Raw genomic sequence first — 90,998 nt, forward strand, 5'->3', positions numbered from 1 at the left:
ATATATTAGAAAAGGCAGTGACTTGAATGACTATACGGATGCATATATTGCAGAAATTACTCAACGCTTGAATCATCGTCCAAGAAAAAGACTCGGCTTTAAAAGTCCGAGTCAGGTATTATGGCAACAACATGGTGTTGCACTTCAAATGCTAATCTAAGTAGTTTAATAGGTTCTAATTCCAGTAATCTTGATGAGCCAAGTCCTAAGCCATTGTCATCACCTGTTAGAAATTGCACTTTGTCCTCATTCAATCGAATAGATACAACTGAAGGAGAACCATAACCAAGGTAGTTTAAAGCAGAAAATGGCTCATAAATATGTAGTGTATTTGTACTACCATCAACTTCGATAGCTACATCGTCATAACCAGCCCCTGAGCGAATAAGGCCGTTAATCACATTTTTTAAGTAAGAAAAATGCTTTTGAGTAAAATCTTTGCCCCAGTTAGTAGAATTGCTATCAGTAATTAAAGCTTGATGAATAATAGATGACATTTTTTATCTCAATTAAGAATATTGAATTAAGATTTATACCATAGGAAAAATATAGTAGTAAATTTTTAAATATTATTATAAATAACATGCACTTATATTTTTTGTGTAGTATGGGGTTAGATTAATGAATTTAATAAAAATATTTAGAACTTAAACTCCCACCTACATGAAATAAATTGAATAGATCCGGCATAGGATGCCAACAATAGCATGAAAATATTTATGGTTTAAGTAATTACTGTGAAACATTTATGTTCCACAGTATTGCTTATTTGCAGCATATGCTATTAAATAAGTGAGCACAAAGGTAAGAATAGCTCTTACCTTTCGCTGTCTTTGTAATATGGAATTTAAAAATGAACACCATCACTGATTTTCGACAATGTTAAGTCTTAGTTTACTTTCTCTAAGTTCTGTTGATTTAAGTGTTTTTATGTGAGGTGGATTATGAATAAAAAAAATACAGCAATTAATATTGCTAACTATATTGTAGAAGTTGTAAATAATGATCTAGATATGAAAGGTGTTTTAACGCCTATTAAATTACAAAAAATTTTATATTATGTATATGTAAACTGCTTAGTTAATCGCAACGAGAAGCTGTTTGAAGAACCGATTGAAAAATGGAAGTTTGGGCCAGTTGTTAGTCATGTTTACCATAGTTTTAAAGTGTTTGGTACGGGGCATATTGACTCTACGATTTCAACATTTGAATTTTCCGATGAAGCAAATGGTGGCTTTTCATTTAAGGAAGTTAACTTCGATTCAAATAGCCTTGCTTTAAAGCCTGAAGTTCAAGAGGAAATTCATTCAACGATCAAAGCTTTAATAAATGAAAAGCCTTTTGATTTAGTTGAAAGAACGCATGAAGAAGATCCTTGGAAGCTTTTTGAACCTCGTATTCTTGCTGGAGAAAGAGGCTTAGTTTATACAGATCAAGAAATTAAAGACTTTTTTTCAAAAAAATCATAATAATTTTAGGCAGGGTTAGTTTTGGATACGCAGACCGATATACTTAATATTTTCGTATCTCGTTTGATTTCTAGCCCTGCTAACGATGAAGCTATACAGAGCTTAATAAGAATTTTTGATCAAGTTATTATTCGAGCGAGATGCTTACCAAACTTTGATATTCCATATGATGATATTACCGAGATGATTTATGACTATTCTCAAGATATTAATCTTGAGGAGTTAGACTTAATGATGGAGGAGCTCGAAGGTCGTTATCAGGAACTGCACCCATCTTTAGACGATGGACAAAAGCACCCTAAACATAAGTGTTTAACTAAGTTTAGAAGACATATATATTTAGCGGCGACTCAAAAAAATTACATTAACAAAGTCACTCAGCAAGAAGCCAAAACTGCACGAAGAATTGCAAATTCTGCGCAAGAGATTTCAAAAAGAGCAGAAAAATCTCAACTCAGGCGGAAATATTAGCTAAAAAATCTGAGCAGTTAGCTGCTGATGCGGACAATCAAGCCAAATCAACTATCGCAAACTATATTTCTATTCTTGGTATCTTTGCTTCAATCATTTTTACTCTTTTTGGTGGGGTGAATTTAATAGGATCCACAGTAAAGCTTTTAGAGGTTAACTCTAGATGGCCTTACTTAACCTTTATCATTGCTCTTCTAATGATTTGTCTGCTGACACTATTAAATATGATGGTTAAGTGGATTAACTCAATGAGTAATTTAAAAAGAGCTTTAGAGGGGCATAATAAGGAAGATAAGGTGGCTGCTAGAAAATACTATTGGTATCAACCCTGGACATGGGATTTTTACACAAAGTCAGTATCTTTCTTTTTCTTAATTTTACTTATTAGCATGTGTGGTATGTACAATGTTAATAAAGAAAACTTATTTAGTATTACCAAGGAAACCACCACTAAAAACTTACCAGAGACTGAAGAAAATAATAAACCAGCCGATAAATCAAAGCCTGAAAACCCAAATAAAGAAGTTACCGTTGTGGAAAAAATTACCGTATCTAATCATGTAAGTGATAAAGATTCCGATACAAATAAGAGCGAATAACATTGAAGTCCTTGGGGGAGCCTAGCTATTAGTCTTATTGGTTTAATTCTCCCTCCCTCCATCTATCAAATCAACCCAATCACGATACAACCTCAGCTCCGCTAAAGACTTTGATAAGTTTTTTGGATACAGATCTGACAATTTCACTATTTATCCTTTTTAATAAGTGTCGACTGATCAACATTGTAGTACTTGCTAATATCAAACCAGATTTTGATTTGGCTTTCCCATTTATAAATACGGTCATTTTCAATTTTTAGCACATCTAGCCCGCTAAAGTTGAAGTGCGTTGCATCACTCGGCAATTGCCCACAAGAGATGACAGCATGTTCCTCAAACCAGTTTTCCCAAGCATGTTGGAGAACACATAGTCCGACATTTGCCTAATTGAATCCCCAGCCTGCCTATCGCATGAGTGATACAGATTGCTCAGGTAACAAATAAACCGCATTCGGGTGGTTTTTTACTACTATATGATAATTTTGGTTATTAAAAATAAATTATTGTTTTATAAGTAAAATAACAAATAATTGTGATATTTTGGTAAAAGTATACAAATTTTGAAATAATTTAATTAAAATAAATTTGTATACCGATTTGTATACTTAGCATCTCCTAACCCAGCCTTTTATATGCAAAAGCATACAACTCTGAAAATTTTATAACCTATTGTAAATACTAAGGAATACAGCTTAATGCTAAGCTTTCCAATCCACCACAAACTAAGTGGATTCTATCTTTTCTATTATGCGGTTGTGGGGGCATTCATGCCATTCTGGAGCCTTTATCTGGAAGATCAGGGGTTTAATTATCAAGAAATAGGTATCTTGTCTTCTATTGCAATTGTTACCCGTTTCTTTGCCCCTTTAATTTGGGGATGGCTCGCGGACAAGTCAGGCAAGCGCATGTTATTGGTTCGTATTGCGACCTGGATGGAAGCCTGTATCTGGTTCATGATTTTTCTTATTCCCAATAACTTTCAATCCGTTGCCTTACTCATGCTTATTTTTAGCTTTTTCCAGAATGCGATTCTGGCACAGTTTGAAGGCGTGACCTTATTCTGGCTAGGTGAAAAAAGAGCAGAGCTCTACGGCAAAGTCCGTAAATGGGGATCTATTGGCTTCATCGTCGGCGTCTTTGGCTTGGGGGCTGTATTTGAAGTGATTCCGATCAGCATGCTGCCAGTCCTTTTATTATGTATTTCATTTCTAACTTTTCTTTGGTCATTTAGTATTAAAGAACCGACGGCGGCGCCGGTGGCACAGAAAAAACTGGATACCATCTGGCCAATATTTAAACGGCCAGTGGTCTATAGTTTCTTTCTTATAGAATTAATTATGCTGTTCTCACATGCGCCATTTTACAGTTTTTATAGCAATTATCTGAGTCAGGCCGGATTTAGTACCAGCCAGATCGGATTGCTCTGGTCAGTGGGTGTAATTGCAGAAATTATCATGTTTGCTTATGCCACCTTCTTTCTCAGTCGCTGGTCATGGCGGCATCTAATCATGCTTTGCCTGTTAATGACCGGACTAAGGTGGTTAGTGGTCGGTTTATTTCCATCTTCCTTTGTTGCACAATTCTTGACACAAACGATTCATGCTTTAAGTTTTGGTCTATTTCACATGATTGCCATGCGAGTCATTTTTCAGAATTTCTCTGCCGGGCAGCAGGGCCGTGGGCAGGCACTTTATAGCACTATGTGGGGAATCGGTGTGGCAACAGGAAGCATTCTAGCAGGCCATTATTGGGATCAATTAGGCGGAGATATCATCTTTTTTGCAGCTGCAGCCTCAACTTTGCTAGGTTTTCTGCTGCTAGGGGGCTTACCTAACAAAGTTGAATTACCATCTTCAAACAGTTAAATCACTTTAAAGACGAATTTTGGCATATTGATCAAACCAGGGCTGTGCCTGCTCTAATTGTGCTGCAAGTTGCAAAAGTAAATCTTCACGAGCAAAAGGTGCAATAAACTGTGAGCCGAGCGGCAAGTTCTGTTTATTCCAGTACAAAGGTACAGACATAGCCGGCAGTCCGGTGATATTCGCCAGCTGGGTAAAAGGAACCCATTTCAAGTTTTCTTTTACAATCTGATCTACCAGTTTGCCTTGTGCCAGCAAATGCGCTTTCTTCATGCCTAAGAGCACCTTTAATAGGGGTTTTTGCCACCCCGGAATTTTTACTTCGCCATTTTGAGGAGCGACACTCGCTGTAGCAGGTGTCAAATAAAGATCATAACGTTCAAAGAAATGATTCATTTGAGTTGCATATTGCCCCCAGTTATTTAAATTATGAATATATTCCAAGGCGGTAGTTTTGGCTCCAAAGGCTGCGAGTGCTAAAGAGTCCAGTTCAAAATCACCAGTTTTGGAGGGATAACTTTTTTGAATCTCATCCAGCATATAAGAGAACTGACTAAACCAGGTGGTAATAAAATCTCTGGCCAATTGCATACCATCAATATTCGGCTGATCTTCTACGACTTCATGACCCAGTGACTCGAGTCGGCGGGCTGTTTGTTCAATTGCCTGAATCGCATCCTGGGAAACTCTGGTACCAATAGTAGAACGGGTATTAAAAGCGATTCTCATTTTTTTGGGCGGATGCTGGATAGCTTCCAGATAAGGTTGCTGCGGAGCCTGGATTTTGAAAAGTGAACTATGATCTTCGCCATGCGTTGCATCCAGCATGGCCGCACTATCGCGTACAGTTTTGGTGAGCACATGCTGAATCGCTGCCCCATGCATGGCCTCACTCATTTGTGGCCCCCACGGAGTACGGCCACGACTTGGTTTTAAACCAAATAAACCACAATATGAAGCTGGAATACGAATAGAGCCGCCACCATCGCCAGCACCAGCAATAGGGACTATACCGGCAGCCACGGCAGAGGCCGACCCTCCAGATGAGCCACCGCTATTATGTTTTAGATTCCATGGGTTTTTACAGCTTCCCCAGGCATCGGGTTCGGTAATCCCTTTAATGCCAAATTCGGGAGTATTGGTGCGGCCAAAGGTGACGATACCGGCCTTTTCCCAGCGGTTGACAATTTCAGCATTGGTATCGGCAATATAGCCAGTACGCTTCATACCCTGACAGCCATAAGACGTTGGATAGCCTGCATATTCCTGGAACAGGTCCTTAACCAGAAATGGCACACCAGCAAAAGGCCCTGTTAGCTTCTGCTGAGTCCGTTGTAATGCATGTTCATGCATAGGAATGATAATGGCATTTAAGTCGGGATTAACTGCTGCACTGCGTTTCAGTGCAATCGACAAAAGTTCACTTGAATGTACCTGTTTCTTTGCAACCAGTTCGGCCAGCCCTAGACCATCATATTGTAAATATTCTTCAAATTTCATAGTGTTCCTTCAAATTTTGTTGCGTCTCAAGGTTGTAGAACATTTCAATTCCGGATGCAAGCCCACTTGATTATGATTGGGATGTGTCTGAACTAAGGCTAACGCTTAGAGAGCAGCCTCTATAAAACTCTATCATTTGATGGAGAACATGGGGCTTTATTGAGTTATGTACCTATATAATTTAGTCGGTCTGTACGATTACATGGATTTCCTCATACTCTAATGACACTTCCTTTACACTCAATTAATTAAATCTCCCTTAAAAATATCTACTACAAGCCTGAGTGTGAAATCATAACGGCCGCCCAACCTTATAAGCTTTTGTTAATTGAAGTTGCTTGATTAAATAACTGTTTTATCACTGAATATAGAGCCAAAACTCATGTGCCTTCCTAAAATTCCCCATACAAAATAGATACAAAAAATACCAGAAAAGAGACCTATATTTTTGGTTAACATGGTAATAATTTATTTTTCGTATCTTAGGTCCTGTTATTTGATTTACTCAGATACGATCTCCTTAAAATATGATAACTTAGAACAAATTTATTCAAATGATATTGGTGAATATGAAAAAAATATGTCTTAGCCTTGCCTTACTCATGACCTCACCCTGGCTAATGGCAGCAGAGAATAAAAGTGCCTCTGATACGACGATCAAATCTTCTGAAATTCCGAATACTTTTACAGTCAATACCCGTCCCGAAATTGTGGGATTATGGGGAATGGAAATTCCAAAAAATAAAAAATGTATCGAATATTATAATTTTAAATCAAATAATAGCGTGATTATTAAAAGTGGAGAGGAGTGGACTTCAGGACTTTACGATTATCAGCCTGCCCAGAATCCTGCAGAACAGATTCCGGCTTTAATCTTGCAGGTACGTTATGACAATAATGAAAAGGACTGTTCCGGTAACCAGGTGGATCAGTCCGGGGAAGTTTCACAATATTTTGTACAATGGAAAAATCCCTATACCATCAATTTCTGTGCCAATGAAAAAGCAGAACAGTGTTTCGCCGTATTAAGACGGGTTTTGCCATAAGAAAATAAAAAACCGCTGAATTTCAGCGGTTTTTTTAATAGGTGTTTACAGATCAAGAAGCAGCTTCTTTTTCTTCTGCACCTTCAAGTTGCTTAAGCAAATGCTTTTCCAGATAATGAATATCCATTGCCTGTTCAGAGAAATTCTTATCTTGTAAAATCAAATCCTTGTGCAAAGGAATATTGGTCTTGATACCAGTCAGAATCATTTCTTCAAGTGCATTTTTCATTCGTGCCAATGATGTTTCACGATCTTTACCATGTGCAATCAGCTTGGCAATCATGGAATCATAGTAGGGCGGAATGCTATAACCCGGGTAGATATGCGAATCTAAACGGATACCGGCGCCTCCTGGGGCATAGAAGGTTTCAATCTTGCCTGGGGAAGGCATAAAGGTTGAAGGATCTTCGGCATTGATACGACATTCAATCGCATGGCCTTTTACCTGCACATCTTCTTGTTGAATATCGAGGCCAAGACCAGCCGCGATTCGAAGCTGCTGCTCGATTATATCAATCCCTGTCACCATTTCAGTCACAGGATGCTCAACCTGAACGCGGGTATTCATTTCAATAAAGAAGAATTCGCCTTCTTCAAACAAGAACTCGAATGTACCTGCACCACGGTATTGCATCATCTTGCAGGCATTGACACAGGCTTCCAGAATGTCAGCACGTGCCTGTTCTGGCAGGTTAGGTGCTGGAGCTTCTTCCAGAACCTTTTGATGACGGCGTTGTAATGAACAGTCACGATCATACAGATGAACTGCATGGCCATTCCCATCACCCAAGACCTGAATCTCGACGTGACGTGGTTTTTGCAGGAAACGCTCCATATAAACCGTATCATCACCAAACCACATTTCAGCATCACGCTGCGCAGCCTGTACAGATTCCAGCAGGGTATCGACACGCTCTACAATACGCATACCACGACCACCACCACCCGATGCTGCCTTAACAATCAGCGGGAAGCCGATTTCTTTGGCCTCAGCCAGCGCATTTTGTGGAGTCACTGCATGAGCAGAGCCGGGAACCGTTGGTACACCTGCTTTACGCATTGCTGTAATGGCTGATACTTTATTACCCATTAAACGGATATGTTCAGGACGTGGACCGATAAAAATAAAACCAGAACTTTCAACGATTTCTGCAAATTCAGCATTTTCAGCCAGGAAACCATAACCAGGATGGATCGCATCCGCGCCAGTAATTTCCGCAGCAGTAATAATCGCAGGAATATTCAGGTAGCTATCGCTACTTGCACCCGGACCAATACATACGGCTTCATCACAGAAACGTAAATGCATCAGATCCTTGTCGGCATCTGAATAGACACCGACGGTCTTGATTCCTAAAGTTCTACAAGCCCGTGTGATGCGCAAGGCAATTTCACCACGGTTTGCAATTAAAACTTTTTGCAACATTATAAATCCCCGAGGTGATTAAGCGCGGTAACGGAAAAGTGGCTGGCCAAATTGAATCACTTCACCATTTTTTACCAGAATTTCTTCAATCACACCGCTTTGTGTTGCTTCAATCGGGTTCATGATTTTCATGGCTTCAATAATACCCAGCGTTTCACCCGCAGATACAGTTTGACCGATTTTGACAAAAGGTGCTTCGCCTGGGCTAGGAGCTGCATAGAACACGCCAACCATTGGAGAGGTTTCGACTGCACCACGAGGAGATTTGGTCACCGGAACAACATCAGCCGCCGGGGCAGGCATTGCAGGAACAGCTGCTGCAACCACTGGACTGCGACGAGTTAAAGCAATCGACTGATCACCTTCTTTAACTTCGAGCGCCTGTAAGTCAGATTCAATCATCAACTCGATGAGTTTCTTGATTTTACGGATATCCATGAGACAGTATTCCTAATTAAGATTGCTTAGAAGATTGTATTTTTTCAATGACATAGTCGAGTGCAGCTGTATAGCCTTTAGCACCCAAGCCACAGATCACTCCGATTGCTTTATCGGAGAGGTAAGAATGGTGTCGAAATGCCTCACGCGCGTGGACGTTAGACAGGTGCACCTCAATAAAAGGGATCGCCACACCCAGAAGGGCGTCACGCACGGCAACAGACGTATGCGTCAAGGCAGCCGGATTAATAATGATATATTCGACATTATCTTGTTGAGCTTGGTGAATTCGGTCAACAATGGCACCTTCCCAGTTGCTCTGGAAGGTATCGAGTTGTAAAGTAGCTGATTGAGCCTGAGCCACCAGTTGCTGGTTAATATCGTCTAATGTTAGATGACCGTAAACTTCCGGTTCGCGCTTTCCTAGCAAATTTAAATTCGGTCCGTGAATAACCAGAATGGTCGAATTCATCTAACGTGCTCCAATTGAAAAGTATCAGGACAAGTTTGCAAGATCACTGCAAAATTTGTCTATTATGGCATGATTTCCCACATTTTTTTTATAATTTCTTTGAATTGACGTAGAAAGTGTGTGCCGAACAGTGGGCATATAATGAAAACTTTGCAAGGATTTGACAATGTTAAAAACTTACAAATCTAGGTCAATCTTCATTTTTTTTATTGTAAACCTGATTGGCAAAAACAGTTAATATTGTTTGTGTAATCTTGTCTTCATACAATCTTATTCATGAACTCAAGCGTTGTATTGATCATGTTCTTAAAATTTTTTGGCTTAAAAAGTCAGGGTTGATTTTAAATCTCGGCCAGTTCTAAACCACTGAGGTTTTATAAACTGAGTCGTTGTTAAAAATTTTAAACAGCATCCTATTCTTAACGCTTTATGTCAACCAGTTAAGTTTAAGAAAATAAAGAAAACTAGTTGTTTTATCTGATAATAATTCTTACTTGGTGGTGTTGAGCATGCTGAGGGAAAGTTATATTTTACTTATATTTCCTGAAATTTTATAAACGCAAAATCTAGAAAAGGTTTTTGAAACAGAAATCTTTGTAGAGAGCTTAAAACTTTTAAAAAATTAAAAAGGCAGTCATTTAGTGCTGATATATGGCACTGATAATCAAGTAAACCAGGTTCGGCAATTGACTCAACTGATCAGCTTGATAGTGTGAAAGTATAAAATATCGGCGTTTTTTAAGTGGCAGAAATGTGCAAAATATCAGGTGATGCCAGCTTCTTATACATTGCTATATAGTGGTTAAAGACTTTCTCCTTTAGTTTATTGCTTGTATTTAAAGCAAAATATACTAAGACATTATTCATGCACTTCAAGCTAGGCCTGGAGTAGCGCTATAATTAAGTTTTATTTTTTCAAAAAATACCATGACACCAGCCTGTAAACTGCTTAAATCACAAAAAATTCCATATAGCACCCATGAATATGAGCATGATCCACAGGCCAAAAGTTTTGGTCTGGAAGCAGCCGAAAAGCTAGGGCTTGCTGTTGCAGAAGTTTTTAAAACCTTACTGGTAACTGATGAGAAACAATATTTTGTCGCAATTCTACCTGTACATTATCAGTTAAATCTGAAGAAAGTAGCAGCAGCTTTAGGTTGCAAAAAGCTGCAAATGGCAGATCCTAAACATGCGGAGCGCTTAACGGGTTATATGGTCGGTGGTATTAGTCCTATTGGTCAGAAAAAGCGCTTAAAAACAGTAATTTGTATTAGTGCAAGCCAGCTTGAAAAAATGTATGTAAGCGGTGGGAAAAGGGGGCTTGATATTGGGATAAATCCGCAAGATTTAGCACGGATTTTAGGGGCAGAATTTGCCGATATTGTAGATGAATAATTAAGTTTTAAAAATTGAGATTTGGCTCTTGGTTTTCAAGGTTACCCATAATAATACTCACACAGTGAAATGCCTGTTACAGGTATAGAACTCACTTTGATGAGTTTTTTGGCGCTAATTATGCAACCAGTCACGTTTCTTGAGGCACTTCAGTACGCTCACAGTAAAAAGATCATTTTGCCTGATGAGTTACTCAATAGGCTTAAAGACGCGATAGATGACGACTACGGTGAGCTTTCCTCCTATTGATCTATGAAGGATTGGGGCAATATGAAATCTCTGGCCAGGCTCTATCCTGACTAAAGAATCAGATCGAGCATTAGCGCCTTTTTTTGGTCTTGTCTTAGGTTTTGATAACGGTTTATTGACAAAGTGTATAAAAAGATGAATAAGAAATCAGGTGAGCCTGGTTTATTGCTGAAGGTGACCTAAACATTTTGTTGACGACGATGGCACCAGTACATTATAGTGAACTCAACCGCTAATTATTAGCGGTTTTAGCCTTAATCATTCATCCTGATTGCAAGTATCATTTATGTGTTTAGCCGAAATCTAGGCTAGGCGAAAGCTTAGAGAGCTGGCTAAAGATACCAGCAAAATTAAGCTTTCAACACATGTTAGGCAACGAATGAAAGAGCGCCATATCTCCTTAAAGCAAATCATCTGTTGCTTTGAACATGGGGATATCACAGAGGGGCCTTATCCAGATACTCGGGGCGATACTAAGTTGAATGTTACAGTTCGAACCGCTGGGGAAAATATTACGACAACCGTTGTAATTAGATGTCGTGAAGATGGGGACTTCTCAATTGTTGTTACTACATTTAAAGAATAGGCACAGTTATGTATCACTATGAAGAGTGTGGTTTAAGCAATGTTTGGCTGCTGGACGGTTATGAAATTGAAGTTGATGAAGCGTATGGCGATTTGGTGTCAATCTCATCAGTGCATGAACTTCACAAAACCATTGGCCTATACTTGATTAATGAAAAGCCAGAGCTGAATGGTGAAGAAATCCGTTTTTTGCGTAAAGAGCTAAATCTTTCACAAAAGAATCTAGCAGGTATATTAAGTGTTAATGAATCCACAGTTCGCAACTGGGAGAGTGATCGAGTGGCTATCGGAAAACCAGCCGAACTTGTTTTGAGAGCACTTTACAAAGAGCAGGCCCATGGAGGTGGTGCTCTGATTGAAATGATTGAAAAGCTTAATCATCAAGAAAGAACTTATGAATCTGACAACATGAACTTTTCATACGATAGTAATCGATCTTGGAAGCATAAAGAACTTGAAGCCAGGTAAAACAAAACCACTCTCTAGAATGGTTTTCTATCTTAGGGTTTTGGATTTTTCACTCTTAGTCCAGACTACTGGAAAAGAAGCCCTCATTTGAGGGCTACATTCTATTCGTCAGATGATGTTGAGGTCTTTGCTTGCTCTCTGGCATATTCTAAAGCAACTTGCTGTGCTTCAGCGGCAGCGGTGGCTTCTATTGGGGGGGGGGATGCAATAGCAGCTGTTCCGATCAAACCTGATAGGGTGAGTAATAGAACTGTCGAATACTTTTTCATTTGAATTTCCTCTACGTTTCTAAAACTTAAATTCAGTGTAGAGAATGGCTTAAATTACTAATGTAGCAACTCTGTCGGGATATGTAAGACAGTCAAGCCTTGAGTTATAGGGATCTAGGTTTGCGTAAGAATGATTTTCGGGTGAAATTTTTTGTAGAGTTGCTTAACGAAATGTTAGTTCTTCCCGTATTAAAAAAGCCCTCTCCTAGATATGGATAGATATAGATTAATCGAAAATTATAGAAATGCGTATAACCAGGGTTAACTATGATAAAATCCAAGAAGAGATGAGTAGAATGTAATCTCAAATCACTATTAAAATATATTCTCAATGAATCCGGGTGCTTTACGATAGCTAAAATCGAGACAGTATTGGTTGTCGTGGTTATATTAATAATGATTTGCGCAGTAGAGCAATCATTTGGTTAAGTAAGCTTCCTTCGAAAGGTTTTTCACTAAAAAGTTGTTTAAAAATAATATATTGTTTGCCTTTGTAATTTCATTTGGGTATCTTGTAGCTCTATACAGATGATAAGTGAATAAATGCCAATATATAGCTCTACTACAATCACTTTAACGTTTTTAATTTTTGGGATGATGATTTTTTCCCACTTGCAAAGAGCTCATATAGCAATACCTATTTTAATCTGATGTATGTCGTTTATTACTACCCTTTGAGGTGGTTTTTTAATGCCTAAAATTTATATCAAGCCCCCAGCATGAATAAACCAGAAGAAGATTGTAAAACCTGCCGCTCTTGACTATTAACAACGTTTATCAGAATAACTGGATCAAGTAGTCCTAACTTTCTCCAAAATGTTGCAAGCCATGAGCAAAGAATATAAGCCTGAACGTTTATAACTAAGCGGCTTCTCCAATTCATTTTTTCACTGAGCTGTGAAATGAGCTAATCGCTAAAAGGGCTAGACTGACTGAAAAGCGCTCTTAATCTAGTGATCTGACTCCTTATACGTTGAATGCTCTTACGGCTTTTTGGTCCACATATTTTCAAAAGATAAAATAGGACAGTATTCCAGTCGTCTTATTTAAATAAGACGGAATTACTTCACAAAAGGATTAGCTTAAATCTGCAAATAATGTATTCGTCAGCTTGAAGCCTAAGCCAAAAGCCCGCGATAGCAGGCTTGGTCTTTATTGTTTTATTTAAAAGCAGGGCTGGTAGTCTTTTATATGCAGTTGGCCGGTTTTGGAACGCCAGCCAGACGGCTTAAATGGCGTGCAACCAGTCCAGTATTAAATTTTTCCTGTAACAGCGCATTATTAATTTCCGGACTGACCGTTTTCATCAGAAATTTAATCAGAGGACGGGTAGTAGGAGAATGTCCGAACTGCTGATAAAACTGGCGCACTCCCTGTAATACTTCTAGGTGCCAAGGTGTTAATTGAAGTTCTAAGCTGTCAGCCAGTACTTGGGCAACTTGCTCATTCCAGAGGGTATAGTCGACTAGGTGACCATCTTGATCCAGTTCTAAATTCATACCAGGCTCATGATTATTTCATTGAAATACAGCGCTTAAACGCCAGACATAGATCTGCAAATTGTGCATAGTTTAATAAGGTGGCATGCTCTGGCAACGGAGAAACCAATATCTGAGCATCATTTTCAAGTAGATAAACGCACGGCAACTGCTGTAAGAAGTCGTGTTCTACATACAGTAGCGATTCGCCCATCAGAACCACTGAATCATCTGGAGTATGAATTTGAGCAAGCTGATCCAGTATCGACGCCGTAGCTGCATAATCTGACTGGAGTAGGTAAAGGGTGTTTTCTGACATGAGTTTATCCTTATTCCTTACCAATACAAAACATGATCGAAGTGTTGAATAAATTCTGGATTCAGCTCGACAAACTCAATATCTTGCTCACTGTGTTTCACAAAAGGAGAATCCTGATTTTTCTGCTCTACCAGAATCGGTGTTAGATCATAAAATTCAAAACTATCTACCAGATTAGAGGCCAGTTTAAAGGCATGTTTGCGCTGTTCAAATTGCAGGTCGGCATGCAGCAAACTTAAAGCTGCCCCTTGTAGCAGTATCTTAACTTCTGAACCAAAGGTGGCCAGTACCATGGTCGCAGACAGGCTTTCATGCACCTGCAAGCTGTTTAAGTTGGCCTGAGTTAATATAACAAGTACAGATTTCACACAAGATTCCTTTTAAAAGCAACACATCCTGAAAAATGAAGCATCTAGAATTGAATGAGACGTTGTGAGGACTGAACCGCATCGGCAAGCTCACCTAAACCGACCAATTCAAAACTATTTGCAAGATTATGTTGTTGAATATTGTGACGTTGAGCATTGTCCTGATCTGTAATTCCACGTGCTAAGGCGGCACTGACACATACAGGCAAGCGGATTTTCAGATCTTGCCAGGCGCGTGAAAGGTGGCGCTGGTCATCGGGTACCCATTGCAATGCATTCGCCACCGAGACACCGTCCTGATAGAAGAATACACGAAATTTTTCGTGTTTTTGCTGTAATGCCTGAGCAAGCCCCAAAGCATGCCAGGCATAAATAGACGTCGGTGCGGAGGTAACAAGAATTAAAGTGCTCATCGAAATTCACTACAGGCTTGATCAACATCAACGAATTGATCTTGGCTACATCAGAAAGTAGGTAGTATAAATGATTTTAGTGACGGGTGGTTTAGGCTTTTTAGGCTCACACATTGCATTAAGTCTGCTTGCACAAGGTGTAGAGGTGATTGTGGTTGATAATCTGGCCAATGCCAGTTTGCAGACTTTGGAGCGTCTTGAATATATTTCTGGTCGATATGTGCCTTTTGTTAAAATTGATATTCGTAATACCCCTACCTTAAATAAAGTATTTGAACTGCATTCCATACAGGCTGTGATTCATACTGCAAGTTTTAAATCACTGGAAGAATCAGTATTAAAGCCTCTTGATTATTATAATGATAATGTCAGCTGTATTATGAGCCTGATGCGGGCAATGCAGCGTACCGGTGTACGGCATCTGGTGCATTTATCCAGTTTAGCCGTTTATGGCCATTCAGCACCCGATCTGCATGAAGATCAGCCTTTTAATTATACTTATCCCAATCCTTATATTAAATCTCAACAGATGGTAGAGGAAATTATTCGGGATACTGCCAAAACCGATAATGAATGGCGAATTGCGATCTTGCGACTTTCCAATATTGCTGGCGCCTTTGAAGGCGGGATTTTAGGTGAATGGATTCCACCTTTACCGAAAAATATTGTACCTCTGGCGATGCAGGTAGGAGCACATCAGCGAGAATATCTGGAATTACGCCGTCAGGCCATGACAGCAGACCAGACCGTAGAGCGAAGTTTTCTGCATGTAATGGATGGGTGTGATGCGGTTATTAAATCTTTGCAATGGTTGTCACAGCAGCAAGAGTTATGTTGTGAGGCTTTTAATATTGCAGGGGAGCTGGTTTCAATTAAAAACTTGCTGGATCAGGTTGCAGAGGTGACTCAATCCACCATTCCTACAATAGATGCTTTGCCATATCCTCATGCCGAGCTGGATCAACTTGGTGCAGATACCACCAAAGCTCAGCAATTATTGCACTGGCAGCCTCGGCATAGCTTAAGCAAAATGCTGGAGGATGAATGGTTATTTTATCAAAACACCTTAAGAGGATAGTATTTGATAATAATTATCATTTACTTGAGTGCTTAAGCTGATTAAAATAACCATAAATATCTTTAAATATCTTTATTTTAGATAAGAAAACTACTGGCAATATGCAAAATAAAGTTGAGATTAAATATGGAAACACGTATTGAACATGACACGATGGGAGAGGTCGCTGTCCCAAGTGAAGCCCTATGGGGAGCACAAACTCAACGTAGCTTGCAAAACTTTAAGATTGGTCAGGAGCATTTACCTCGTGCCATGATTCGTGCCATGGGGCTGGTCAAGAAAGCTGCCGCCATAACCAATGCAGAGTTAAAGCAGATTCCTCAGGAGCTATCGACTTATATAGTAGGAGCGGCGGATGAAGTCATTAGCGGACAATGGGATAGCCAGTTTCCATTGGTTGTATGGCAAACCGGTTCTGGCACACAAAGCAATATGAACTGTAATGAAGTCATTGCCAATATTGCCAATCATAAGCTGGGTAATCCTTTAGGTGCACAAAAACCTGTGCATCCGAATGACCATGTGAATCGTGCGCAATCAACCAATGACTCTTTCCCGACCGCAATTCATGTGGCTGCAAGCTTACAGATTAATGAGCTGTTGATTCCGGCAGTCAGTCGTTTACGTGATACTTTGCATGCCAAATCTCAGGAATTTTCCGATATTGTGAAAATTGGCCGTACCCATCTTCAGGATGCGACGCCTTTAACACTGGGCCAGGAGTTTAGTGGCTATGTATCGCAACTGGATCATGCAATTTTACGCTTAGAACAAGCACTACTCGGACTATATGAATTGCCATTGGGTGGTACCGCCGTAGGTACGGGACTCAATGCTCATCCAGATTATGCAGTTCAAGCGGCAAAGACTTTAGCTCAATTAACAGATCTGCCTTTTGTCACGGCACCGAATAAGTTTGAAGCCTTGGCGGGCCGCGATGCAGCAGTATTTGCTTCAGGTGCTTTAAAAACGCTTGCAGTCAGTCTGAATAAAATCGCTAACGACATTCGTTGGTTGGCCAGTGGGCCGCGTTGTGGTTTAGGTGAATTGCGTATTCCGGAAAATGAACCGGGTTCAAGCATTATGCCGGGTAAAGTTAATCCAACTCAAAGTGAAGCCATGACCATGGTGGTTGCTCAGGTTTTAGGGAATGATACGACCATCAATATTGCCGGTGCTTCGGGTAATTTTGAATTAAACGTATTTATGCCGGTAATTGCCTATAACTTATTACAGTCTATTCAACTTCTGGGAGATGCATGTAATAGTTTTAATGACCATTGCGCCGTAGGCATCGAGCCGAATCATGAGAGAATTGATCATTTCCTGCATGATTCGTTGATGTTAGTGACCGCATTAAACCCGGTGATTGGTTATGAAAATGCAGCCAAGGTAGCCAAGACAGCTTATAAAGAAGGAAAAACATTAAAACAGGTGGCAGTAGAGTTAGGTTTAGTGACGGAAGAACAGTTTGATGAAGTAGTTCGTCCTGAAAATATGGTTTCTCCAAATATAAAATAATAAGTTGTTGAGGCAGCTTATTTTCATACTCTTTGTTATTGTTTTAACGTGGATGGCTCAGCAGTAGTTTTTATCTCGTCCAGACTTGCGTACAATAGCAGTAGATGAGATTAACTACTGATGATTGTTTTATGCTAGATATTTATTTAACAGATGTTCAAAAAAAGGTGCAATTCAAAGATTATCCAGGTGAGCATCCTGTTAAATTTATTTTGAATTTTAAGAAGATTTTTCCAAGTGTAATGGAACTTATTTTACCTGTACTGCCAGAAAATGAAAACCTTGAAGAAATGTCTTGGGAATCTACCAGTAAAGATTTTGAAACTTTCCAGATGTTTTTAACCGGGTGGGGTATTATTGAATTACGTTTGAACGCCATTACACAGTTTAAAGATAGAGCATTTGCTGATCAGTTAGTGAAAGAGGCCCAGCAGAAGCGTAGAGAATATGAGAAGAAACATCTGAAGCTGAGTAGCGTTGAGCTGGATTATCTGTTTATGCATGATGTGCATGCTTTGATTGATGCGGAACTGGTAGAGCTGGGCGAGAAGTTTTACTTGCCAACCTTACGCGAGCTTTGGAAAAATAAAGTCTCTACTCAGGTTCTAACTGCCAAGTTTTAAGTGAATTTTTAGTTGATTAATAAAAATCATCCTCCATAAGTGAGGGTGATTTTTATGCACTTTTAAAAAATGATAAACCACATTCTGTCCTATTAATAAATAGCCTAAGCAAATTTTAAACATCCAATCTAAAAATAATTTCTACTCTATTATGAAAGCTCGTTTCTTGTTTTAAGTCAGAAGGAAAACCAGAAAAAAGAAGAAGATTTCATTTCTTCGCCATAAGAAAATATTCCTCATTAAAATAAGACAAAATTCATTAGTTTTTCTTTAGTAATAAAAGTGGGAGTTCCAGTTTTCCCGAGGATATATCAACGATATTACAAAACCTCTAAGAAGCTGTTTAGATTTTCTTATAATTTTCTATATGTTTTAGTGTGATTAATAAGATACAAACCTGTTTTTGAATGGTTAACTGACACAAATGCAATCATGTAAATCTATTAACTCGGTATGCTTAATCATTTTGCGCCATTATTGTGTGTAACAATAAGTATAATATGGTAAATTCAGATGATTTAGAGCTTATTAAAAAGTAATCCCAGAGCTTGAATCTAAAAAACTCAATCAACTGTATCGCCGTTAATATCTGCTGTGTAGAGCATGTGGTTTATATAAAACTATTTAGAGATGAAGAAAGCTTAATTTCTATAAGCTTTAAGCGCTCGTCTGCACTTGAATATTTTTAAAGCCAGAAAATTTCATATTTCAATAGATAAAATACACATCCGAATCCTTAAAGTTAAGCTAAACTAAGACGCTAATTTAAGTGAATGGATTAAGTATGTCGAAAAATACACAAAAGTTATCGCCGTTACAGGAACTGATTGCAGAACAGAAATTATTGTGTGAAGAGGTTGGTTCTGCCTATGTAGAGGTCAGTGGTGATGATGTGGTCGCGGTGGCTGTCCATACCTTAAAACAGGATCCCATTGTTGGCATCCGTAAAAAACCTGAAACCGCAGAAAATATTAGCTGGTATATTTATGGCGGTGAATTGGCCTCCAATGAAGATGCCTTTGAAACCATGACTGTACGTGAAGTGCAGGATATAGCTCCTGAAGTTTTACCGTATTTAGCTTTGGAGCAGGGCTTCCGCTTTATGATTGATGCAGATGATTACGAAGATGTCTGGAAAGAAGAATAAAAGAAGATTTTAAATGACTAAAACCTCATCTTTATTATGTGTAATCCTCAGTTTGATTCAGTACAATCAGACTGCTTTTGCAGAGAAACTAAGCCAGCCTGCTTATGATCAGTTTATTGCGCAACAAACCAGAATTGTAAATGAAACCAAAGTTATTTTAGATCAACCCAATCAGGAAGGAGATGCACAAAAGCAGCGTTGGGCTTTCTGTCAGCGTTTAACTGCTTATGAGGAGATTCAGAAAGTATCTGAAGAAAATCATGAGCTGAATATGGCACCTATTATGGCAATGATTGCCAAAAATTTTCTGGATCGTCAGGTCCAGAGTATGCATAACTCAGGAATGACCGCAGCTGTCTTTTGTAAGAGTAGAGGGGGAGCCTAACAAATAAAACTTCTCTTTCTTAGCGACTTTATTGAATAAATATTCAATTATTTTATTTAACCTGAATCCTGCTTAAGGAAGTGAGATCATTCATCTTGAGATTTATCCATCAGTTTGAACATAAAAAAGTCTATGACTTGATCTAAAAACTGATTCAAATTAATCATAAAATTATAGTTATGTTATGATTTTAAAGAAAAAACCTTATCCGCGATTCGGGTTATTTATTATTCAGAATAAAATTTTAAACAGTAAAAAAGTAGAGGGAGATCTTTACTTTAGACTGTATCTCTTAAATAGCCTAAGCGAATTCAAAATTATTTATAATAAAAAAATAATAGTGTTAAAAAATCTTATTAAAACAAAGTATAAATTCAACTTATCGCCATTTTTATCAAGTCATTGTCAATTCAATTGTCTATAAAAAATTTCGCCAAGTTTAAAAGTATTACAAAATAGCCTAAGCAAAGAAATAATTTAAAAGTTTAGCAATTGATTATCTTTTAATATCATACCAATATAAACAACTGAAATAAGTAATCACGGAATTCCCAAATGCTCTTAAATTATCAAATACAAACTCATGAAAGTGCCGACTTAACGCCTATGGTATTTATTCACGGCTTATTTGGTAGTTTGAGTAATTTAGGCATGCTAGCTCGAAATTTTTCTAAACAGAGAACTGTCATTCAACTGGATGTCCGTAATCATGGTTTATCTGATCACTCCTCAGAGATGAACTATGCATTTATGGCCACCGATATTTTAGAGACGCTATCTGGTTTAAAAATTGAGAAGTGTATTATAGTCGGGCATTCAATGGGTGGAAAAATTGCCATGAAGTTGGCAGATCTCGCTCCAGATCAAGTAGAAAAAATGATTGTTCTTGATATTACACCCATCCAGTATCATGAAAATCACCATGCTGAAATCTTTAAAGCTTTATTTAAAGTTCAACAGCTACAACCGAATTCCCGTAATGAAGCCGCTCAAATGATGCGTGATTATATTCAGGAAGAGATGGTGATTCAGTTTCTTTTAAAGTCATTTAATAAAGGGCAGTGGTTATTCAACGTTCAGGCGCTTTTTGATTCTTATGAGGAAATTATTGCTTGGGAAAAAATAGAAAAAAATGAAATACCTGTACTTTTTTTAAGAGGTACGAATTCATCTTATATTTCAAGACCGGAACACTTTGACGCAATTCACGAGCAGTTTGGTCAAGCAAAAATTGAAGTTATTGAAAATGCAGGGCATTGGTTACATGGTGAAAAGACGGCGGATGTATTAACGCACATGCAAAGCTTTATTGATGAAAAATAACAGCAATGAGCAGAAATCTGCTCATTTTTTATGGTAAAGGCAGTGCAGTATTGACTTGTAAGTTACCTTCATTGGTGAGTTGATGAGCCATCTCAGCCGTTTTCTTTAAACCTGGCATGCGATATTCAGTATGTCCATAATCTTGAATAGATTTCCAGCGGCCACCCCACGTTAGTCCGACTGACTCCGCAATTTGACCATAGAGTTGATAGCCTTGCATAGCCCAAGGGTCACGCTCACTAATGATCACTTTCCCATTACGTTTAAAAGCAATATCTGCGGCTAAACCAAACTGGTGATAACTTTGAAAACCTCTGGCACGCGTGATATTGCTATTGGTGGCCAAAGAATTCTGCCGTTCAGGACTCCGGTAACCTTCAAGCAGAACCAGTTCATACCCATGCTGTTCCTGCATCAGTTTAAATACCATTAATAAACGTTGTTTAAAACGAGGATTCATTTTGTGCCATTTGCGATCAGCTTGGTTTAAATTTTGATGATAGCTTAAATGTACATCCTGAATATTTGGATTAAAATTTTGGGCAGAGATTACAGGTTGATGCGTATCATCATTTTCCTGCAAAGCTTGCAGGATTAACCCTTCATCTACTGCTTCTGGTGGTGTCAAAATCTGACCTTCTAAAAGTGCATATATTTGAGGATCAACTTTCTTTAAATAGCGAGCTTCCGACACACTGGCTGCAACAGGCCGGGTCAATGAAAAAATTAAAATACTCATAAACAGTACACAACCGGCAATTAAAATCCACCATTGTTGTAAATGCCAATGGGATTGCAGATATTCCGGAGAACCTGCCAATTTAAATTGATGGATAAATTTTCTCATGGCAATGAGCTGCTTTTTACTTTGTGGTACACATGTTAGTAAAAAGCTTCGTATCTGAAGTCTCAATTCATAGAACTGCATCAGAATCAAAATAAAACTTAGTAAAATAAAGCTGCTGAGAATGATGGAAATCATTGTTCAGCAACCTGATTCAGGCAGATTAATATCAAATTTAGCTTTATGATATTTATCGAATAAGTAGTTTTTTCCTACTTGGAGACGGCGTGTTTTTTTAGTTAAGCCATACATGTTTTTTATCATTTTGAATTTTAAAGTATTGTTTATATTGTCTTTTAAGATTCTAGCTAAGGTAAATGAATCGTGATATAAGCCTGTTCGGTTGGAACACTAATCACATTTTGGTATTGAGTTAAAACCTTTGTCCCTTCACTGGACAGCATATATTTTAGTCCGGCAAAGCTCAGGACTGTAAACAAAAGCAGAAAAACTAAAATCCATACAAAAGGTAATTCACGATGAATAATATGTCTAATCTTGTCGGGTAATGCCGCAAAAGGAGAAAATGGAGTTTTCTTACCTTTTAGATAATCAATCTGTTCTCCGACCTGAGTGATGAACTGGTTTAAAGTATGAATGGACTCAAGCCGGTATTTACCATGAAAACCTAATAGTAGGCAGTAGTGATAAACTTCAAGAGCAGCTAGGCGTTCTTTGTCTTTCTGACGGATTTCTTCTAACTGTTCAAAGAAACGGTAACCTGCCAGTTGGGAACCAAATAGACTTAATTGCAGGGGATCCAGTATCCAGAAATTTTGCAAGTCAAAAAAATACGTATCCTGTTGGGTGACAATAGTTTCATCCAATAAGGCACAATAGGCATACTTGGCATCTTGAATATCTTCTGAAGAAAATTGCAATTTTCGTGCTTGATGCTCAAAGTAATTCAGCATTTCTAGAATCTTTTCACGGAAAGAGGCGGGATGAGCAGGAATATAATGATTTTTCAGTAAAAAGACGATATAAAAACCATCATATAACAAATCGATCAAGTTGGTTGTCGTATTATTTTTTAGAGCTGTCGATGGGTTAAAAAGCTGTCCAGAACCGATCTGTCCATCATCAAATAGAGAAGGTCCAGGACTGGTAGTTGTATTCATCATGGTCCTTATCCTTTCATGACCGCAATTAATTCAATACTGATATCCTGAAATCCGTTCGGGATATAAATACATACTGACTCTGAATCAAGCATACGCTGATACAGCTCATTATTTGCTTCAATTTCAAAATAGCTAACACCAGAACGCACTGGAATTGCAGTAGGTACTTGAACTAAATGCTGGATCGGAATTGCAGGCAGGGCAGCAATCACGCGCTGTTCAACATCCACCGTATTTCCGACTTTAAAACGGATAGGGACATAAGCAATTAAATCTTGTGTAGGCATGACGCTACTTGAAATCGCCAGATAAAGGCGGGTATCTCGAGTAATCTTATCGGTTTCCAAACTTCCTACCCAGTAGGATGGGCGGGTCTCTTTCAATGGAATAGCGATATAACGGTTGGAAATAATCGTATCTAGAAGATCTCTCAGAATAGTATCCAGCTGGCTAAAACTGTTAGATAACTGGTAGTGCTGATATTTAGGTAACTGATCAACCTCATAGCCTGTAGAAAAAGTCAGTAAAGAGCCAGTTAATCTGAGCAACTCACTATATAAACGTTCAGGATGAATGATAGGATATTGTAAAATATGATTTAAGCTGGCATGTGCTGTATTTAAAGCATTGACCAGCCAAAAAGATACAATATCACCAGAGCGGAATTCAATCAGCTTTTGTTCGTTTTCACGATTATTGCTCTGGATAGTTTTGATCTTTGCTCGAATAATATTGAGTGTTCGCTGCAAGCTAAGCAAAAGACTATGATTAGCCTGAATATGTAAAATTGGCGGAATGAATTTATGATCAAAAATAAAATTGCCTGAACTTTGTCTTTTAATCCGTCCCACAGGAAGATAAAGATAGCCATCTATCTGATGTTGAGGTTCCTGACTGATTTCAAAGACTTTTAATTCAGCACGACGTCGCAACAGGGTAATCTCAGCAGTAGTTGCATCAGTAAACAGGTCGTGGGTTGCACTGAGATGTGAGTGATAGCGGCTAGACTGGGCTTGATCGCTATAACTAACATTCTGTTTATTGGGTTGTACCATTGGTAGAGCCAGGTAAATTTGCATTTCTCCCTGTAAGTTTAGAATATCGAGTTGTACCGGTTCAGGTAATAAGTCCTGTGCAGGAGCCTGATAGATTTCTCCATCTTGCCAGATCATTTCCACTTTATTTAAGGCCAGTACTTGCATTCCGAGCTGAGTTTCATCAAATTCAATCGACTGAATCCCATGAGCAAAAGGAGAGGTTGCACGAATGGTATGATTCAGGCGTTGCTCATGATAAGCATCCTGTAACTGAAAATGTTGAGGCCTTAAAAACAGTCCCTCACCCCAAAGTATTTTTTCTGCTTTAAACATTCAGTTTTTACCACTCATTATTTGATTCATTTTTGTCAGAAACGCCTAATAATTCATATAGATGTTCTAAAGGATTTTCATTTTTAATTACTTGGCTCAGCCACTCATGTAAAGGCATATGACTCCATTTAATAGTTTTTTGAAGCATATAACTGACGGGACTGTGCGGCTCATTCATCTGAAAATAATCAGCAATGTCCTGTAAGGCCTTTAGGGCTTGTTCCCGATTGAAAATATGGCTCTGATTATTAAATTGCACAGAAGACTGAAACGGTTGGACAATCTGATTTGCAAGAAGCTGGGCATTTGTTTGAGTATTTGGATTGCTTTCTAAAGAGGGGGCTGCAACTCGAGATAAAGATGCAGAAGAGGACTCTTGTTTATAAATACGCTGAATACTAGACAGAATAGATTCGATTTGGGCATCTGTTGCAGAAAAACTTGGCCCCTCTAGACCAAGTAGACCATCCAGGACAGTCTTGAAACATTGCCATTGATTCTCAATATCCTGCAAATACTGATAGTTTTGCTGCTGTAGCATGTTAGGTGTATTGAAGAGGAGTTGTTTAAATTGTTCCTGATATTGATCAGTTATCTCTAGCTCTTCACTTTCTTCAATCTGTTGTTTACGTTTTATATTCTGCTGATGTAGAAGGTGCTCGTAATCTTTCAGGCTGTAATAAGGCGCCTGATTAACAAGCGGAACCCCTTTGATCAAGCTTGGCAGTTGAGCAATAAACCCTTCTAATAATCCTAAACGTTGGTCCAGATCACCATCTTCAATTTCAGGATGCAAGTGTAACCAGTATTGCATCAGACTACGTTGGCAAAGTTCTAATCCTCGCGCAATTCCTTCAAAACCATATAGATGGCTCCAAGATTCAATCAGCCAGGTATATAAGCGTAGGTCTTTGGTTCTTTCAGACAGTAATTCGATAGTCTTTGTTTCTACAAAATTCCAGTCTGCCTGTTTGGGTTCAGCCTCCCAGTCACCTTGATCCAGTAAGGGATCATCCTGTGTTCTTGCATTTTTAATACTTGAAAATTCATTTGAAAATGAGCAGTCCATCCCACAAGGTTGTTCTATAGAAATTTTTTGCAATAAATATTCAAATTCCAGCGTCATTGTTATTCCTAATGAAGTGTATTTTATCCCAGCAGCTTAAGCTGCATTGTTTTTACTTTTCTTATTAGATCTTTTTGAGGGAGCAGGTGATGAGTCTGTATCCAGATGATAATGAAAATTACCATTTTGAATATCAATATGAATCAGTTTTGGCAGCTGTTTTTCGCTCATAGCAACCAGCAATATTTTTGCCAGATCGGGTAAAACTGTTGCATTTAAAATGTGATCAATATTGCGTGCTCCACTATCGACTTCTGTACAACGACTGAGCAATAATTCAAATACTTCATCACTATAACTAAGTTGAGCTTTATATTGCTGTTGAATTCTTTGGGTTATTTTCTGGAGTTTGTGTTGAATGATCTGGATTAATAGCTCATCCGAAAGAGGATAATAAGGAATAATCCGCATCCGTCCTAAAAAAGCCGGTTTAAATTGTTGGTAAAGACTTGGTTTGAGCTGTTCAATTAATACATCTACACTTGGCCAATCTTGAATTTCCTTATTTAAACAGGTTTGCATAATGGTATTTGAACCCACATTTGACGTAAGTAAAATGGTGGTATTTTTAAAGTCAATCAACCGGCCTTCACTGTCTTCCAGAGTTCCTTTATCAAAAACCTGATAAAATAATTCCTGTACATCCGGATGGGCTTTCTCGATTTCATCCAGAAGGACCACGCTATAAGGATTCCGGCGTACGGCTTCAGTTAATATGCCACCTTGACCATAACCCGCATAGCCCGGAGGTGCACCTTTTAAAGAAGAAATTGTATGAGCTTCTTGATACTCTGACATATTAATAGTGATCAGGTGTGATTCCCCTCCATATAATGCTTGAGCTAGGCTAAGAGCGGTTTCCGTTTTGCCAACACCACTTGGACCTGTGAGTAAAAATACACCCTGAGGCTTATCTGGATCTTCCAAACCAGCTTTAGATGTTTTAATACCTTGAACCAGTTGCTCTAAAGCGTGGTCTTGTCCTATCACACGTTCTGAGAGCTTATTTTGTAAATCAAGAATCTGTAGAATGTCGTCATTCAGCATTTTACCCACAGGAATGCCGGTCCAATCTGAGATAATTTCATTGATAATCTGAGTATTTACACGCTCATAAACCAGAGGGTTATTTGCCTGAATATCTATTAGTTTTTGGCTTAGTTGGGAGGTTTTATTGAGCTGGTCTGATGGTCCAGCCTCAGTTAAGATTTGAATTTCCTGAATAATCTGAAGCTCTTGCTGCCATTGTTTATGTACTTGGTCAATTTCTTGTTCAAAAGCCACTCGCGCAGCTGCAGTATCTAAGACACTGATCGCTTTATCAGGTAATTGACGCCCAGTAATATAGCGATGTGAAGCATGTACGGCGGTACGAATAGCGTCATCATCAATTTTAATTTTAAAATGCTGACTCATCACCGGAACCATAGCTCGCAGCATGTCGATAGCTACTTGCTCTGTTGGTTCTTCAACTTTGATGACCTGAAAGCGACGACTGAGTGCAGCATCCTTTTCAAAATAACGCTTATACTCCGCCCATGTGGTGGCTGCAATTGTGCGTAATTCACCACGTGCCAAAGCAGGTTTTAATAAGTTCGCCGCATCATTCTGACCCGCCTGACCACCAGCACCAATCAGGGTATGAGCTTCGTCAATGAACAGAATAATCGGGTAAGTGGAAGACTGGACTTCAGTAATTACTTGTTTGAGACGATTTTCAAATTCACCTTTGATACTGGCACCCGCTTGTAACAAACCCATATCCAATACATGTAGCTCGACAGTTTTAAGTGCATCCGGGACTTGACCGTTAACAATTTTTAGCGCTAATCCTTCAACTACTGCAGTTTTTCCGACTCCTGGTTCCCCAGTCAGAATCGGGTTGTTTTGACGGCGGCGCATTAAAATATCCAGCATCAACCGGATTTCAAACTCACGCCCAATAACCGGATCAATATTACCCTGACGCGCCTTTGCTGTGAGATTAATTGTGTATTGGTCAAGTGCAGGTGTTTTCTTTATTGTGGTCGAAGAATCTTGTAAAGAATCAGAAGGCTGAACAGGAGCTAGTTGTTCGACACTTTTATGACAGCTGTCCAGAAACTGATGCTTCATGGTATCAATGGGAAACTGGGAAAATAGGGCAGAAGCCCGAAGTGCAATTTGATAAAGCTCTGGTGAGGTTAGGAAAGCCACCAATAAATGGCTGCTTCTAATCACTGGATTCTGATCTGCAGAAGCCAGTAACCACGCTTGTTCCAAAAGCTGAATAATAGGTTTAGCAAAAACAGGGGTACGTGAATTTCCCTTGTTCAGCTGGTGAATGCTGTGTTCCAACTGAGCAATAAGTTGATCTTTAATAATATGATACTTTTCTAATAATATTTTTAAATCATTTAATTCTGGATGTACCAAGAGTTCTAGAAAAAAATGTTCAATTTCAATTTCATAATTTTTTTGCTGGATACAGGTATTGGCTGATTTCTCAAGGCAAAGGCGTGCATGGTCAGAGAGTTTTAAAATTAAAATCTTTAAATTATTCATGAGTTTCTCATTTTTTCATTTCTTGAATACCCAATTTTGTGAATTTCAAAGGGTAATTGTATTTTTCTTGTTATGAACATATTCATATTTCTACTTATATTCAGCCAATATTTAGATAATTTCTAAAATTGATTGAATTAATTTTGGCTCATTCTACTTAAAAATAAAAAAAAGTCTGCATCTTTTATCAAAGTTTTATCTCTTTTTTGAATTTTTCTAAAATTTATACCGTTAATCATTTTTGGCTTGACTTATCTGGGACATTTTTTGTTAAATCCGCCAAACGCTTGTCAAATAAAATAATATTTAGGCATTTAAGAACTATAAAACTACAAGTATAGACTGAGGCTAATTTTGAAAAAGCATATAAATTTCATTACATTACTTATTGCTGGTATGGCATGTTTTTATCTTCCTCAAGCACATGCCACTGAGTTAAAGCGATCATGTATCAAGGCCAATCCAGATGCAGCAGGTGAGATTGACTCTGCTTTGATCGGTTTATACCAGCAACTTTGTGATAAATCTGCGAAAAAAAATATTCTTTTACAGCAGGAATTAAATGTACAAATTGCCAAGCGTTATGTAGAGCTAGGCTCTCCTCTGAAAGCATTAAATTTGGTTAATGAATTACGGCGTCAGCAATATGACAGTCAGGTTTTAACAGATCTGAGTTTTATGGCAGGTGTGGCCATTTCCTCTGATGCCTTGGAACAGATGCGTAGTACTGAAGTACGTGCCTTGAATGAAACCACTTATCCGCAAGCTAAACTGTTGGCTGAAAATATTCAGTTTGCAAAACCTGTCCTTGCTCCAGCGGAATCTAAACCACTACATCCTTTAAACTCTAAAAAAGCAAAGAAACAGGTAAGTACAAACTCAAAAAAAACCATAAATGTCCACAAAAATACCAAACCAAAAACTACTATTAAGACTGCGCCTGCCAAAAAAACAGAAAATATCAGTACTCGTACCCAAACAGTTAGCTCCAATCCATTTGGTTCATTAAAGAATAATTAATAAGGAAAATAACAATGGCCAAGCGTGAAAGCATACAGAAAAAATTACAGCGCATTCGACCACCACGTGTACAGTTGACCTATGATATTGAGATCGGTGATGGTAAGGAAATTAAGGAACTCCCTTTTGTTGTTGGGGTATTAGGAGATTTTTCTGCTTCTTCAGAGCTGGAAAAAACCAAATTAAAAGACAAAAAATTTATTAACGTCGATTTAGAAAATATAAATGAGGTCATGGAGTCACTTGCTCCAAGAGCAAACTTTCAGGTTGAAAACACCTTAACTGAAGCTGGTGGCACCATGGCCATTGACCTGGTATTTAATGGGATGAATGATTTCCGCCCAGAGAACATTGTGCAGCAGATTGAGCCTTTACGTAAGCTGGTAGAGGCGCGTGAACGTTTAACAGATTTACGCAACAAAATCTCTAATAGTGAACGTCTGGAAGACTTATTGGATGATGTGCTTAAAAATACAGACCAGGTACAGAAGATAAGTGTGGAGGCGGGTAATGAATAATTATAATGCTGCAACTGCAATGGATGTTGCATTTGAAGAGCCTTCGCTTTTGGATTCAATCGTTGAGCGTAGTCGAATTGCTCGTACCGAAGAAGAACATGATCGTGCCAAAAGCTTGATAGCTGAGCTAGCAAAAGAAGTCATGGCAGGAACAATTACTATTTCTGAAAATATGACTTTGGCGCTTGATAAACGTATTGCAGAAATTGATATCATGCTTTCAAAACAGCTCAGTAAGATCATGCATCATGAAGCATTTCAAAAAGTTGAGTCGACTTGGCGTGGTTTGTATTATTTCTGCCAAGAAACCCCTTCACATTCTCTTATCAAAATCAGGATGCTAAATACCACTAAAAGAGAGCTGATTAAAGATTTTCAAAGTGCCACTGATTTTGATCAAAGCACCTTGTTTAAGAAAATTTATGAAGAAGAGTATGGTTCGTTTGGTGGGGCACCTTATGCAACACTGATTGGTGATTTTGAATTTGATCGTACTCCTGAAGATATGTACCTGCTGGAACAAATTTCTCATGTGGCTGCATCAGCGCATGCACCATTTATTTCAGCTGCCAGTCCTTCAATGTTTGGCTTGGAATCCTTTACCGATATTGACCGCCCGCGCGATGTATCCAAAATTTTTGAAACAGCAGAGTATGTACAATGGCGTTCGTTCCGTGAAAGTGAAGATGCACGCTACGTTGCACTGACCATTCCACATGTATTGGGTCGTTTACCTTACCATCCACGTGAAGGTACAGTCACTGAGGGCTTCAATTATGTAGAAGAAGTTTCAGGTGACAATCATCAGCAGTATCTGTGGATGAATGCAGCTTACGCATTTGGTACCCGTTTGACCAATGCTTTTGATCTGCATGGCTGGTGTGCGGCTATTCGCGGGGTTGAAGGCGGTGGCCTAGTTGAAGGTTTGCCAGTACACAGTTTCAAGACCCATGACGGTGAAGTTGTTTTTAAATGTCCAACTGAAATTGCCATTACGGATCGTCGTGAAAAAGAACTCAGTGACCTTGGATTTATTCCATTGGTACATTGTAAGAATACGGACTATGCTGCTTTCTTTGGTGCCCAGTCGGTGCAAAAAGCAAGAAAATATGACAATGATATTGCCAATGCTAACTCAGCTTTATCAGGTCAAATTCAATATATTATGGCAGTTTCACGAATTGCACATTATTTAAAAGCCATGATGCGAGATAAAGTGGGTAGCTTTGCCTCAGCCGGTAATGTTGAAGCTTTTTTAAATGATTGGTTATCTCAGTATATTTTATTAGATGACGGCGCTTCCCAAGAGGCAAAAGCGCAATATCCACTTCGTGAGGCTTCAATCAAAGTTGTAGAAAATCCAGCTGAACCTGGTCACTACAAGTCTGTGGTGTTTTTAAGACCACATTTTCAGTTAGATGAGCTCTCTGTATCACTTAGGCTGGTCACTGAATTGCCGCAATCAAGTCAATAAGATTTAAAATTGTGGAATAACTATAAGCACTTATAATAAAAGGAAAATCATTAAAATGAAAGATATTTACGTCCAGTTCCGTGGCAAGTATAAAGTTGATGGTGAATCACGTGATTCTGAACATAAAAGCTGGTTAGAAGTGAATTCATGGGCACACCATATCCGTCAGCCAAAATCTGCGACTTCTTCCAGTGTAGGGGGGCATACTGCAGAACGTGTTGAACATTCTGATATGGTCTTTATTAAAGACCTGGATGCAACCAGTCCGAAACTCTGGGAAGCGTGCTCTGCTGGTTATACCTTTGATGAGGTGCAAATTGACTTTTATCGTGCAAATGGTGATAAGCGCATCAAATATTTGCAGATTAAACTCAAGCATGTGCTGGTGTCTCAGGTCACTCCAAATGTGAATCAGGAGGGGGTACCAACTGAAACCTTTGGTCTGAAATATGCTGCAGTCGAGTGGACTTATAACCAGCAAGACATTAATGGTTCACAAAAAGGTGCAGTCACTAAAAAATGGTCATTGTCGAATAATACCGCTTCTTACGCGGCTTAATTTACATGCCCCGAATAAAGGTGGGTACTTACCTGCCTTTATCTCTATCTATAGCAATATTAAATGATAAGAATATGAATTTGGATCGACTTTATCCCTATGGATTTAGAAGCAGTTTATTTGAGCGTTTATTGCCTGCAGATGATCAAGTTAGATCAGGTTTGTCTATACAGGAATTAAGACAATCTATAGCGCAGGACCTCGAAGATCTTTTAAATAACCGGATGACGCATCTGGGGCAATCTGCTGAGTATTATTCAGAGATTAAAAGCTCTATTCTGCAATTCGGCATTATTGATTTTGTTGGTCTATCAACTGCGAATCCTATGGATCGTGACAAAATCTGTCATTCTATTGCGCAATCGATTAGTGCACATGAACCGCGTTTAAAACAGGTCAAGGTAGAGATGCTGATGAATGAAAATAATATGAGCAGCCTATACTTAACTATTTCTGCTTACTTAAATATTTCACCTTTATATGAAACAGTCATGTTTGATGCGCTTCTCAAACCGACTACACAACAATATGTTATTTTGGCTCGAAAATAAGCAGGTTGCATGTGATTGAAGATTTATTACCCTATTATGAAAAGCAATTACAGGAATTTGGCCGACAATCACGAGAATTTGCCAACAAATATCCAAAAATTGCTCAACGCCTTGCTTTAAATCAAGAACATATTGATGATCCACATATTGAACGGTTGATTCAGGCATTTTCATTGATTTCGGCACGTATTGATAAAAAGCTGAATGATAGTTATGAGATATTTACCCGTTCGATTTTTGAGATCATGTTTCCTCAATATCTAAAAACTTTTCCTGCCTGTTCAATCATCAGTTTTGAAGATACAAATAAAATTAAAAGCTTAAAAGAAGTACATGTAGTTGCAAAAAATACGGTTCTGAAAGCGCGAAGTATTCGTGGCGTGCAATGTGAATATCGTACGGTAAATAGTGTCACGCTATTACCCATACATTTGAAGGAGGTCAACTTTAAAACACATCCTTCTGCCTATATACATCTGAATCGTAATGCAACGTTGATTTTGAAGTTTGAAGTTTTTAACCAGCAGCATCAATTATTATCCCAACACAAATTACCTTTATATCTGGATGCTATTTCTAATTTTCCCTTGCAGCTTCTAGATACGATTTTTAAGTCGGACACCCAGTTTTCTTTCAAATATCAAGCTTATGAAACCAATATTTCTAATCCGTTCGAGGTCATGGGCTTTGCTGAAGAAGACAGTCTTCTTCCTGTCGATCAGCATACACATCAAGCCTATCGTTTGTTGACTGAATATTTCTGTTTTCCTGAAAAATTCAATTTCTTAAATATCAATCTGGATTTTTTAAAAGCTGTAACTGAGGCTCCAACAGAGTTTGAGTTGAAAATTCATTTTAAAGCCAACTTGAATGATCAGGCGGCTATCCATAATTATGCAGAATTAAACAGTGCAAATTTTAAACTCTTTGCCACACCAGTCGTTAATCTGTTTGAAAAACAGGCTGAACCACAAAAAATTGATCATCAATGCCTCGAATATCCTCTGATAAGTGATGTCCACCATCCTGAGTATTTTCAGATTTATGGTGTGACCGAGATGCATCTTTTACGGGAAACCATTGATAAAAAACAGCTATATTTTCCAATCTTGCCATTTTTTGCAATGAGTCATTATCACCAAAATGACCAGCAGTTTTTTTATCAGCTTTCACCCACAGCCGATCAAAACAATCCTATAGACTTTAAATATTCGATTATTTCCAAACATTTAAAGCCAGGAGCCTTTACTTCTGACTTTATCAGTACCCGTTTACTCTGTACCAATCGAGACCTGCCTTTTGAAAGTTATGATCAAGGACAAAACAGCCTGTCATTAAATGAAAATCATCTGGTGCGTAAAGCTCGACTATTAAAACGGCCGAACTTACCCTATCGTTTTCAGCAGAAACAGCTCGAACAATGGCGGATCATTTCGCATTTATCTTTAAATAATTTATCCCTGATAAAAGGGGATGTGGTTAGTCATCTTAAAGAATTACTTGAACTTTATAACTTGCCACAATCTAAAGAAAATCAGCTCATTATTAACACAATTCAGTCAATTAAATTTTCATTGGGGCAGAAACTGATGAGCCATCAGCCATTCCCACTATTTATTCGAGGCATTAAAGCTGAAATCCAGCTGGATAGCCAAGTTTTCCGGGGGGCAAGTGTCTATATCTTTGCTCAGATTTTAAACCATATTTTTAACTTAAAAGTTCAGATGAATAGTTATGTCGAGATGACGGTACTGGATTCAGAATCAAAACAGGAGTTATACCAATGCATACAAAACGTTGGTGGCAAGAAACTTCTGTAATTGATCAGCTGTATCAACAGCCAACTGCATTTGAACTGATTCAGGCAACCCGTCTATTTCGGCATGCGCCCGAACAGTCAAAACAGCAGAAATGGAGTAATAGCTTTTATTTTTTGAGCTCATTAAGTCTGAACTTTCCAGCTTCTGAGATCGAGTCAGCTCATCTGCAAGATGGTCGGATCCAGATCACCAATTTGATGGTCGGATTGACCGGAATACAGGGGGTATTGCCTTATACCTATACCTATAAAGTCAGACATGCTGCACGACAACAGCGTGAACAAAGCTTACATTTTTTAGGATTGTTTAATCATAAGCTGACTACCCAATATATAGATGCCTGCCTGAATTATCATTTGCCAGTTCGTTATGAAATTGAACAGGATAATTATTACCTGAAAATTTTACATGCCTTAACAGGGTATGTAACAGAGCAGCAAGATCAACGGCACATAGATGATTATTTTGCTGAATTTTCCGGTTTAATGCAGGGGCAGAACAATAGTAAATATGCTTTAAAAACCATTCTGTCTTGCATTTTTCAGTTTGATTTTGAGATTAATCAACTTATTTCGGAGCAGTTCCAGCTGGATGAGCAACAAAAAAGTCATTTAAGCCAATCCCGGCCTACTTTATTGGGTATAAATAGTTTTTGTGGCGAAAAAGTGACACAAGTTGATGAAAAAATTGAAATTATTATTGGGCCTTTAGGACGGCTGGATTATTTTAAATTTTTGTCTCAAGGGGAATATAGCCTTAAATTACAACAAATCATCAGTACTTGGTGTAGTCCTACCTTACAGGTCAGTCTCCGTTTGATTCTGGATAAAGAACAGCTTTCCTCTATCCAGCTTGGAAAGGGCTGTTCAATGACCCTGGGTGAAGGGGCGTTACTCATGCCCAGACAGGATGTACATAATGCCGATACCTTTTATCATTTAAAGGGGAGCATGACATGATTAAACTCATCATCTCTGCTTTCTTGGCTATAGCTGTGTCAATAAGTACGGTTGTTATTTATTACTGGAGAGACAGCCATTATGATCCCTCACAAATGGATCTGGTCGGGATGTTTATCTTACTGCCATTTGTCATTTGCATACTGATTTTGAGTCCCTACTTTATTTATAAAACGATTCAATACTATCGAAACGAAAAGTTGCAGCAGCAAAAAAATCAAGAATTTACTGCTTTAAAAAATGATAAAAAGCAACAGGATAAAAGCAAAAATGAGCAGGATGTTGAGCATCATCGTTTAAATATTTTATCCAGCGCTGCCTGGCATTGTTTTGGGGAAAATGAAGAAATACTACAGTCGATGACACAATTTAAAAGCCCTGAACTGGATTTTCAGCTGACTAACAATTTTGGGTTGCCACTTTTATCCTATCGTATTGCCGAGCTGGACCAATGGCTAGAAAAAGCCGATTTAGATGAAGAAAAGTTATTTTCCAATACACGGGAACGGCGTATACAACAATTAATTCAACAACAACTACAAAAGCATGCGCATAGCATGCATGCAATTGCACAACAATTAAAGCGCTCAGCACTGTTTTATGATAATGAATTTGCCTATCAATATCGTATGCATCCCGGCTGGAATCCAGAGAATCAGTATGACTATAAAGTAGAAAATGATGATCTTTTAAAGCAGGAAATTGTTGAGGAGGTCGCTCAGTTAAATCGCTTAAATATTCATATATTAATCGCCGAAAGTTTAGTGCATTCTTGGGATGATCAAGCATATCAAGCCCAGCTTTTGCAGCAATTAGAACATGACTATGCCTTCTTGATCGACCATGTTCATATTGAATTCCATTTTCTTGCCAGGCAGAGTGCTTATGCTGCCTGTATGACACTTTTGCAAGATATTGCACAGCAGTCTGAGGAAGCAAGTCTGATCATTATGGCGGATTCCGAGATTGATCAGGAATGGGTGGATGAAAATTTCTGGCAGCATGAGCAATATATAGCTTCAGAATATGCAGCCAGTTGGTGCTTAACTGCCGAGCAGGTAGCTCTAGAAGAAATAACAGCAGTACAAATTTTAAAAATGAGTCATCATGTCAAAAAATTAGAAAAAGATTTAATCGGGCAACAGCTGGACCTGTCTGCTCAACTGGAAACAGAACAGGCTTTTGTGCTGTTATTAGATGAGGCGAAAAAATCAAAGAGTCTTCAACAGTTACAGCAAAACTTTAATCCGGTTGGAATTTCTTCTGAGTATTTTATTTATATTCAGTCTTTTATAGGAAATACACAATGTTTTGGACATGTTTTAGGATTAATGCTGCTCACACAAATGCGGGACAATGTTATTACAATGGCTTATAGCCTGGAGCAGCCACATACCTATATCTATTGTGAGAATAAAAATCCGGAACATGCTGAAACACTACCCTTAATTGCATAACGACTTAAAAATATAGAAAAATTAGAGATTATAGTGAATACATTAATTTATACGTTCCTTGGTTATGTCTGGCAATATGTCACTCATCCTAAAGCCATCATGGCCCTGTCTTTCTTTGTTGTGCTTATCTCAATGATGAATACGGTCTCTGATCAGGTGTTCTGGAGTTTGGCGGCTGTGTATATTGCTGTTTTGATGGGTTGGGGGATTTATGAGCTGATTCAACATTATCGTCATGGCAAAAAGGGCAAAGAACTTGCTGAAGCGATCTCCAGACAGGCTGAGGCTGATCATAAATATAAAAATAAAGAGGAGTTACAGCTGCTTAACCAGCAAATGAAACAGTCGATCCAACTCTTGCGTAAATCCAGGCTGGGTGATCAAAAAGGCAATGCAGCGCTTTACGGATTACCCTGGTATATGGTGATCGGGAATCCGGCGGCAGGAAAAAGTTCGGCCATTTATCATTCCGGATTGAATTTTCCATTTGAAGATGCGCACCTTAAAACGGTATCTGCAAGTTTAAGTGGCACACGAAACTGTGACTGGTTTTTCTCCACCGAAGGGGTGTTGCTGGATACGGCGGGACGTTATTCGGTTTACAGTGAAGATCATTCTGAATGGTTGGGCTTTTTAAATATTTTAAAAAAGAACCGTTCCAAAGCTCCGATTAATGGTCTGATTGTCATTGTCAGTATTGCCGAGTTGGTGAGCCAGAGCCCGGAAAAATCCATTCAACTGGCAAAAAATCTGCGGAACCGGATTCAGGATTTGACGGAGCGACTGGAGGTCGTGACGCCTGTGTACCTTATCTTTTCTAAAATGGATTTGATTGCCGGATTTACAGAGTTTTTTGATTGTTATAACGAGCATGAGTTTGATCAGATTTGGGGGGCTACTTTGGCCTATGACACTCAATCTAGTGAAAATGCCGCTCAGCTATTTGAAAAGCATTATAGTATCTTATATGACGGTTTGAAGAATGTGAGTCACACCCATTTATCACGGCGGCATTCCCAGTATATTTCACCGAGTGTCATGACCTTTCCGCTAGAGTTTAAAAGTCTAAAATCGGTATTAAGAACTTTCATTTCAGCACTTTTTCAGGAAAATCCTTACCAGTTTAAACCGGTATTTCGTGGTTTTTATTTTACCAGCGCTTTACAGGAAGGGCTGATTGAAAGTCCTAAAACTGAACAGATTGCTGAAGATTTCCATCTGATTCAAAGCCAAGAAGACGAGTTTGGCTTACCCACACGATCAATTTCCCAAGATCATGGGTATTTCTTAAAAAACCTGTTTTCGGAAGTTATTTTAAAAGATAAAAACCTGGCCAGGCAGCAGATCAATCCTTTGCGGAAACGTCAGCGTTTTATCAGTTTTATAGGCTCTTTATTGTCGGTAGCCATCGTTTTGAGTCTGTGGATCTGGTCATATCGTAATAATCAGCAATTAATTAACGAAATTCAGGCGGATCTGAATAAAGTTGTGCAAATGCAGCAACATCATGGGCCTGAACTCTCGACACAGCTGGATGCTTTACTCATTTTGCAAAATCATCTACAACAACTGGATCATTATGAACAGGATCGTCCATTAAAATACAGTTTTGGCCTGTATCAAGGCAACCAGATCAGGGAACAACTCGAAAAAGAATATCTCAAAGGAGTAGATTTACTGGTATTGCAACCGACACAGCAAAATATTGCCCAATATTTGCAGCAACTTAAATTCAATAAAGAGAACCTGAAAGCCAACTATATTAATGTATCGAGACAACAGAATGCTCAAGCCAAACAGGTAATCACTGAGCCTTCCGAGCAAAATCCTCAAGATGCTTATAACGCGCTCAAAACCTATTTGATGTTGAGTAACCGTCAGTATATTGAGGCGGGGCATCTGAGTAATCAGGTGACACGTTTTTGGCGCTTATGGTTAGAGAACCATCGTGGTGAAATGCCGCGTACTGAAATGATCCAAAAGGCTGAGCAGGTCTTAAGCTATGCCATGACTTTAACGCATCGTTCATATTTTCCTCAATTAAATTCTGATGCGATGCTGGTTGAGCAAAGCCGGCAGATTTTAACAGCTGTCACGACGGGCGTCTCGGCACGGGATCGGGTCTATAATGAAATTAAAATGCGAGCTTCTGTACGTTTTCCTGCTCTGACCCTCAAGCACATTCTGGATGATGAGACTCAATCAGTCATGTTGAGTAGCTATGCGGTGCCTGGCCTTTATAGCTATCAGGCGTGGAATGAATATGTTCAACCTGCAATTGAAAAAGCAGCACAAAATCCAACAGAGAGCAAGGATTGGGTCCTGAATGTATCTAAATCTGATGATCTCAGTTTCAGCGGTAGCCCGGAACAGATCCGTAAACAGCTAACCGATATGTACAAACAGGAATATATTGTCGAATGGCGCAAATTTCTCAGTGGGATTCATTATGCAAAAGCAGCAGATATGAACCAGCAGATCCGGCAGATGGATGTCCTGGGAGAAAACGAACACTCGCCTATCAGAAAGCTATTACAACGTGCGGCTAAGGAAACCAGTTGGGATAATCCCGTAGTACAGGCGGAGCTGGCCATACCGCAAAAAGGCTTTATGGCCTGGTTTAAACGTAAAGTTTTAAGACGTGATGAAGTTCATTTAGCTCAAAACTCAGGCTCTCTTTTGTCTCAAGGCATGATTGCCAAAGATTTTCAGGTACTGTATCAGATTGTTCGTCAGCGGGATGATTTACAAAACAAATCCTTGCTGGATGAATACCTTCAATCCGTGGGTAAAATGCGCAGCCAGTTTAATGATCTGAAAAGCTCTGGAGATATAGGTCCTGCAAGTATGGCTTTACTTCGTCAAACTATTCACGAGCAGAATTCTATCTTTAATACGAGCCAGAAGTTTGTGAGTGAAAAAATGTTGGCCGGCAGTCAGAAGCTTGATCAGAAAACACTGCAAAAGATTTTAGTCGCTCCACTCACGCAGGCATTTTCAAGCTTGATTCCACCAGCACAGGCAGAAATTAACAAACTCTGGCAAATACAGGCTTATCAGCCATTTACTAGCAGTATGGCACACAAATATCCATTTAATAGTCAGGCCAGCTTACAGGCCACTACGGCAGAAATTAACCAGATTTTTGGTGAAAATGGCAGTATTGCACGCTTTGTCAAAGAATATCTGGATCCTATTGTGATTCGTCGCGGCTATCATCTGACCACTAAGACCTGGCAGGATTTGGGAGTAGGTTTGCATCCTGCTTTTGTTTCAAATTTCCAGAATTATCTTGCTCCGGTGCATGGGGTCGCTACAGGAGAGTTAAATCAGACTTCAAATAACATGGCTGCCAATCAGTCAAATTTCCAGTTTTTCCCTCTAGAAAATCCTAATCTGTTGTCCTATAGCATTGAGATTGATGGACAACGGATGTTGTTTGAAAATGGGATACAACAATGGGTGAATTTTATTTGGCCGAATCCGGGTACTATTCCGGGCGCACGAATTACTGTGGTTGATCTAGAAGGGAAGATACATACTATTTTTGATGAGCCAGGTGAATATGGGATTAACCGTCTGATTGATTCTGCAGAGCGCCAGCAAAAAGGAAATATTTTTGAAATGCTATGGCAGAGCAAAGAGCAGCCGAACTTGGCGATAAAAGTAAATTTTCGTCTGGTGAGCGGAGATACGGCGAGTTCTATAGGAGGTCGTGCCAGTTATAACAATTTGCAACTGGTTGATCAGGTCATGTCCAACAAAGCGGTGCGAGTGATTGCTGCGCAGTCTGCAACCAGCAATGAACAGACCGCTTCTGCTTTGGCAACTGGAAAAGCAGGGGATACTGCGCCATGAAGAGCATCCATTTATTGAGAAAAAATAGTGAGGATGGTTGGTATGTATAAATTATCAACTCAGCCTTTCTATTATGGAAAATGTCCAGCACATGGCGACTTCTTGAAATCGCAAGGTCACCCTCACTTAATTCAGTCTTTAGATCGCTGGATTAGTGAAGCACTGGAATACGCGATGCAGTCTAAAAACTTCAAGCAGCATTATAGCGATTTGCCGTCTCTGGATTTTTTTCTGGTAAATCTACAGGAATCGCAGCTTTTGGTAGCCCACCTGATCAGTAGTGAAGATTATTCAGGTCGCTATTTTCCGATGGTACTTGGACATATCATTGAAATGGATCAGCCTCATGAAAATATGATTTATTTGCCATATCGCTTTAAGCCCATCTTGATTGATCTTTATCAGCGTAATCGGGTCATACGCTCAATTCGTAATCCGGATATTTTATTGGATAAGTTGAGTAAGCTAGCTGATCGGAGTCCTGTGTATAGCCAAGAAGATGTACAAAGTTTTTATAATAATCAGACCTTGAACACGCTGGCCAAACTTATGGATTTGGCGGTGTATGAGTTGGTGCAAACCCTGATTGCACTTGGCCTATTACTCCAGCCTGTTATTCAATATGGAGCAAAACGCTTAAATAAAATTTTGATTTTACCGCTTCATAATATGAGTTATAGCTATGAAATTGCTGCCTTTTGGGTCCATTTAATTGGCCTGTTTATGCAGCAACAGCATAATCAACTCTTTATTGGATTATTGCATGCTGAACAACCCGTTTTATTATGTGGCTTTCAAGGTGCAGATAGTACGGTTCTGGGAGATATCCTTAGGCAAAATATACAAAGCCAGCATTGGGTTTCTTTAGTTAAAGCCGAATGGATTGAGCCATATTTAGAACAGAATGCAGGACTAGCAGCATTAGAACAAAATTTAAATCAGCAGCGGATGAGTCTCGAACATACGATTCAAGTTTTTAAACAAGCATTTATTGATGAATAACATGAATAAAATTAAACATACAAATCAAATTAAATTTTTCATAGCTGTCATAGGATTGAGCCTAAGCTTTAGTATCTGTGCTCAGCCAATTGTGATTGAGGGTGTAGTACCGAATGAAAAAATGAAAACAGACATTTTGACTAGGGCTTATATGACTTATGGACAACCAAATGTTATTGACCGAATTCAGATTCGTCAGGTTACAGCTCCTAGTGACTGGTCAAACACCGTAACCAAGGTGATTAATGAGGATCTTAAAAGAGTTAAAAAGGGCAATTTGACCATTAAAGGCACTGATATTCGACTGACTGGCAAGGTTGATCATTCTGATGAAATTCACCTGACCACCGCAAAATTCCAGGGTTTAACTCCAGAAAACTATCATTTAAATACAGCGCTTTCTATCAATCAGACTGAGCAGAAAATAATTGATGCAGCTTTAAAAAACCGAATTATTGAGTTTGAATCGGGAAGTGCAATCTTGGCAACTTCTAGTACACAAATTTTAGACGAAATGGTGGTTGCATTAAATAAAGCGGGAGCTAAGAAAGTTCGGATCATTGGACATACCGACAGTTCAGGAGATGTCAATAAAAATATTATCCTCAGCCAGCAACGCGCTGAGACTGTCAAAAAATATCTTATTGCTAAAAATATTCCTGAACATTCATTAAGTACTGAAGGTTTGGGAGCGAGTAAACCTGTTGCTGATAATGCAACGCCTGAAGGTCGTAAGAAAAACCGTAGAATTGAGTTTGAAGTTTTATGAAAATATCAGTACTCGTCTAAAATTAAAGAAGGCCTAACTAAGTCTAAAAAATCGGTGACGTATAAAGTATAAGCGGCACAGGTAAATTGGCTGACCAGTAAATTATTTATAAACAAATATTTGATTTATTTAATTTCGTATAATGTATATTATGTTAAATAGAATATCTAAGACTGTGGCCTACGCAACCTCAGTGGTTACCACAGCTCAGCAACGTGAATCTGCAACTCTATATTCACGTTGCTGAGTATTCCCAGTGACATAATATATACGTTACGCTAAAGTTTAGTGCGCTTGTACATTCTAAAAACCTCACCATTTAAGCAACTACCTCCCCACCGACATGATGATAAGCACGATTGAAATAAACCAAGCTTTGATCATTTTGACTTTGTTGAATCGCGACAATACGACACATAAAAATAGTATGCGTTCCGACTTCTTGAGTCTGATCGATTTCACAATCAAAACTAACCAGAGCATCTTCCAGGACAGGTGCACCCGTTTCTAATTCTAGCCAGGTTCCATGTTTAAACCGTTCTTCTGAACTCATTTTGGATGAAAAGACCTTGGAAATATGCTTATGTTGTGCGCCCAACACATTCACAGTTAAAATTTTATTTTCTATAAAGTGTGCATGAGACCTAGAGGCTTTATTCATGCAGACCAGCAAGCTTGGCGGTGTATCCGTGACACTACATACCGCAGATGCAGTAAAGCCATGAGAACCAGATGCTCCTGCTGTGGTCACAATATTGACCGCACTTGTTAACAAAGACATGGCATTTCTAAAGTCAGTTGAGTCAATCATCACTTGTTCCAAAATTAAATCGGCATTTTTCTTAAGATAGAGCTTTTTTGATACCACGGCGTCGGCAGATCAGCTGAATGTATTTGGGTTAACATGCTATTTCATCTGGATTGCGCTTATCGGTCTGATCAGAAATACCCAATCAAACCGAAGTAGATCTTTCTTGACGCATCATGCAATCAATAAAAACTAAGCTGTTAGCCCTTTACGAACAATTTCCGCGCCAGCATTTAAAGCATTCAACTTGCCTATTGCGACTTGGCGAGACAACGGCGCCATACCACAATTGGTTGAAGGATAAAGCTTGTCAGCATCAACAAAATGCAGTGCTTTACATAAGGTCTCAGCAACTTCTTCTGGGGTTTCAATTCTATTGGTTGCTACATCAATTGCACCAATCATCACCTTTTTTCCGCGAATCAGCTCAATCAGATCCATCGGAACATGAGAATGTTGACATTCTAAAGACACGATATCGATCTTGGATTTTTGCAGTTTGGGAAAGACAGCCTCATATTGTCGCCATTCTGAGCCTAAAGTCTTTTTCCAGTCGGTATTGGCTTTAATACCATAGCCATAGCAAATGTGTACGGCGGTTTCACACTTCAGGCCTTCAAGGGCTCTTTCCAGGGTAGCAACGCCCCAATCATTCACTTCATCAAAAAACACGTTAAATGCCGGTTCATCAAACTGGATAATATCAACACCGGCAGCTTCTAATTCTCTTGCTTCCTGATTAAGAATTTTGGCAAATTCCCAGGCAAGTTTTTCACGGCTTTTGTAGTGACCATCATAGAGGGTGTCAATCATGGTCATTGGCCCAGGCAATGCCCATTTAATTGGCCGACTGGTCAGAGAGCGTAAAAATTTAGCATCTTCCACAAAAACCGGTTTTTGACGAGATACTGCTCCTACCACTGAAGGTACACTTGCATCATAGCGATTACGGATTCGGACTGTCTCACGCTTTTCAAAGTCAACGCCGTCGAGGTGCTCGATAAAGGTAGTAACAAAATGTTGGCGAGTTTGTTCACCATCACTGACAATATCAAGACCTGCATGAACTTGTTCTAGTAATGATAAACGTAAGGCATCTTGTTTGCCTTCAATCAGTTGATCTTCCTGTAGTTTCCACGGTGACCAAAGTTTTTCCGGTTCTGCCAGCCAGGAAGGTTTTGGCAAACTGCCAGCCGTTGAGGTTGGTAATAGACGTTTCATCATTAATCTTCTTTTATTGTTTAGTGAATCAAGTAGTGAGTGGTTTTAAGCCGAGTAGCTTTTTGCCCATTGTTCAAGGATATTCTGATAGGGCTTGATGAACTGCTCTTCTGTAAATCGGCCCTGCTTCAGCGCTAACTGGCTACGCTCCTCGCGGTCATAGACAATCTGCGTGAGTGAATAGTCCTGATATTTCAAGCTTGGCTGATAACATTTCCCTGCAACAGAATTAGCATTGTAAATTTCAGGCCGGTAAATTTTCTGGAAGGTTTCCATTGTACTAATGGCACTAATCAACTCCAGATTCGTGTAATCACTCAGTAAATCTCCACTAAAATAAAAAGCCAAAGGCGCCACGCTGTTGGATGGCATAAAGTAGCGAACCTCTAAGCCCATTTTTTTGAAATATTCATCGGTTAATGAATATTCATCTTGCTGGTATTCCACCCCTAATACAGGATGCTGGTTTTCAGTCCGCTGATAGGTCTTGCTACTTGAGACACTGAGACATATCACCGGTGCTTTATTAAACTTTACTTTATAGGCCTCAGAGTTGACCAAATATTTAAACAGCTTGCCATGTAATTCGCCAAAATGATCTGGAGTACTGCGTACTGACTGCTTCTTGCTATGTTCTAATAGCAATACGCTAAAGTCATAATCCCGTACATAAGAGGAAAAGCTGTTTCCAACCATGCCATCAATGCGCTGGTTCTTGTGATGATCAATAATGGTCGTCTTCAACATTTCAATGACTGGGAACGCCTTCCCCTTGCCTTCAATATCCATATCCGCAGAAATGATTTCAACTTCAACTGAATAACGATCTGCCTGAGGATTATCCCAATGAGCCAAGTCATTGAAACGATTGTTGATCATCGCCAGGGTTTTACGCAGGTTCTCCTGACGACTCTCTCCTCTTGCCAGATTTGCAAAGTTGGTGGTAAGACGCGTACTGTCTGAAGGATGATAATTTTCATCAAAACGAATGCTTTTAATCGAACATGCAAACTCTTTATTCATGATGATCCGGTGCCCTAATTTCTAAGATAAATCTGAATTTCTTGATAAGGTAATTTATACTTGAATCGCATCATGAATAAAAATGATTTTATTTAAGCCGAAAGTGAAATTAATTCACTATTGGTAGTTTTGTCGCAATGCGCCATGAGTCAGTTTCTAAAGTCTGATCTTATTAAATTTATAAAATGGGTGCATTTCATCTCAATAGACAGGTCTAGATAAATTTGTTTATTTTTCAGCTTAATAAATATATAAAAATGATAAAATACAATAGCTAATATCAAATAAAGTTAAAGGAAAGTTTAAAAACCGGTTTAGAGAAATGAATTTTTATAGCTCTAAATTGAATGCTGTATCGGACTTAAACATGTCTCTTTAGAATATTTATATTCTGTTTCTGAGTAACGTTCCTAAAGATCTTGTCTAACTCACAAAATTACCAAAAATGAATATATCTCATCTTTAAGTTAAAAAATATCAGGATACTCATCTTGTTGCCTTTATCAAAATCGCTCGAATAAGAGTGAGACATGTCCTGTCCTCCTTCTACTCTACGCATTTACTGTTAAATCATAAGGCCCTCGATGTAAGGGAATGGCTAAATCCCAAATCTCAGGGAAGATAAAACCGGAATTTATTTTTGCAGAAAATAACACCAATTTTCAAATGCTCTGCTGTATCAGATAAATGTCGATGATTCAGATTTTAGATAAAAATCAACAGTTTATTGAAGTGGTAGGTGTTTGGTAGGTGGGATTCTTCCGGACTTGACTGCATACTTCATCGACGATAAAAAGTGTCAACAATTGAATAATGGTAAAAGGAGTTGCCCCATGGCTTTTAAAAATCTTGCAGATAAAACCAATGGTTTTTATATTCCCTGTGTTTCACTTTTTGGTCCTGGCTGTGCCAAAGAAGTGGGAAGCAGAGCACAAAATTTAGGCGCAAAGAAAGCCCTGATTGTGACAGATGCCGGTCTGTTTAAATTTGGTGTTGCCGATACGATTGCTGCTTATTTAAAAGAAGCTAACGTCGACTGTCATATTTTCCCGGGTGCAGAACCGAACCCTACCGATATTAACGTACATAAAGGGGTACAAGCCTATCACGAGAATGCTTGTGATTTTATTGTGTCTTTAGGTGGTGGTTCATCACATGACTGTGCCAAAGGTATTGGGCTGGTGACTGCGGGCGGCGGCCATATCCGTGATTATGAGGGTATTGATAAAAGCACAGTGCCTATGACACCGCTGATTGCGATCAATACTACAGCAGGTACTGCCTCTGAAATGACACGTTTCTGTATTATTACCAATACAGAGACTCATGTAAAAATGGCTATTGTCGATTGGCGCTGTACTCCGCTAATTGCGATTGATGACCCGAAGCTGATGATTGCCAAACCGGCCAGCTTAACTGCTGCTACCGGAATGGATGCCTTGACTCATGCAGTTGAAGCGTATGTTTCTACGGACGCCAATCCTATTACCGACGCCTGTGCAGAAAAAGCTATCAGCATGATTAGCCAATGGCTCAGCCCTGCGGTTGCCAATGGTGAAAACCTGGAAGCGCGTGATGCTATGAGCTATGCACAATATCTGGCAGGAATGGCTTTTAACAACGCTTCGCTAGGTTATGTACATGCGATGGCGCATCAGCTTGGCGGTTTCTATAACTTGCCGCATGGTGTATGTAATGCAATCTTACTTCCACATGTATGTGAATTTAACCTGATTGCCTGCCCTGACCGTTATGCCAAAATTGCCCAGTTAATGGGCGTGAATATTGAAGGCTTGACCGTCAATGAAGCCGCTTATGAAGCGATCGATGCGATTCGTCAACTTTCAGCTTCAATTGGTATTCCAACTGGCTTAGCTGAATTATCTGTGAAGGAAGCTGATCTGGCAATCATGGCTGAAAATGCGCAAAAAGATGCCTGTATGCTGACCAATCCACGTAAAGCAACCCATGCGCAAGTGGTAGAAATTTTTAAAGCTGCAATGTAATCCTCAATGTAAGCCCTCTCTCCCATTTAGTTATTGGCTTACATTTTTAGCAACTGCTGTTTAACGTATTTTTTAGAAAATAGGTTAGACGGTAGTTGCTTTTTTTTACTCTTACAATTGGGGGGAATTCTGGTTCGTCAGCAGGATAAGGGAGAAAGTCTTAATAAATGAATATAAGACTGTCCGACGGCGCCCTCAAGGCACTATAGCAACCTGATCCATAAGATTCAGAAGATAAACCAGCCATTTAAAAAACTTTAATGATCTGCCTAGTACGCAAGCTTGATCAATTAAGCTTATCATCGCCGTCTTAACTATCTTTATATTTTAATAGGGTTTGATATACGGGATTCGTTTTGGGCATCAGCTCAATCAAACGTTCGACAGCATCAATCGCCTCGGGGAAGCGCGCTACATGTTTCAGTAATACATCGGTTTCATTGGCTTTAAAAACGGCATCACTTAAGCGAGACTCCAGACAATCGCGCCATGCACATAAAAAAGGACTTTCTGTTTTAGCCAAAAACACTCCGCTACACAGTTTTAAGGCAGAATCGATATATCCTGCATCTAAAGCCTGCTCTGTCAGCAAAAAGTCAGCCTCGACATGGGCCAATAAACGGTACGGTCTTGAACCCAGCATTCCTCCAAGCACATCACGTAATTGCGACATTTCTGCCTTTAATGTGCCCATACTGACTTTACGCTCACCATATAAAGCCTGGTGCAGACTGTCCAGACTTAGACCTTGTGGGCATAAAGCCAGAATGGTCAGGATTTCAATCTGGCGTGGAGTCAGTACCAAAACCTTACCATTGAACAGTACTTGCGGCACAGAAAAAGCACGAATATAGAGTTGCTGCTTTTGATGTTCCAGTAAAGCTGATTGAATAATGGAGGCACAGCGTTCCGCAGCCAGCAGTCCCAAACTATTATGCTGTTGCCAGGTGGTCGAAAGGTCGATTACTCCCAAAAGCTGTTGTGAATGCGGATCAACAATGGGAGCAGCATAACAAACCCAGTCGTGGATAGACGACATATAATGCTCATTGGAAAACACACAGCTCGATTGCTGAGTTTTTAATGACAGTGCTAAAGCATTTGTCCCCACCAGTTCTTCACGCCATTGCCCACCTTCGATAAAATGTACACTTTCGGCGGCACTTTTCATTTGCGGGCTAGAGGCCGACCAAATGATGGTACTGCCCATATCTGCAACTGCCAGTACCATAGAAGACTGTTCAGCAATATGCTTTAAATCCTGCGCACAATATTGCAAGGCATTTGCCAAAGTGGAAGAGTAAGTTTCTTTTTGCAAATGGATTAAAGGCGCGGCAGAACGATCTTCTGGTATTGCAGCAGAAGATGAGCGCTGCCAGGAGCTGGCAATACTTTGCCCCAGCTGCTCTGCATGTAATGCCGACCAACTACTACTCGCTCTAAACTGTTCGATTTTCTGTCGTCTCTGGCTCAGATCTTGCTTTATCTCCATTCCATACTCTCACAAAAAAAGCCATGATTTACATCCACTGTAATGACTATATAACTATCTTTTAAGATCAAGTGAAAAAATTGTAAACCTTCTTGTCTCCAACCTTTCTCCAACCTTATTCCATGTATGCTAAGTCGAATAGTGTACCAGAGTCCCTGATACCAAAACTGTAATTACAGATTTTTACAACACTAAAATAAGTCAAGGAACACCTATATGCGTTATGTCGATCCTAATCAACCCGGTTCAAAAGTTCAGTTTAAAGCCCAATATGAGAACTTCATTGGCGGACAATGGGTACCACCTGTAAAAGGTCAATACTTTGATAACATTTCTCCAGTAGATGGTAAGGTATTTACCAAAATTCCACGTTCAAGCGCTGAAGATATTGAGCTTGCACTGGATGCGGCACATAAGGCCAAAGATCAATGGGGCCGCTCTTCTCCAGCAACTCGCTCTAATATTTTATTAAAAATTGCTGACCGTTTAGAAGCCAATTTAGAGCTTTTGGCTGTGGCTGAAACCTGGGATAACGGTAAACCGATTCGCGAAACACTGGCTGCCGATATTCCTTTGGCCGTTGACCATTTCCGCTATTTTGCCAGCTGTATCCGCGCTCAAGAAGGCGGTATTTCAGAGATTGATGAAGATACTATCGCTTACCACTTTCATGAGCCTTTAGGGGTCGTTGGACAGATTATCCCGTGGAACTTCCCGATTTTAATGGCAACATGGAAATTGGCGCCGGCGTTGGCGGCGGGTAACTGTATTGTATTGAAACCTGCCGAACAAACCCCTGCCAGCATTCTGGTTCTGGTTGAATTGATCCAAGACCTGTTACCTGAAGGTGTACTTAACATAGTCAACGGTTATGGTGTAGAAGTGGGTCGCCCGCTTGCAACCAACCCGCGTATTTCCAAAATTGCATTTACTGGTTCAACAGGAGTTGGCCAGATGATTATGCAATATGCGACCGAAAATATTATTCCAGTTACGCTGGAACTGGGCGGTAAATCTCCAAACCTCTTCTTTGAAGACATTATGGATCAGGAAGATGACTATTTAGACAAAGCCCTTGAAGGCTTTACCATGTTTGCCCTGAATCAGGGAGAAATTTGTACTTGTCCATCACGTGCCCTGGTTCAGGAAAGTATTGCGGACAAATTCCTGGAACGAGCAATCGAACGAGTAAAACGTATTAAAACCGGTCACCCGCTAGATACCGAAACCATGATTGGTGCGCAGGCCTCTCAGGAACAGCAAGATAAAATTCTGGGCTGTATTGCAACTGGTCGTGAAGAAGGTGCCGAAATCTTAACCGGTGGTGCAGAACGCCATGAGGTTGGTCAAGGTTTTTATATTGAGCCGACTATTTTCAAAGGCACCAATGACATGAAAACCTTCCAGGAAGAAATTTTTGGACCGGTACTTGCTGTCACCACCTTTAAAGATTTTGATGATGCAATCCGCATTGCCAACGACACTATTTATGGTCTAGGTGCCGGTGTCTGGTCACGTTCAGCGCATACCTCTTACCGTGCAGGTCGTGCGATTCAGGCAGGTCGTGTATGGACCAACTGTTATCACATCTACCCTGCCCATGCTGCCTTCGGTGGTTATAAAAAATCAGGGATTGGACGTGAAAACCATAAAATGATGCTTGAGCATTATCAGCAAACCAAAAACCTGTTGGTGAGCTATTCAACTAAACCGGCCGGTTTCTTTTAATTCCTTTTAAAGTGAGTATTTGATTCATCATTAAATATTGGCTTTGAGCGAAGGCCCAATCCTTGATTGGGCCTTCGCTGTTGTAGGAGGCTTTACTAACCTTTCTCTTTGATTCGCGCTAATCCAGTGGGTGCAACCGACCTTAATGAAAATTCCCCGATATTTTATTTCTTTTATCTCTTTTTAATCCTGTTCTAGATCCATAGCCGGAATATCCAGCCATTTAGCATCAGCAAAATCTCGTTGCAAATATTGTTTTAAATAGCGAATCGTATCTTTAGCGATCAGTTCATCCTGTGAATTGTCCGTATGATTAAAGGCCAAGGCATGCAGCTTGACTTGGCGCTGCTTGAGCAGTTCCAGACTGAGCAAGGTGTGATTAATACTGCCCAAACGTCCAGAAGTCACCAGAATAACCGGATATTGCTGTGCCACTATATAATCAATCGTCAACCAGTCTTCGGTCAGTGGAACCATCAAACCGCCCGCACCTTCAACCAGAACCCGCTCATAATGTTGGGCCAGCTGTTGGGTAGCCTGCTCAATTTTCCCAAAATCAATTTCACGTCTGTCTAATCTGGCAGCCAGATGAGGTGAAGCCGGATAAGTGAAAATTTCTGGCATAGTCAGCTTTTGCAGATCTTCACTGAGCAGTCCGCAGCCCATAATTTCTCGGTGCTGTTCAATATCTTCAGAAAAGTCAGTATTACCGGTCTGAATCAGCTTTTGCGTGATGGTGCGGATGCCCTGCTCGTTCCAGTGTTTGGCCAGAAAACCTGTGGCGAAGGTTTTACCAATAGCGGTATCAATACCACTGACAAAATAAATCTGTGCGTTCATATCACCTTCCGGGCAATCACATAAATTGGATGATAAGTTAAGCCATAATGCTGCGTATCGGGATGTTGAAATTGTTGATAATTTTGATAGAAGGCCTGCAGTGAAGACTTGGTCCAGCGAAAACCCTGCGCTGTCGCTTGTACTCCGGTGGCCTTGATATGCTGTAACACCTGCTTGGGATGTTCAAAGTCTAGAGTCATTCGCTCTTCATGCTGTGCAATCACTTCAAAACCCTGTGATTTAAGCATTCTCACGACTTGATCCAAACTTAAATAATCCAGCCCTTGCCCGGTTAAAGCTTTAATTTCTTTTAAATTGTCTTGGGCATAACTGGAAAAACATACATGGCCTGAGGCCTTTAAAGCCTGATGAATTTTCTTCAACAGTGCTGCTAAATCCTTAATCCATTGCAGTGACGAGGAAGATACCACCAGATCCAGCGACTGCGGCAACGGCAACGTTTCAATATTGCCCAAGCCCCATAAAAGACGATCATCCTCCTGAAAATGCTGCTGTACTTCGGCATACAGGTCATTCAAAAAAAGATGTTCAAAACCATAGGACTGCATAAAGCGTTGGCTAAACAGGCCTGAACCGCAACCAATTTCCAGGACGCGCTGAAAATCCGGCTGGCTCACATGCTGTTGTAACAGCTGTATCAGCTCGGCAGCCACTGCATTCTGGACCACGGCGTGCTGTTTATAACTTAAATGTGCCTGGGCAAAACGTCGGGCAATCTGTTCACTTTTCATCAAGACAAGCTTCCCAATAAGGTCAGACAGTGATTCAAATCTTCTTGTTCTACCTGCCGGTGCAGGCAGATTCTTAGTCTTGAAGTGTTGACCGGGACAGTTGGCGGACGCACCGGCAAGATATAAAAGCCGTTTTTTTGCATCATCTGGGCGGCCTGAACAGTTTGACCGGATTCACCAATCATCACCGGAATAATCTGTGAGCTCGAAGGACAGGCAAAGCCTAGTGCCTGAATGCCCTGCTGAAACTGTGCAGCCAGTTCGGTCAGATGTTCCCGCTCTGCCCGCAGTTGCTGCATTTTCTGAAAAATAAAACGCGTCCATGCCATACAGAGTGGAGGTTGCGCGGTACTAAAAATTAGCGGACGCATTGTATTGATTAAATAGTTGCGAATTACCGGATGACAGACCAGATAACCGCCGACAGAAGCCAGTGCTTTGCCAAAAGTACCCACCAGCAAATCAATCTGATCCAGCACCTGATACTGCTCGGCGCAGCCAAGCCCCCGCTCACCACGTACGCCGATCGCATGTGCTTCATCTACATACAGCATGACCTTGTCACACTGCTGCTTTAAGGCCACTAATGCTTTTAAATCCGTTTCATCGCCATCCATACTAAAAATAGATTCAGTGACCACAATAATGCGGTCAATTGTTGCATCGAGTTGATACCTTTCTAACAACTGCTGTAAATGGCAGAGATCATTGTGCCGGTAACGGACATACTGCGCCTTGGAAAGGCGTATGCCATCAATGATGCTAGCATGCACCAGCTTATCGGCAATGATCATGGTTTTTGCATTGGCGAGCGCCGGCAAAATTCCGATATTCATATGATAACCGCTATTGAACAGCAATACCGAGCGGCCAAATGCTTGCGCCATTGTGTCTTCAAGCTGTTCAAATGCTGCAAAATTCCCGGTGAGCAAGCGTGATGAACTGGCACTCATCTGGCGTTCGGACAGAGGTGTCAGGTCAAAAAACTCTTCACGTAAGCGCAGATCTGAAGCCAGTCCCAGATAATCATTAGAAGCCAGGTTCAGCATCTCGATTCCATTCATGTGTAGCCGAGGCTGGCTTGAAATATTGGCCTTAAACTGACGGTATTGCCCCTGCTGTTTCAGCTCATCCAGTTGTTGCTGAAAATAGTCAAGATGGTGCATGGGCTAACTCCATCTCTTGAACCATCTCAGCCATCTGCTTTAATAGAGTCTCAAGTTGAGCATCAGAAATTACATAAGGAGGCATGACATAGACCAGGCGACCAAAAGGACGAATCCACACCCCACGGCGTACACATTCAGCCTGAAAGTGAGCCTGATCTACAGGCTGGTGCAACTCGACCACACCAATGGCGCCCAGAACGCGAACTGCTTTGACTTGCGGCAAAGTGTTCAAAACCTGTAAATGTTTTTTAAGCAGGACTTCAATGGCCTGAATACGGCTTTGCCAGTCCTGGGCAAGTAATAGCTGGGTACTTTTTAAGGCAACAGCGCAAGCCAAAGGATTGGCCATAAATGTCGGGCCATGCATAAACACGCCTGCTTCACCATCGGAGATCGTGTCTGCAACATGCTTTGTGGTCAGGGTCGCAGAGAGCGTCATATACCCCCCCGTCAGTGCCTTGCCGATACACATAATATCGGGGCTCACTTGAGCATGTTCATAGGCAAAGAGTTTTCCAGTACGGCCAAAACCGGTTGCGACTTCATCCAGAATCAGCAGGACATCATATTTTTCACAGAGTCGTTTGGCCTGTGTTAAATATTCAGGATGATAGAAACGCATTCCACCTGCGCCTTGCACAATCGGCTCAATGATCATGGCCGCAATCTGCTGATGCTTTTCTTTTAGGACCTGTTCTAGCGGCTGAATATCTGCTACATGCCATTCCCCTGCAAAAGTGCTTTGCGGCGCAGGCACAAAAAAACGCTGGGCTAGACTGGAACCAAAAATCTGATGCATGCCCGTCACCGGATCACATACCGACATGGCATTCCAGGTATCGCCATGATAACCGGAACGGGTCGTAACAAAATTGGTTTTCTGAGCCTGCTGTCTTGCATGCCAGTATTGCACGGCCATTTTCAAAGCCACTTCAACGGCCACTGAGCCAGAATCGGCAAAGAAAATTTTATCCAGCTCAGGAGCGGTAATTTCAAGGAGCAGTTTGGCCAGGTCGATTGCTGGCTGATGGGTCAAGCCGCCAAACATGATGTGCGACATTGATTCCAGTTGGGTTTTGACAGCCTGATTTAATTCCGGATGATTGTAGCCATGAATCGTACACCACCAAGAAGACATTCCATCAATCAGTTGAGATCCATCCTCCAGTTCAATCACTGCCCCCTGTGCCGCCTTGACTTTATAACAGGGAAGCGGATTGGTCATGGAAGTATAAGGATGCCAAATATGCTGTTGATCGAAAGCGTCCTGCACAGAATTCAACCCTAATAATAAAAATGACTTTGATCTTAACGTTTTAAAATTGAAATGAAAATATCATTATCTGCTATTCGGCTTTAGCTGCTGCTGTACCGGTTAAAAATATTAAAATTGGTTCGATTAACAATTTTGTATCGAACAGGATGGCATCATGTGCAGCATCAATACTTACCAAGTTCAGGTTACATGCTGCTAATAGCTCGTTTTCCTGGCTAAGTTGGTAGGGAACCAGCATATCGTTTCTGGAAAATACCAAAAGCATCTTGCCTGGATAAGACTGGAAGATATTGACCAAATTTAATTGTTCAAGAAGATAGAGATGGCGGGCTTGATAGATTAAATCAATATTTAGAATCTGTTGTTGAAGATATTTTGCCCTTTCTCGAGGTGCTGATGAACCAAGAGTCACTAATGCACAGAAGCGCTGCATTGCCTGTAGAGGATTTTTTAAAACAGACTTTTGAAACTGTTGATATTGCATATAGGGCATGGCGTGAGGCCAAAGATCATTTGCCACAAAACAGGGGTTCGACATACAGCAGATGACAGGTTTAACAAGCTGTGTTTTTTGATAAATTTCATGCACAAGCAGTAAAGCAAGTTGTCCCCCCAATGACCAGCCGATTAAAACATCAAAAGATTGGGCCTGTTGTACTCTGGCAACACGAACTGAAAGGTCATTAGGATCAAAGATGTCCCAGATTTCAACCTGATATTGCTGTTGTCTTAGCAAGTCCGCAAATGGCTTGAGAACTGAAGTGCCTAGTCCCCAACCTGTAATTAAAAGAATCTTCATCCAGCCTGTTCCAGCAAAAATCATTCATTCGGATGAACCATACTATGGTTGCTTATATAAATGTACTGATCTGCTGTGCTTGAGCAAAGGATTTTGCAGACCGTCATTTACTCACATCAGCCTAATGCTAGAGTTGAGCTCTAACCAATCCAGCATAAGCCACCCACCCTCCAGACAATGTCAATCTGAATGAAAAATTGATAAATCACGAATACATTATGTTATGAAATGTGAGGTGTTGACTCATTTTTTTCAAATTCTCCTAATATATTTTTTCTTATAGGACGACCTCATTGGAATTGGAGAAGAGATGAATCATTATCCTGAAACCCCAGCTTCAACTGAAACGCAAGAACATCAACCGGGTATCCAAAGCAGAATGAATCCTCTCCCGGAAGTCATCAAATCAAATTATAAAGGCAGCGATAAATTAAAAGATAAGGTGGCACTGATTACAGGCGGAGATAGTGGCATTGGACGTTCCGTTTCTGTTTTATTTGCCCGTGAAGGTGCTGATATTGTCATCTGCTATCTGGATGAAGATCAGGATGCACAAGAGACTAAAAAAATGGTTGAAGATGAAGGCAGACGCTGCCTCCTGATTCAATGCGATTTGCAGCAACCTGAAACCATCCAGAAAATGGTCGAGCAAGTCCTTCAGGAATTTAAAACTATTAATATCTTGGTGAATAATGCCGGCGTTCAATATCCACAGGAGCGTATTACGGATATTTCCTCTGAGCAACTATTAAAAACTTTTAAGGTCAATATTCTGTCAATGTTCCATTTGACTCAGGCGGTACTGCCACATATGCATGAAGGTGACAGCATTATTAACACCACCAGTATTACCAGCTATCACGGTCATGACCTGCTGATCGACTATGCCAGCACTAAAGGAGCCATTACCTCCTTTACGCGAAGCTTATCTACCAATTTATTGAAAAACAAAACGGGAATCCGGGTCAATGGTGTAGCGCCCGGCCCGATCTGGACACCCTTGATCCCGAGCAGTTTTGATGCAGAACAGCTGGAAGAATTTGGTAAACAGACCCCTATGGGCCGCATGGGACAGCCGAGTGAAGTCGCACCTGCCTATTTATTTCTGGCCAGTGAAGAAGCCAGTTATATCTCAGGTCAGGTCATTCATGTGAATGGCGGCAGCATTATTAATGGTTAATCAGATCTGAAGATAACGCATCCTTGTGGATGCTTATCTTCATTTTTGAGAATTTATGGTTTTCAAAAAATATTTCTACTAATCTATAAGGATTATAAAAATATTTAATACAATCAATTTATTAAGTTGAATAATAGCCCTAAATGGCGTGTATTATATGTGCTTTAGAATCCATTAAAAATATAAAATGGCTTTTGGTTTTTTATCAAGTTTGGCAGATTCCAAAATAATTTAAACAAATTCTGACAGATACTTACCCTCTCCCACCTAAGCGCTTGTTATAGTATTTTTCACTGCAAAGCTGATGAGGATAGTGAGATGCCTAGAGGTGATAAATCTGCTTATACAGATAAACAAAAGCGACAGGCCAAGCATATTGAAGACAGTGAAAAAGAACGCGGTCGATCTGAAGAGGAAGCTGAACGGATTGCCTGGTCAACAGTCAATAAACAAGATGGCGGAGGCAAGAAAAAGAAAAGTTCAGATCAAAACTAAGCTTATTTAAAGCCCCCTCATAAATGGACATCGTTCACAAAAAAGCTAGACAGTATTTCAAGGCAGATGCAAAGTACTAGCAGACAAAATCAGGTATCTTCTGCTGCGACTATAGAGGTGGAAGTTAGCCTAATAAAATTGTAACTCGTCCAAAAATTAAGCTTGGGATTTTTGTTCCCCCCTTGCCGTTTTTAGATACTCATCTAAGATGAAAATAAACCATGAATAATATTGTATTGTTCAGGGTTTTTCTCATTTAATTATTCCATTTTTTAATTCATTGCAATTGCTGCTGATGCTATAGATTGGGCCAAGAGTTCTCTGAGTTTAAATTTCTGGATTTTCCCCGATGGCGTCATTGGAATTTCATCCCATATCTCCAAACGCTCCGGAACATATTGCATGGCCAGATTATGGGTTTTCAGGAAATCTACCAGCTCATTAAAACTTAACGGCTGTGTTGGATCTTTCAGCTTGATGATTGCACAGGCACGCTCGCCCATTCGCTCATCTGCATAAGCCACTAAAGCTACTGTTGCAATATTCGGATGTTTATAGAGCAATGATTCAATTTCTGCGACCGGAATATTTTCTCCGCCACGGATAATCACATCTTTCTTACGGCCACAAATCCGGATATAGCCCTGCTGGTCCTGATAGGCAATATCGCCAGTATCAAACCAGCCTTCGGCGTCCGTATCATTTAAATGGGGGCGTTTGAGATAACCGCCAAAATTTGAACAGGTGCGGATCATCAAACGGCCGGATTCATTCACGGCTTTGGTCTGACCTTTTTTATCCACGATCTTGATTTCCACGCCTGGCAAAGCGATGCCATCAGTATTGAAAGAGCGCTCATCCTCATCTTCAGGTCGGGTTAGCGTCACCGCACCACATTCGGTCATACCCCAGGCTGATATGACTTTAACACCCAGAGTTTCCCGGGCTTTTTGCACCAATGGACCTGGGATCGGTGCACCGGCACATAGGAAAATCTTTAGTGAATCAACTTTATCATGCTGTTCTGCCACGGTATTGGACAGGTCATTCAAAAATGGAGTCGAGGCCATGGTGAAATTCACCTGATGCTGATGAATCAGAACTACAGCTTTGGCTACGTCCCAGACATCCTGTAACACCACTTTGGTATTCAGCTGAATCGGCATCATCAGGCCATACATAAAACCGGTCTGGTGTGCCATCGGCGAGGCCATTAATACCACATCATTTTCAGCTAAATGTAGTCGTTCTGCATAAGGCACAATATTGGAAAATAAGGTATTGGCGGTATGCATGACGCCTTTCGGTTCACCCGTGGTCCCAGAAGTAAAGATCAGCTGGGTAATATCATCCGGGCCAGATTCCAGCCCATCCAGCGCAGCAACTGCTAACGTATCCTGTTCCAGACCATGATTAAGTAACAGATGGTCAAAATTATTCTCGCCTTCACCATTGACCACTACTACATGCTTCAAGCTATCCAGCTTGTTTTGCAGCTGATTGGCCAACTGTTCATGATTAAAATTGCGGAACGTTTTAGGTACAACAAAAACTTTGGATTCACCATGTCTGAGCATGAATTCCAGCTCACGCTCACGGAAGATCGGCATGAGTGGATTGAGTACTGCACCGATACGACTACAAGCCAGGTAAAGCAAGGTAAATTCCCACCAGTTCGGCAACTGACAAGACACCACGTCACTTTTTTCAACACCCAGCTGTTTCAGACCCAGCGAAATTTTATTGGTCATGTCCCAAAGCTGTTGATAGCTAAAGCTCTGTTCAGTTTGATTCTCGACCTTAACGCTTACCAACGCTGTTTTGTCCGGATTCTTTTCTACGGCACTACGTAAAAAATCAAGAATCGTTTGATTTAACCAGTATCCCTGTTTGAGCATGGCCTCTTTTCTGGCCGGGATCAGAACTGCATCGAAATCCATTCGCTTACTCCTCATTCTTTATAATTATCGTATTCAGGTTTGGGCTTATTTTCCTTAAGCCGGAACAGCCTTACGTCCTGCTTTGTGACGCGCAATAATCGTTTTCATAATCTGGGCTGTTCCATCACCAATCTGGAAACCGAGTACATCCCGCATACGCTGTTCCATCACACCACGGTCATAACCGGCATGGCCAAAAGTCAGCAGACATTGATGAATTACATCATAGGCCAGTTTTGGCCCCCACCATTTACACATGCCCGCTTCAGAGGTATGGGGCAGATGATTGTCTTTCAGCCATAAGGTTTGCAGGCAAAGTAAGCGTGCCGCTTCAACCTGGGTTTCGTATTCCGCGAGTGGATGCGAAACTCCCTGAAAAGCAGTTAATGGCTGACCAAAAGCTTCGCGTTGGGCTGCATATTCCCAGGCTTCATCCAGACTCATCCGGGCAACGGCCAAAACCTGTAAACCGATCAGAGCACGTGAAAAATCAAAGCCCTGCATCACCTGTACAAAACCTTTGTTTTCATCCCCTAGACGGTGATTGACTGGTACACGAACATTGTCAAAAAAGATTGAACCGCGACCAATGGCGCGCTGACCATGACAGTCAAAACGTGTGGTACTGATGCCCGGTAAATTCATCGGAACCAAGAGCGCTGTCACGCCATGCGCACCTTCTTCATTGGCACCAGTACGGCCAAAAACCACCGAAGCATCTGCCTGATCGGCCGCAGAAATTGAAGTCTTTTCGCCGTTAATGACATATTCGTCGCCATCACGTTCAATCTTTAAACGCAAGTTCGCTGCATCAGAACCGCCTCGCGGCTCGGTCAAGGCAATTGAAAAGATAGCTTCGCCTGCAGTGAGTTTTTTCAGCCAAGGCTCAACCACTTCAGGCTGACCATGTTCGGCCAGAATCTGCCCATTTAGGGAAGCAAGCAGGTTGATATAGGAAAAACTTAAATCCGCTTTGGCAATCGCTTCATGGATAATTCCGGCAGCCAGTCTGCCCATGCCCTGACCGCCGTATTGTTCCGGCAGTTCAGGTGCAATAAAGCCCATTTCACCCATCTTTTTGACCAGATCACGGTCAAAGACTCGGCTTTGGTCACGTTCCAGAAAACCGGGAGCAATATATTTCTGGGCAAATTTTTCTGCCGTTTCTGCCAGAAACTCGAGTTCTTCAGTGATATAAGGATTCTTTTTCATGGATCAGTCTCCTTATTTGGCATATTTACGGAATTCAGGCTGACGTTTTTCTTTCAGTGCATTGACGCCTTCACGCGATTCTTCAGTATCGTAATAAAGTTTCAACGCATACATGCCCATGCCAGCAATACCCGCCTGATGCGCGGTATCCATATTGAAACTACGTTTGGCAATTGCAATGGCAGTCGGACTACGCTGACAGATTTCTTCAGCCCAAGCTTGGACTTCGGCATCTAGTTGATCGGCAGGTACGCATTTATTCGCTAAACCCATTTCAACCGCTTCCTGACCAGAATAACGGCGGCACATATACCAGATTTCACGGGCTTTCTTTTCACCTACCACACGCGCTAAAAATGCCGTGCCATAGCCCGGATCAACCGATCCCATTTTCGGACCGACCTGACCAAAAATCGCTTTGTCTGAACAGATGGTCAAATCACAAATGGTTGCCAGCACATTGCCACCGCCAATGGCATAGCCTTGTACGCGTGCAATTACCGGTTTAGGTACATCGCGGATGGCGGTATGCAACTCTTCCATTGGCAACCCGATCGTACCGCGGCCATCATAATTGCCATCATGCGCGGACTGGTCACCACCGGTACAGAAAGCTTTCTCACCCGCGCCTGCCAGCACAATTGCGCCCACATTACGGTCATAACCTGCTTTATTCAATGCCTTGATCAGTTCGTCACAGGTGGTGCCACGGAAGGCATTCATTTTTTCTGGACGGTTAATCGTGATCCAGGCAACACCGTTTTTAACTTCATATAAGATATCTTCAAAATTCATTTTCTTTACATCCTGTAGTGTTTTTATCTATCTGGTTGAACTGTGATTGTTATGAGATTCAATGATGATGTCTGTTTAACCGTTCATGGTTAAACCGCCAGAAACACTGAGTACCTGCCCGGTAATAAAGCTGGCGTCATCACTCAAGAAAAAGGCAATGGCAGAAGCCAAATCATCCGGTTGACCCAAACGACCCAGTGGAATGGCACGAATAAAGGCTTCACGTAATTTTTCCGGATTTGACGCGCCTTCAGTCACACCTGCAAGCAAAGCCGTATCAGTGGGTCCCGGGCAAATCACATTAATTTTGATGTTATGACGTGAATGCTCACGTGCCAGCGTTTTAGAGAAAGATAACAAGCCGCCTTTACAAGCCGCATAGACTGCTTCGCCTGAAGAACCGACCCGGGCTGCGTCAGAAGCGATATTGACAATATTGCCGGAATTGCGTTCTACCATGCCTTTTAGCACTGCAAAATGCATATTTAGCATACCGACCAGATTAATCTGGATCAGTTTTTCCCATTCCTGCGGATTGGTTTTAACAAAAGGTTTAAAAATATCCCAGCCGGCATTGTTGACCAGTCCATCAATTGGACCGAGTCCAGTTTCGGTTTTTTGAACCGCCTGCTCCACCACATCACTTTGGGTAATATCACACTGAATTGCCAGTGCGTGACCATATTGATTGATTTCATTCGCCAGCTTTTCAGCCGCTTCCAGATTCATATCAAAAATGGCAACTTTGGCGCCTTCCTCTGCCAGACGTCGGCAGGTGGCTGAACCAATTCCGCCTGCTCCGCCTGTCACAATCACAACCTTGTCTTTTAATCCTTTCATTGCTGATCCCTACGCTATTTTGTTGTCGAATTTAATCGGCTGTTGTTCTAATTCGCTGTGTTTTATCTAAAATAGAAAGAGATTGGATTTATGTCAATACATTTACATAAAATAATATTTATAAATTATTATTTATATATTTATCATTAACTTAATATTTTTATTTATTCAACATATTGACTCATATTGGTTTTTGGCTTTAGATTAATTTGAATCCGACTTCACTCTAGAGTCAAAATATGTCTTTTGCATGACAGATAATTTATTCCTTTAAAATTAGGAAGAAAGCCTGAGATATTTGGTGAGTAAGTACACTGGAAGTGAGGAAAAAAGAGAGATTTCCAAGCCATCAAACTGATTGACTCAGAATTTAAATCGAAAAACTTCTGCAAAAACACTATGATTTTTTAAAACAAATTATAATAGAAACTGATTTGTGCGAAAAAGCGATAGGCTATACTCTGCGCGGCTCGGCTATTTCAGTTTTGAGGATGTCCAATATTGTGAGTGATACTTTGTCAAAAAAATATGATCAATCCTTATATTCTGCTCATAACCGGCTTTTTTTCCGGTTGTTTCAGGTGGGCAACAGTTTGGACCGTAAATGCCTCAATGAGCTGAAAATATCCCCAGTGCATTGGGCTGTGCTGGGTGCCTTGTCCCGTCCTAAAGTTAAATCAGGAATGTCTTTTTCTGATCTGACTGAGTATCTGGGCGTGAGCAGGCAAAACCTGGACGCAGTGTTAAAGCGGCTGGAACGTGACGGTCTGGTCGAGCGCGTCATTAGTGAACAGGACCGGCGTGCTAAAATTGTTGCGCTGACGGCTGAAGGCTTGGAAACATGGGATAGTCTACAGGATGATTTTTTTGAGTTTTATGGACAGGCCTTAAATAAGCTGGCTTTTGATGATGTGATTACCCTGATTCATTTGCTCAATAAAGTAAATGATGGTTTAAAAAGTATTCATCTGCACAAAGAAACAGATCAAGAATAAAAAATTAGAAATAGTATTTCTAAAATTGAGTGATATAAAAATGAGCCTTTTTTAGGCTCATTTTTTACATGGTTTTTATAAATAGTTAAGCTTTTTGAGGATCATATTGACGGTCTTTGATGAAAATCCCGGACACTGCGCCACATAAGAAATAGGCACCGCCCATGATCAGGAAGCCTAGGCCAATTGAACCACCGCTGGCCGCCGCACCAATAATTGCAGGCGCAAACATGGCGCCGATACGACCTGCATTATAAGCCCCACCTACCGCAGTGCCACGAATAGAAGTGGCAAAGCTTTCAGTCATATAAGTGGCATTAATCGCATATGGAATACCATAAAGGAAACCAAAGAATATCAGCAGGTAAGCAATGTTATCTGGTGTATTGAATAGCACAATCACGGGCAGGAAAATCGCCGTTCCAATTGCTCCAAACGAAAAGACAGCGCGTCTACCCAGACGGTCTGAGGCAAAGCCTGCCAGAATTTTGCCGAAAATCATCGCTACATAGGTACCAATCATATAGCCCGCCATGGATTTAAAATTCATGTGCAATTCAGATTCCAGATATGCTGGCATCCAGTTGTTTACACCATAGTAGCCAAATTGTAGAAAACCGGCCGTGAAGATCCACAAAATAAACATTCTGCGATTTGCAGGCTCTGCGAAAATCTCTTTGACTGTGCTTTTTTTGGCCGACTGCTGTGCCGTGATTTCAGTCCGAGCATATAAGCGCTGCAAACGTGCACGCTGCCAGGATTCTGGCTCAGGAACCAGTTTCTGGATAAAAATCGCCATAACCGAGGGAATAATGGCAATAAAAAATAGAGTTCGCCAACCGTATTCCGGAATAATCCAGCCTGCCAGTACAGTGGCCACAATATAACCGACGGTCCATCCTGCCTGTAAAGTACCTAAAACCGTGGTGCGATATTCAGTTGGAACATATTCAGCCATGAGCGTATTGGCTGCAATATATAAAGAGCCTATGCCGAAAGCAGACAGAAAGCGTAAAGCAGCAAATTGTTCAAAGTTTTGTGTAAAGCCTAAGGCTGCAGTCAATATAGAAAATACTAGGATTGAAATGACTACGGTACGTACACGGCCTAAGCGGTCGCAGGCCCATCCACCAATAAAACCACCAATCGCCATACCTGCCAGCGTAAAGCTGCCTAAGGTACCCGCTTGTAAATTACTTAAACCAAATTCTGCTTTCAGGCTATTTAAACTGAAGGACAACAGCAACATGTCCGCACCATCCACCAGAAGTGCCAAAAAGGCAAAGACAAAGGCGATCTGCTGGGTTCGTTTGGTCGTAGGTTTTATCTTTGCGAGCTCTCTTGCTAAATCTTGTTCTCTTACTAATTCCGTCATATTTAAATCTCTATTCCTATCCTTAGGTTTTTTCATTCCGATCTTGGGTATGCACACCTCTATATGCATGCGCTTTAAGCGCGATCCGCTTTTAAATCATAGTACTTATTCCTGTACTTGTAGTCTCACTACCGAGGCCTTTTCCTTTCCTGTTATTTTTAGATCGTATTTATTGTCGTTAATCAGGCTAAAGAAGTTAGGATGACTTTTCAATCATTTTAGATGTTTTATTTTGTTAGGCGAAATTAATTATCATAAATTTGATTATTTTTCCATTTTCAGATAGCTTTAAAGCGATTATTAAAACGACATGCAGTCTAAATAACATCGAACAAGGAGCGTAACGATGGGTGCTTTAACAGGCTTTCGTGTACTGGATTTAAGCCGGATTTTGGCTGGTCCTTGGTGTAGCCAGATTCTGGCTGACCTGGGTGCAGAAGTGATTAAAATTGAAAAGCCCGATCATGGAGATGACACACGAATCTGGGGACCACCTTGGCTTAAAAATAATCAGCAGGAAGATACCCATGAATCGGCCTACTACCTTTCAGCCAATCGCGGTAAGCATTCGGTTGCCGTAGATTTATCTACCCCGGAAGGTCAAAGCATTATCAAGAAACTCGCAGAACAAAGCGATGTAGTCATTGAGAACTATAAAGCCGGCTCTTTGAAAAGATATGGGCTAGATTATGAAAGTCTAAGCCAGATCAATCCGCGTCTGGTGTATTGTTCCATTACCGGCTTTGGCCAGAATGGTCCGCGTGCTCAAGAGCCGGGTTATGATTTTATCGTTCAGGGAATAGGCGGCATGATGAGTGTCACAGGCGAACGTGATGATCTACCCGGTGGCGGCCCGCAAAAAGCAGGTCTGGCCTTTGCTGATCTGACCACTGGCTTATATGCTGCAATTGCCATTCAGGCGGCTTTGTTGTCTCGCGAAAAAATTGGTGAAGGTCAGCATATTGATATGGCGCTGCTGGATACCCAAGTCGCTTCCCTTTCTGTTCTAGCCATGAATTATCTGACCTCAGGTAAAGTCCCTAGCCGCTTCGGTAATGCCCATGCCAATATAGTGCCTTATCAGGTGTTTAAAGCACAGGAAGGTGAATTCATTATTGCCTGCGGGAATGACCTGCAATTTCAAGCGCTGTGTCAGGCCGTGGGGTTGAATAACGTGGCTGAAGATCCGCGTTTCCTGAAAAATTCAGGGCGGGTTACACACCGTGAAGAACTGACCACCCTTCTGCAGGCGCATTTCTATTCTCAGCCAGCGAAACACTGGGTAGATCTTATTCATACGGTCAAAGTGCCGGTGGGCATGATCAACAACCTGAAGCAGACATTGGAAGAAGAACAGGTCCTGGTACGTGAAATGGTCATTCAAATGCCGCATACTTTACGTGACGATTACACCTCGATTGGTTCACCGATTAAACTCTCCAAGACACCGGTAGAATATAAAAAGGCCCCACCTTGTCTGGGTGAAGATACCGATGCCATTTTGAGTCAATATTTAAGTTCTGCTGAAATGGAAGAACTAAAAAGCAAAAAAGTCATCCAGCAACGATAAGCCTGCAAGCAGTAAAAAAGGAATCTTTCGATTCCTTTTTTATTTTAAATCTAATGGATTAGATCATTCTTTAGCAGGCTTTGGCACTCGGCTGAACAGTACGAGGCAGTTCACGACGCAGAATTTTACCTACTGCAGACTTTGGCAATCCAGGCACAAATTCAATGTATTTGGGAAGTTTATAACTGGTCAATTGCTGCTTCAGATAAGTTATGACTTCATTCTCGGTCAGACTGTCATCCTGTTTTACAATAAAGGCTTTCGGGACTTGTCCAGATTTTTCATCATCAACACCAATTACTGCACATTCCAGTATTTTAGGATGTTTGGACAGTACGCCTTCCAGTTCATTGGGATAGACATTAAAGCCGGAGACCAGAATCATGTCCTTTTTACGGTCCAGAATGGTGATATAGCCCTGCTCATCCATACAACCGATATCACCTGTCAGGAAGAAACCCTCTTTGGTAAATACCTGAACAGTGGCTTGCGGTTGCTGCCAGTAACCCTTCATCACCTGAGGGCCACGAATGGCAATTTCTCCAGCCTGATGAAACTCAGCCGGTGTACCATCATTATTTAGAATCAGAATGTCAGTCCCTGCCAATGGCAAGCCAATCGTACCACTAAAACGCTTACTTAACGGTGGGTTAAACGTTGCCGTTGGTGAGGTCTCAGAAAGACCGTAGCCTTCATAGATATGACAGCCTGTGACTTCGTACCATAATTCTGCTGTATTCTTTAAAATAGATGCACCACCACCTGTGGTAGTTTTTAGGCGTGAATGATCCAGCCCACAGAAACGTGGATGATGAGCCAATGCATTAAACATGGTATTCACGCCCGGAAACACCGTCGGCGGATGTTTTTGATATTGATCGACTAAAGCATCCAGATCTCTTGGATTTGGAATCAGCACATTGGCAAAACCACGACTTAAACCATAACTGAACAGGCAGATGGTAAATCCATAAATGTGATACAGCGGTAAAGCACAGAATACATATTCATCTTCATTGGCATAACGATCGCCAAAATGGCTGATAAATACCGTACTGTTCTGAGCGATATTAAACAAGATATTACGATGACTGAGCTCAGCTCCTTTAGAAACACCTGTAGTCCCACCGGTATATTGCAGAATAACGGTATCTTCTTGCTGCTGTACAGACGCTGCAAAATCAATGACCTGTACCTGATCAATCGCCTGTTTAAAGTCAGAAAACTGTTTGGCTAGATACTGCGTTTTCTGACTATAGGCAATTACAGCTTGATCTTGAATAAAGTCGAGTGGATGGGTAGAAATCACATATTTCAGCGCAGGACACTCATCCAGCTGATTCAATTGCTCTAAGGTAAAACCCAGAATAATCAAGGCTTCTGCCCCTGAATCTTGTAGTTGATGATAGAGCTCGCGCTGGGTGTACATTGGATTCACATTGACCAGCACATAACCGGCACGAATAATCGCAAAAGTAGCGATTGGATATTGAATAATATTCGGCAACATCACCGCAATACGGCTGCCAGCAGTCAGCCCAAGACTCTGTAAATAGCTTGCCAGTTTCTGGCTATAAACATCAATATCTTGATAGCTAAATTTCTGGTCTAGATAAAAAAATGCAGTCTTATCCTGAAACTTAACTAAATTCTCAGCAATCGTCGTGCTCAAAGTTTTCTCAGGATCAGGCCGAGTAAACTCCGGATTTACATTCCACTTTTTATATTCTTCCATCCATGGCTGACTTGTCATTACAGCACTCCTATCCTTGATTATAAAATTTATTTTGTATGGTGAAACTTTATTTTGATTAAAAAATAATAACGTTATCTTTCACCTCAAATCAATGCAATATTTAACTAATTTCAATTTTTTACAAATTAAATCACTTGTTTTATAGCTAATTATCTGGATATATTTTATCAATTAACAAATAAATATTTCATATAGCGAAATTATAAATCAGTAGAAGCAATAAGAGAATGGGATTCATTCTTGTAAAACAACAACGTAACTAGAAAAGGATGTCAATGATGACCTATGAAACTTCAGTGATGGAAGCTGAACGAGTCACGGTTCAGCCTAAAAAAATATGGATGACCGCGTTTATCCTCTGTTTTCTTATTTTACTTGCAGATGGTGTGGATCTGGCTTTCTTAGCCTATAGCCTCACTAGTATCAAAGCTGAATTTAATTTAACTACAGTTCAGGCAGGTGCTTTAGGCAGTTGGAGTCTGGTAGGTGGTGTAATTGGTGGATTAATTGGGGGTTGGGCCTGTGATCGATTTGGCCGGGTGAAAGTTATTGTATTTTATATGATTCTTGCTTCCAGCTTATCTTGTACTTTGGGCTTTGTAGAATCTTATCATCAATTTTTAATTATCCGTAGTATTGCAGCAATTGGGCTGGGCTCCTTGTACATTGCCTGTAATACCTTAATGTCAGAATATGTTCCGACAAAATACCGGACGACTGTTCTGGCAGCGCTCATGACGGGTTTTACCTTAGGTTCATTGTGCGCAACTTTGCTCGCAGGCTGGATTATTCCTGAATACGGCTGGCGTATGCTGTACTGGATTACCATTTTCCCGATTGTACTGGCTTTTCTGCTTTATTTTCTTGTTCCTGAGCCGGACTCTTGGTTACGTTCCCGTGAATTAAAGCGCCAGGAAGCAGCCAGAAAAGTTAAGGTGAAAAAGCAGAATCTTTATAAAATTATTCTCAAAGATAAGAATCACCGCTGGATGTTTTTACTGTGGATTTTAAGTGCAGGCGCCTTGCAGTTTGGCTATGCCGGTTTAAGTAACTGGTTACCTGCTTATCTGGAATCGGATCTGGGGATCAGCTTTAAGGCCATGACTGGCTATATGGTCGGAACGTTTATGATTATGATTTTTGCCAAGGTGGTTGCAGGGATCTTGGCAGATCGGTTCGGACGACGGGCCCTATTTGCTTTTGGAACCATGGGAACAGCACTATTCCTTCCGATAGTGATTTACTTTAATACACCGACTAACATCTTGTACCTGATGCTCATGTTCGGCTTCCTGTATGGTATGCCTTTTGCCATTAATGCGACATATATGACTGAAAGCTTCCCTACTTCGATTCGCGGTACGGCTGTAGGTGGTGCATTTAATATAGGGCGTATCGGTGCGGTATTTGCACCACTCACTATTGGTTATTTTGCACATGGAGGCTCAATTGGAACAGGTCTACTGGTAATGGCAGGTGCCTATTTTATTTGTGGTCTGATTCCTGCTTTGTTCATACATGACCGCTTATATGATCCACAAAAAGCTGATTAATCACCCTCATTTCATTAAAAAAACCAGTCAAATAGACTGGTTTTTTTTAATGAGTAAAATTTAAAAATCAGACAACTTTTCTTTGAGCATTTTCCATGTATTCATAATGGTAACCACTGCGAATAAAATGCTGGTTTTTAGCTCTAAACGAATGAGCATAATCTGGCCAGATTAGGGTCAACTTGCTACTCACCGGGTCCAGATACCAACTTTTACAGCTTTCTGACAACCAGACACTGCCTTGGGAAAGTTGCTGTAACTCCTGCATATAGTGATTTTCAGCGTTCTGATCAGCTTCAAAGACCTGAATCTGCTCCTGTTCAAAAAACTGCAAAGCATCCAGTACCAGATCAAACTGGGTTTCCAGGAAATAAAGCGCTGAATTATGCCCACTTCCGGTATTGGGACCATTCAAGATAAATAGATTTGGAAAATTATGAACTGTCGTAGACTGATAACCCTGCATACCGCTAGACCATTGCTGTTCCAGACTCAAGCCATGTTTACCCACCACCTTTGCCGCATAAGGTGGTCGTGCTGCTTCAAAGCCGGTAGCAAAAATGATGATATCTGCAGGATATTCATTGCCTGATTTGCTGATTACACCATCTTTCGTAATTTCAGCCAAAGCAGAATCTTCAAGCGTGACATTCGGTTTTAGAAAAGTCGGATAATAATCATTGGACAGCAATAAACGCTTGCAGCCCGGTTCATAATTCGGTGTGAGTTTCTGCTGTAATTCAGGATCTGAAATCTGATATTTCAAGAATTGCAGGCAGTTTTTTTTGACCCGCTCAATCTGACTTTTCAGATTACGGCGCTGGGCAAAATTGTATTCATTGCCCCAGAACAACGCGTGTCTGAGTGCTGACATACTGTCCGGATCTTTGCGGAAAAGCTGTTTTTCTGACTCAGAATAAGGTCGGTCTGGTCGCGGCAAAATATATGGCGCACTACGTTGCAAGACGGTCAGGTTTTTTGCTGTTTTGGCAATTTCTGGTACAAGCTGGATGGCAGAAGCACCAGAACCCACCACAATGATGCGCTGATTTTCAAGGTTCACCTGATGATTCCAGCGCGCGGAATGCATCACTTGGCCTTCAAATTCTTCCAGCCCAGGAATTTGTGGCAGATGTTCATCTGCCAGATGCCCGGTTGCTGTAATTAAAAATTCAGCCTCATAAACACCTTTAGAGGTTTGTACTTCCCAGATGCGTTCTCGTGCATTCCAGCCGGCTTTTTCCAGTTGGGTCTGAAAATCAATATGGGGCCGGATATTTTCCTGATCGCAGCATTGGATTAAATAACGCTGAATTTCTGCCCCTTGTGGAAAGACACGGGACCAGTCAGGATTTTTAATAAAAGAAAAAGAATATAGATGAGAGGGTACGTCACAGGCGACCCCGGGATAGGTATTATCCCGCCATGTTCCACCGACTTCTGCTGCACGTTCAATGATTTTAAAATCGTGAATACTCTGCTGTTTAAGGCGGATTGCCATGCCTAATCCACCAAAACCACTGCCTATAATTAGAATCTTGCTGCGCTGTACTTGAGCTTGCATTCTTTATCTCCTTTAAGGCATATAGGGCTGGATTTTTTGATTCGCTGGATACTGTTCTGGATGCTGGCTAAACTGGTTGACCAGTTGCACCACTTCGGCTGGCGCTTCGATATAGAGCGCATGTCCTGAAGAAATTTCGATATAGCGACTGTTCGAAATCGAAGCAAATAGCAGTTTAGCTTGCGCTACAGGCACCATGCGGTCTTCACGGCAAGCCACAATCAACGTCTCTGCACGAATCTCAGGCAAGAACGATGTAATATCAATGCAATAATTCAGTTCACGCTGTTTGGCCGCATCTTGGGAGGGTTTTACAAAGCGTGCCAGATCAAGCACCTGTTTTTCAGTTCGAGCAGACAGATAATCATCGCTATACAGGCAATAATTCACAAAATGTGGCAAGGCCGCAGATTGATCACTAAATAACTGTTGCCAGATCGTGGTCCGTAGTTGTTGCACCGAACTGGTTTTCGCCCAACCGGCCAACAGAATCAAACGTGTGATACGCTGTTTAAGACTCGCGGCTACTTGTGCAGCAATCACGGCACCGAGTGAATAACCCACCACAGTAATAGCTTCATCTTCTTCAACTGCATGCTGGATCAGCGCTTCAAGTTGTTGACTAAAATCAGTCACTGCCAGATCGGCTTTATTTGGAGTATGCAAATCAATGGATAAAACCCGCTGATGAATACCGAGCATGGGAAAAATATAGCTGAAATGCTTGTCTGTATTTCCACCTGTGCCATGAATCAGAATAATGGTGGGATATGAGGATTTCTGTCCGACTTCATGATAAGTGAGTTGTAAATCACCATAAGGACATTGTCGAGTAATCGTGTCTAAATCCATATAGACTCCTGATCTTGTTGTTTTATGGCTGATGCAATACTAAAAAGTACCTATCGATATTGAATTTTGTGCAGGATAAAAAAAGTAGTCAGAAAAAAGACCCACGATCGAGAGATTGACCGTGGGTAAAAGGATTAATCGAATTTAAACTCTTCTGGTGCAAGCAAGAACAGGCTCTCACCACCAGCCTGAATATTGGCAATGTGAGTTGAAGTTCTTGGCAGAATACGTGCAAAGAAAAATTGTGCTGTTTTGATCTTCGCTGCATAGAACGGATCGGTATTGCCCTCTTCAATTTTTTGCTGCGCCGTAATCGCCATTTTCAGCCATAAATACGAAGACACCACATAACCAGAGAAGTATAAGTAATCGACTGATGCCGCACCGATTTCATTGGCAGACTGTTGTGCCTGAGCCTGAATCGTTTTGGTTAATTCTAGCCATTGCTCAGTCAACTGGCTCACTTGTGCCACTTGCTGATTAAACTGGGCATGTTGCTGGTGTTCTTTCACATAAGCTTGGATTTCATCGGTTAAGGCAGTCAACAGACCCAGTTTTGAACCCAGCACTTTACGCGCCAGTAAATCGATAGACTGAATCTCAGTGGTTCCTTCATAGAGGCTGGCAATACGTGCATCACGGGCAATCTGTTCCATGCCATGTTCAGCAATATAACCGTGACCACCGAAAACCTGCATACCATATTTAGCCGCCTCTATGCCGGTTTCAGTCATTAACGCTTTGGCAATTGGGGTTAATAATGCCAGACGGTCTTCTGCGGCTTTCTTTTCTTCGGGACTGTCAGTAGCTTCAGCAATATCGGCATAGGTTGCCAGATAATATGCAAGCGCACGTGAACCTTCTGCAAACACCTTTTGAGTCAGCAGCATGTTACGTACAGCCGGATGCACGATAATCGGATCTGCAGGCTGGCTTGGCGCTTTTGCACCTTCAAGTGAACGCATCGCCAGACGGTCTTTGGCATAAGCCAAAGCCCCCTGATAAGAAGATTCTGCTGCTGCCAAGCCTTGAATGGCTGTACCGATACGTGCCGAGTTCATAAAGGTAAACATGCAGTTCAGGCCGCGATTTTCAGGCCCAATCAGAAAACCTTTGGCATTGTCAAAGTTCAATACACAGGTCGCATTGCCGTGAATCCCCATTTTGTGTTCAAGAGCGCTACACACTACACCATTGCGGGAAGCCACATTACCAGCTTCATCCAGATTGTATTTCGGAACAATAAACAGCGAAATACCTTTGGTTCCCGCAGGCGCATCCGGTAAACGTGCCAGTACAATATGCACGATATTTTCAGCCAGATCATGCTCACCTGCAGAAATAAAGATTTTCTCACCGCTGATGCTGTAGCTGCCATCTTCATTTGGCACTGCTTTGGTACGGATCAATCCCAGATCAGAACCGGCATGTGATTCAGTCAAACACATGGTGCCTGTCCAGCGACCGGCAATTAAAGGTACCAGAAATTTCTGTTTTTGCTCATCGCTTCCGTGGTGTTCTAAAGTACGCATGGCACCGTGTGACAGGCCTGGGTACATGCCCCAAGACCAGTTGGTCGCGGTAATAATTTCAGAAATGGCAATACGGTATAAAGTCGGAAAACCCTGACCGCCATATTTTTCATCGCCAGTTAATGAGGTAAAGCCAAGTTCTACATATTTGTCATAAGCAGCTTTAAAACCATCCGGTGTAGTTACGACGCCATCCTGCAAACGGCAACCCTGCTGGTCGCCTGTCGCATTAATCGGTAGAAGTTCGTTTTGGCAAAAATCTGCAGCGACTTCTAAATATTGCTCCATAATATCCATAGAAACCTTGTCTGCGAATTTTGCATAGCCCTGATATTTCTGTTCAACATTTAACAGGTCTTTCAGGACAAACTTCATGTCTTTTAATGGCGCAATATAATTTCTCATCGTAATTCCCTTGTATGAGTTCTAATTTGTATATTTATGACAATTAATTTCATAATACGAAATTATGTTTTAAATCCACTATAATATAATTTAAAGAATAAAATCTAGTCATTCGATGAAATTTCCCATTTAAAAATAAAAAATATACAGGATGAAAAAAGCCATTCATGGTGGAATGGCTTTTCTATACAGCGACTGCCCTAAAGTTGATTAACGTGGAAAAAATTGAGCTAAACGTTGCTGAACAATTTGCTCTGCTTCCTGCATGATATTATCGATCAGCGCCTGACAAGTCGGAATGTCATGAATCAATCCCATCACTTGGCCTGCAGTCAGTACACCAGCATCAATATCGCCATTTTCTAAAGCCAGCTTGCCTTTTAAGCCACTAACATAAGGCCGAATCTGTTCAAACTCCAGATTCGGATCTTCACTCATTTTCACCACAAGATCAGATACTGCATTTTTGGCAACACGAGCAGTATTTCTAAACTGTCGATACAGCAGATGCGTGGCTCGTTCATCATTGTCGACATAAAACTGCTTGATGTTTGGATGGATTGGTGCTTCCTGAGTGGCACAAAAGCGTGTACCCATATTGATGCCTTCAGCACCTAAAGCCAAAGCAGCGACCAGACCACGGCCATCAGCAAAACCACCACTAGCCACAATCGGCACAGTGAGCTGATCCGCTGCCGCAGGAATTAAAATCAGGCCAGGAATATCGTCTTCACCCGGATGACCGGCACATTCAAAACCATCAATCGAGATGATATCGGCACCGATTCTTTGCGCTGACAGCGCGTGACGAACGGAAGTACATTTATGAATGACAGTAATGTCATGTTGCTTAAATGCCTCAATATGTTCATGCGGCTTGTTGCCTGCCGTTTCTACAATCTTGATACCGCTTTCAATAATGGCCTGACGATATTCAGCATACGGCGGTGGGTTTACGGCAGGTAATAAAGTCAGATTGACCGCAAAAGGCTGATCGGTCATGTCATGGCAGCGTTCAATTTCCTTGGTCAGCGCTTCAGGTGTTGGTTGTGTCAATGCAGTCAGTGTTCCCAAGCCACCTGCATTGGATACGGCACTGGCCATTTCCGCTGTGCCGACCCACATCATGCCGCCCTGAATAATTGGATAGCGAATACCTAAAACCTCGGTAATACGGGTCTGAATTTTCATGAAAGCTCTCCTTAGCGTCCGGTAAATTGTGCAGGGCGTTTTTCGACAAAAGCCTGGACACCTTCTTTATAGTCCTGACTGTTCAGCACCAGATATTGCAGGTTTTGTTCCAGCTCCAGTTGTTGATCCATGCTATTTTCAGCACTGCGTTGTAGCGCCTGTTTAGTTAAAGCCAGTGCATAGGTCGGCTGTTGTGCCAGTCGCTGTGCCAGTTCATCAATATAAGCATCAAATTCTGCATCAGGGATCATTTTCCAGATCATGCCCATTTCAGCCGCCTCTTGTGCATGCACAGGTTCACCAAGCAAGGTCAATGCCATAGCACGTGCATAGCCGATCAAACGCGGTAACATCCAGGTGCCGCCGGCATCGGGAATTAAGCCAATTTTAGAAAAGGCTTGAATAAATTTGGCACTTTCCTTGGCAATGACCAGATCACAAGCCAGCGCGATATTAGCCCCTGCTCCGGCAGCTATACCATTTACCGCTGCAATGACCGGTTTGGGGCTTTTACGAATCAGATTAATCAAAGGATTATAATATTTGGCCAGCGAACCCTCTGGTGGCAAAGGCACATTGCCGAGCTGCCCAGCGCGTTCTTTTAGATCCTGTCCCGCTGAAAATGCCCGGCCATTACCACGAATCACAATTACCCGAATGTCTGGATCAGTATTCCAACTTTTCAAAACCTGTTGCACTTCTTCATGCATTTGCCGGTTGAAACTGTTGAGTGAATCTGGACAGTTAAAACTTAAAGTCGCAACGCCTTGCTGAACCTGAGTCTGAATCATTTCCCACATCCCTAATCTCCTTATTTTTATCTGTATCCTTAATAACCTTTGTTGACATCTACCTGATGGTACAACTCCAAACCCTGCTTGAAACGGCGGTCATTTTCCAGAATCTGTTCCACCACCACAGACATGGGCGCATGTGAGGCGACATGTGGTGTAACAACGATCTTTTCATGCTGCCAGAATGGATGCTCGGCAGGTAATGGCTCTTGCTCAAAGACATCAACAATCGCACCACGCAGATGACTAGAATCCAGTGCATCCAATAAATCCTGTTCAATTAAATGCTGGCCACGCCCGACATGAATGAGAGCTGCCTGCTCAGGCAGTTGCTGAAATAATTCAGCAGAAAGAATGCCGGTATTTTCTTCGGTAAGTGGTAGCAGGTTAATCAGAATCTGAGTTTGAGCCAGGAATTCGGAAAGTTGTTCTTGCCCTACATAGCTTTTAACTTGATTAATGTCTTTTGGGGAATTAGACCAACCACAGACTTGATAGCCCATGTCAGCAAAGCGTTCTGCTACGTATCCACCCATATGTCCCAGTCCCATAATCCCGATCTGGATATGATGGCTATAACTTTGACGATGCTGCTTCCAGAGCTGCTGCTTTTGTTGCTGGATCATGCGGTCAAAATAACGCTGAAAATACAGCACCCCCCAAAGCAGATAATCAAACATGCCCTTTTGATGATGAGGATCGAGTACCCGGCACACGGCTTGATCCGGTCGTATTTCACTCAAGTTTAAATGCTCGACCCCGGCAGCAATCGAATGGATCAGACCAATTTTTGGAAGCTGATTCAATTTCTCCATATCTGGAAACCAAGAGGCTGCTGTAGTCGCCTGCTCTGCTTCCGGGCTGTCCAATGTACAAAAGCTGCCCTCAGGGGCATATTTCTGAAAAGACTTGACCAAAATGGCTTCAATATTCGGAACAGTACTGGATATCACAATCATGATGCATACTCCGTATATTGATGCTCAATCAGGGATAACGCGGCCTGCCAGGCACGCTGTAAAATCGGTTCAACTAAAGGACTGGCGAACTGTTGAGCAGTTTTAATGCGGACTTCTTCATCTGGATAGTGCAATTCTGCACCGCCACTTAAGGCCTTCACCTGTGCCTGACAGGCACGCTCCAGGAAATAGATTTCATGAAAAGCACGTGCCATGGTTTCCCCAGCCGTTAATAGGCCATGATTGCGTAAAATCATGGCGCGATGACTGCCCAAGTCCTGAATCAGACGCTCCTGCTCATCAGTAGAAAGTGCAACGCCTTCATATTCGTGATATGCCACATGCTGATAGAATTTCATGGCGTGCTGGGAAATTGGCAGAAGACCGTGCTTCTGTGCAGACACGGCAATTCCATCTGCGGTATGCGTATGAATAACACAATTCAGATGAGCATGCGCCTCATGAATTGCGGAGTGAATCACGAAGCCGGCCATATTGACTGGCTTGTCTTGTTCATAGCTTTCTACCACCTGTCCTTCATGATTAATCTTGACTAAGGTAGAAGCACGCATTTTTTCAAATGCGACACCATATTGATTAATCAGAAAACAGTCTGGTTGATCTGGGACTCTTAGGCTGATGTGGGTATCAATCAGGTCAGTCATCCGATAATGCGCAATAATGCGATAAAGCGCCGCCAGTTCACAGCGTGCCTGCCATTCAGCAGCTGTAACGAGATTTTTTATTGTCATCATTCCATCCTGGAAAAATATAGCATTTCGATCACTATCTGTTATATCATAATTTTAGAAAAACAGAATATTATTTCATAAAGCGAAATATTTTATTAAAGGGAAGCTATATGACTACAGCTCAAATGAATGGACTTGAATATCTCACCGCAATTAAAAATGGCGAATTACCTGGCTCAGCGATGGGACAACTAATTCCCATGAAACTCAGTATCGTCCGTGAAAACTATGTGGAATATGAAGTTTATCCAGATGAACGTCATTTCAATCTGCAAGGCGGCATTCATGGTGGCTTTTGTGCAACGGTATTAGATAGTACGACTGGTGCTGCGGTGCATACGACAGTAGATGCAGGTGTCAGTTTTTCGACCATTGACCTGAATGTGAAAATGCTGAAAGCAATGAAAAGCGGCGAAACCTATACAGCTATTGGTGAAGTGATTCGCATTGGTCGTAATGTACTGACCTCAGAAGGCAGAATTATCGATAAAGAAGGTAAAGTTTATGCATTTGGTTCAGCGACTTTATTGGTTACCAACAGAACTTGACCATCAGTAATAAAGATCCTTAAAACCTGTGCAAATGTCAGCCAATTAATAAGTTGGCTGACATTTCCTTTTTTAAACTTATGAGGTTATTGGATACGCGAGAACGTCATCCGCAACTGTTTGAGGCAGGACTACTTTGTAAAATAATAGTTTCTACGATATATCTGATTATTTATGGTTTTGAACGAGTTTTGCAGTTTGGAGCATTGCTCTGCAAAATGGTTTTCTTGCGAAGCTTCGCTTCTCATTTTGCCGAAACAAAAGTAGCGTAGAGAATTTAAGTTTGATTTAACAAGAGCTCTAATACTCACCAAATCTTTGTTGTATTTTTTATTTAACTACAAAAATCCCAATAAAAAATGCCATGTATATTATCTATACATGACATTAATACGATGACTAAAGTTGTTAAGCAGCTTCAGGATTCTCAATCACCATCGCCAGACCTTGACCTAAACCAATACACAGACTAATCACGGCATATTTTTTACCGGTACGCTGTAACTGACGTGCAACGGTCAAAGCCAAACGCGCACCCGAACAGCCCAGTGGATGACCAATGGCAATCGCACCACCATTTGGATTGACACGCGGATCATCCAAAGCGACATCCAGACCTTTCAGGCAAGATAATACCTGACTGGCAAAGGCTTCATTAATCTCGATGATATCCATGTCGTCTAGCGTCAAACCAGCACGTTGTACTGCCTTTTTAATCGCTTCAATTGGGCCAGCCCCCATGATGCGTGGCTCAATGCCAGCAGCTGCAGAAGACAGAATACGTGCTAAAGGTTTTAAGCCGTACTGTTCCTGAACTTTTTCACTGCCGACAATCAGTGCTGCAGCGCCGTCATTGATACCTGATGCATTACCCGCAGTCACTACACCGCCTTCAAAAAGCGGTTTCAACTTGGATAAAGCTTCAAATGTTGAAGATGCACGTGGATGCTCATCCTCAGTGACTTGTTTAGGCGGCAATTTGCGTCCTTGAGAAACTTCAATCGGGGTAATTTCACCTTCAAAGAAACCTGCTGCTTTCGCTGCCTGATATTTTGCCTGTGATGCAGCAGCAAAGGTGTCAGCCTGTTCACGGCTAATACCGAATTCTTCAGCCACGTTATCACCTGTTTCAGGCATGCTGTGCGCGCCAAACTGATCCGTGAATTTACGGTTCGGGAAACGTGTACCAATCGTGGTGTCATATATTTTAGCGTCACGTGAATAAGCACTTTCTGCTTTGCCCATCACTAAAGGAGCGCGGGTCATGCTTTCTACGCCACCAGCAATGTACAGTTCGCCTTCGCCTGCAGTAATGGCACGTGCCGAATCAATCACAGCACCCAAGCCTGAAGCACAAAGCCGGTTTACAGTTTGCCCCGGAACCGTCACTGGCATACCGGCAAGCAGTGCAGCAAAACGTGCTACATTGCGGCTGTCTTCACCGGCCTGATTGGTACTCCCAAAGATCACATCTTCTACATCTGCTGCCGGAATACCAGTTTTTTCTAACAGGTTCTTAATGACCGTTGCTGCCAGATCATCTGGACGTACAGTTGCCAAGCTTCCTGCATGGCGACCGATTGGAGAACGTAAACCATCATAAATATAAGCATTTAACATGAGTGTTATTCCTTTAACTTTCTAATTAATGTGTAGTATGAACAAGAGGTAGACTGAGCTGAACACGGCGACGCAGCCAAGGACTTGGACGGTAACGCTGGTCACGGGTAATTGCGGTCATACGGTCTAGTATTTTTAGGATTTTTTCAGCACCGAGCACATCCCCCCATTCAATTGGGCCATGTGGATAGCCAAGGCCTAATTTCACCGCCACATTGATGTCTTCTACCGTAGCAACGCCTTGCTGGGCAATATCACAGCCGAGATTCACAATCATTGCCAAAACACGCTGAGCCACAAAGCCAACGCTTTCCTGAATTGTGCTTGCAGTCACACCATCCAAGTTGAAAATTGATTGTGCTGCATTTATCAGTTCAGCTTTGGTCACAAACGTTGGCATCAGGGTACGGTGTTTATTCAGGCCGTAAAGCAGATCAATACACACCACTTGCTGAGGTGCCACCTGATAACGGACTGCTGCTGAAGTGGCATCTTCGCCATACGTGGCAATCAGAATTAAAGCCTCTGCCGAAGGTATTTCAGTTTGCTCAATCTGGATATTGAATTGTTGCAGATATTGCTCAAGCACCTGACGGTCTTCGCTATATTCAGTGCCTAGCCAAACCGATGGATATCGATCCAGTTTTTCAACCCGTGTCGGAGCCACATCACCGACTTTGCTACCGGAAGTGTAATCATAGAAGCCTTTACCGGTTTTACGGCCGAGCTGTTTGGCAATAAAGCGCTGACGGGTAATCACACTTGGACGGTAACGTGCTTCTTCATAATACTGGTGATAAATCGACTCGCTTACCGGATGCGATACATCCATACCGGTCAGATCACCTAGCTCAAAAGGTCCCATTTTAAAACCGATCCCATCACGGTAAATCCGGTCAATCTCATAAAATGGCGTGACATTTTCATTCAGAATTGCATAGGCTTCACTACCAAAGGCACGGCCAGCATGGTTAATGATAAATCCTGGGGTATCTTTGGCTTTGACCGGGCGATGTCCCATCTTGGTCGATAATTGAGTCAAGGCTTGCACAATATCAGCGCGGGTATTAAAGCCTTCAATCACTTCGACCACTTTCATCAGTGGTACCGGATTAAAGAAATGATAGCCGGCCACACGTTCCGGCTGGCTGCAATTGGCAGCAATCGCACTGATAGATAATGAAGAGGTATTGGATGCCAGAATCGCTTCCGGTTTCACAATGCCTTCCAGTTGCTGCATCAGTTTTTGTTTTATTTCCAGATTTTCAATAATTGCTTCAATAATTAAATCACAATTTTTCAGGTCTTCGATCTGCTGGGCAATGGATAAATGCGCAAGATCTTCAGCAGCTTTTTCATGGCTGAATTTACCTTTATCAGCCAGGGTATTGAATGTTTTAGCCAGTTTTTCCTGTGCCTGTTCAGCAGCACCTGCTTTGGCATCAAACAACACGACATCATGGCCCGACTGAATCGCGATCTGGGCAATGCCTGCACCCATGGTACCGACGCCAATAATACCGATTTTCTGAATTTGAATGCTCATGCTTATCGTCCCTGATAATTTGGTTTACGTTTTTCGATAAAGGCTTGCATACCTTCTTTTTGATCTTCTGAAGAAAATAGCATCTGGAAAGATTTACGTTCTAGCATAAGTCCAGCATTGAGTGGCACATCTTCAGCCAGTAATGCCACTTCCTTGATTTGTTCCAGCGCGATTGGCGGTAATTTTGCCAGACCTTCGGCCATCTTGATGGCCGTTGCCAGAGTTTCGCTGTCTTCAGTCACTTGGGACACCAGACCAATTTGATAGGCTTCCGGTGCAGGTACCAGACAACCGGTCATAATGATACGCATGGCATGGAATTTGCCCACTGCACGGAATAAACGTTGAGTGCCACCTGCACCCGGCATCACGCCAACTTTCACTTCCGGTTGACCGAACTGAGCACTTTTTCCAGCAATAATAATATCTGCATGCATCGCCAGCTCACAGCCCCCCCCCAGTGCATAGCCGTTTACAGCGGCAATCACCGGTTTTGAACACTGTGCAATCGCTTGCCAGTAACGTTCAGTACGGCGTTGCATCATCTGGATGGTTTCAGCGGTAGCCAATTCTTTCAGATCAGCCCCTGCGGCAAAGTCGGTTTCACCACCAGTGAGAATAATGGCCCGAATATTTTCATCATCATTAAGTTGTAAAAAAGCCGCAGCCAGTTTCTGACGCACTTCTGTATTCAGGGCATTTTTTGCTTCGGGACGATGGATCTTGACCATCGCCACATGTGCCGAAATTTGCTCTACTTGAACTACCTGTTCCATTAGAATCTCCATTTATTTTGTATAGCGAAATTTTATTTTATATAAAACTACGTTTTCTAAGTACATAAATCAAGGAGTTTTAACTCCAAAATTCAAAAAAGTTATTTTTTACTAAAAATAGAGTAAAAACTCTTGTCCAGTTGGTTGTTTTGTGATTAATTGATTTCGCAATACGGAATTAACTAATCATAGCTGATTGTGGTTGTTCATTTATATAAATTTCAACCAGAAATAAAACTAAAAATTAGTTTATTTCACATGGATTGATCACTTTTCAGTGAGTTATCACCTAGGTTGAAATGAAAAAATCAGATTTAACCTGATCGTCACAGGACTAATGCGAACAGGAGCTTAGACCTTAGATTAGGGAAATACTTTTCCGAGAGGAAGGAAAATGGATTTAGCGGTAGCAGAGGAAATGCTACTTTTAATTTATAGAGGATATAAGAATGACAAGCGATACCATCGTGACCGAGGATAGTAAAACGGATGTCTCCTCCGACGGCACCGTCAAACAGGCCCCTAAACGCCTGTGGATGACAGCCTTTGTCTTTGCTTTTTTGATTTTACTCTGTGACGGTGCAGATATTGGTATTCTGGCTTTCAGTTTGACCAGTTTGAAAGCGGAATGGGGTCTGACTTCTGTACAGGCGGGTGCTTTGGGAAGTTATTCTCTTTTGGGTATGGGAATTGGTGGCTTTGTCGGTGGATGGGCCTGTGACAAGTTTGGTCGCGTACGTGTCATCGTATTAGCGACCATTGCCTTCTCAATCTTGTCTGCCTATTCAGGCTTTGCTCAGTCTTATACTGAATTCGCAATTTTACGTACCCTGTCCTGCTTGGGTTTAGGCTGCTTATATATTGCCTGTAATACCCTAATGTCAGAATACGTACCGACCAAATATCGTACTACGGTATTAGCGACATTAATGACCGGTTTTACTTTGGGTTCTCTAGTCATCACTATGCTTTCAGGCTGGATTATCCCTGAATTCGGCTGGCGTATGCTGTACTGGATCACGATTGCGCCATTAGTTTTAGGTATTCTGATGCACTTTATGGTGCCAGAGCCGGAATCATGGAAGCGTGTCCGTGAAATGAAAAGAACCGGTCAAATCGTGGATAATAACGCAAAAAAAGGCAATCCATATATCACCATTCTTAAGGACAAGACCCATGGCAAGATGTTCATCTTATGGTCTTTCAGCTCCGGTTTCCTGTTATTCGGTTATTTCGGTGTCAGTAACTGGCTACCAAGCTATCTTGAAGCTGAATTAGGCATCAAGTTTAAAGAAATGGCGCTGTATATGGTGGGTACATTTATCACCATGATATTTGCCAAAATCATTGCCGGTTATGTTGCTGACAAAATTGGCCGCCGTATTGTTTTCGCTTTCGGCACCATGGGAACGGCTCTGTTTATTCCTGTCGTGGTTTATATGCATACCGCAGACAACATTGGTGTACTGATGCTGATCTTCGGTTTCCTGTACGGTATTCCATATGCCATTAATGCAACTTACTTAACTGAAAGCTTCCCGACAGGAGTTCGTGGAACAGCCGTCGGTGGTGCATTCAACATCGGTCGTATCGGCGCAATCTTCGCCCCAATTACTATTGGCTATCTGGCGATGCAAGGTTCGATTGGTACAGGCTTGATGGTCATGGGTGCGGCTTACTTCCTGTGTGGTTTGATTCCTGCCCTGTTCATTAAAGACCGTTTATACGATCCGCAAAAAGCAGAATAACCTGGGGATGATAAGGCAGTTTAAATGCTGCCTTACTCAAACCCCAGAGTAAAGAGGACAGAAGATAAGCCAAAGCAGTTGAAGTAAACAGTTATCTGCAACTTTTAATATTTAGATAAAATTCTATTAATCATAGACTTATTGCTCTCAGGATAGAGAGTGGAAATAGAAAGATTTTCTTTCATACAGGATTCAAAAAATAGTAGGGACGAAAATGAAAAAATTAGTTTTAGCCACATTGTGTGGGATTGCATCAGGAACCGTATTTTCAGCAGAAGTATCTGAAGACCGTATCCAGTTTCTAGAAGCTCAGCTCAAACAGATTCAGTCTGAATTGGAACAGCAGAAACAGTCGCAGCTTGCTTTAAAAGTACAACAGGAACAGTCTAAAACAGCGGAATCCAAAAGTTTAAGCAGTATAATGGACAATGTGGATGTGTATGGAATGATCCGTCTGGATGGTGCTATTGATTTTAAGAGTACGCCAGAAGCTCGTGGCCGTACTATTAACCAGATCAATAAAGTGCCTTTTACTGAACCTGATTCAGTCCGTTCCGATTTTACTGCAGCCGCTAGCCGCATAGGTTTTCTGGCTAAAGATCTCGGTGGAAACCCGAATATTTCCGCACGTCTGGAGGCCGATTTCTGGACCAACAGTGGTAAAGGTGATGGAGGATTACGTATTCGTCATGCACATTTAAAATACTATAACTGGACCTTTGGTCAGGCTTGGTCATTGATGTCTACACCGGAAATTAGTACTGAAGCAGTCGATTACAGCTTGTTCTTGGGTGGATCGGTACTACGTACTCCTCAAGTGAGCTACGCCTTTAAACTTGATCAAGAAAACACTTGGAATGTTGGGCTGGAATATATGGCCGGTGGCGATCGTTCTTCTGCCTTGCCTGCTTTGACCACTAAATATGTCCATCAATCGGGTCCTGTTCATTTACTAGCTCAAGGCTTTGTCAATCAAAAACAGGCACAAACAGATAGAGGTGATATCGAAAAAGTCGGTTGGGGTGTGGGTGTGGGTGGCCGTTACCGTTTTGACGATCAAAACTCAATTCAGGGTAATTATTTTCATATAGTCGGTGACCAGCGCATTGCATCTTTCTTAACTCAAGGCTCAACAAGCGATGGCGCTAACTGGGGGGGTGACTATTCAGTCGATCTTCTTAATAATGAACTGTTGCTGAATGAGTTTAATAGTTTAAATATTGGCTTCACGCATAAATTCACCCCAAAACTACGTAGTAACATTAATGCCAGCATGGTTGATTTTGATGATTCCAGCGATTATGCAAAAGCCAATCCAGAAACCAATAAACGTTTAACGGATTATGTGGCTAACGTGATTTACTCTCCAGTTCCAAAGGTTAACTTGGGCGCAGAATATCACCATGGCAAACGTGAAACTTTTGATAATCGAGAAACGGATATTTCTCGTGTGAACTTATCAGCGACTTATAGTTTCTAAAGCCTCAGGAGACAAGGATGTCAGCCCAAGGGCAAATTTCAAGAAAATTTATGTTTATGATGGCTATGACCTGCGCACTTTGCGCGGGTTGTAACTATTTTAACCAGCCGTTAATTTATTCTATTGCAGAAGATTTGCATATCAGTGTGGCGCAGTCTGGCTGGACTGTCGTTCTAACCCAGATTGGTTATGCCACTGGGCTTTTTTTGTTTGTGCCACTAGGCGATTTACTTGAAAAACGGTTGTATATCTGTAGTTTGATGTTTTGTACCGGTTTAGCGCTAATCGGGCTTTCTGCCAGTACCAATCTGCATATGCTATATGGTTTTACCCTGCTGGCTTCTTTTTGTTCGATTACCACGCAGATTCTGATTCCTTTTGCTGCTAATCTGTCTCAGCGAGAAAAAAGTGCTGAAGTGGTGGGTCTGCTGATGAGTGGTGTTCTCGTCGGTATTCTATTTGCCCGAACTGTATCAGGACTGATTTCTACCGTTTGGTCGTGGCATGCAGTCTACCTATTGAGTGGCTGTTCTATTCTGATGCTGAGTATCGCGATGTGGTATCAGCTACCTAAAGCGAAAAGCCAGCTACAGATGAGCATCTTACAAATTTATCGCTCATTATTTACTTTTGCCAAAACTGAACCAATGCTGATTCGGCGTAGCATCATTGGGGGGCTGGGTTTTGGTATGCTCAGTATTATTTTTACCACCATGACCTTTGTATTGGCAGAAGCACCCTATCATTTTAATGATTTCCAGATTGGCTTAATGGGAATTGTTGGAATTGTCGGCATTTGGTCATCGCAATGGACTGGCAAAATGATTGGCCGGCATCGGGAAAAATGGATTGCACAACTTGCTACGACTAGTTTAATTCTAGCCTGGATTCCGCTATTTTTTGCGCAAAGCTATTTATGGGTATATATCATTGGATTAATTCCTGCTTATTTTGGAATTTCTTCACTACATGTCTTAAACCAGAATCTGGTGTACCGCATCTCGGTGCAAGCCCGTTCTCGTATTAACGCGATCTATATGACCTGCTATTTTTCAGGTGCTGGGATTGGGGCATTTCTATCGCTAAACCTATGGAAAATGTATGGCTGGTCAGCCTGTGTTGCATTGGGCTTTGTCTTTGCCTTGCTCATCTTTAGTATTAATCGCTATGACTTAAGCCGGGAACATAATTTAGCTGACAACCCATCACCGCCTTAACATTACCCCAATATATAATTCTCATTTAAAATGCCCCAGTAAATGGGGCATTCATGCGCAGACTGATAATTTTCAATTAATGGGTTAAGACTAAGCGCCCAGTCACTTTGCCTTGCTGTAAATCTACAAAGGCTTGGTTGCTCTCATGAATTAAGCATTTTTGTATAGGGATATGTGACATTCTGGTCTGCACAATCAATTCCACCAAAGCTCGTAGTTCTTGAACAGTACTCATTTTCTTTTTTTCTTTGTCTATTTGGCAATATCGGCATTCACCCCAGCTAATCCAGGGATGAACAACAGCTTGCATACCTAACTGAAGGTCATCAACCTGATCGCCAGCTGCAACGATTTCCCCTGCTTTCATGAATTAAGATCATCGGTGGTTTGACCCCAAGATCCGCTAAAACCAAGCGTTTATGACCGCTTAAGTCATAATAACCATCCCATAAATGTAAGTTGGTCCGACATAAACCAATAGCTTGGACTTCAATCAGAACTTCAGTACCTTGTGGTTGTGGAGTTTTTCTTTCAATTTACTCTAAAGGCGTACCATGTTCATTAGCACAATAATATTGCATTATTTATTCCCTATTTTTTTATTTCACCTTAGATAAGTCACGCACTTCTTGTGCTGACTTATCTCCTTTTCCTTAACGACGGGAAGCGACTGTCACCAGACGCGTATCCAGATATGCTTCAATGGCTTCACTACCACCTTCAGTTCCATAGCCGGAATCTTTAATACCGCCAAAAGGTAATTCCGGGAATCCTAGTCCGACATGGTTGATTGTCAACATACCACTTGCGATATCACGTGCTAAATTGAGACACGTGCTGTTACTCTCTGTGTAGGCATATGCAGCTAGTCCATAATTCAAGCGATTTGCTTCTGTTACCGCCTCATCATATGATTCAAAAGGAATACATAAGGCAAGTGGACCAAAAGGCTCTTGATCCATACAAGCTGCTGTTAGCGGTACATTCTTTAAAATAGTCGGTTCAATAAAGTAGCCTGGGCCTTCAAGTGTCTGACCCCCACATACTAATTCCGCACCTGCTTGAAGCGCATTCTGAATAGTTTTCTGGATATTCTGATAAGCCCTTTCATGAATCATCGGACCAACGTCTACATTGTCATCTAGACCATGACCGACTTTTAGCTGGCTAACTTCATTTTTTAATTTTTCAACGAAATCTTCATACACCGCTTTCTCAATTAAAAACCGTGTCGGCGCTATACAGACTTGACCTGCATTTCGAAATTTTGCTGCAGCCATTTCCTTTGCTGCGAGATCTAGATTAGCATCTTTAAAAATCAATACAGGTGCATGACCGCCCAGCTCCATGGTGGTTTTTTTCATATGCTGACCTGCAAGAGCTGCCAATTGTTTACCAACGACTGTCGAGCCAGTAAATGATATTTTTTGAATCGCAGGATGAGGGATCAGATATTCGGAAATTTCAGCAGGTTCACCATAAATCAAATTAATCACACCAGCAGGCATACCGGCATCATGAAAAGCCTGTACAAGCTGGGCTGGTGAAGCTGGCGTCTCTTCAGGTCCTTTGACAATAATGGCACAGCCGGCTGCGACTGCAGCAGATAATTTACGCACGACTTGATTAATAGGAAAGTTCCACGGCGTGAAGGCAGCCACAATACCCACCGGTGTTTTAATCGTATAGCTCTGTACATTGGTTTGTCTTGACGGAATAACTTGCCCATAACTACGAATGGCTTCACCTGAAAACCATTCGATGATGTCTGCAGCAGACAAAACTTCCATTTTGGCCTGTTTTAGCGGCTTGCCCTGCTCCAAGCTCATCAACTCTGCAATGTGTGCTGCCCGTTCTCTTAATAAAAAGGCAGCCTTTTGCATGATTTTAGCGCGTTGTTGTGCTGGGGTGTTTTTCCAGATTTCAAAACCGGACTGAGCAGCTTGGACTGCATCTTCAACATCATCAAGGGAGGCTTTGGCTACTTGGCCAATTACTTTTTCATTGGCCGGATTAATAACTGCAAGCGTTTGTTGTTGAATACTATCACGCCATTGACCAGCAATATACAATTGTGTGTTTTGATACATATTCTTTCCTATAGTAATAGAAGCAACTTCCCGTTGCTTCTCATTTTACTTATATTATTTTAAATGAATATTATAGTTTTATTCGTGCATCAATTAAGGTACAACCGGTTGTTTGCAGTAGCTCTTCAAAACTTAAGCCGTCGACTATCTCTAGCACCAAAGCCTGATTATCTTTAAGCTCAATGATGCATAGATCGGTATAAATACGGTCAACGCAGTTTTTCCCAGTAATTGGATAGGTTAGCTCTTCCACAATCCGTGGTTCGCCATTTTTAGTGACATGTTCCATACAGACATAGACACAGCGTGCACCGACAGCCAAATCCATCGCCCCACCTACTGCTGGGACTGCATCCAGAGCCCCTGTATGCCAGTTGGCCAGATCACCATTCACCGCAACCTGAAAGGCGCCCATAATACAGAAATCTAAATGGCCACCACGCATAATATCGAAGGAGTCGGCAGAGTTCATAAAACTGCCGCCATCCAACATGCAGACCAGTTCTTTACCCGCATTGATCAAATCATCATCAGCAAGTTCAGGATCGGTTAAAGCGGTAAAACCCAGAACACCATTTTCAGAATGCAGGATAATATCTTGCTCAGGCTTTAAATAACCAGCAACACGTGTCGGTAAGCCAATACCCAGATTGACATAAGAACCGGTTGGAATATCGTGGGCAACTTTTTCTACAATCTGTTCACGTGTACGTTTTTGAATCGTCATTATTTGATATCTCCTACCTTTACCACATGCTGCACAAAAATACCTGGCGTCACAATAATCTCTGGATCAAGCTCGCCTAGCTCTACAATTTCATGTACCTGAGCGATGGTAATGTCGGCTGCTTTTGCCATTAACGGACCAAAGTTTCGCGCTGCTTTACGGTAGGTTAAGTTGCCCCACTGATCAGCCTGATTACCATAAACCAAGGCATAGTCGGCATGAATTGGATATTCCAGTACATAGTCCTTGCCATTAATGTGACGAGTTTCTTTACCTTCAGCAATCTTGGTACCGAAACCTGTCGGGGTGAAAATAGCACCTAAGCCTGCACCTGCGGCCTGAATTCGGCAAGCTAAATTCCCTTGTGGAACCAGTTCTAGCTCTACTTTTCCAGCTTTATACAGCTCTTCAAATACTTTGGAATTATTGGCACGAGGAAATGAACAGATCATTTTCTGGACCAGCCCAGATAACAACAGATTGGTTAGACCTCTGTCACCAGAAGCAGCATTATTATTAATGATGGTTAAGTCTTTAGGACCGATATCAATCAGCGCTTCAATCAGTTCAACTGGCTGGCCTGCCAGACCGAAGCCACTGGTCATAATATGTGCGCCGTCTGGAATCTGCTTGAGTATAGTTTCGATGTCCTGTGTAATTTTATTCATGCAATTGCTTCCTAGCATATTCCTGTCTTTTAAAATATTGGATCTATTTAATTAATCGGCTTTTTGCGGGTCATATAAACGGTCTTTAATAAAGATCGCCGGGATCAGACCACAGATGAAATAGGCCACCCCCATAATCAGTAATCCTGTGCCTATCGAGCCACCCTGTGCAAAATAGCCAATGGTCAACGGTGCCAAGACTGCGCCCAGACGTCCGACGTTATAAGCGCCACCTACCGCAGTACCGCGAACTTTGGTAGAGAAACTTTCCGTCATATAAGTGGCGTTAATACCGTAGGGAATACCGTACAGAAATCCGAAAAACAGCATCAGCCATAAGATATTGTCCGGTGTATTACCAAAGACAATCACGGGAATAAAGATGGCGGTTCCCATGGTGCCAAAGGCGAACACGGCACGACGACCAATCTTATCGGCAATATAGCCAGCAATGATTTTGGTACAGATCATGATCAGGAAAGTTCCGATCATATACATGGTCATTTCTTTGAACTTGATGCCCAGATCAGATTCCAGATAAGCTGGTAACCAGTTACTCACACCGTAATAACCAAACTGTAAAAATGCGGTGCTGAAAGACCAGAGGATGAACATGCGACGACTTAAAGCATCTGCAAAGATCATTTTGAAGGTGTTTTTTGGCTTTTCCTGCACTACACCGCTGGCTTTGACTGCCAGTCGTTCTTGACGTGCTTTAATCCATGCCTGAGGTTCAGGAACCAGAAAAAACATTGCAAACGCCAGGACAATTGGAATAATGGCGATGTAGTAAAGATAACGCCAGCCAAATTCTGGTAACAGCCATCCTGCTAATACCGTGGCCACGACTGAACCTAGCGTCCAGCCTGTCATTAAAGCCGCAAGGATAGTAGAACGATATTTTGTTGGAACGTATTCAGCCATCAAGGTATTACAGGCAATATATAAAGCTCCCAAACCGATTGATGAGCAAAATCTTAACCATTTAAATTCATCATAGCTTTGGGTAAAGCCTAACCAGAATGTCAGTGAAGAAAACAGGACGATCGCAACGACAATGACGCGTACCCGTCCGAAACGGTCACAGGCCCAGCCACCAAAGAAGCCGCCAATGGCCATACCCGCCAAGGTCCAGCTACCTAATGCACCGGCCTGAATGCTGCTGAGTGAAAATTCCTGTTTAAGGCTGGTCAGGCTATAAGCCAGTAATGCGATATCTGCACCATCTACCAGTAATGCCAGAAATGAAAAGATAAAGGCCAGAATCCAGACCTTTTTCTGAGGTGCATTTTCTTCTGGTAGATGGTGTTGTTGCGAGCTGATCGTATTCATAATGTCCTTTATGCTTTTTTTCAGCACTCCTGTGCCTTTAAAATGTCGATGCTTCACCTCATGATTTAAATGAAACATAGAATATTGGATTAACCGTTAATGCTGCTCTTCGCTAGATTTTTTAAAAACTATCCCAGAGCCAGATGGGGTGACTTGAGTTAAAGTCAGCCAAAACAAACTAGCCAGCAATGCTGGCTAGAAGTTAATCCTTATTTAATTGCAGAATGCGGCAATGCCTGTTTGAGCCCGGCCCAAAATCAAGGCATGTACATCATGTGTGCCTTCATAGGTATTCACCACTTCAAGGTTCACCAGATGACGGGCGACGCCAAACTCATCAGAAATGCCGTTCCCGCCCAGCATGTCACGTGCAAGACGCGCAATCTCCAGCGCTTTACCACAGTTATTACGCTTGATCAGTGAAGTCCCTTCCACTGAAGCAATGCCTTCATCTTTCATTCGGCCAAAACGTA

82 protein-coding genes are annotated in these 90,998 nt (G+C 41.3%); 36 read left to right on the forward strand and 46 right to left on the reverse strand.

The genetic code is table 11. The features are described 5' to 3' along the window. Positions 1 to 98: 98 nt before the first annotated feature. Positions 99 to 497: a hypothetical protein gene (locus E2K52_RS00455; RefSeq protein ID WP_151203044.1), complete on the reverse strand. Its 399-nt coding sequence runs from the start codon at positions 495 to 497 to the stop codon at positions 99 to 101. Positions 498 to 944: 447 nt separating this feature from the next. Here E2K52_RS00455 and E2K52_RS00460 point away from each other — a divergent pair, with 447 nt between their 5' ends. From E2K52_RS00460 to E2K52_RS00475, 4 genes are all read left to right on the forward strand, one after another. Beyond that, on the forward strand, positions 945 to 1,469 hold the full coding sequence (locus tag E2K52_RS00460) for a Panacea domain-containing protein (RefSeq protein WP_227548197.1): 525 nt from the start codon (positions 945 to 947) through the stop codon (positions 1,467 to 1,469). A 21-nt stretch (positions 1,470 to 1,490) separates the two neighbouring features. Further along, on the forward strand, positions 1,491 to 1,940 hold the full coding sequence (locus tag E2K52_RS00465; RefSeq protein WP_151203045.1) for a hypothetical protein: 450 nt from the start codon (positions 1,491 to 1,493) through the stop codon (positions 1,938 to 1,940). 248 nt (positions 1,941 to 2,188) lie between these two features. After that, positions 2,189 to 2,539: a hypothetical protein gene (locus E2K52_RS00470; protein WP_151203046.1), complete on the forward strand. Its 351-nt coding sequence runs from the start codon at positions 2,189 to 2,191 to the stop codon at positions 2,537 to 2,539. 695 nt (positions 2,540 to 3,234) lie between these two features. Continuing rightward, positions 3,235 to 4,404: an MFS transporter gene (locus E2K52_RS00475; RefSeq protein ID WP_151203047.1), complete on the forward strand. Its 1,170-nt coding sequence runs from the start codon at positions 3,235 to 3,237 to the stop codon at positions 4,402 to 4,404. Between the two features lie 6 nt (positions 4,405 to 4,410). On the opposite strand, the gene E2K52_RS00480 is transcribed toward E2K52_RS00475, so the two are convergent. Beyond that, positions 4,411 to 5,901, reverse strand: coding sequence for an amidase (locus tag E2K52_RS00480; RefSeq protein WP_151203048.1), 1,491 nt, complete (start codon positions 5,899 to 5,901; stop codon positions 4,411 to 4,413). Between the two features lie 602 nt (positions 5,902 to 6,503). Between E2K52_RS00480 and E2K52_RS00485 the strand changes: the two genes are divergently transcribed. Beyond that, positions 6,504 to 6,947 carry a hypothetical protein gene (locus E2K52_RS00485; RefSeq protein ID WP_171478782.1) on the forward strand — a complete coding sequence of 148 codons (444 nt, stop codon included), beginning with the start codon at positions 6,504 to 6,506 and terminating at the stop codon, positions 6,945 to 6,947. 52 nt (positions 6,948 to 6,999) lie between these two features. On the opposite strand, the gene accC is transcribed toward E2K52_RS00485, so the two are convergent. The 3 genes from accC to aroQ are packed head-to-tail and all read right to left on the reverse strand — an operon-like array spanning position 7,000 to position 9,283. Further along, positions 7,000 to 8,373 carry an acetyl-CoA carboxylase biotin carboxylase subunit gene (gene accC / locus E2K52_RS00490; protein WP_151203050.1) on the reverse strand — a complete coding sequence of 458 codons (1,374 nt, stop codon included), beginning with the start codon at positions 8,371 to 8,373 and terminating at the stop codon, positions 7,000 to 7,002. An 18-nt stretch (positions 8,374 to 8,391) separates the two neighbouring features. Then, a complete protein-coding gene (accB, locus tag E2K52_RS00495; RefSeq protein ID WP_151203051.1) occupies positions 8,392 to 8,811 on the reverse strand; it encodes an acetyl-CoA carboxylase biotin carboxyl carrier protein in 420 nt (139 codons plus the stop codon). 16 nt (positions 8,812 to 8,827) lie between these two features. Then, complete coding sequence (gene aroQ / locus E2K52_RS00500) at positions 8,828 to 9,283, reverse strand: type II 3-dehydroquinate dehydratase (protein WP_151203052.1); 456 nt, start codon at positions 9,281 to 9,283, stop codon at positions 8,828 to 8,830. A 927-nt stretch (positions 9,284 to 10,210) separates the two neighbouring features. On the opposite strand from aroQ, the gene ybaK reads away from it, so the two are divergent. From ybaK to E2K52_RS00515, 3 genes are all read left to right on the forward strand, one after another. Continuing rightward, positions 10,211 to 10,678 (forward strand): Cys-tRNA(Pro) deacylase, encoded by a 468-nt coding sequence (ybaK, locus tag E2K52_RS00505; RefSeq protein WP_151203053.1) that lies wholly within the window; start codon positions 10,211 to 10,213, stop codon positions 10,676 to 10,678. A gap of 577 nt (positions 10,679 to 11,255) precedes the next feature. Then, positions 11,256 to 11,513: a DUF4258 domain-containing protein gene (locus E2K52_RS00510; RefSeq protein ID WP_227548198.1), complete on the forward strand. Its 258-nt coding sequence runs from the start codon at positions 11,256 to 11,258 to the stop codon at positions 11,511 to 11,513. An 8-nt stretch (positions 11,514 to 11,521) separates the two neighbouring features. After that, positions 11,522 to 11,980, forward strand: coding sequence for a helix-turn-helix domain-containing protein (locus tag E2K52_RS00515; RefSeq protein WP_151203055.1), 459 nt, complete (start codon positions 11,522 to 11,524; stop codon positions 11,978 to 11,980). 101 nt (positions 11,981 to 12,081) lie between these two features. Here the strand turns inward: E2K52_RS00515 and E2K52_RS15165 are convergent, their stop codons facing one another. The 5 genes from E2K52_RS15165 to tusD form a co-directional block, all read right to left on the reverse strand. Continuing rightward, the gene (locus E2K52_RS15165; protein WP_171478781.1) at positions 12,082 to 12,249 is read right to left on the reverse strand and encodes a hypothetical protein; all 168 of its coding nucleotides are present in this window, start codon (positions 12,247 to 12,249) and stop codon (positions 12,082 to 12,084) included. A 1,187-nt stretch (positions 12,250 to 13,436) separates the two neighbouring features. Continuing rightward, entirely contained in the window at positions 13,437 to 13,748 is a 312-nt protein-coding gene (locus E2K52_RS00520; RefSeq protein ID WP_151203056.1) for a TusE/DsrC/DsvC family sulfur relay protein, read from the reverse strand. Between the two features lie 13 nt (positions 13,749 to 13,761). Continuing rightward, positions 13,762 to 14,046 carry a hypothetical protein gene (locus E2K52_RS00525; protein WP_151203057.1) on the reverse strand — a complete coding sequence of 95 codons (285 nt, stop codon included), beginning with the start codon at positions 14,044 to 14,046 and terminating at the stop codon, positions 13,762 to 13,764. Between the two features lie 17 nt (positions 14,047 to 14,063). Continuing rightward, complete coding sequence (locus E2K52_RS00530; RefSeq protein WP_151203058.1) at positions 14,064 to 14,414, reverse strand: hypothetical protein; 351 nt, start codon at positions 14,412 to 14,414, stop codon at positions 14,064 to 14,066. 44 nt (positions 14,415 to 14,458) lie between these two features. Then, complete coding sequence (gene tusD / locus E2K52_RS00535; RefSeq protein ID WP_151203059.1) at positions 14,459 to 14,827, reverse strand: sulfurtransferase complex subunit TusD; 369 nt, start codon at positions 14,825 to 14,827, stop codon at positions 14,459 to 14,461. Positions 14,828 to 14,897: 70 nt separating this feature from the next. On the opposite strand from tusD, the gene E2K52_RS00540 reads away from it, so the two are divergent. The 6 genes from E2K52_RS00540 to E2K52_RS00565 all read left to right on the forward strand — a co-directional run bounded on the left by E2K52_RS00540 (position 14,898) and on the right by E2K52_RS00565 (position 20,904). Further along, positions 14,898 to 15,905 carry an NAD-dependent epimerase/dehydratase family protein gene (locus tag E2K52_RS00540; RefSeq protein ID WP_151203060.1) on the forward strand — a complete coding sequence of 336 codons (1,008 nt, stop codon included), beginning with the start codon at positions 14,898 to 14,900 and terminating at the stop codon, positions 15,903 to 15,905. A 126-nt stretch (positions 15,906 to 16,031) separates the two neighbouring features. Next, entirely contained in the window at positions 16,032 to 17,426 is a 1,395-nt protein-coding gene (gene fumC / locus E2K52_RS00545; RefSeq protein ID WP_151203061.1) for a class II fumarate hydratase, read from the forward strand. 131 nt (positions 17,427 to 17,557) lie between these two features. Then, on the forward strand, positions 17,558 to 18,049 hold the full coding sequence (locus tag E2K52_RS00550; protein WP_151203062.1) for a hypothetical protein: 492 nt from the start codon (positions 17,558 to 17,560) through the stop codon (positions 18,047 to 18,049). Between the two features lie 784 nt (positions 18,050 to 18,833). Beyond that, on the forward strand, positions 18,834 to 19,196 hold the full coding sequence (locus E2K52_RS00555) for a hypothetical protein (protein ID WP_151203063.1): 363 nt from the start codon (positions 18,834 to 18,836) through the stop codon (positions 19,194 to 19,196). Positions 19,197 to 19,209: 13 nt separating this feature from the next. Continuing rightward, a complete protein-coding gene (locus E2K52_RS00560; protein ID WP_151203064.1) occupies positions 19,210 to 19,581 on the forward strand; it encodes a hypothetical protein in 372 nt (123 codons plus the stop codon). 555 nt (positions 19,582 to 20,136) lie between these two features. Next, positions 20,137 to 20,904 carry an alpha/beta fold hydrolase gene (locus tag E2K52_RS00565; RefSeq protein ID WP_151203065.1) on the forward strand — a complete coding sequence of 256 codons (768 nt, stop codon included), beginning with the start codon at positions 20,137 to 20,139 and terminating at the stop codon, positions 20,902 to 20,904. Positions 20,905 to 20,932: 28 nt separating this feature from the next. Here the strand turns inward: E2K52_RS00565 and E2K52_RS00570 are convergent, their stop codons facing one another. The 5 genes from E2K52_RS00570 to E2K52_RS00590 all read right to left on the reverse strand — a co-directional run bounded on the left by E2K52_RS00570 (position 20,933) and on the right by E2K52_RS00590 (position 27,912). Next, on the reverse strand, positions 20,933 to 21,886 hold the full coding sequence (locus tag E2K52_RS00570) for a M15 family metallopeptidase (protein ID WP_151203066.1): 954 nt from the start codon (positions 21,884 to 21,886) through the stop codon (positions 20,933 to 20,935). A gap of 170 nt (positions 21,887 to 22,056) precedes the next feature. Next, on the reverse strand, positions 22,057 to 22,869 hold the full coding sequence (gene icmH / locus E2K52_RS00575; RefSeq protein WP_151203120.1) for a type IVB secretion system protein IcmH/DotU: 813 nt from the start codon (positions 22,867 to 22,869) through the stop codon (positions 22,057 to 22,059). Positions 22,870 to 22,877: 8 nt separating this feature from the next. Continuing rightward, entirely contained in the window at positions 22,878 to 24,242 is a 1,365-nt protein-coding gene (tssK, locus tag E2K52_RS00580) for a type VI secretion system baseplate subunit TssK (protein WP_151203067.1), read from the reverse strand. A 7-nt stretch (positions 24,243 to 24,249) separates the two neighbouring features. Next, positions 24,250 to 25,368, reverse strand: a complete 1,119-nt coding sequence (gene tssA / locus E2K52_RS00585) for a type VI secretion system protein TssA (RefSeq protein ID WP_151203068.1) — start codon at positions 25,366 to 25,368, stop codon at positions 24,250 to 24,252. Between the two features lie 36 nt (positions 25,369 to 25,404). After that, the gene (locus tag E2K52_RS00590; protein ID WP_151203069.1) at positions 25,405 to 27,912 is read right to left on the reverse strand and encodes an ATP-dependent Clp protease ATP-binding subunit; all 2,508 of its coding nucleotides are present in this window, start codon (positions 27,910 to 27,912) and stop codon (positions 25,405 to 25,407) included. A 354-nt stretch (positions 27,913 to 28,266) separates the two neighbouring features. Between E2K52_RS00590 and E2K52_RS00595 the strand changes: the two genes are divergently transcribed. From E2K52_RS00595 to E2K52_RS00645, 11 genes are all read left to right on the forward strand, one after another. Further along, positions 28,267 to 28,932, forward strand: coding sequence for a hypothetical protein (locus E2K52_RS00595; protein ID WP_151203070.1), 666 nt, complete (start codon positions 28,267 to 28,269; stop codon positions 28,930 to 28,932). Between the two features lie 14 nt (positions 28,933 to 28,946). After that, positions 28,947 to 29,450, forward strand: a complete 504-nt coding sequence (gene tssB / locus E2K52_RS00600; protein WP_151203071.1) for a type VI secretion system contractile sheath small subunit — start codon at positions 28,947 to 28,949, stop codon at positions 29,448 to 29,450. Next, positions 29,443 to 30,924, forward strand: a complete 1,482-nt coding sequence (tssC, locus tag E2K52_RS00605; RefSeq protein ID WP_151203072.1) for a type VI secretion system contractile sheath large subunit — start codon at positions 29,443 to 29,445, stop codon at positions 30,922 to 30,924. Before tssB ends, tssC begins: the two co-directional genes overlap by 8 nt. Positions 30,925 to 30,979: 55 nt before the next feature. Next, entirely contained in the window at positions 30,980 to 31,483 is a 504-nt protein-coding gene (locus tag E2K52_RS00610; RefSeq protein WP_151203073.1) for an Hcp family type VI secretion system effector, read from the forward strand. Positions 31,484 to 31,557: 74 nt separating this feature from the next. Next, a complete protein-coding gene (gene tssE, locus E2K52_RS00615; RefSeq protein ID WP_151203074.1) occupies positions 31,558 to 32,034 on the forward strand; it encodes a type VI secretion system baseplate subunit TssE in 477 nt (158 codons plus the stop codon). An 11-nt stretch (positions 32,035 to 32,045) separates the two neighbouring features. Further along, positions 32,046 to 33,854 carry a type VI secretion system baseplate subunit TssF gene (tssF, locus tag E2K52_RS00620; RefSeq protein ID WP_151203075.1) on the forward strand — a complete coding sequence of 603 codons (1,809 nt, stop codon included), beginning with the start codon at positions 32,046 to 32,048 and terminating at the stop codon, positions 33,852 to 33,854. Beyond that, positions 33,818 to 34,813 (forward strand): type VI secretion system baseplate subunit TssG, encoded by a 996-nt coding sequence (gene tssG, locus E2K52_RS00625; RefSeq protein WP_151203076.1) that lies wholly within the window; start codon positions 33,818 to 33,820, stop codon positions 34,811 to 34,813. The genes tssF and tssG overlap by 37 nt, the downstream gene beginning before the upstream one ends. Continuing rightward, positions 34,810 to 36,270: a hypothetical protein gene (locus tag E2K52_RS00630; RefSeq protein ID WP_151203077.1), complete on the forward strand. Its 1,461-nt coding sequence runs from the start codon at positions 34,810 to 34,812 to the stop codon at positions 36,268 to 36,270. Before tssG ends, E2K52_RS00630 begins: the two co-directional genes overlap by 4 nt. Positions 36,271 to 36,303: 33 nt before the next feature. Further along, a complete protein-coding gene (gene tssM / locus E2K52_RS00635) occupies positions 36,304 to 40,128 on the forward strand; it encodes a type VI secretion system membrane subunit TssM (RefSeq protein ID WP_151203078.1) in 3,825 nt (1,274 codons plus the stop codon). Positions 40,129 to 40,170: 42 nt separating this feature from the next. Further along, the gene (gene tagF, locus E2K52_RS00640; protein WP_151203079.1) at positions 40,171 to 41,130 is read left to right on the forward strand and encodes a type VI secretion system-associated protein TagF; all 960 of its coding nucleotides are present in this window, start codon (positions 40,171 to 40,173) and stop codon (positions 41,128 to 41,130) included. Further along, positions 41,123 to 41,899, forward strand: a complete 777-nt coding sequence (locus tag E2K52_RS00645; RefSeq protein ID WP_413772977.1) for an OmpA family protein — start codon at positions 41,123 to 41,125, stop codon at positions 41,897 to 41,899. Before tagF ends, E2K52_RS00645 begins: the two co-directional genes overlap by 8 nt. Before the next feature lie 319 nt (positions 41,900 to 42,218). Here the strand turns inward: E2K52_RS00645 and E2K52_RS00650 are convergent, their stop codons facing one another. The 3 genes from E2K52_RS00650 to E2K52_RS00660 all read right to left on the reverse strand — a co-directional run bounded on the left by E2K52_RS00650 (position 42,219) and on the right by E2K52_RS00660 (position 44,951). After that, on the reverse strand, positions 42,219 to 42,710 hold the full coding sequence (locus E2K52_RS00650) for a flavin reductase family protein (RefSeq protein WP_151203081.1): 492 nt from the start codon (positions 42,708 to 42,710) through the stop codon (positions 42,219 to 42,221). Between the two features lie 189 nt (positions 42,711 to 42,899). Then, complete coding sequence (locus E2K52_RS00655) at positions 42,900 to 43,928, reverse strand: methionine synthase (RefSeq protein ID WP_151203121.1); 1,029 nt, start codon at positions 43,926 to 43,928, stop codon at positions 42,900 to 42,902. Between the two features lie 45 nt (positions 43,929 to 43,973). Then, positions 43,974 to 44,951: a DUF1852 domain-containing protein gene (locus E2K52_RS00660; protein ID WP_151203082.1), complete on the reverse strand. Its 978-nt coding sequence runs from the start codon at positions 44,949 to 44,951 to the stop codon at positions 43,974 to 43,976. 833 nt (positions 44,952 to 45,784) lie between these two features. Here E2K52_RS00660 and mdh point away from each other — a divergent pair. Beyond that, positions 45,785 to 46,957 (forward strand): iron-dependent methanol dehydrogenase, encoded by a 1,173-nt coding sequence (mdh, locus tag E2K52_RS00665; protein ID WP_151203083.1) that lies wholly within the window; start codon positions 45,785 to 45,787, stop codon positions 46,955 to 46,957. Between the two features lie 310 nt (positions 46,958 to 47,267). On the opposite strand, the gene E2K52_RS00670 is transcribed toward mdh, so the two are convergent. Continuing rightward, positions 47,268 to 48,449 carry a transcriptional regulator gene (locus E2K52_RS00670; RefSeq protein ID WP_151203084.1) on the reverse strand — a complete coding sequence of 394 codons (1,182 nt, stop codon included), beginning with the start codon at positions 48,447 to 48,449 and terminating at the stop codon, positions 47,268 to 47,270. A 216-nt stretch (positions 48,450 to 48,665) separates the two neighbouring features. On the opposite strand from E2K52_RS00670, the gene E2K52_RS00675 reads away from it, so the two are divergent. Beyond that, positions 48,666 to 50,177, forward strand: coding sequence for an aldehyde dehydrogenase family protein (locus E2K52_RS00675; protein WP_151203085.1), 1,512 nt, complete (start codon positions 48,666 to 48,668; stop codon positions 50,175 to 50,177). A gap of 183 nt (positions 50,178 to 50,360) precedes the next feature. Here the strand turns inward: E2K52_RS00675 and bioD are convergent, their stop codons facing one another. The 5 genes from bioD to E2K52_RS00700 all read right to left on the reverse strand — a co-directional run bounded on the left by bioD (position 50,361) and on the right by E2K52_RS00700 (position 55,013). Then, positions 50,361 to 51,017 (reverse strand): dethiobiotin synthase, encoded by a 657-nt coding sequence (gene bioD / locus E2K52_RS00680; protein ID WP_151203086.1) that lies wholly within the window; start codon positions 51,015 to 51,017, stop codon positions 50,361 to 50,363. Continuing rightward, on the reverse strand, positions 51,014 to 51,769 hold the full coding sequence (gene bioC / locus E2K52_RS00685; RefSeq protein WP_151203087.1) for a malonyl-ACP O-methyltransferase BioC: 756 nt from the start codon (positions 51,767 to 51,769) through the stop codon (positions 51,014 to 51,016). Before bioC ends, bioD begins: the two co-directional genes overlap by 4 nt. After that, the gene (locus E2K52_RS00690; RefSeq protein WP_151203088.1) at positions 51,769 to 52,935 is read right to left on the reverse strand and encodes an aminotransferase class I/II-fold pyridoxal phosphate-dependent enzyme; all 1,167 of its coding nucleotides are present in this window, start codon (positions 52,933 to 52,935) and stop codon (positions 51,769 to 51,771) included. The genes bioC and E2K52_RS00690 overlap by 1 nt, the downstream gene beginning before the upstream one ends. Beyond that, on the reverse strand, positions 52,922 to 54,211 hold the full coding sequence (bioA, locus tag E2K52_RS00695; protein ID WP_151203089.1) for an adenosylmethionine--8-amino-7-oxononanoate transaminase: 1,290 nt from the start codon (positions 54,209 to 54,211) through the stop codon (positions 52,922 to 52,924). Before bioA ends, E2K52_RS00690 begins: the two co-directional genes overlap by 14 nt. Positions 54,212 to 54,284: 73 nt before the next feature. After that, entirely contained in the window at positions 54,285 to 55,013 is a 729-nt protein-coding gene (locus E2K52_RS00700) for an alpha/beta fold hydrolase (RefSeq protein ID WP_151203090.1), read from the reverse strand. A gap of 310 nt (positions 55,014 to 55,323) precedes the next feature. On the opposite strand from E2K52_RS00700, the gene E2K52_RS00705 reads away from it, so the two are divergent. Both E2K52_RS00705 and E2K52_RS15090 read left to right on the forward strand, forming a co-directional pair. After that, a complete protein-coding gene (locus E2K52_RS00705; protein ID WP_151203091.1) occupies positions 55,324 to 56,193 on the forward strand; it encodes an SDR family oxidoreductase in 870 nt (289 codons plus the stop codon). A gap of 318 nt (positions 56,194 to 56,511) precedes the next feature. After that, positions 56,512 to 56,688 carry a hypothetical protein gene (locus tag E2K52_RS15090; protein ID WP_161981114.1) on the forward strand — a complete coding sequence of 59 codons (177 nt, stop codon included), beginning with the start codon at positions 56,512 to 56,514 and terminating at the stop codon, positions 56,686 to 56,688. Positions 56,689 to 56,960: 272 nt separating this feature from the next. Here E2K52_RS15090 and aliA read toward each other — a convergent pair whose 3' ends face one another. The 4 genes from aliA to badH form a co-directional block, all read right to left on the reverse strand. Next, on the reverse strand, positions 56,961 to 58,628 hold the full coding sequence (gene aliA / locus E2K52_RS00710; protein ID WP_151203092.1) for a cyclohexanecarboxylate-CoA ligase: 1,668 nt from the start codon (positions 58,626 to 58,628) through the stop codon (positions 56,961 to 56,963). A 54-nt stretch (positions 58,629 to 58,682) separates the two neighbouring features. Then, complete coding sequence (gene aliB, locus E2K52_RS00715) at positions 58,683 to 59,840, reverse strand: cyclohexanecarboxyl-CoA dehydrogenase (RefSeq protein ID WP_151203093.1); 1,158 nt, start codon at positions 59,838 to 59,840, stop codon at positions 58,683 to 58,685. Positions 59,841 to 59,852: 12 nt separating this feature from the next. After that, complete coding sequence (gene badI, locus E2K52_RS00720; protein WP_101162355.1) at positions 59,853 to 60,635, reverse strand: 2-ketocyclohexanecarboxyl-CoA hydrolase; 783 nt, start codon at positions 60,633 to 60,635, stop codon at positions 59,853 to 59,855. 75 nt (positions 60,636 to 60,710) lie between these two features. Next, positions 60,711 to 61,475 (reverse strand): 2-hydroxycyclohexanecarboxyl-CoA dehydrogenase, encoded by a 765-nt coding sequence (badH, locus tag E2K52_RS00725; RefSeq protein WP_151203094.1) that lies wholly within the window; start codon positions 61,473 to 61,475, stop codon positions 60,711 to 60,713. A gap of 503 nt (positions 61,476 to 61,978) precedes the next feature. On the opposite strand from badH, the gene E2K52_RS00730 reads away from it, so the two are divergent. Further along, positions 61,979 to 62,470, forward strand: a complete 492-nt coding sequence (locus E2K52_RS00730; protein WP_151203095.1) for a MarR family winged helix-turn-helix transcriptional regulator — start codon at positions 61,979 to 61,981, stop codon at positions 62,468 to 62,470. Positions 62,471 to 62,555: 85 nt separating this feature from the next. Here the strand turns inward: E2K52_RS00730 and E2K52_RS00735 are convergent, their stop codons facing one another. Beyond that, entirely contained in the window at positions 62,556 to 63,845 is a 1,290-nt protein-coding gene (locus E2K52_RS00735; protein WP_151203096.1) for an MFS transporter, read from the reverse strand. A gap of 346 nt (positions 63,846 to 64,191) precedes the next feature. Between E2K52_RS00735 and E2K52_RS00740 the strand changes: the two genes are divergently transcribed. Further along, on the forward strand, positions 64,192 to 65,415 hold the full coding sequence (locus tag E2K52_RS00740; RefSeq protein ID WP_151203097.1) for a CaiB/BaiF CoA transferase family protein: 1,224 nt from the start codon (positions 64,192 to 64,194) through the stop codon (positions 65,413 to 65,415). A gap of 70 nt (positions 65,416 to 65,485) precedes the next feature. Here the strand turns inward: E2K52_RS00740 and E2K52_RS00745 are convergent, their stop codons facing one another. Then, the gene (locus tag E2K52_RS00745; protein ID WP_151203098.1) at positions 65,486 to 67,168 is read right to left on the reverse strand and encodes an AMP-binding protein; all 1,683 of its coding nucleotides are present in this window, start codon (positions 67,166 to 67,168) and stop codon (positions 65,486 to 65,488) included. Between the two features lie 281 nt (positions 67,169 to 67,449). Between E2K52_RS00745 and E2K52_RS00750 the strand changes: the two genes are divergently transcribed. Continuing rightward, positions 67,450 to 68,724 (forward strand): MFS transporter, encoded by a 1,275-nt coding sequence (locus E2K52_RS00750; protein ID WP_151203099.1) that lies wholly within the window; start codon positions 67,450 to 67,452, stop codon positions 68,722 to 68,724. Between the two features lie 67 nt (positions 68,725 to 68,791). Here E2K52_RS00750 and E2K52_RS00755 read toward each other — a convergent pair whose 3' ends face one another. The 7 genes from E2K52_RS00755 to E2K52_RS00785 all read right to left on the reverse strand — a co-directional run bounded on the left by E2K52_RS00755 (position 68,792) and on the right by E2K52_RS00785 (position 76,773). Beyond that, the gene (locus E2K52_RS00755; RefSeq protein WP_151203100.1) at positions 68,792 to 70,288 is read right to left on the reverse strand and encodes a flavin-containing monooxygenase; all 1,497 of its coding nucleotides are present in this window, start codon (positions 70,286 to 70,288) and stop codon (positions 68,792 to 68,794) included. A 12-nt stretch (positions 70,289 to 70,300) separates the two neighbouring features. Continuing rightward, a complete protein-coding gene (locus E2K52_RS00760; RefSeq protein ID WP_151203101.1) occupies positions 70,301 to 71,140 on the reverse strand; it encodes an alpha/beta fold hydrolase in 840 nt (279 codons plus the stop codon). 134 nt (positions 71,141 to 71,274) lie between these two features. Further along, positions 71,275 to 73,077 (reverse strand): acyl-CoA dehydrogenase C-terminal domain-containing protein, encoded by a 1,803-nt coding sequence (locus E2K52_RS00765; protein ID WP_151203102.1) that lies wholly within the window; start codon positions 73,075 to 73,077, stop codon positions 71,275 to 71,277. 210 nt (positions 73,078 to 73,287) lie between these two features. Beyond that, positions 73,288 to 74,268: an NAD(P)H-dependent flavin oxidoreductase gene (locus E2K52_RS00770; protein ID WP_151203103.1), complete on the reverse strand. Its 981-nt coding sequence runs from the start codon at positions 74,266 to 74,268 to the stop codon at positions 73,288 to 73,290. An 11-nt stretch (positions 74,269 to 74,279) separates the two neighbouring features. After that, complete coding sequence (locus E2K52_RS00775) at positions 74,280 to 75,068, reverse strand: enoyl-CoA hydratase-related protein (protein WP_151203104.1); 789 nt, start codon at positions 75,066 to 75,068, stop codon at positions 74,280 to 74,282. Between the two features lie 29 nt (positions 75,069 to 75,097). Continuing rightward, positions 75,098 to 76,021: a 2-hydroxyacid dehydrogenase gene (locus E2K52_RS00780; RefSeq protein WP_151203105.1), complete on the reverse strand. Its 924-nt coding sequence runs from the start codon at positions 76,019 to 76,021 to the stop codon at positions 75,098 to 75,100. Continuing rightward, a complete protein-coding gene (locus E2K52_RS00785) occupies positions 76,018 to 76,773 on the reverse strand; it encodes a class II aldolase/adducin family protein (RefSeq protein ID WP_151203106.1) in 756 nt (251 codons plus the stop codon). Before E2K52_RS00785 ends, E2K52_RS00780 begins: the two co-directional genes overlap by 4 nt. 110 nt (positions 76,774 to 76,883) lie before the next feature. Between E2K52_RS00785 and E2K52_RS00790 the strand changes: the two genes are divergently transcribed. After that, a complete protein-coding gene (locus tag E2K52_RS00790; RefSeq protein WP_151203107.1) occupies positions 76,884 to 77,321 on the forward strand; it encodes a PaaI family thioesterase in 438 nt (145 codons plus the stop codon). A gap of 408 nt (positions 77,322 to 77,729) precedes the next feature. Here E2K52_RS00790 and E2K52_RS00795 read toward each other — a convergent pair whose 3' ends face one another. Genes E2K52_RS00795 through E2K52_RS00805 form a run of 3 tightly spaced genes read right to left on the reverse strand, consistent with a single transcriptional unit; the run spans position 77,730 to position 81,263 of the window. Continuing rightward, the gene (locus E2K52_RS00795) at positions 77,730 to 78,941 is read right to left on the reverse strand and encodes a 3-oxoadipyl-CoA thiolase (protein ID WP_151203108.1); all 1,212 of its coding nucleotides are present in this window, start codon (positions 78,939 to 78,941) and stop codon (positions 77,730 to 77,732) included. 25 nt (positions 78,942 to 78,966) lie between these two features. Then, positions 78,967 to 80,487 carry a 3-hydroxyacyl-CoA dehydrogenase gene (locus E2K52_RS00800; protein ID WP_151203109.1) on the reverse strand — a complete coding sequence of 507 codons (1,521 nt, stop codon included), beginning with the start codon at positions 80,485 to 80,487 and terminating at the stop codon, positions 78,967 to 78,969. Between the two features lie 2 nt (positions 80,488 to 80,489). Continuing rightward, on the reverse strand, positions 80,490 to 81,263 hold the full coding sequence (locus tag E2K52_RS00805; RefSeq protein WP_151203110.1) for an enoyl-CoA hydratase: 774 nt from the start codon (positions 81,261 to 81,263) through the stop codon (positions 80,490 to 80,492). A 449-nt stretch (positions 81,264 to 81,712) separates the two neighbouring features. Here E2K52_RS00805 and E2K52_RS00810 point away from each other — a divergent pair, with 449 nt between their 5' ends. The 3 genes from E2K52_RS00810 to E2K52_RS00820 all read left to right on the forward strand — a co-directional run bounded on the left by E2K52_RS00810 (position 81,713) and on the right by E2K52_RS00820 (position 85,708). Then, positions 81,713 to 83,011, forward strand: coding sequence for an MFS transporter (locus E2K52_RS00810; RefSeq protein WP_151203111.1), 1,299 nt, complete (start codon positions 81,713 to 81,715; stop codon positions 83,009 to 83,011). A gap of 214 nt (positions 83,012 to 83,225) precedes the next feature. Continuing rightward, a complete protein-coding gene (locus E2K52_RS00815) occupies positions 83,226 to 84,491 on the forward strand; it encodes a DcaP family trimeric outer membrane transporter (protein WP_151203112.1) in 1,266 nt (421 codons plus the stop codon). 17 nt (positions 84,492 to 84,508) lie between these two features. Continuing rightward, positions 84,509 to 85,708: an MFS transporter gene (locus tag E2K52_RS00820; RefSeq protein WP_151203113.1), complete on the forward strand. Its 1,200-nt coding sequence runs from the start codon at positions 84,509 to 84,511 to the stop codon at positions 85,706 to 85,708. A 76-nt stretch (positions 85,709 to 85,784) separates the two neighbouring features. Here the strand turns inward: E2K52_RS00820 and E2K52_RS15555 are convergent, their stop codons facing one another. The 6 genes from E2K52_RS15555 to E2K52_RS00855 all read right to left on the reverse strand — a co-directional run. After that, positions 85,785 to 86,075 carry an alcohol dehydrogenase catalytic domain-containing protein gene (locus E2K52_RS15555; RefSeq protein WP_151203114.1) on the reverse strand — a complete coding sequence of 97 codons (291 nt, stop codon included), beginning with the start codon at positions 86,073 to 86,075 and terminating at the stop codon, positions 85,785 to 85,787. 286 nt (positions 86,076 to 86,361) lie between these two features. Next, positions 86,362 to 87,798 (reverse strand): NAD-dependent succinate-semialdehyde dehydrogenase, encoded by a 1,437-nt coding sequence (locus tag E2K52_RS00835; protein WP_151203115.1) that lies wholly within the window; start codon positions 87,796 to 87,798, stop codon positions 86,362 to 86,364. Between the two features lie 70 nt (positions 87,799 to 87,868). After that, the gene (locus tag E2K52_RS00840; RefSeq protein ID WP_151203116.1) at positions 87,869 to 88,525 is read right to left on the reverse strand and encodes a 3-oxoacid CoA-transferase subunit B; all 657 of its coding nucleotides are present in this window, start codon (positions 88,523 to 88,525) and stop codon (positions 87,869 to 87,871) included. Then, positions 88,525 to 89,193, reverse strand: coding sequence for a 3-oxoacid CoA-transferase subunit A (locus E2K52_RS00845; protein WP_151203117.1), 669 nt, complete (start codon positions 89,191 to 89,193; stop codon positions 88,525 to 88,527). The genes E2K52_RS00840 and E2K52_RS00845 overlap by 1 nt, the downstream gene beginning before the upstream one ends. Positions 89,194 to 89,244: 51 nt before the next feature. Continuing rightward, a complete protein-coding gene (locus tag E2K52_RS00850; protein WP_151203118.1) occupies positions 89,245 to 90,525 on the reverse strand; it encodes an MFS transporter in 1,281 nt (426 codons plus the stop codon). A gap of 213 nt (positions 90,526 to 90,738) precedes the next feature. Then, positions 90,739 to 90,998 (reverse strand): acyl-CoA dehydrogenase family protein (locus E2K52_RS00855; RefSeq protein ID WP_264765934.1); only part of this gene is annotated, 260 nt, incomplete at its 5' end.

The organism is Acinetobacter sp. RF14B (assembly GCF_006864105.1).
Lineage (GTDB): Bacteria > Pseudomonadota > Gammaproteobacteria > Pseudomonadales > Moraxellaceae > Acinetobacter > Acinetobacter lwoffii_C.

Coding starts and splice junctions, on each gene's coding strand:
- E2K52_RS00455 (WP_151203044.1), bottom strand. CDS start 497: ATGTCATCTATTATTCATCAAGCTTTAATTACTGATAGCAATTCTACT.
- E2K52_RS00460 (WP_227548197.1), top strand. CDS start 945: ATGAATAAAAAAAATACAGCAATTAATATTGCTAACTATATTGTAGAA.
- E2K52_RS00470 (WP_151203046.1), top strand. CDS start 2,189: ATGAGTAATTTAAAAAGAGCTTTAGAGGGGCATAATAAGGAAGATAAG.
- E2K52_RS00475 (WP_151203047.1), top strand. CDS start 3,235: ATGCTAAGCTTTCCAATCCACCACAAACTAAGTGGATTCTATCTTTTC.
- E2K52_RS00480 (WP_151203048.1), bottom strand. CDS start 5,901: ATGAAATTTGAAGAATATTTACAATATGATGGTCTAGGGCTGGCCGAA.
- E2K52_RS00485 (WP_171478782.1), top strand. CDS start 6,504: ATGACCTCACCCTGGCTAATGGCAGCAGAGAATAAAAGTGCCTCTGAT.
- accC (WP_151203050.1), bottom strand. CDS start 8,373: ATGTTGCAAAAAGTTTTAATTGCAAACCGTGGTGAAATTGCCTTGCGC.
- accB (WP_151203051.1), bottom strand. CDS start 8,811: ATGGATATCCGTAAAATCAAGAAACTCATCGAGTTGATGATTGAATCT.
- aroQ (WP_151203052.1), bottom strand. CDS start 9,283: ATGAATTCGACCATTCTGGTTATTCACGGACCGAATTTAAATTTGCTA.
- ybaK (WP_151203053.1), top strand. CDS start 10,211: ATGACACCAGCCTGTAAACTGCTTAAATCACAAAAAATTCCATATAGC.
- E2K52_RS00515 (WP_151203055.1), top strand. CDS start 11,522: ATGTATCACTATGAAGAGTGTGGTTTAAGCAATGTTTGGCTGCTGGAC.
- E2K52_RS15165 (WP_171478781.1), bottom strand. CDS start 12,249: ATGAAAAAGTATTCGACAGTTCTATTACTCACCCTATCAGGTTTGATC.
- E2K52_RS00520 (WP_151203056.1), bottom strand. CDS start 13,748: ATGAATTTAGAACTGGATCAAGATGGTCACCTAGTCGACTATACCCTC.
- E2K52_RS00525 (WP_151203057.1), bottom strand. CDS start 14,046: ATGTCAGAAAACACCCTTTACCTACTCCAGTCAGATTATGCAGCTACG.
- tusD (WP_151203059.1), bottom strand. CDS start 14,827: ATGAGCACTTTAATTCTTGTTACCTCCGCACCGACGTCTATTTATGCC.
- E2K52_RS00540 (WP_151203060.1), top strand. CDS start 14,898: ATGATTTTAGTGACGGGTGGTTTAGGCTTTTTAGGCTCACACATTGCA.
- fumC (WP_151203061.1), top strand. CDS start 16,032: ATGGAAACACGTATTGAACATGACACGATGGGAGAGGTCGCTGTCCCA.
- E2K52_RS00550 (WP_151203062.1), top strand. CDS start 17,558: ATGCTAGATATTTATTTAACAGATGTTCAAAAAAAGGTGCAATTCAAA.
- E2K52_RS00555 (WP_151203063.1), top strand. CDS start 18,834: ATGTCGAAAAATACACAAAAGTTATCGCCGTTACAGGAACTGATTGCA.
- E2K52_RS00560 (WP_151203064.1), top strand. CDS start 19,210: ATGACTAAAACCTCATCTTTATTATGTGTAATCCTCAGTTTGATTCAG.
- E2K52_RS00565 (WP_151203065.1), top strand. CDS start 20,137: ATGCTCTTAAATTATCAAATACAAACTCATGAAAGTGCCGACTTAACG.
- E2K52_RS00570 (WP_151203066.1), bottom strand. CDS start 21,886: ATGATTTCCATCATTCTCAGCAGCTTTATTTTACTAAGTTTTATTTTG.
- icmH (WP_151203120.1), bottom strand. CDS start 22,869: ATGAATACAACTACCAGTCCTGGACCTTCTCTATTTGATGATGGACAG.
- tssK (WP_151203067.1), bottom strand. CDS start 24,242: ATGTTTAAAGCAGAAAAAATACTTTGGGGTGAGGGACTGTTTTTAAGG.
- tssA (WP_151203068.1), bottom strand. CDS start 25,368: ATGACGCTGGAATTTGAATATTTATTGCAAAAAATTTCTATAGAACAA.
- E2K52_RS00590 (WP_151203069.1), bottom strand. CDS start 27,912: ATGAATAATTTAAAGATTTTAATTTTAAAACTCTCTGACCATGCACGC.
- tssB (WP_151203071.1), top strand. CDS start 28,947: ATGGCCAAGCGTGAAAGCATACAGAAAAAATTACAGCGCATTCGACCA.
- tssC (WP_151203072.1), top strand. CDS start 29,443: ATGAATAATTATAATGCTGCAACTGCAATGGATGTTGCATTTGAAGAG.
- E2K52_RS00610 (WP_151203073.1), top strand. CDS start 30,980: ATGAAAGATATTTACGTCCAGTTCCGTGGCAAGTATAAAGTTGATGGT.
- tssE (WP_151203074.1), top strand. CDS start 31,558: ATGAATTTGGATCGACTTTATCCCTATGGATTTAGAAGCAGTTTATTT.
- tssG (WP_151203076.1), top strand. CDS start 33,818: ATGCATACAAAACGTTGGTGGCAAGAAACTTCTGTAATTGATCAGCTG.
- E2K52_RS00630 (WP_151203077.1), top strand. CDS start 34,810: ATGATTAAACTCATCATCTCTGCTTTCTTGGCTATAGCTGTGTCAATA.
- tagF (WP_151203079.1), top strand. CDS start 40,171: ATGTATAAATTATCAACTCAGCCTTTCTATTATGGAAAATGTCCAGCA.
- E2K52_RS00645 (WP_413772977.1), top strand. CDS start 41,123: ATGAATAACATGAATAAAATTAAACATACAAATCAAATTAAATTTTTC.
- E2K52_RS00650 (WP_151203081.1), bottom strand. CDS start 42,710: ATGATTGACTCAACTGACTTTAGAAATGCCATGTCTTTGTTAACAAGT.
- E2K52_RS00655 (WP_151203121.1), bottom strand. CDS start 43,928: ATGAAACGTCTATTACCAACCTCAACGGCTGGCAGTTTGCCAAAACCT.
- E2K52_RS00660 (WP_151203082.1), bottom strand. CDS start 44,951: ATGAATAAAGAGTTTGCATGTTCGATTAAAAGCATTCGTTTTGATGAA.
- mdh (WP_151203083.1), top strand. CDS start 45,785: ATGGCTTTTAAAAATCTTGCAGATAAAACCAATGGTTTTTATATTCCC.
- E2K52_RS00670 (WP_151203084.1), bottom strand. CDS start 48,449: ATGGAGATAAAGCAAGATCTGAGCCAGAGACGACAGAAAATCGAACAG.
- E2K52_RS00675 (WP_151203085.1), top strand. CDS start 48,666: ATGCGTTATGTCGATCCTAATCAACCCGGTTCAAAAGTTCAGTTTAAA.
- bioD (WP_151203086.1), bottom strand. CDS start 51,017: ATGAACGCACAGATTTATTTTGTCAGTGGTATTGATACCGCTATTGGT.
- bioC (WP_151203087.1), bottom strand. CDS start 51,769: ATGAAAAGTGAACAGATTGCCCGACGTTTTGCCCAGGCACATTTAAGT.
- E2K52_RS00690 (WP_151203088.1), bottom strand. CDS start 52,935: ATGCACCATCTTGACTATTTTCAGCAACAACTGGATGAGCTGAAACAG.
- E2K52_RS00700 (WP_151203090.1), bottom strand. CDS start 55,013: ATGAAGATTCTTTTAATTACAGGTTGGGGACTAGGCACTTCAGTTCTC.
- E2K52_RS00705 (WP_151203091.1), top strand. CDS start 55,324: ATGAATCATTATCCTGAAACCCCAGCTTCAACTGAAACGCAAGAACAT.
- E2K52_RS15090 (WP_161981114.1), top strand. CDS start 56,512: ATGCCTAGAGGTGATAAATCTGCTTATACAGATAAACAAAAGCGACAG.
- aliA (WP_151203092.1), bottom strand. CDS start 58,628: ATGGATTTCGATGCAGTTCTGATCCCGGCCAGAAAAGAGGCCATGCTC.
- aliB (WP_151203093.1), bottom strand. CDS start 59,840: ATGAAAAAGAATCCTTATATCACTGAAGAACTCGAGTTTCTGGCAGAA.
- badI (WP_101162355.1), bottom strand. CDS start 60,635: ATGAATTTTGAAGATATCTTATATGAAGTTAAAAACGGTGTTGCCTGG.
- badH (WP_151203094.1), bottom strand. CDS start 61,475: ATGAAAGGATTAAAAGACAAGGTTGTGATTGTGACAGGCGGAGCAGGC.
- E2K52_RS00735 (WP_151203096.1), bottom strand. CDS start 63,845: ATGACGGAATTAGTAAGAGAACAAGATTTAGCAAGAGAGCTCGCAAAG.
- E2K52_RS00740 (WP_151203097.1), top strand. CDS start 64,192: ATGGGTGCTTTAACAGGCTTTCGTGTACTGGATTTAAGCCGGATTTTG.
- E2K52_RS00745 (WP_151203098.1), bottom strand. CDS start 67,168: ATGACAAGTCAGCCATGGATGGAAGAATATAAAAAGTGGAATGTAAAT.
- E2K52_RS00750 (WP_151203099.1), top strand. CDS start 67,450: ATGACCTATGAAACTTCAGTGATGGAAGCTGAACGAGTCACGGTTCAG.
- E2K52_RS00755 (WP_151203100.1), bottom strand. CDS start 70,288: ATGCAAGCTCAAGTACAGCGCAGCAAGATTCTAATTATAGGCAGTGGT.
- E2K52_RS00760 (WP_151203101.1), bottom strand. CDS start 71,140: ATGGATTTAGACACGATTACTCGACAATGTCCTTATGGTGATTTACAA.
- E2K52_RS00765 (WP_151203102.1), bottom strand. CDS start 73,077: ATGAGAAATTATATTGCGCCATTAAAAGACATGAAGTTTGTCCTGAAA.
- E2K52_RS00770 (WP_151203103.1), bottom strand. CDS start 74,268: ATGAAAATTCAGACCCGTATTACCGAGGTTTTAGGTATTCGCTATCCA.
- E2K52_RS00775 (WP_151203104.1), bottom strand. CDS start 75,068: ATGTGGGAAATGATTCAGACTCAGGTTCAGCAAGGCGTTGCGACTTTA.
- E2K52_RS00780 (WP_151203105.1), bottom strand. CDS start 76,021: ATGATTGTGATATCCAGTACTGTTCCGAATATTGAAGCCATTTTGGTC.
- E2K52_RS00785 (WP_151203106.1), bottom strand. CDS start 76,773: ATGACAATAAAAAATCTCGTTACAGCTGCTGAATGGCAGGCACGCTGT.
- E2K52_RS00790 (WP_151203107.1), top strand. CDS start 76,884: ATGACTACAGCTCAAATGAATGGACTTGAATATCTCACCGCAATTAAA.
- E2K52_RS00795 (WP_151203108.1), bottom strand. CDS start 78,941: ATGTTAAATGCTTATATTTATGATGGTTTACGTTCTCCAATCGGTCGC.
- E2K52_RS00800 (WP_151203109.1), bottom strand. CDS start 80,487: ATGAGCATTCAAATTCAGAAAATCGGTATTATTGGCGTCGGTACCATG.
- E2K52_RS00805 (WP_151203110.1), bottom strand. CDS start 81,263: ATGGAACAGGTAGTTCAAGTAGAGCAAATTTCGGCACATGTGGCGATG.
- E2K52_RS00810 (WP_151203111.1), top strand. CDS start 81,713: ATGACAAGCGATACCATCGTGACCGAGGATAGTAAAACGGATGTCTCC.
- E2K52_RS00815 (WP_151203112.1), top strand. CDS start 83,226: ATGAAAAAATTAGTTTTAGCCACATTGTGTGGGATTGCATCAGGAACC.
- E2K52_RS00820 (WP_151203113.1), top strand. CDS start 84,509: ATGTCAGCCCAAGGGCAAATTTCAAGAAAATTTATGTTTATGATGGCT.
- E2K52_RS15555 (WP_151203114.1), bottom strand. CDS start 86,075: ATGAAAGCAGGGGAAATCGTTGCAGCTGGCGATCAGGTTGATGACCTT.
- E2K52_RS00835 (WP_151203115.1), bottom strand. CDS start 87,798: ATGTATCAAAACACACAATTGTATATTGCTGGTCAATGGCGTGATAGT.
- E2K52_RS00840 (WP_151203116.1), bottom strand. CDS start 88,525: ATGACGATTCAAAAACGTACACGTGAACAGATTGTAGAAAAAGTTGCC.
- E2K52_RS00845 (WP_151203117.1), bottom strand. CDS start 89,193: ATGAATAAAATTACACAGGACATCGAAACTATACTCAAGCAGATTCCA.
- E2K52_RS00850 (WP_151203118.1), bottom strand. CDS start 90,525: ATGAATACGATCAGCTCGCAACAACACCATCTACCAGAAGAAAATGCA.